The organism is Microbacterium azadirachtae, assembly GCF_000956505.1.
Taxonomy (GTDB): Bacteria; Actinomycetota; Actinomycetes; order Actinomycetales; family Microbacteriaceae; genus Microbacterium; species Microbacterium azadirachtae_A.
Window position 1 is genome coordinate 1 of record NZ_JYIX01000026.1, and the last position, 102,249, is coordinate 102,249.

The following is a 102,249-nucleotide window of genomic DNA, read 5'->3' on the forward strand; positions in this document are numbered from 1 at the left end:
CGCCTCCCCCGCCCTGGAACGCTCCGCCCCCGGCGCCCGCACCGGCCTGTCCCGTGCCCGCGCCCGTGGCGGCTCCACCGCGCCCGAGGCCGGCGGCGGACGCGCCGGAGATCGTGGGCTGGACGAGGTTCACGACGAGGATCCCGACGAGACCGAGCGCGAGCCCCGCCGCTCCGCCGATGAGGCCCTGGACGAGCGACTCTCCGGCCACCTGGCGGACGATCCGCCCGTTCGACCAGCCGATCGCCTTGAGCGTGCCGAACTCCCTGGTGCGCCGGGCGACGCCGGAGAGCGTGAACAGCACCGCGAGGAGCACGGCGACCGCGAGCACGATGATCGACAGCCACGTGCCGAGGCCCTCGATCATGCCGGCGGCGCTCGCGAGGGATCCGGAGACCGTGGAGGCCAGATCCGCCTGCGAGCTCACGGTCGCCGTCGGGAGGGCCTTGGCGAGCGCGGTCTGCACGGAGGAGATGTCGGCCGCCGATGCCGCCTTCACGTAGACCGTCGACACGACATCGCCCGTGCCGGCGATCTTCTGCGCGGTGTCCAGCGGCAGGTACACGTTCGCCGCGGTGTCGGCGGAATCGGACGACGAGCTCACGATCCCGACGATCTTCACCGTGGATCCGCCCACATCGATCGTGCTGCCGACGCTCAGGCTCTTCGAGGTCGCGTAGGTGCTGTCCGCGAGGGCGACCAGCTGTCCCGCGTCGGCGGCGGCGAGGGCACGCCCGGAGGAGACCTTCACCGACGACAGCGGTCCCACGGTCGTCCCCGCCGAAGGATCGACGCCCAGTACCGAGAACGAGTTGAGGCCGAACTTGCCACCGCCGAACCGTGGCCGCTCACCCGTGCCCGTGCCCTGGCCCTCACCGGTGGCGCCCTGTCCCGTACCCGTCTGGCCGGTGCCGGTGCCGCCCTGCGCGCCCTGCTGGGCGATCTGCCCGTCGAACGTGAGGTTGGTCAGGCTCAGCGCGCCCGTGGCCGCGGCGACGCTCCCGGTGCTCGAGATCGTCTTCACCCCGGCCGCGTCGATCGTGCCCCGCGCCGGGGAGGCCCGCAGCACCGAGGTGTTCAGGGTCGTGCTGCCGTCGCTCGCGGCGGCGCCGCCGCCGGCCCCGAAGTCGAAGCGCTGCCCGGTGTCGCTGCCGCGCTGGGCCGGTGCGCCGGTGACCGTGAGATCGGTGCCCACGCCGTAGACCCTCGCGAGCGCCTCCGTCTGCGCATCGCGCACGCCCGCCGCCAGCGCGTTGACCACGATCACCAGGGCGATCGCTATTGCGAGGCCCACGGCGACGATCACCGTCTGCTTCTTCCGCCCGGCCAGTTCCCGGCGCAGATACGTCCCGTACATGCTTCTCCTTCGATCACGCTCGTGCTGGTGACGCTAGGAGCCGGTTCTGAGGCGCGATGATGGCGCTGCTATGCGCGCGCTAAGCACGTCGGATCACCAAAGCTCATAGACCGTTCATAGGAAACTGAGGAGAATAGATCCCATGAACGATCACGCCACTGAGCTGCGTCGCCCCGATGGCTCTCCCCTGCGGATCCTCGCGGTCGACGATGAGCCGATGCTCACCGACCTCCTCGCCATGGCCCTGCGGATGGAGGGATGGGAGGTGCGCACCGCCGGATCAGGGCTCGAAGCGCTGCAGGTCGCCCGCGACTTCGGCCCCGATGCCCTGGTCCTCGACGTCATGATGCCCGACCTGGACGGGCTCGGCGTCCTCAAGCGCCTGCGCGAGCAGGGCAACATGGTGCCCGTCGTGTTCCTCACCGCCAAAGACGCGGTGAGCGATCGGATCGCGGGCCTCACCGCCGGTGGCGACGACTACGTCACGAAGCCGTTCAGCCTGGAGGAGGTCGTCGCGCGACTGCGCGCCGTGATCCGCCGCTCCGGCGGCGCGACCACCGACGCCAGCGACTCGATCCTGCAGGTCGGCGATCTCACGCTCAACGAGGACAGCCACGAGGTGGTCCGCGCAGGCGACGAGATCGAGTTGACCGCGACGGAGTTCGAGCTGCTGCGCTTCCTCATGCGCAACGAGCGCCGTGTACTGTCCAAGGCGCAGATCCTGGACCGGGTGTGGAGCTACGACTTCGGCGGGCGCTCGAGCGTCGTCGAGCTGTACATCTCCTACCTGCGCAAGAAGCTCGACGCCGGACGCGAGGTGGCGCTGATCCACACCGTGCGCGGGGTCGGCTACATGATCAAGGCGCCCCAGCAGTAAGCAGCACGACTGCTGCACCGAGCACGAAGAAGGCATGCCCTCGATGAATCCGTTCCGCACCCGTCCCAGGGGCCCGCTGTCCCTGCAGACACGGCTGATGGCGGCGGTGACGGGGTTCGTCTCGCTCATCCTCGTCGTCATCGCGATCGCGACGAGCGTCGTGCTCGGCAACGTGCTCAACGGGCGGCTGCAGGACGAGCTCGCCGCGACCACGAAGAACGTCGGCACCCAGGCCATGCAGAAGCTCGTGCTGGGGCACGTCGTCCCCGACGCCTCGGACCTGGTGGTCGGCCCCACCGGCGTGCAGAACGGCACGCTGGTCATCGTCGTGACCCCGGCCGGCTCCGCGACGGGCACCGTGGTCACCGCCGACCGTGTCGCGCAGGACCTCACGCCGCTGCAGATCCATCAGGCGGTCACCGCCCTCTCCGAAGGCCGCTACACCGAGGATCTCTCCCAGCTCGGCGACTACCAGTTCGTGCATCAGCCGGTCCCTGCCTCGGGGCCGGCGCAGTTCGAGGTGATCACCGGACTCCCCCGTGCATCCACGGAGGCGCAGATCACGACCCTGTTCTCCATGATCGCGCTCACCACGATCGGCGGACTGATCCTGCTCGCGCTGTCCACGGCGATCACGATCCGGGTCGCCCTGCGCCCGCTCCGCGAGGTCGCCGCGACCGCGAACAGGGTCGCCAACCAGCCGCTCGACCGCGGCGACGTGTCGATCACGGAGCGCGTGCCCGCCGCGGAGGCGGATCCGCGCACCGAGACCGGACTCGTCGGATCCGCGCTGAACACCCTGCTCGATCACGTCGACGCCTCGCTCGCGGTGCGTCAGCGCAACGAGGAGAGGATGCGGCAGTTCGTCGCCGATGCGAGCCACGAACTGCGGACGCCGCTGTCCTCGATCCGCGGATACTCGGAGTTGTCGCTGCGCGCGCTGACACGATCCGATGCGCCGGAGGATCCCGCCACGGCCTCCGCGCACACCGCCCTCGAGCGCATCCAGGCGCAGTCCCTGCGGATGACCAGCCTGGTCGAGGACCTGCTGCTGCTCGCGCGTCTCGAGGAGGGCAGGGAGCTCACCCTCTCCACCGTCGACCTGTCCCGGCTGGCGATCGAGGGGGTCGAGGACGCCCGCCCCACGGCACCGGATCACGTGTGGGCGATCGACGTGCCGGAGGAGCCGGTCGAGCTCATCGGCGACACGGGACGGCTGCAGCAGGTCGTCACGAACCTGCTCGCCAACGCCCGCACGCACACCCCGGCCGGCACGCGCATCGCGATCGAGGTGGCCGAAGAAGGATCAGAGGTCGTGCTCCGGGTCCGCGACGACGGACCGGGCATCGACCCCGCGGTGCGCGACGAGCTCTTCAGCCGCTTCGCCCGGGGCGACCGCTCCCGCAACAGGGCGACCGGCGGTTCGGGCCTCGGCCTGTCGATCACCAAGGCGATCGTCGACGGCCACGGCGGCACGATCTCGGTGCAGAGCGAGCCCGGCGCGACGCTGTTCACGGTCCGCCTGCCGAAGGTGCCGCAGGCGACGGTCGGTGCAGCTCAGACGCGCCCCGCCGACGCCGCTCCCCCGCGTCCCGCCGACAAGGACGCGCCACGGCAGCATCACGCCGATCGTCCGGCGCCGCGGCACAGGGACGCGGACGCGCCGCGCGGCGCTGAGAACCACGGCGACGCGGGCAGCCACCAGCTCGGCCGCACTCTCGGCGGGCGCTGAAGCCGCCCCTGGGTCGGCGCCCCAGAGGCGGGTCCTCAGTAGCCTGCGAAGGCGTCGGTCGTCACGTGCCGCGCGCCGCGCAGCGCGGGGGCGAGCTCCGCGATGAGCCGCGGCGGACCCGAGATCCAGGCGTGCCGCCGATCCAGATCCGGCACCAGCGCGTGCAGCAGCGCCGCGTCCAGCCGCGCGCCGCCCGCCCATTCCGCGCCCGAGGGCAGGTCCGCGGGCCGGTCGGGGGCGATGACCACGATCCGTGCACCGGACCCGCCGAGCTCGCGCAGGTACGCGCACTCCTCCGCCGAGGAGGCCACGAGCACGAGCACCGCGTCCGCCGCCTCACGCGCAGCGAGCTGCGCGACGAACGGCGTCACGCCGATCCCTGCAGCGATGAGCAGCACGGGCGCCTCGCGAGCGGGCAGCACGAAGTCGCCCCACACGCCTGTCGCGGTGAGCACGTCGTCGGGCTGCACCGCGCCGAGCGCGCGCTTGTAGCTCGACCCGCGCTCGGTCTCGCGATAGGCGATGCGCACGAACGGCAGCTCCGCCGGCGTGGAGACGATGCTGAACTCGCGGCGGGTGCCCCTGCTGTCGGGGCGGCGGTGCGGCACCTGCAGCTCCAGGTACTGCCCCGGCGCGAACCGGAACGGGCGCCGCGCCCGGAACGTCAGCTCGTGCACGGTCGGGGTGACGGCCCTGCGGCGCACGAGCGAGAGCCTGATCCCCGCGCGGGCGACGAGCACCGCGGCGAGGAGGTTGCCGACCAGCAGCGCCCGCTCCTGGCCGAGCGTGATGATCCCGAGGCTGATCGGCCAGCCGGCGAGCGCTCCAACGATCAGCGCGACGAGCAGCTGCTGCCATCGGCGCGACGGCATGCTCAGCGGCTCGGACAGCATGAAGGCGCCGAGGAACAGCACCGGCGACTGCAGCAGCACCGACGTGAGCATCGCCCCAGGTTCCACGGCCAGCCCGGCCGCGGCCGACTGCACCGAGGTCCGCAGGATCGACACGACGGCGTACACGAGCACGAACAGCAGGACGACGCGGATCCGCTCGGTGCGCCAGAGCACGAGCAGGCCCAGCACGATCACGGGGATCGCCATCGCCGGAGTGCCGACCCACCAGGCCGAGAAGCCGAGGCCGGTGATCGTGAGCACCGTCGCGCCGACGGCGGCGGGATTGAGCAGGTGCCGACCGCGCCACACCAGCACGTACTTGGAGGCCGCCGCGACCACGCCCGCGAGCGCGATGCCGCCGATCTGGTCGGGGTTCGCACCGGGCTGCACCACGAACAGCAGGATGAGCGCCGTGATCAGCGACGACTCGATGCGGCGCGGGACGCGCAGCAGCGCCTGGGCGACGGCATCGGTGCAGAGCGTCGCGAGCATCAGCACCGCGAGCGTGGCGAGGATGTCGAGCGGCAGCGAGGAGACCGCGCCGACGGCGGACAGGATCGTCGCGATCGCGGCCAGCGCGAGCAGCGCGTACAGCGTGAGCCGGTACATCGAAAGCCGTCCGAGCTGCGCGACCACGCGCTGGCGCGCGCCGATCAGCGTCGCGATCATGCGAACACCTCCATCCGGTCCCCTGCCGACCACTCGAGCGTTCCGTCCGTGGTCATCCGCACCCATTCCACACCGGACAGGGCCGCGAACGCGGGACCGCCGTCGAAGAACAGCGCCGTGGCGGCCGCATCCGCGACCATCGCCTCCGCGGCGATGGCCCAGGTCGCCGCGATCGTGCGCACGGGCTCCCCCGTCCGCGCATCCAGCACGTGGTGCAGCCCGCCGTGCTCCCCCGGCCACGCGCGCCGGTTCACCGCCGAGCCGCAGAGCGCCGCGTCCGTGACCGTGGCGACCCCGATCGCGCGCGTCGCGTCGAACGGGTGCTCGAGACCCACCCGGATCGGCGCCCCGCTCAGGCGCAGGTCGCCGCCGGCGTCGACGAGGCGTTCGGCATGCCCCAGGGATCCGAGCAGGTCGTGCACGACGTCGACGATGCGGCCCTTGCCGATCGCGCCCACATCGATGAGGGCCGGCGCGTGCAGGGCGAGGGCACCGTCGTCCCAGGCGAGCTGTTCGGCCCAGTCGGCGGGCGCCGGTCTGGCGCCCCGATCGCGGAACGAGTACTCCGCGTCGTAGCCGCGCGCGGACAGGCTGTCGCCGAGGAGCGGCTGCACGGCGCCATCGGTCGCGAGCGACAGCTCCCGGTACAGATCGAGCATCGCCACCGCGTCCGGCGGCGTCGGCACCTCCTGCGGCTCCTCGGCGAGGGCCGTCACCAGCGAGTCGGCACGGAACCGGGACCAGGTGTGGTCGAAGTCGCCGATCACGTCGCGCACCGCGTCGCGTTCGCCATCCGGGAGCCGCCCGGCCGTGCCGATCTCCCAGACGGTGCCGATCGCCTCGAACCGCCACACGTCCATCGGCGGGCGGGGATCCACCCTAGCCCGCGGCTTCGGTGCGGATGGTGTCCAGCGCCTGGGTGAATCCCTTGCTGGTCAGCGAGGATCCCGAGACGCGGCTGACGGAGATCTCGTCGAGTTTCTTGCCGACCACGAGCGCGGAGATCCCGCCGATGAACTGCGACTGGTAGTGCTTCGTCTCCGATGCCTGCGGGTCGCCCGTGACCTCGACCTTCGTGACGGTGTCGTCGGCGAGGGTGATCGAGACCGAGATCTTCTCGACCGTCTCCGGCGTCTGGTACGAGCCGTCGGCGGAGTAGGTGCCGTCCTTGTAGGTCGAGCCGGACCCGGTCGAGGCGCCGGCGCTCGTCGCGGACGGCGAGGAGTCAGCGCTCGCCTGCGGCGCGGGCGTCCCGGTCGTGGTCTCGGCGGACGACGACTCGGCCGCGCACCCCGCGAGCAGCAGCGTTCCGGCGATGCCGACGAGGGCGGATCCTTGACGAACCGAGGGCGAGAGCTTCATGGTTCCAGCTTCCGCAACCCTCCTGTGCGTCACCTTTGAGATGACGCATCGTGTCGTGAAGTCAGGATCCGCGCCTGACGACACCGTCTCAGGCGGCGCCGTCGAACATGCTCGTGACGGACCCGTCCTCGAACACCTGCTTGATCGCGGTGGCCAGCAGCGGAGCGATCGGCAGGATCAGCAGGCCCGGGAAGCGCCGCGACTCCGAGAGCGGGATCGTGTCGGTGACGACGACCTCGTCGATCGAGGAATCCTGAAGCCGCTCGCTCGCCGGATCCGAGAAGATCGCGTGGGTCGCGGCGACGATGACCTTGCGGGCGCCGTTCGCCTTGAGCGCCTGCGCGGCCTTCACGATCGTCCCGCCGGTGTCGATCATGTCGTCGACCAGCAGGCAGGTGCGGCCGTCCACCGCACCGACGATCTCGTGCACCGAGACCTGGTTGGCGACCTTCGGGTCACGCCGCTTGTGGATGATCGCGAGCGGCGCATCCAGGCTGTCCGACCAGGTGTCGGCGACGCGCACCCGGCCCATGTCCGGCGAGACGATCGTGAGCGTCTCGCGGTCCTCGGCGCTCAGGGTCCGCTCGAAGTGCTCAAGCAACACGGGCTTCGCGAACAGGTGATCGACGGGGCCGTCGAAGAAGCCCTGGATCTGCGCAGCGTGCAGGTCGACGCTCATCACGCGATCGGCGCCGGCGGTCTTCAGCAGGTCGGCGACGAGGCGGGCGCTGATCGGCTCGCGGCCACGGCCCTTCTTGTCCTGTCGGGAGTACGGGTAGTAGGGGGCGACGACGGTGATCCGCTTGGCCGAGGCCCGCTTGGCCGCGTCGAGCATGATGAGCAGCTCCATCAGCCACTCGTTCACACCGGTCCCGAAGGACTGCACGATGAACAGGTCGCAGCCGCGGATCGAGACCTCGAAGCGGGCGTAGAGCTCGCCGGACGCGAACGTGCGGTGCTCGACAGGGGCCAGCTCGGTGCCGAGCGCCGCGGCGACCGCGGCGGTCAACTCCGGGTGCGACCGGCCGCCGGCGACGACGAGCCTCTTCTTGGTCTTGGCGACCAGTCCCGGTGCGATGTCGTTCTCGCGGTCCAGCTCGACCGTCGTGTTCTTCTTGCGCCCCATCGGACCCGCCTATTCCGCCGAATCGGCACGTGCCGCAGCGTCTGCCGCGGCCGTGCCTGCCCTGTTCTTCTCGACCCACCCCGCGACGTTTCGCTGGGGGGCGACGCTCATCGCGAGCGCACCGGCGGGGACATCCTTGCGGACGACGGCGCCGGCGGCGGTCTTCGCGCCGGCACCCAGCCTAACGGGCGCGACGAGCACCGTGTGCGAGCCGGTGTGCACCTCGTCCCCGATCTCGGTGCGGTGCTTGTTCACATCGTCGTAGTTCGCGGTGATCGTCGATGCGCCGAGGTTGACGCCGCGACCCACGATCGCGTCGCCAACGTAGGACAGGTGCGGGACCTTCGAGTCGTCGCCGATCTGCGCGTTCTTGGTCTCGACGTAGGCGCCGATCTTGCCGTCCGCACCGAGCGTGGTGCCCGCGCGCAGGTACGAGAACGGGCCGACCGTTGCGCGCGCGCCGATCACGGCGAGCGTCGCCTCTGAGCGACGGACCGTCGCGTCCTCGCCGACCTCCGTGCTGACGAGCGTCGTGTCGGGGCCGATGATCGCTCCGCTCGCGACCGTGCTCGCCCGCAGGACGTGGGTGTTCGGCAGGATCGTGACGTCGGGCGAGAGGGTCACGTCGTCGTCGATCCAGGTGGTCGCGGGATCCTGGATCGTCACGCCTTCTCGCTGCCAGCGGCGCACGATGCGGTCGTTCAGGGTGCGCGCGGCCTCCGCGAGCTGGACACGGTCGTTGATGCCGAAGGTCGCGGCCGTGTCGGCGGCGATCGAGACGGCGACCTTCTCGCCCGCGGCGCGGAGCAGGCCGATCACCGCGGTGAGGTACATCTCGCCCTGCGCGTTGTCGGTGGTGACCTTCGCGAGCTCGGCACGGAGCAGACCCGCGCGGAACACGTACACGCCAGCGTTGATCTCGCGCGTGGCCTTCTCGGCGTCGTCCGCATCCTTCTGCTCCACGATGCGGGCGACGTCTCCCGACGCGTCGCGGATGATGCGGCCGTACCCGTTCGGGTCGTCGACGAGCGCGCTCAGCACGGTCGCCGCGGCCGCGGCGGCGCGATGCCCGTCGACGAGGGCCTGCAGCGTCTCGGCCTCCAGCAGCGGCACGTCGCCGGAGAGCACCAGCACGTCGCCGTCGAAGCCCTCCGGCAGCGCGTCCAGCGCCACCTGCACGGCACGGCCGGTGCCGGGGACCTCGTCCTGATCGACGATGACCGCCTCAGGATGCTCGGCGGCGAGGGCCGCGACCACCTGGTCGCGCTCGTGGCGCACCACGACCTCGACCGTGTCGGCGCCCAACTGCGCGGCGGTCGCCAGCACGTGCCCGACGAGGGTGCGGCCGCCGATCGGGTGCAGCACCTTGGGCAGGCGGGACTTCATGCGCGTGCCCTGGCCTGCGGCGAGGACGACGATGGCGAGTGTGTTCTCCGTCATGCTCCGCCGCCAGGATTCGAACCTGGACCCCACAGCTCCAAAGGCTGGGGTGCTGCCGTTACACCACGGCGGACCGCGCCCGCCCTGTGCGGCGGTCGCGCCTCAAGTCTGCCATGCGCGGCCTGTGTGATCGGGCCGGAACAGACGCGCAACCTCCCCGCAACACCGGCCGGGCAGGGTGGCGGCATGACGATCCTGATCGACCGCGTCTCCGTCTCGACCCCCGAGCTCGAGGCGTTCCTCGCCGCGCACCTGCGGGACATGGAGCCGACGGCGCCGCCCGAGAGCCGGCACGCCCTCGACATGACGAGCCTGCTCGCGCCCGGTGTGCGGCTCTTCGCCGCGACGGCGGACGGCGCGCTCGCGGGAACGGGAGCGCTGGCCGCCCTGCAGCCGGGTCATGAGGAGCTCAAGTCGATGCGGACCGCGCCGGCGATGCGCGGCAGGGGCGTGGCGTCCGCGATCCTCGCCGCGCTCCTCGACGATGCCCGCTCCCGCGGCGTCGAGCGGATCTCTCTGGAGACCGGCGCCGCGGACTGGTTCTGGCCCGCGCACCGGCTGTACGCCAAGGCCGGCTTCGACGAGTGCGAGCCGTTCGGGTCCTACGCCGACGATCCGCACAGTCTGTTCCTCACCATGCGGCTGACGGACTGAGTCGCGCCTGTCGCACGCACCTGCGCCCTCCGATGCGCCCGCGATAATGAACGGATGAGCATCGGAGCGGATCATGCCGGCGACGAGGTCGACCGGATCGTCGCCGCGTGGAACACGCAGCGGCCGGACCTCGACTTCTCGCCCCTCGAGGTGCTCTCCCGCGTGGACCGGCTCTCCCGGCTGCTCGACCGCGCCCGCCGGGATGTGTTCCGCCGCAGCGACCTCGAGCCGTGGGAGTGGGACGTGCTGTCAGCCCTGCGCCGCGCGGGCGACCCGTTCCAGCTCAGCCCGAAGCAGTTGCTGCTGCAGACCCTCGTCTCCAGCGGCACCATGACCAACCGCATCGACCGGCTCGTGGGACGCAGGCTCGTGCGCCGTGAAGCGGATCCCGGAGACGGCCGCAGCGTGCAGGTGACCCTCACCGACGACGGCAGGGTGCGCGTGGACGCCGCGATCACGCGCCTCGTCGACGCCGAGGCGACCCTGCTCTCCGCGCTGTCCCGCAGCGACCGCGAGCGCCTCGCCGCGCTGCTGCGCAAGCTCAGCCTGAGCTTCGGCGCCTGAGTCCCGGCGCCCGAGCTTCGGCGCCCGAGCCGGGGAGGCCGCGTCACCCCGCGGAATCGACCAGGACGACGACCTTCCCGGTGACGCGACCCGTCTCGACGCGCTCCTCCGCGGCGGCGAGATCGTCGAACCCGTACTCGGAATCGAGGTGCACCGTGATCCGGCCCGCGTCCGCCAGGGCGGCGACGCCCGCGAGCTGCGCGCCGTCAGCCGCCACCAGGATCCGTTGCACGGGCTCCGCTCCCCAGCCGCGCAGCTCCTCCTCCTGCGCCGCGGAGAACCCGGTGATCGTGATCACCGCGGTCCCCTCGGCGACGGCGCCCCGTGGCGGAAGCGTGTCCGAGACCGTGACGATGACGGCGTCCACGGGGCCGATCGCGGCGAGCGCGTCGTCGTCGCGGTAGTCGATCACCTCGTCCGCGCCCCAGCCCGCGACGAGCGCCTGCTTCGCCGCGCCGGCGGTCGCGAGCACATGCGCACCGCGCGCCGCGGCGAGCTGCACGGCGAGATGCCCCACGCCACCTGCACCGCCGAGGACGAGGACGCGTGCGGCGCCGTCCTCGCGGATACCTGCGGCGTCCAGCGCCTGCCATGCGGTCAGCGCGGCGAGCGGCGCCGCGCCGGCCTGGGCGGCGCTCCACGCCCGCGGGGCCGCCGCCAGATCGTCCGCGGGGACGGCGACGAGCTCCGCGAGCGTGTGCGCCGCCTCGGGGAATCGGGCGAGGGCGAACACGTCGTCGCCCTGCGCCCAGCCCTTCACCCCGGTACCCACCTCGACGATGGTTCCCGCGACATCCCAGCCCGGACGATCCGCATACCGGATCGGGCCGAAGTCGTGGCCGGCGGCGCGGATCTTGACGTCCACGGGGTTGAGACCGACCGCCGCGACCCGGATCAGGACCTCGCCCGGTCCCGCCGCGGGGGCGTCGAGGTCCTCGAACGAGATGACCGTCGCGGCCGCGCCGGCCCCGGTGTAGCACGCTGCACGCATGTTCGTCCTCCCGCCCGCCGTCAGACCTGTGCCGGAGTCCACTCGGAGACGCTGCTCAGGCGCGCGATCTCCTCGGCGGACAGCTCCAGGCGTGCGCCGGCGAGCAGGTCCGGCACCTGATCCGCGGTGCGGGCGCTGGCGATCGGGGCTACGACGGCCGACTGCGCCCGCAGCCAGGCGAGCGCGGTCGCCGTGATCGAGGCGCCGTGCGCGTCGCCGACCTCTTCGAGGGCATCGATGATCCGCAGCCCGTGCTCGGTCGCGTACTTCGCCGCACCCGCGGCGCGCGGCGACGTCTGGTCCGTCGCATCGGTCGAGCGATACTTGCCCGTGAGGAATCCGCTCGCGAGGGCGTAGTACGGGACGAGTCCCAGTGCGAACTCGGTCGCGAGCGGGACGATCGTCTCCTCCACTTCGTTGCGGTGCACCAGGTTGTAGTGCGGCTGGACGGCCACGGGCTGGGCGACGCCGGTGGATCGTGCGATCTCGATCCACTCGCGAATGCGGTCGGCGGAGTAGTTGGACACGGCGATGTTGCGGACCAGCCCGTCCGCGACGAGCTGTCCGAAGGCCGCGACGGTCTCCTCGAGCGGCGCCTCCGCGTCATCGAAGTGCGCGTAGTACAGGTCGATCGCGTCCACCCCGAGCCGCTCGAGCGACGCCTCGGCCGCGCGCCGCACGTTCGCGGCCGACAGACCCCGGAACTGCGGGTGCTGGCTCACCTTCGTCGCGACCACGAGTCCTTGGGGGCGCCGCGAGGCGAGCCACTCGCCGATGATCGTCTCGCTCTCGCCGCCGCTGTTCCCCGGCACCCAGGCGCTGTACGCATCCGCCGTGTCGATGAAGTCTCCCGCTCCCGCGACGAACGCGTCGAGCACCGCGAAGGAGGCCTCGCGGTCGGCGGTCCAGCCGAACACGTTGCCCCCGAGCGAGAGCGGGAAGACGGACAGGTCACTGGATCCGATGCGAGTCATACCGGGGGCAACCCGGCGACCCCCGACGCTGTTCCCGGGCGACGACAGATGACGCGGGCGCGCCAATGCGGCCGACCCGGCCGACCCGGCCGGCCCGGCCGATCGTGGCGTCCCGCCGCCCGAACTAGGCTGGTGCGAATGGGCATGCCCTCTCCCCTTCCCGTGCGCGACGGCGTCGGCGCGACGCGCCTGCGCGTGCCCGTCGAGGGACCCTGGCCGACCGTGGGCGCGTTCATGGCGGAGCGCTTCTTCCATCTCGATCCGAAGCTCCTGCTGGACCGCTTCGACCGCGGCGAGATCGTGGCGATCGACGGCACCCCTCTCGCACGCGAGACCCCGCTCGGCGTGCACGACTTCGTCTGGTACTACCGGGAGCCGCCGGTCGAGAGGCAGATCCCGTTCGATGTCGAGATCCTGCACCAGGACGCCGATCTCATCGTGGTCGACAAACCGCATTTCCTCCCGACGACCCCCGGTGGCAAGTACCTGCAGAACTCGGCGCTGGTGCGGCTGCGCAATGCGCTCGACATCCCCGAGCTCACGCCCATCCACCGCCTCGACCGCGCGACGGCGGGCCTGCTGATGTTCTCTACGCGGCCCGTCACGCGCGGCGCATACCAGCTGCTGTTCGAGAAGCGCCGGGTCGAGAAGGTCTACGAGGCCGTCTCGCTGCTGCCGGAGGGCTGGGATCCGCGGACGCCAGCGCTCGGCGGATCCGCGCTCCCGCTCGTGCACCGCAACCACATCGAGAAGCTGCGCGGGCAGGTCTGCGTGCAGGTGGATCCGGCGCGCGAGCCGAATGCGGAGACGCTCGTCGAGCTCCTCGGATTCGACGACCGCGTGCTGCACACCCTGCTGCGCCCGCACAGCGGACGCATGCACCAGTTGCGCGTGCACCTCGCAGAGCTCGGTGCCGGGATCCTCAACGACGCGTTCTACCCCGAGCTCCTGCCCGAGGCGCCGGACGACTTCGCCCGTCCGCTGCAGCTGCTCGCCCGCGAGCTGCGTTTCACGGATCCGCTGACCGGCGCCCCCCGCGAGTTCCGCACCCGCCGGTTGCTGCAAGAGGCGCCCGCCCGGCAGTGACGGCCCGGGCGGCAGCCTCGGCGCCGGCCTCCCCGTCCCTCCACCTCCGTTTTGGGGCGCGATCCTGCCGTTTGGGGCGCACCCCGCCCGGAAATCCGGGGAGGCCGCGCCCCAAAACGACAGAACCCGCCCCGAACCGGTGCCCGGCCGCGCAGACCGGGGGATGATCGTCCTATGCGGATCGAGATCCTGACCATCGACGGCTGCCCGAACGGGTCCGCCGCGGAGCGCGCCGTGCGCCATGCTCTCTCCGAGCTGGGACTCGAGACGGAGCCCGCGGTCCGGGTGATCCGCACCCCCGCCGAGGCCGCCGCGACCGCCTTCGCCGGTTCGCCGACCGTGCTCGTCGACGGCGTGGACGCCGTGCCGGGATCCGCGCCGATCCAGGATCTGGCCTGCCGGGTGTACCGGACGGCGGACGGTCCCTCAGGTCACCCGTCCGCCGAGATGCTCGTTCCGGCTCTGCGCGCCGCGCTCGGATCCTGACCCGCGCACCCCCGTCCACCTCCGGTTCGGGGCGCGATCACGCGTTTTGGGGCGCGCCCTGACGAGAAAGCCGAGTGTGACGCGCCCCAAAACGGTGGAACGCGCCCCAAAACGGGACAGTGCCCACCCCGACCCGGGACAGAACACGCCCCAGAACCGGGACAGAACACGCCCCAGAACCGGGACAGAACACGCCCCAGACGCGACCCCAGCGCGAACCAGAGCCGACCGGCTCAGCGCCGCATGATGCGGCGGGCGAGCCAGGTGCCGAGGGTCTGCACGAGGTGCACGAACACGACGATCAGGATGATCGCGGCCCACATCACGACCGGCTCGAACTGGCGGAAGCCGTAGACCTGGGCGAACGCGCCCAGACCGCCGCCGCCGACCAGCCCCGCCATCGCGGTCATGTCGATGAGCGCAACGACCACGAAGGTGTAGCCGAGGATCAGCGGCCCTAGCGCCTCTGGCATCGCGACCGTGAGGAGGATCCGCCAGGGTCCGGCGCCCATCGACCGCGCGGCCTCGATCACGCCGGGCGAGACCGAGACGAGGTGCTGCTCGACGATGCGGCCGATCGCGAACGACGCGGCGACGCCGATCGCGAAGGCGCCCGCGTTGATGCCGATGCCCGTGCCGATCACGATCCGGGTGAACGGCTGCAGCACGGCGATGAAGATCACGAACGGGATCGGCCGGAAGAAGTTCACCAGGAACGAGATGAGGATGCTCACCGGACGGTTCGGCAGCAGACCGCCGGGACGCGTGACGTACAGGCCGATGCCGATGATCGTGCCGATCACGCCCGCCATCGCGAGCGCGAACGTGGTCATGTACAGCGTCTCGAGCGCGGCCTGCAAGAAATCAGGGAGCAGTTCGATCAGGCGATCCATCAGCGCACCTCGCCTTCCGCCCGAGCCGTCCCTGCGGGCGCGTCGGATCCGATCTCGGTCACGGTCGCGTGCTCCCGGATCTTCCGGAGCGCGGCGTCGATCGCCGCATCCGCACCGCGGATCGCGAGCGTGAGATGGCCGAACGCGCGGCCGCGGATGTCGTTGATCCCGCCGTAGACGAGCTCGAACGCGAGACCGGCCTCGGCGAGGTCCAGGAACACCTGGGCCTGCGAGGAGTCGCCGTCGCGGAAGGAGAACGTGACGAGCCGGCCCTCGTGGCGCGCGCCCAGCGACGCCTGCTCCGCGGGACTGGGGATGCCCTTGATGACGGTGCCGACGAAGCGCTGCGACGCCGGGTTCCTGGGGTTCGAGAACACCTCGAAGACCTCGCCCTGCTCGACGACGCGCCCGCCCTCCATCACGGCCACCTTGGTGGCGAGGGTCTGGATCACGTCCATCTCGTGCGTGATCACGACGATCGTCACGCCCTGCTCCCGGTTCACCCTGGCCAGCAGCTCGAGCACCTCGTGCGTCGTCTGCGGGTCGAGGGCGCTGGTCGCCTCGTCGGCGAGCAGGATGGCGGGCCGAGTGGCCAGGGCGCGCGCGATGCCGACGCGCTGCTTCTGGCCCCCGGAGAGCTGCTCGGGGAAGGCCTTGGCCTTGTCGGAGAGCCCGACGAACGCGAGCAGCTCCGTCACCCGCGCCTCGATATCAGCCTTCGCCCAGCCCGCGAGCGTGAGCGGGTAGGCGATGTTCGCCCTGACCGTCTTCGCGGAGAACAGGTTGAACTGCTGGAAGATCATGCCGATCCCGCTGCGCACACGACGCAGCTCGCGCTCGGTGAGCGTCGTGAGGTCGACGCCGTCCACGATCAGGCGCCCGCTCGTCGTCGGCTCCAGCGCGTTGATCAGCCGCACCAGGGTGGACTTTCCGGCCCCGGAGTATCCGATGATCCCGAAGACGTCGCCCTGGGCGATGTCGAGGGACACGTCGTCGACGGCGATCACGGGCGCGCTGTCCCGCGCGGTCGGCGGATAGGTCTTGGTCACGCCCTGCAGGCTCACGATCGGCATGGGTTCTCCGGTTCGGTTCTGCGTCACGGGGTTCTCGCGACGCGGAGCCGGGCGACGCGGTTCCGCATCGCCCGGCTCTGTCGTGCACGGCGGGGCTCGATCCCCCGCCGCCGGCCCGAGGGCCTCAGTTCTTGTGCGCCTTGACGTCCGACTCGACGGTCGCCTGCACCTTCTGCAGGTCGGCGGCGGAGAGGACCGTCGGGATCCCGATGTCGCCCGAGGCCTTCTTGAGACCCGCCTGCACGGCCGGATCCTTCTGGAAGATCTCGACGAGCTTCAGGTACGTGGGGTTGTCCTTGTCCTTCGCCCGTGCGGCGAAGATGTTGACGTAGGGCTGCGCGGTCGCATCCTTCGCGTCGTCCTGCGTGAGCGCGTCGGCGAACGTGAGCCCTGCGTCCTTGACGAAGTCGTTGTTGATGATCGCGGCGTCGACGTCCGGCAGCGAGGTCGGGATGAGTGCGGCCTCGAGCGGGGTGACCTTGACCTTGGAGGCCGCGGTGTCGACGTCGGCGACGTCGGACAGGGCGGTGCCTCCGGACTTCAGCTTCACGAGACCCGCCGACTGCAGCACGAGCAGGGCGCGCGCCTGGTTCGAGGCGTCGTCGGGGACCGCGACCGTCCCGCCGGACGGGATCTCCTTCACGCTCTTGTGCTTCTTCGAGTACAGGCCGAGCGGGTAGATCGCGGTGGATCCGATCGCCTGCAGGTCCTTGCCGGACTTCACGTTGTACTGCGCGAGGTAGACGATGTGCTGGAACTCGTTGAGGTCGAGCTCACCCTCGGCGAGCGCAGGGTTCGGCTGCTCGTAGGAGCCGAAGTCCACCAGCTCGACGGTGATGCCCTCCTTCTTGGCGGCCTCGACGAAGGCGGGCCACTGCGGGTCGCTCTTGCCGACGACGCCGACCTTGACGGTCTTGCCGGACTCGGAGGTCGGGTCGGATCCGGCGCCCGATGCGGACGAGCAGCCGACGAGGGAGACGACGAGCGCGGCGGCCGCGGTGGCGGCGGCGAGCGCGGTGGTGAGGGTGCGGGACATGGCTGTGAGTTCCTCTCTTGGGGGGACTCGACCACGCTACGAGGGGCTCCGAGCGCCCTCCGAATCGACCCGTCACACGGCGTCACAGCTCCGCGCCGGCACCCGTCTTCACGAACTCGGGCTCGGCCTCCGAGGCGGGGGCCGGCACGGCCGCACCTCGGCCGCGAGCCCGACGGACGAGCCGGGCTGCGAGATCGATCAGCACGCCGACCACGATCGACAGCGCGATGCCGACCAGCGCCGCGAGCAAGGGCGAATGCCCGAGCCAGGCGGATGCGACGGACGCGATCACCGCGCTGAGCGCGACCCAGCAGACGGCCGCGACGAGCGACAGCGGCAGGAATCTGCGATACGGCAGCCTGGTCGCCCCCGCCGTCATGTTGACCGCGACCCGCCCGACCGGGATGTACCGCGCCACCAGCAGGTACACGGCAGGGCGGGAGGCCAGGCGCTCGCCGGCCCACTCGAACGCGGAGCGCACGCGGGGGCGGCGCATCCAGGCCCACCGTTCTGTGCCCACGCGACGGCCGATCGCGTACGCCGCGCTGTCGCCGGCCGCCGCTCCCACTCCGGCGGCGATGAGGACCAGGATCGCGGTGGGGGTCGCCTCAGGCCCCGTCGCGAAGGCCAGCGACAGGGCGCCGACGACCACCGTCTCACTCGGCACGGGTGGGAAGAATCCGTCCAGGAAGCAGAACAGCAGGATCAGGAGCGGCGCCCACGGGGTGAGGAGGAAGGAGCTCAGGAGGTCGGCCATGACCTCACGGTAGGTCGCGGCAGGATCCGGTCGCGTCCCTCTGCAGAGTGATCCTCGCCGCCCGTCGTACTACGGGAGTAGGACGGGCGGCACGCGGAGCGTCGCGGTCAGTCGAAGTCCTCGAGTCCCTGCAGGCGGAGCTGCTCGAGGTCGAGCCGCGCGGAGATCCGCCGCACGACGAGGTCGTCGACCGTCCCGGAGCGGCGCAGGCCCAGCAGCACCTCGCGCTTGCGGTCCAGCAGCCCGAGCTTGAGGCGCGTGAACTCCTCATGGCGCACCAGCGGCGAGCGCTGCAGGAGGTCCACGTCCTCCGAGGTCGCGATCATCTGGAGCGTCGCGCCCTCGATGAGGGTGCGGCGCGGAGCGGATCCGCCCGCCGTGCCCTGCTCGTCGGCGGCGATCGGCTCGCCGCCGATGCCGTCGGATCCGATGCCGTCGGATCCGATGCCGCCGGACGGAATCCCATCGGATCCGGAGGCGTCCTGCTCCGGCTCGGTCCCGGCCGCGAGCGGGTCGGGCTGTCCGAGCATCTCGTCGAGCGCCTTGACCTCGGCGTCCACGAGCGCCTGCTCGCGGGCGAGGGTGCGCGCGTTGGCGTACTCGAGCATCTGATAGCCCTCGAACCGGATCCGGTCGCGCACGTCGTCGCTGACCTCGAACCGCACCGCGAGGTCGTCGAGCGCCGAGAGCGCCGCCCCCGAGATCGTGCGCTCGGCGAGCTCGTACTCCTCGACCTCGCCCTGGTCGGCCGGGATCCGTGCCCAGCGCACGATCGCCGGCAGCAGCGTGCCCTGCACGAGCAGGCTCAGCAGGATGACGCCGGCCGTCACGAACACGATCTCGTCGCGGCCGTCCAGCGCTCCCCCGGCGACGGCACCCGCGGGCACCGACAGTGCGATCGCGAGCGACACCGCGCCGCGCATGCCCGCGAACGTGCTCAATACGCGCGAGCGCGCCCTGACGCCGCGGGGCGGGCGGGGACCTGTGCGCTGGTAGAACGGCACGCTGAGCAGCTGGAACAGGTAGCGCACGATGAGGAGCGCGACCCAGACCGCGAGCGTGACGAGCACGAGGCGCCCGATCGCGCCGGCCGAGATCTGGTGCACGACGTACTGCACCTCGAGCCCGATCAGCACGAAGAGCGCGCCGTTGAGCAGGAACACCCCGAACGGCCAGGCGGACTCGGCCTGCCGGCGGGACTGCGCCGTCGTCACGGTCGGCGATACGTACGCGATGATCACGCCCGCGACGACGACGGCGAGCACGCCAGAGGCGGTGATGAGCTCGGCGAGCAGGAACGCGACGAACGGGACCAGGAGCAGGGCAGTGTTGATCACGATGGTCGAGGAGACCGCACGCAGCAGCAGGAACGCGAGGGCCGCGACGGCCACACCGGCCGCGATGCCGCCGAGGTACGAGACGATCACCGACCAGGTGACGCTCAGCGGCGTGATGTGCCCGCCGACCGCGAGCGAGATCCCGATCGCGTACAGCACGAGCGCCGTGCCGTCGTTGGTGAGGCTCTCGGCCTTGAGCTTCATGAACATGCGCCGCGGCAGCAGCCGGCCGAGGGCGGCGACCGCGGTCGCGTCGGGCGGCGCGACCGCCGCGCCGAGGATCAGCGCGGTCTCCCACGGCAGCCCGAAGAGCAGCCCGATGCCGGCGACGGCGAACGCGGAGACCACGACGAGCAGCGTGCTCATGGGCAGGATGTAGCGGAAGTCGCGGCGGATCGCCCGCAGCGACGTGGTCAGGCTCTCCCAGAACAGCATGACCGGCAGGAACAGCAGCAGCACCGTCTCCGGCGGCAGCTGGATCTCCCGGAGGGCCGGCACGAATCCCAGCGCGAGGCCGATGATCACGAGCACCAGCGGCAGCGCAAGCCGGAGCCGCGGTGCGAGCAGGGCGCCCGTGAGGATCGTGAGCCCCAGCAGGACGGTGACTTCGAGACCTTCCATGCGCGGTCTCCTCTCGTCTCGCATACGGACCGCGAGTGCCATCCGCCCACAGCACAGCATCGCGTAGGACCACGGTATTCCCGCGTGGGACTCCGTCGCCATCGATGTCGGCACATCCGCCGGACGGAGAATCGCTTTGCGGGACCCCGTGCAATAATCCCAGCCACGATGGGGACGACATGATCAGGGAACCGCGCAGCGCGTTCGTGGGGCGAGGACGAGAGCTCGACGCACTCTCCGCGCTGCTCCGCGACACGCGCCTCGTCACGCTCACCGGTGTCGGCGGCGCCGGCAAGACGCGCCTGGCGATCCGGGCGGCGAACGCCCACGCCGACGCGACCGGCGATCCCGTCTGGTTCGTCGCTCTCGACGGCGTCCAGGATCCGCGGCGGCTCCCGCTCGCGGTGGCCCGTGCGCTCCCGCTGGGCGAGCAGTCCGTCCGGGATCCCCGCGAGTTCGTCATCGAGGTGCTCGGCGAGACCCCTGCCCTGCTCGTGCTGGACAACTGCGAGCATCTGGTCGACGCCGTGGCCGCGATGGCCGACGAGCTGCTCGACGCGGTGCCGGCGCTGAGGATCGTGGCGACGAGCAGGCGGCGCCTGGAGCTGGACGGCGAGAGCGTCTTCGCGGTGCCGCCGCTCGAGGTGGAGGCCGCGGCGGGGGACGTCTCGGAGGCCGTCGCGCTGCTGACCGCGCGCGCCCGCGCGGCGGATTCCTCCTTCGTGCTGCACCCGGAGGAGGCCCCGATCGCGGTGGAGATCTGCCGCACCCTCGACGGTCTTCCCCTCGCGATCGAACTCGCGGCGAGCAGACTGCGCACGCTCTCCCCCGCCGATCTCGCCGCCCGTCTGTCGTCGCGCTTCACCGTGCTGCGCGGAACCTCCCGCTCCGCGTCCGCCCGCCAGCGCACGCTGCGCGCGGTCGTCGACTGGAGCCACGACCTCTGCTCCCCGTCGCAGCGCGCGCTGTGGGCGGCGGTGAGCACGTTCGCCGGCCCGTTCGACCTCGCCGCCGCCGCGGCGGTGGCAGGCGAACCGGAGGAGACCATCCTCGATCTGCTCGACGAACTGGTGGCGCAGTCCCTCGTGGAGGCGGATCGCGACGCCGGCAGGTTCCGCCTGCTGGAGACGATCCGCGGCTATGGGCGGGAGCTCGCCGAGGACTCCGGAGCGAGGCCGGCACTCGTCCGCCGCCATCTCGCGCACTACGCCCGCGTGGCCGCCGACGCGAACCGGCACTGGTACGGACCGCGGCAGGCCGAGACGATCGCGGGGCTCCGCGCGGATCGGGCGGAGCTGCAGGCGGCGCTGCGCGCGGCGGCCGCGCTCGACACCGCGGCCGCGCTCGGCCTGTTCGCCGATCTCCGCTACCACTGGGGCGTCGGCGGGTACCTGCTCGAGGGGCGCGGATGGGCGTCCCGGCTGCTCCCGCTGGCCGATGCGACGCCCGACCTGCGCGTGCCGGCCCTGCTCACGGCGACCTGGCTGTGTCTGCTGCAAGGGGATCTCGACGAGGCGCGGATCCGTCTCGATGAGGCGGCGGTCCTGTCGGCGGACCTGCCTGCGGCGCTCCGCACACGAACCGAGATCGAGCGTCATCGCTGGAACGGCACGCTCGCCCTCTTCTCGGGCGATGCGGCGCACGCCCGCGAGGAGTTCGTGCACTCGATCCGTCTCGCCGTCGACGCCGGCCTTCCGGAGGAGTCGTTGTTCGCGCAGTTCCAGCTGACGACCGCGATGAGCCACCTCGGCCTGCCGGACGCGTCGCTTCCCGCCGCGGCCGCGGAGCGCTATGCGGACGCGACCGGAGAGCGCTGGATGCGTTCGCTCGCCCTCTGGGCGCGAGCACTGGCCTCGTTCACCGAGCGAGCACTCGACGACGCCGAGAGCATCGCGCAGGAGGCGCTGGCCGTCGACACCGGGATCGACGACCCGGCGGGAGACTGCCTCGTGCTGGAACTGCTGGCGTGGATCGCCGCCGCGCGCTCGCGCGCCGAACGCTCGGCCGTGCTGCTGGGCGCCGCTCGGAGCCGGTGGCGGCGGATCGGATCCGGCATCGAGGTGCACGGCCCGCAGATGACAGCCCATCACGACCGCTGCGTCGAGATCGTGCGCTCGCGACTCGGGCGCCGGGCCGCCGAGCGCCTCGCCGCCCTCGGCGAGCGCCTCTCGCCGGCGGAGGCGGCATCCTTCCACGAGGACCGCGCACCGCGGACCCCGGCCCTGAGCGACCGCGAGCGCGAGGTCGCCGCCGGCGTCCACGCCGGGCTGAGCAACCGCGGGATCGCCGAACGCCTGGTGCTCTCGGTGCGCACGGTCGACACGCACGTGCAGCGCATCTTCGCGAAGCTCGGGGTCTCCTCCCGCGCGCAGATCGCGGCGTGGTACGAGGCGGACACGGCCGGGTCGAATCGGTAATCCTACGGATACCGCCCTGCAGAACGCTCCCGCAGACTGACCCGGACGACGCCGCTGCCCTGTGCTCCGCCGCTCCGCGGCCGGGCCTGCATCCCGTCGTCGACCCGCATCTCGACGAGGAGAGGACTGATCATGACGATCGCAGAAGAGGCGCCCGTCGCCGCGCCCCCGGCCTTCCCGCCAGGACGGCTGTTCATCGGAGGATCATGGCGCGAGGCGTCCGACGGCGGTCGGATGGACGTCCTCGCCCCGGCGACCGGACGGAAGCTCACGGATGTCGCCCGCGCGACGACGCAGGACGTGGACGACGCGGTCGCCGCGGCCCGCGCCGCCTTCGACTCCGGCGTGTGGTCCGGACTCTCCAGCCGTGAGCGGGCCCGCATCCTGCAGCGCGCGCACGACCTGCTGCGCGAGCGCACGGAGGAGCTCGCCCAGGCGGAGAGCGCGAACGCCGGCAAGCCGATCACGTTCGCGCGGATCGTCGACGTCAACAACGCCGCGGAGCTGTACGAGTACTACGCAGCGCTGGGGCACCACCTCGACGGCGAGGTCAGGGAGATCGCCGCGCACGCGCACGCCTACGTGAAGAAGGAGCCCTACGGCGTGGTCGCAGCGATCACGCCCTTCAACTTCCCGCTGATCCTGTCCAGCTCCAAGATCGCGCCCGCGCTGATCGCCGGCAACACGATCGTGCACAAGCCCGCGAGCGACACCCCGCTGAGCGCCCTGATCGTGGCCGACGTGCTGCAGCAGGCCGGCGTGCCGGACGGCGTCTTCAACGTCGTCACCGGCCCCGGCTCGGCGCTCGGCGATCACCTGGTCGGGCACCCAGGGGTGGACAAGGTCGCCTTCACCGGCTCGACCGAGGTCGGAGCCCGCGCGGCGGCACTCGCCGGGAAGTCCCTCACGTCGTTCACCGCCGAGCTCGGCGGCAATGCCGCCAACATCCTGTTCGCCGACGCCGATCTGGACACCGCGATCGGAACGGTCATCTCCGCCTTCGTGTTCAACAGCGGCCAGTTCTGCATGGCCGGGCCCCGCCTGCTGGTGGAGCGGCCCGTCTACGAGGTCGTGCTCGGCATCCTCGCCGACGCGGTTCCGCAGGTCCCGTTCGGGGACATCTCCGATCCGGCCACGGTGATCGGCCCCGTCGCGAGCCGAGGCCAGCTGGAGAAGGTCGCCGGCATCGTCGACCGCGCGCGGTCCGCGGGCGCACGCGTGGTCACGGGCGGCGAGAGGGTCGACCTCGACGGCGGCTTCTACTACGCGCCCACGGTGCTCGCCGACCTCGACCCGGCCGCCGAGGCGGTCGTCGAGGAGATCTTCGGTCCGGTGCTGACAGTGCAGCCCTTCGACACCGAGGACGAGGCCATCGCGCTCGCCAACGACACGAGGTACGGGCTGGCCAGCGGCATCCAGACCTCGGATCTCGCACGGGCGCACCGGGTCGCCGCGCGCCTGCACGCCGGCATCACCTGGGTGAACGGCTGGGCGATCCTCGATCCCGCGATCCCGTTCGGCGGCGTCAAGGCCTCGGGGTGGGGCCGGGAAGGTGGTCCGGAGGCGATGGCGTCGTATCAGCGGTCGCACGCGATCGTGATCGGCCTCGGGCCGGAGGACCGGCGGTGACCGCGGGGCGCGCCGCCGTTCTGGAGGCGGGAGCGTTCACGGTCTCCGACGTCGACTACGGCGACCCCGGCCGGGACGAGGTGCTCGTGCGGCTGGTCGCGAGCGGCCTGTGCCACACCGACCTCGCGGTCCTCGCCGGGGGGATCCCGTTCCCGGCCCCCGGAATCATCGGACACGAGGGTGCGGGCGTCGTCGAGCGCGTCGGGCCGGGGGTGACGGAGGTCGCACCGGGCGACAAGGTCCTGCTCAGCTTCACGTCCTGCGGCGATTGCGCCGCCTGCACGGCGGATCACCCGGCGTACTGCGAGACCTGGCTGCCGCGGAACCTGCTCGGCGCCCTGCGCCAGGACGACGCCGGAACGATCACCCGCGATGGGCAGCCCCTCGCCGGCCACTTCTTCGGCCAGTCCTCGTTCGGCACCTTCGCGATCGCCGACCGCCGCTCGCTCGTGAGGGTCGCGCCGGACGCGGACCTCACCGCCCTCGCCCCGCTCGGCTGCGGCGTGCTCACCGGCTTCGGCTCGATCTGGAACGTGCTCGACCCGGGCCCGGAGGACATCGTCGCCGTCTACGGGGCGGGCGCGGTGGGCCTGTCCGGGGTGATCGCGGCGTCTCTGCGCTCCCCCGCACGGCTCATCGCGATCGACCTCGTCGCGGAACGGCTGGATCTCGCCAGGGAGCTCGGCGCGACCGACGTGATCGACGCAGGGGCCGAGGACGTCGCCACGCGCCTCGCGGAGATCACAGGGGGCCGCGGCGTCGATCTGAGCTTCGACACGACGGGGAGTCCCGGCGTCGCCAGGGCCGCGCTCGACGCCGCGGCGATCCGCGGCACGGTGCTGGTGTGCGGTGCGCCGCCGCCTGGCACCGAGATCGCCGTCGACATCCAGGGGATGCTCACGGGCAAGGTGCTGCGCGGCGTCACGATGGGCGATGCCAGTCCGCAGCAGCTGATCCCGCAGCTCGTCGCGCTGCACGCCGAAGGCCGGCTTCCGCTGGAGCGGCTGGAACGGGCCTACGAGCTCGACGAGATCGCACGCGCCGTCGAGGACATGCACCACGGCCGCACGGTCAAACCGGTGATCGTGTTCTGAGGGATACGGCGCCGAGCAGCGGTCGAGAGGTCAGCGCGCCACGTCAGCGAGAGGGGGGTGCGCACCACCCGCCGCAGCGGGAGGCGCGCTGTCGCTCGTCGACTGGAGCACCAGGTGCGCGCGCTCGTGCCCGCTCCGCAGGCACTCCTGCACGGTCCACCCGCGCAGGAGGCCTGCGAGGTAGCCGCCCGCGAACGCGTCACCGGCGCCGACCGGCTCGACCACCTCGGTCGGGATCGCGGGCACGAAGATCGGGCCGTCTGCGGAGAACTCGGTGGCGCCGACGTCGCCGTCCTTGACGATCAGCCGTGCCGGCGCGGGGAGGTGGGCGCGCACGTCCTCCGCGGTCCGGCAGCCCCAGAGCGTCTCCGCCTCGTCGCGCCCCACGAAGACGATGTCCGCGCGGTTCGCCAGATCGCGGAGGATCGGGGCGGCATCGGCGACCGGCCACAGCCCCTGACGGTGGTTCACATCGAAGCTGAGGAGCGCGCTGCTCGCGGCGACGCGATCGAACACCGCATCGATCATCGCGGCGCAGTCGTCCGAGAGCGCGGGGGTGATCCCCGAGACGTGCACGATCGCTGACTGCTCGATCGGGATCAGCGCGATCGACGCGGGGGTCATCCGCGACGCGGCGGATCCGGCACGGTAGTAGCTGACGCCGCGCCCCGGATCCTTGAAGAAGACTCCGGTGGGCGCGGTCTCATCGAACGACACCCAGCGGGTGTCGATGCCCTGCGACTCGATCTCGCGGCGCACCCGGCGCCCGAGCACGTCGTCTCCGAGCGCGCTCACCCAGGCGGCCGCGCCGCCGAGCGCCGCCACATGCCCCGCCACGTTGGATTCGGCGCCGCCGACGCGGAGCCGGATGCTCTCCGCATCGAGGAGGGACTCCGCCCGGCTCGGCGTCACCATCGCCATGGTCTCGCCGATCGCGATCAGCGCGGGAACGTCTGCAGTTGCCATTCCGGCATTCTCTCCCACCGGACGCCACTGACGCAACACGCGTTGCATTAGGCGCAACGCTCTCGGCGGTCAGCCCAACTGCTCGGTGAGTTCGAACCAGCGCAGCTCGAGCTCCTCGACCTCGGCCTCCCGCGCGGAGATCTCCTTCATCTTCTCGCCGAGACCCGCGTAGTCGGACTGATCGTGGTCGGCGAGGGCGTGCTTGGCGCGGTCGATCTGCTCGGCGAGCTTCTGCATGCGGCGCTCCAGGGCGGTCAGCTCCTTCTCCGCGGTGCGGCGATCGGCGCCGCTCAGGGCGGGCTCGGCGGCCTGCGCGGACGTGGAGGCGGAGGCGGAGGCGGATCCCGCCGCAGGCGCCTTCTGGTGCGTCTGCTCGAGCGCCCGCAGACGCAGGTACTCGTCCACCCCGCCCGGCAGATGCCTGAGCCGCCGGTCCAGGATCGCGTACTGCTGGTCCGTCACGCGCTCCAGGAAGTAGCGGTCGTGGCTCACCACCAGCAGCGTGCCGGGCCAGGAGTCGAGGAGATCCTCGATCGCCGCGAGCATGTCGGTGTCCATGTCGTTCGTGGGCTCATCGAGGATCATCACGTTGGGCTGATCCAGCAGCACGAGCAGCAGCTGCAGCCGGCGCTGCTGGCCGCCCGAGAGGTCCTTGACGGGCGTGGAGAGCTGCGCCGAGGAGAAGCCGAGCCTCTCCAGCAGCTGTCCCGGCGTCAGTTCGGCCGCCTTGGATCCGGTGCCGAACGTGTAGGTCGTGCGCAGCCGACCGATCACGATGCGCACCGGCTCGTCCCAGACGTCCTGCAGTTCGTCCAGGCGCTGCGTGAGCGTGCGCACCTGCACGGTCTTGCCGTGCTTTACCCGGCCGCTCGTCGGCGCCAGCGTGCCCGCCACGAGGCCGAGCAGGGTCGACTTGCCCGCGCCGTTGACGCCGAGGATGCCGGTGCGCTCCCCCGGCGCGATCCGCCACTCGACATCGCGCAGCACTTCCCGCTCCGGGGTGGACGCGGAGGCGGGGAAGGTGACGCCGGCGTCGATGAGATCGACGACGTCCTTGCCGAGCCGCGAGACGGCGAGCGACTGCAGCCCGATGCGGTCGCGGATCTCTGGCACATCGGAGATGAGCTCGTTCGCCGCGTCGATGCGGAACTTCGGCTTCGATGTGCGCGCGGGGGCGCCGCGGCGCAGCCAGGCGAGCTCCTTGCGCGCGAGGTTCTGCCGCTTCGCCTCGGTCGCCGCCGACATCCGGTCGCGCTCGACGCGCTGCAGGATGTACGCCGCGTAACCGCCCTCGAAGGGCTCGACGATCCGGTCGTGCACCTCCCAGGTCTCGGTGCACACCTCGTCCAGGAACCAGCGATCGTGCGTCACGACCATGAGCGCGCCCTGGTTCGCCGACCAGCGCCTCTTCAGGTGCTCGGCGAGCCAGCCGATCGCCTCCACATCGAGGTGGTTGGTGGGCTCGTCGAGCGCGACGATGTCCCAGTCCCCCACGAGCAGCTTCGCCAGCGAGACGCGGCGGCGCTGGCCGCCGGAGAGGTCGGCGACGGAGGCGTTCCAGTCCAGGTCGCTCACGAGGCCGTCGATCACGTCGCGGACCTTCGGGTCCCCCGCCCACTCGTGCTCCGGGGTGTCGCCGACGATGGCCCCGCCGACGGTGAGGGCGTCATCGAGCACGTCCGCCTGGTCGAGCACTCCGATCGTGGTGCCGCCGCGCACGGTCACGCGCCCGGTGTCGGGCTCCAGGCGTCCGGCGAGCATCGCGAGCAGGCTGGACTTGCCGTCGCCGTTGCGGCCGACGATCCCGATCCGGTCCCCCTCTTCGATGCCGAGGGTGACGGAATCGAAGACGATCCGGGTGGGGAACTCGAGATGGAGGCCTTCGGCCCCGAGGAGATGTGCCATGTCGGATCCAGGGTAGTCGGGCCGCCAGGGATCCCGCCGAGCCCGGAGGGCGCCCGCCGGCTCAGGCCAGGCGCAGGTGCACGATGTCGCCGGCGGCGATGCGGTGCTCGGATCCGTCCGCGGTGACGATCAGGCAGCCGTCCTGACCGAGCCCCGTCGCCTCGCCGACCAGATCGGCACCGCCGGGCAGCATCACGCGCACCGTCCGGCCGAGCGTGACGCAGCGGGCCGCGACGGCGTCGTGCAGACCACTCGCGACGGCCGAGCCGTGCTCCGAGAGCGCTTCGATCCACCCGTCCAGCCGGGCCAGGTAGCCGGCGACGAGCAGATCGAGATCGGCCTCCACGCCCTCGACGGCGAACGAGGTCGCGGTCTCGACCGGGAGCTGCCCGGCCGCCATCGCGGTGTTGACGCCTGAGCCGACGATCACGACATCGGATCCGGTGGCCTCGGCGAGGATGCCGCAGATCTTGCGGTCGCCCACCAGCACGTCGTTCGGCCACTTCACGCCCACGGCGCGCCCTGGCAGCTGAACGGCGATCGCATCGGCCATCGCGAGGCCCGCCGCGAGCGGGATCCAGCCGCGCTCGGCGACGGGGACCCGCGGCACGCGCAGCAGCACCGACAGGGCCAGCGCGGATCCGGCCGGCGCCGTCCACACGCGGTCGAGGCGGCCACGGCCCGCGACCTGATCCTCGGTGAGGATCGCGGACAGGTGCGGCCAGCCGGCCTCGTCGTCCGCGAGCGCCCGCAGATCGGCGTTCGTGGAACCGGTCGAGGCGACGATCTCGAGGCGCGCGGCGGCCGCGGTGCTGTGCGGGAAGCTCATCCGGTCACCCTATCCGCGGGGCCCGCAGCGCACGCGGGCGCCCGGCGACGACCAGAGGGTCCGCACAGAGGATCCCGCTCGGGTGTTGTGCCTCTCATCCAACGGACCCCCGGGCCCCGGCGCTAATGTGGAAAGCGTGACGGACACCCCTGACCTCTACACGACCGCCGGCAAGATCGCCGACCTCCGCGCCCGCTACGACGAGGCCGTCGTCGCGGCCGAGGCGAAGGCCAAGGAGAAGCAGCACGCCAAGGGCAAGATGACGGCCCGCGAGCGCATCGAGCTGCTGGTGGACCCCGGCAGCTTCGTCGAGTTCGACGAGTACGTGCGGCACCGCACGACCGCGTTCGGCATGGACAAGAACCGGCCGTACGGCGACTCGGTCGTCACCGGCGTCGGCACCATCAACGGTCGCACCATCGCGGTCTACTCGCAGGACTTCACGACCTTCGGCGGCTCGCTCGGAGAGGTCTCCGGCGACAAGATCATCAAGATCATGGAGTTCGCGCTGCGCAGCGGCGTGCCCATCATCGGCATCCTCGACTCGGGCGGAGCCCGCATCCAGGAGGGCGTGCTCGCGCTCAGCAAGTACGGCGAGATCTTCCGGACGAACACCCGCTCCTCCGGCGTCATCCCGCAGATCTCCATCATCATGGGCCCGGCTGCGGGCGGCGCCGTGTACGGCCCCGCGCTGACCGACTTCGTGATCATGGTCGACAAGACCAGCCAGATGTTCGTCACCGGCCCCGACGTCATCAAGACCGTCACCGGCGAGGACGTCGGGATGGAGGAGCTCGGCGGTGCGTACACGCACAACACCCGCTCCGGCGTCGCGCACTACCTCGCCGAGGACGAGGACGACGCGATCGACTACGCGCGCACCCTCCTCGGCTTCCTGCCGGACAACAACATGGCGGAGCTGCCGTCGTACTCCAACGACTTCGAGTTCGAGACGACCGATGCGGATCGCACGCTCAACACGCTGATCCCCGACTCCGCGAACCAGCCCTACGACATCCACACCGTCATCGAGCGGGTCGTCGACGACGGCGAGTTCCTCGAGGTGCAGCCGCTGTTCGCCCCGAACATCGTGATCGGCTTCGGCCGCGTCGAGGGACGCTCGGTCGGCATCATCGCCAACCAGCCCTCGCAGATGGCGGGCACGCTCAACATCGAGGCCGGCGAGAAGGCCAGCCGCTTCGTGCGCTTCTGCGATGCCTTCTCCATCCCGATCGTCACGCTCGTCGACGTGCCGGGCTACCTGCCGGGCACCGACCAGGAGTGGACCGGCGTGATCCGCCGCGGCGCCAAGCTCATCTACGCCTACGCCGAGGCCACCGTGCCCCTCGTGACCGTGATCCTGCGCAAGGCCTACGGCGGCGCCTACATCGTGATGGGCTCCAAGCAGCTCGGGGCGGACGTGAACCTCGCCTGGCCCACGGCCGAGATCGCCGTCATGGGCGGCCAGGGCGCGGTGAACATCCTCTACCGCGGGGAGATCAAGCGCGCGGAGGAGGCCGGCGAGGATGTCGCCGCCGTCCGCACCCGCCTCGCCAACGAGTACACCTACAACGTGACCAGCCCGTTCCTGGCCGCCGAGCGCGGCGAGATCGACGGCGTCATCGAGCCGGCGAACACGCGGGTCTCGATCGCGAAGGCGCTGCGGGCGCTGCGCGGCAAGCGCGCAGAGCTGCCCCCGAAGAAGCACGGGAACATCCCGCTGTGAGCGCGGAGGACGACGGGGCGGTCGAGATCCAGGTGCTGCGCGGCTCCGCCACCGAGGAGGAGCTCGCGGCGCTCATCGCCGTGCTCTCCGAGGCCTTCGTGGCCGAGGAGGCGGATGCCGTGGCCGCCGAGAAGCCGGTGTCGGCCTGGGGCCGCACTCAGCGTGGCCTCAGGGCCCCGCTGCGACGGGACATCCCCTGGGGCCGCTTCTCCGGCTGACCGCGCCCCCTGCGCAGGAGACCGGGCTTCTGGGGCCTCCGACGGGATTTTCACCTCCGTCTGGATTTGTCCCCCAAAATACCTACAGACATCCCTCTTGCAACCCGGAAGACTCTTTCTTGCAACGCTTCGCGTTCGACCGGATCTCTGCCACAGGGTAGGTAGACGATCTCCGGTCTCCGCGGGCAGTTTTCGGGTAACTGTTCCGCACCTGGCGAGGGGTGGGCGGCTTCGCCGCCCCTCGCCCTTTCTTCCTCCACGGAGGAATCGGGATTCCTGCTCCACAGCGGAATCGGGCTTCCTGCTCGCAGGCTGCGGCTTGCCGATCAGCGCGAGCGCGGGATCTCGCGCCACAGCTCGACGGAGTCCTCGTCCGAGGACTCCCCCGCCGCAGAGCGTCCGACCACGGTGACCGCGATCCGCGCGTCCCTCGGGGCGCGGATGATGAGCCGCGCGGAGGACGAGTCCGCGAGCACGTCCGCCAGCTCCTCGCGGATCACGCCCTTGGTCTGCTCGTCGAGGCCCTCCAGCCCGCCGTCGTCGAACACGGTCACGGTGGCGCCCCTCGCGCGCGCCGTCTCGATCGCCGCGCGGGCGCGCTCGTTGAGCAGCTCTCCGCCGCGGATCTCATCGCGGAGCCGTCCCTCGGACAGATGCGCCTCCTGCCGCTCCTCGACGGACAGGTCGCCCCGGGTCGCGATGACCCTGGCGAGGATCGGACCCGCGACCGCGAGCGCGTACTGGACGCGTTCGCGGCGCTCGCGCTGACGCACGATCTGGGTCGCCTGCCAGGCCGACGCCGCCTGCTGGATCCCCGCGAGGCGATCGGTGTCGCGCACGGCGCGCCGCCAGAAGGCGACCAGCAGCTGGGCGATCACCATCCACACCGTGGATCCGACGAGCCCGAGACCGAGCGAGTCGAGGATGCCGATCCACAGCGTCGACGCGATCGTGAGCAGGAGCAGCACCAGCCATCCGGCGAGCGGGCGGCGGCGCACGATGCAGACCACGCCGATCAAGCCCACGGAGCCGATGTACCAGGTGGCGTAGGGAGCACGCAGCGCGGCCGGATCCAGGCCGAGGTTGCTCAGTTGCGGGATCGCGAGTGCGGACGCGAGCGCCAGGGCGGCGGCCCAGCGCGGCATCTTCACCGCGCGAGCGGCGCCGACGACGGCGATCACGGCGAACGAGACGAGGTAGATCAGGACCGCGAGCAGCACGAGCAGCGGACGCGGCGGCGGCGAGGTCCACCACAGCGCTCGCGCGGCGAAGTAGCAGGCGAACACGAGCGCGAGCCCGGTCGCGACGATGCGGACGGTGAGCCTCATGTCCGCGACCAGCCCAGCGTGACGACCGTGCCGCGACGGTCGGAGTCGATCGTCGCGCTGCCGCCGACCGCCGTCATCCTGGCGAGGATCGAGGCGCGGATCCCGAGCCGGTCGGCACCGACCTGAGAGGGGTCGAATCCGCTGCCGGTGTCGCTGACCTTGACGGTGAGCCCCGTGTCGCCGTGCCCCTCGACCACCACAGCGAGACCGCGCGCGGAGGCGTGCGCGACCGCGTTGCCGATCGCCTGCCGTGCGGCGAGCGCCATCGCGCGGGCGACCCGGTCGGGGACGGCGCCGTGGCCGAACTGCTCGACCTCGATCGTGAGCCCCAGCTGCGTCACGGCATGGCGCAGGTCCTCGGCGAGCAGCTCGACCTCCACCGGCTCGTCGCTGCCCTCCTGTGCGGGGGCCTCGGCGTTCGCGAGACGGGTCAGGGCCTCCCTCGCCATGTCCATCGCGAGGGCGCGCTCGCGGTCGGTGCCCGCGCGCTCGGCCGCGATCAGCGCGGCCAGCACGCTGTCGTGCATGAGCGCCGCCACGGCGACGCGCTCGTGCTCGACCGCCTCGGCGGAGGCGGCCTCGGTGTAGAGCGCGACCGCGCGCCCCCTGGCGTCGTCGACACCGTTCGCGACCGAACGGAACATCCAGCCCAGGGCGACCAGCACGAGCCCGAGGATCAGCGTGAAGGACACGTCGAACGCCGTGACGATCCAGAAGTCCGGTCCGAAGTCGCCCTGCATGAGTCGCACGGTCCCGTAGATGAAAGGGCCGACGAGTGCCCACGCGACCTGCACGCCGAGCGGGAACGCGACGACCGCCGCGACGCCGGCCACGTTGACGAGGAAGAAGATCCACGGCTGCTCCGTCGGCACCACGTCCTTGTGGTTTGCCACGAACGGCCACAGCAGCAGGTCGATGAGATACGCGACGAAGAAGATCCCCGCCGTCAGGCGCACCCCGCGCCCGAGCGTGCAGCACACGAGCATCGCGAGCCACGGCACGAACACCACCGCCATCATCGTGAGGTGCGACGCATCGACGACCTGCAGCGTCACGAGCGCGGTGACCAGCGCCTGGGCCCCCAGCGCGAGCGCGCCGACCCCGACGACGATCGCGATGATGCGCTCCATCCGCCGTCCGGCGAAGCGCTCCAGTTCCTGGCCGACCTCGCCGGGCGTGGGGATCTTCTCCCACGCCTCTCTGAGGCCCTGATCCGCCGACACGCGTCAGCCCCTCGGCCGCGGCGTCGGGATGGCGCTCACCGCGGCCGTTGCGCCACGGTGCCCGCTCGGTTCAGGAGACACCCTGCGGATCCTCCTGCGCCGTCTCCACGATGCCGTCCTCCATCGCGCGCCGCAGCAGGTCGACCTTGGTGGGGGCAGGGCGCCCGACCTCGACGTACTTGACCCTGATCCGGGTGATGTTCTCCTTGGCCGTCGAATAGGCCACGCCGAGCCGCTCCGCCACGACCTTGAGCGGCAGGCCCGTCGCGTAGAGGCGGAGCACCTCGCGCTCGCGGGTGGACAGCTGCGCGTCCGCGAAAGCCGTGTCGCCGTCGACCGCGTTCGCCCACTCCACATTGTTCAGGGCCTCGCCCCGCGCGACCGTGCGCACGGCGGCGATCACGTCGTCCAGCGGCGACGACTTGCTGATGACCCCCGCGGCCCCTGCAGCGAGCGCCTCGCGCACCGAGACCGGCCGGTCGGCGACACTGTGGATGACCACGCTGGAGCCGTCGAGGACGAGCCGGGTGACGTTCTCCGTCACGGTCGTGCCGTCGCCCAGGGTGAGATCGAGCACCACGACGTCGGCGGGAGCATTGCCCGCGCGGCTTCGTGCATCGAGGTACTCGGCCACACCGGCGCCCGCGAAGACGACGTCGAAGGACGCCCGCTCGAGCGCGGCGGCGAGTCCCAGGCGAACGGACTCGTGGTCGTCGATCAGGGCTACGCTGCTCACGGTCTCACCCTATCCCGTGGCCCGGCGGGTCCACGCTCCCGTATCCGCCCGAGACGGCCCTCCGTTCAGCGCGTGAGGAGCGCCACCGTCTCCAGGTGGTGGGAGTGCGGGAACAGGTCGAAGGCGCGGAGTGCGCGCGGCTCGTATCCCAGGCCCCGGAACGTGGCGAGGTCCCGGGCGAGGGCGACCGGGTCGCAGGCCACGTAGGCGATCGCGGCCGGATCCAGCGCGGCGACGTCCTCGACGACGGCCCGTCCGGCGCCGGAACGGGGCGGGTCCAGGATCACGGCGCCGCCGGCGACACCCTCGGTCGCCGCATCGTCGGCGCGCAGGAAGCGGTCCACGCGCGCGGTGACCGCCTGAACGCCCAGATCGCGCAGGTTCGCGGCCGCATGCCGGGTGGCGCGAGGGGCGGATTCGACGGTGGTGATCCGCCGCGCGCCGAGCCGCGCCAGAGTGGCCGAGAACAGGCCGACGCCGCCGTACAGGTCGAGGTGCATCGCGTCCGGGTCGATCTGCCCGTCGAGCAGCTCGGCGACGGCCCCGTCGAGGAGTCCCGCGGCGGCCGGGTGGATCTGCCAGAAGCCGTCGGCGTCGAGCGTGAAGGAGCGCTCGCCGACGCGCTCGACGATGGTCTCCGGTGCGGGGCGCCGCGGCCCGCGACGCCGGGCGCCGTGCGCGACGCGCTCCGCCTCGGTGCGGAGCACGCGGCGCACCTCGCCGTCGGAGGGCTCGACGAGCTCGATCCGGCCTTCCGGCAGCCCGCGCAGCTCGCGCGCGGCGGCGTCGATCGCGGGGCGGGCGAGCACGTGCTCGGCGACCGGCACCACGCGGTGGCTGCGCGCGGCGAAGGGGCCGATCCGCCCCTCTCCGTCCACGTGCAGGGTGACCCGGGTGCGCCAGTTCTCATCGGTTCCCGTGGCCTCGACCTCTGGAGCGTCGATCCCTCCCCCGGCGAAGCGGTCCAGGGCCTCCTGCAGCACCCGGCGCTTGAGCACGCGCTGGTGCGCGATCTCGATGTGCCCGAGGTCCGCGCCGCCCGGCCGCTGCTCCGGTGCGCGCGACACGTCCGCCTCCGGCCACACGTGCGGGCGCCGGTGCTCCGACGCGTCGAGCACCTCGACGGTCTCGGCCCGCCAGAACGAGCGCGTGTCGGCGCCGTCGCCCCCTGAGCCTGCCGAAGGGTCGGTCAACCGCGCCCTGACGCGCTCACCGGGGAGCGCATCCGAGACGAACACCACGCGCCCCTCATGCCGGGCGATGAAGACGCCGCCGTGCGCGATGGCGGTCACGTCGAGGTCGAGAAGGGCGCCCTCGGACGCGTGGGAATCTGTCACCCCTCGATCATCCCAGACGTCGGCGCCCGCCCGCCGCCGGATCCGGATCCGCGGTCGCCGCACCGCTAGCGTGGTCCCATGCGCGTGTGCCTCGCCTCCACCTCACCCGCCCGGCTCGCTCTGCTGCGGCAGAGCGGCATCGAACCGCTGTGCCTGAGTCCCGATGTGGACGAGGACGCGGTCGCCGCCGCAGAAGCCGACCGCCTCGGCAGGGCGCTCGCGCCGGAGGAGGTCGTGCTGCTGCTCGGACGCGCGAAGGCCGCCGACGTCGCCGCGCGGATCCATGACGCGCATCCGGACTTCGAGGGGATCGTGATCGGCGGCGACTCGATGTTCGAGCTCGACGGCGAGGTGCACGGCAAGCCGCACACTCCGGAGCGCGCGCTCGCGCGCTGGCACGCCATGCGCGGCAGGACCGGCGTGCTGCACTCCGGGCACAGCGTCATCCTGGTGCGTCCTGGCGAGCCCGCCGCCGAGACGCATGCCGTCGCGGAAGCGGCCGTGACGTTCGCCGCCGACATCGATGACGCCGAGCTCGAGCGGTACGTCGCCACCGGGGAGCCCCTGCTCGTGGCGGGCGCCTTCACCGTGGACAGCCTGGGCGGCGCCTTCATCGAGCGGGTCGACGGCGATCCCTCCACGGTCGTCGGCATGTCGCTGTCCACTCTCCGGCACCTCGCCGGACGGCTCGGGATCCGCTGGACCGACCTGTGGAACGCGGTGCCGCCGTCCTCCTGAGCCGGCTCCGGGAGGACCCGGCTCGTAGGATCCGGGACGTGATCCGCGCCGATTCTTGTGGAGAGTCGTCAAAAATATCGGCGGCGCTGTCGATAGGCTGACATTCATGCCTGACATCGCCAAGGTGCTCGTCGCCAACCGCGGCGAGATCGCCGTCCGCATCATCCGCGCCGCGCGCGACTCCGGTCTCTCCTCCGTCGCCGTCTACGCGGACCAGGACCGTGACGCCATGCACACGCGCCTGGCCGACGAGGCCTACGCCCTCGACGGATCCACGAGCGCCGAGACCTACCTGCAGATCGACAAGATCCTGTCGGTGGCCCGCCGTGCCGGGGCCGACGCCGTTCACCCCGGCTACGGCTTCCTCGCCGAGAACGCCGCCTTCGCCCGTGCCGTGATCGGCGCCGGCATGGTGTGGATCGGCCCGTCCCCCGAGGCCATCGAGGCGCTGGGCGACAAGGTCACCGCGCGCCACGTCGCCGAGAAGGTGGGCGCACCGCTCGCCCCCGGCACCCCCGGCCCGGTCGAGACGGCCGCCGAGGTGGTCGCATTCGCCGAGAAGGTGGGTCTGCCCATCGCGATCAAGGCCGCCTACGGCGGCGGCGGACGCGGCCTCAAGGTCGCACGCGAGCTCGACGAGGTCGCCGAGATGTTCGAGTCCGCCACCCGCGAGGCCGTCGCCGCCTTCGGCCGCGGCGAGTGCTTCGTGGAGAAGTACCTCGACAAGCCGCGCCACGTCGAGACCCAGTGCCTCGCCGACGCCGAGGGCAACGTCGTCGTCATCTCGACGCGCGACTGCTCGCTGCAGCGCCGCCACCAGAAGCTCGTCGAGGAGGCGCCCGCGCCGTTCCTCACCGAGGAGCAGAACGACCTGCTGTACTCGGCGTCCAAGGCCATCCTCAAGGAGGTCGGCTACGTCGGCGCCGGAACCTGCGAGTTCCTCATCGGCGCCGACGGCACGGTGTCCTTCCTCGAGGTGAACACCCGCCTGCAGGTCGAGCACCCCGTCTCCGAGGAGGTCACCGGGATCGACCTCGTCCGCGAGCAGTTCCGCATCGCGGCCGGAGGCACCATCGACTACGAGGACCCCGCCCCGCAGGGCCACTCGATCGAGTTCCGCATCAACGGCGAGGACCCGGGCAGGGGCTTCCTGCCGCAGCCCGGACCGATCCACGTCTTCAAGACCTTCGGCGGACCCGGCCTGCGCCTGGACTCCGGTGTGACCGCAGGCGATGTCGTCTCCGGCGCGTTCGATTCCCTCCTCGCGAAGATCATCGTGACCGGCAAGGACCGCGCAGAGGCGCTCGAGCGCTCGCGTCGTGCGCTCGACGAGTTCGAGGTCTCCGGCCTGCCGACCGTGCTGCCGTTCCACCGCAAGGTCGTGAACGACCCCGCCTTCACCGCCGAGGACGGCCGCTTCGGCGTCTACACGCGCTGGATCGAGACCGAGTTCGTCAACGACATCCCCGCGTGGGACGGCGAGCTGGAGGCCGCGGCCGAGCCCAAGGGCCGGCACACGGTCGTCGTCGAGGTCGCCGGCAAGCGCCTCGAGGTCAGCCTGCCCGACCGCGTCGCCGCCTCCGTCGTGGGCACGGGCGGGCGCCCCGCGGCGGTGCCGCCGTCGCGTCGCAGCCACGCCAAGACCGTGAACGCTGGCGCGTCCGGCGATGCGGTGAAGTCGCCGATGCAGGCGACGGTCGTCAAGGTCGCCGTCGAGGAGGGGCAGCAGGTCGTCAAGGGCGATCTCGTCGTCGTGCTCGAGGCGATGAAGATGGAGCAGCCGCTGCAGGCGCACAAGGACGGCGTCATCGGCAACATCAACGCCGATGCCGGCGCGACCGTGTCGGCAGGCCACCAGCTCCTCACGATCAGCTGACAGGATCCTCGGCCCGCGAAGGGCCCCAACGACGAAGAAGCGGCGCTCCCCTGAGGGGGCGCCGCTTCTTCGTGTCAGCGTCAGTTCGCGATGTAGACCTGGTGCATCGCGCGGGTCGCGTCGGTGATGCTGCTCGTGATCGACGGGTAGGCGGCGAACACGCGCGACACCTGGTCGACGTTGAGACGGCGCTCCACGGCGATCGCGAGCGGGTAGATCAGCTCCGAGGCGCGCGGGGCGACGATCACGGCGCCGATGACCGTGCCGGATCCCTTGCGCGCGATGATCTTGACGAAACCGTCGCGGATCCCCTGCATCTTGGCGCGCGGGTTGGCGGCGAGAGGCAGCTTGTAGGCGATGCCGTCGGCCACGCCGTCCTCGATGTCCTTCTCGGAGAAGCCGATCGTCGCGATCTCCGGGGCGGTGAAGATGTTCGCCGTGATCTTGAGCTTCTCGAGCGGGATCACGATGTCGCCGAGGGCATGGAACACGGCCGTCCGGCCCTGCATCGAGGCGACGGAGGCGAGCGGGAAGAAGTTCGTGCAGTCGCCGACCGCGTAGATGTTGGAGACCGAGGTCCGCGCGACCCTGTTGACGCGGATGTGGCCCGACGCGGTCAGCTCGACGCCGACATCCTCGAGGCCGATCCCCGCCGTGTTCGGGATGGATCCGACCGCCATCAGGCAGTGGCTGCCCTCGACCGTGCGCCCATCCGAGAGCGTCACGGTGACGCCGTCCCCGGTGCGCTCGACCTTGTCGGCGCGCGACTTCGACAGCACCTGCATCCCGCCGCGCTTGAAGACCTTCTCGAGCACGTGCGCCGCGTCCTGGTCCTCACCGGGGAGTACCTGGTCGCGGCTGGAGATCAGGGTGACCTTCGCGCCGAGGTTCATGTACGCCGAGGCGAACTCGGCGCCGGTGACGCCGGAGCCGACCACGATGAGGTGCTCGGGCAGCGTCTTCATGTCGTACAGCTGCGTCCAGGTGAGGATCCGCTCGCCGTCCGGCTTGGCAGAGTCCAGCTCGCGCGGGGACGCCCCCACGGCGACGATGAGGGTGTCGGCCTCGACGCGGTCGAACTCGGTGCCGTCCACGGAGGTGGCGACGACGATCGCGTTCGGGCCGTCCAGGCGACCGTGACCGGAGAGGATCGTCACACCCGCGTCGAGCAGCGTGGTGCGCATGTCCTCGGACTGCTGCCCGGCGAGCGCCATCAGGCGCTTGTTCACGGCGGCGAGGTTGATCGCGACCTGCGGCTTGAGCGGCTTGCCCTCCGCGCCCTTCGCATAGAACTGCACGCCGAGGTCGGTGGCCTCGCTGATCGCGACGGCCGCGTCCGCCGTGGCGATCAAGCTCTTGGAGGGCACCACATCGGTGAGCACGGCGGATCCGCCCACGCCGACCCGTTCGACGAGCGTCACCTCCGCCCCGAGCTGTGCTGCGGCGAGCGCCGCCTCGTAACCGCCGGGACCGCCACCGAGCACGGCGACACGCTGAGAGCGCTCGAACATCAAGGTCATGGGATCCATTCTTCCGCATCCGCCGCGCGGCCGGGATCAGCCGGTCCGCGACCGGGAAAGCGTTCCCTCCCCGTTCGCCGCGCGTTCGGCCACCGCGGCGCCATCGTGAGCGCGGGCGAGTGCGACTCCCGCTCTTCCGCGCCCTCCTCGCCCGCTCAGGGTGCGGGGCCGTATCCTCGATCTCATGGCTGACTGGAACCACCCCCTCGACGACCCGAGTGCCGACCCCTTCGCGATCGCTGCTGAGGCCGCCTCCGACATCCACCGGCTCACCGGCGTCGAGCGTCACGACATCGCCGTCACCCTCGGCTCCGGCTGGGGCAAGGCCGCGGAGCTCATCGGCGAGACCGTCGCGACCATCCCCGCCACCGAGGTCACCGGCTTCTCCAAGCCCGCGCTGGAGGGCCACGTCGGCACGCTCCGCAGCATCGTCACCCCTGGTGGGAAGAACGTGCTCGTGATCGGCGCGCGCACCCATTACTACGAGGGCCACGGCGTCCGCCGCGTCGTGCACAGCGTGCGCACCGCCGCCGCCACGGGCGCTGCGACCATGGTGCTCACCAACGGCGCCGGCGGCATCCGCGAGACCTGGAAGCCCGGGCAGCCGGTGCTGATCAGCGACCACCTCAACCTCACCGCGGATTCGCCGCTCGAGGGCGCGACCTTCATCGACCTCACCGACCTGTACAGCGCGCGGCTGCGCGATCTCGCCCGCACGATCGACCCGAGCCTCGACGAGGGCGTCTACACGCAGTTCCGCGGCCCGCACTACGAGACCCCGGCCGAAGTGCAGATGGCGAAGGCCATCGGCGGCCACATCGTCGGCATGTCCACCGCGCTCGAGGCGATCGCGGCGCGGCAGGCCGGCATGGAGATCCTCGGCTTCTCGCTCATCACGAACCTCGCCGCGGGGATCCAGAAGACCCCGCTCAGCCACGCCGAGGTGATCGAGGCCGGCCGGGAGGCGGAGCCCGTCATCTCGGATCTGCTCGCCCGTGTGATCGGGGCGCTGTGAGCGCGCAGGAGGCGACGCTGCTCACGCAGGCACGCGCCTGGCTGCGTCAGGATCCCGACCCGGAGACCCGGGACGAGCTCGCCGGTCTCATCACGAGCGCCGGATCCGGTGACGAGGCTGCCGCCGCCGACCTCGCCGACCGCTTCTCCACGCGCCTCGCCTTCGGCACCGCCGGGCTGCGCGGCGAGCTCGCCGCCGGCTCGAACCGGATGAACCGGGTGCTCGTGGCGCAGGCCGCCGCGGGCTTCGCCGCGTACCTGTCCGAGAAGGCGTCGGCAGGAACGCCGACCGTCGTGATCGGGTACGACGGGCGCAAGAACTCCCGCGTGTTCGCGAAGGACTCGGCCGAGATCTTCGCCGGCGCGGGACTGCGGGCGATCCTGCTGCCGCGGCTGCTGCCGACCCCGGTGCTCGCATTCGCCGTGCGGCACCTCGGCGCGGACGCCGGTGTGATGGTGACCGCGAGCCACAACCCGCCGAACGACAACGGCTACAAGGTGTACCTCGGCGGCGCGGACCAGGGCTCGCAGATCGTCGCGCCCGCCGACGCCGAGATCGCGGCGCACATCCAGCAGGTCGCCGATCGCGGGGACGCACGGGCGATCCCGCGCTCCGAGGCCTACGAGACCGCCGGCGAGGACATCGTCGAGGCGTACGTCGCCGCGACCGCCGCCGTGGCGCCGGCCCCGGTCGGCACCGCGGGGCTGCGCTGGGTCTACACCGCCCTGCACGGGGTGGGCTGGGAGACGTTCTCCCGCATCATCGGCGACGCCGGCTACCCCGCGCCGTGGACCGTGACCGAGCAGCGCGACCCCGATCCCACCTTCCGCACGGTCTCCTTCCCCAATCCGGAGGAGCCTGGCGCCATGGACCTCGCGTTCGCGAAGGCGCGCACGCTGGGCGCCGAGCTCGTGATCGCGAACGACCCCGATGCGGACCGGCTCGCGGTCGGCGTCCCCGACGAGACCGCAGAGGGGGGCTGGCGCCGGCTCACCGGCAACGAGGTCGGCCTGCTGCTCGGCTGGCGCGCCGCGCGCGCGGCCACGGCGGACGGTCCCGCCGCGCCGGGAACCTCGCTGGCGTGCTCGCTCGTGTCCTCCCCCGCACTCGGCGCGGTCGCCGCGCGGTACGGGCTGGACTTCCACGAGACCCTCACCGGCTTCAAGTGGATCTCCCGTGCTCCCGGCATCGCATTCGGCTACGAGGAGGCCCTGGGCTATCTGGTGAACCCGGAGACGGTGCGCGACAAGGACGGCATCTCCGCCGCGGTCGCCCTGCTCGGGCTCGCCGCCGAGGCGCGCGGACGCGATGCGACGCTCGTGGACCTGCTCGAGGAGGTCGCCGCCGAGGTGGGTCACTTCGCGAGCGGCCAGGTGTCGATCCGCGTCGACGACGTCGCCGTGATCGGCCGGATCATGGCCGCGCTGCGGCAGGATCCCCCCGCCGGCTTCGGCGAAACCGCGATCACGTCTGTCGAGGATCTGCTCACGGCCGCCGAGGGCGCGCCCGCCGGCGACGTGCTGCGCTACCGTCTCGCCGACGGCTCCCGGGTGATCGTGCGCCCGAGCGGCACCGAGCCCAAGCTCAAGGTGTACCTCGACGCGCGCGCGGACTCGGGCGAGGCGGCCCACGCCGCCGTGGCCGCGCTGGACGCCGCGATCCGCGAGCTGCTCGCCCGCCTCGGCTGAGCCGGGCCGCCCGACCTCAGGCCGCCGGGTCCCCCGATTTGGGGCGCGCTTCGACGTTTTGGGGCGCGTCCCACCGTGTTTTCCGGGCCAGACGCGCCCCGAACCGGAGAATCGCGCCCCAAACCGGTCGCCCTTGCCTCGGCTCGGGCGGACCTGGTCCCGGATCCGGCGGCACGTCGCGAGCGTTCCTCCACGGCCCTGACTCCGTTTGGGGCGTGTATCCCCGTTTTGGGGCGCGTTGCACACCGAAATCGGGGCACGGTGCGCCCCAAAACGGAGCCGCACGCCCCAAAACGATCCGACTCGCCCCACACCGGCCGACCACGCCCCTGGTTCAGGCGGGCCGGATGCCGAACGCAGCGAGACGCCGTCCCAGCACGGGGGCTGTCTCGAGGTGCCTCCAGCCCCACCGCGCGAGCCTGCGCTGCGTGGCGCCTCGGATCCAGTCCTCGCGCTGCTTCTCCTCGTCGAGTACGTCTGCGCCGCTTCGCCCCGCGAGCATCCCCGCATCGGCGTACTTGACCGCGCCGTCGAATTCCCCGAAGGCCAGCGCCGCGGGATCATCGAGCGCGAAGTCCACGAAGTACGAACCGTGGGGCCCTGGCACTTCGACCTGAAGCCGGATGCTCCGGAATCCGAGCTCGACGAGTCGGATCCGGCTGATGCTCTCTCCGGGAAGCTGCGCCCTGCCGTCGGCGAACGCCAGCACCCGGTCCGCACGGTGCCGCCCGTGCGCGAATCGGTGCGCGATGCCGTGGACGGCGTCGAGGAACGCTCCCGCCTCATCCTCGTCGTAGGATCCAGGCCCCGGCACGCAGCGCGCTCGCAGCGCCGCGTCCGCCACCACCACGGCGCTCTCGAAGCCCGCCGTGCGAACCACGTCCGCGACCGTGCGTTCGAGCGTCGTGCAACGCAGTCCGCGGATCTCGACGATCTCCTCCTCGGGCACGAATCCGCGATGCCGGATCGTCCCGACCGCGGATCCGGGACGCGCGTGCGACACCGTGAGATGCACGCGCGTGCGATCGGGGCGGAACAGCGGAAGCCCGTGCAGCGCGGCGGCGGTCTCGTGCGAGAACACGGCGTCGTCCGCGATCAGCCCGAGCGCATGCGCACGGGCGATGACCCGCCCTTCGGTCGACGCAGCGGCCCAGTCTTGCCGATGCGCGTAGACGCCGGGCCGGATCCGCTCCAGATCCCGGCCGTCGTCCGCCACACGGTCGCCCGTCTTCGTGCGGCGGATGCGTCCGAGCTCTGCGACGTGATGCACCGCGGGGATGAGGAGGGTCATCGCCCCATCCTGAGGCGCGGGTCCGCGTCTCCCCCGGGCGCGTGCGGAATGCGTGGAGAACTCGCCCACGACGCGATCTGTGCAGGGCTTCGCCGGGGTGGGCGTCCCCGTTTCGGGGCGCAGCCTCACGTTTTGGGGCGCGTTCGGCACGGATTTCCTGGCGTGGCGCGCCCCAAAACGTCAGAGCGCGCCCCAAAACCTCGGTGGGGAACCCCGAACCGGCGGCCGTGGCGGGAAGGGCTCCACGGCCCCGATACGCTCGGACCATGGATTTCGCGGCACCCGTCACCCTCGAGAACGACTTCGTGCGGCTGGAGCCGCTCGCCCTCGCCCACGCCGAAGACCTCGCCCTCGCGACCGCCGGGCTCGAGGACCGCTGGTACACGTCGGTGCCGTCCGCCGAGGGGGTGCCCGCGGAGATCGCGCGACGCCGTGCGCTGCATGATGCGGGCGCCATGAACCCGTTCGCGATCGTGCGACTCGACACCGGCCGCGCGGTCGGGATGACGACGTTCTGCGACATCGACCAGGCCAACCGCACCGTCGAGATCGGCTACACCTGGCTGTCGCCCGAGGTACACGGCACGGCCGTGAACCCGTCCGCCAAGCGCCTGCTGCTGGGACACGCCTTCGAACAGTGCGACGCGATCAGGGTGCAGTTCTGCACGCATTTCCACAACCGGCAGTCCCGCACCGCGATCGAGCGGCTCGGGGCGAAGCTGGACGGGATCCTGCGCAACGACCGCATCGGACCCGACGGCGCCTTCCGCGACACCGTGGTGTACTCGATCCTCCCCCACGAGTGGCCCGCGGTCCGCAACGGCCTCGACGCCAGGCTCGACAAGCGCCGCTGAACTCGGCCTGCCCCGTCCGCGAAGCCGCACTCGCCTGCGCTCTCAGCGGAAGGATAGGATCGGGGCACTGCGCGCGGAGACCCCGAGCCGCGCCCGGATGAGGAGAGCATGACGACGAAGTCATATGCCGTGATCGGCGCCGGCCCCTCCGGACTCGCTGTCATGCGCGCACTGCGGAAGGCGGGGATCGAGGCCACCGGTTACGAGGCCTCGCACGACGTCGGCGGACTGTGGGACATCACGAATCCGCGCAGCACGATGTACTCCTCCGCGCACCTGATCTCCTCGCGCACCACGACCGAGTTCACCGAGTTCCCGATGGACAGCGACGTCGACTACCCGGGTCACCGCGTGCTCAAGCGCTACTTCGACGACTACGCGGACGAGTTCGGGCTGCGCGAGCGCTTCCGATTCGGCACCAGGGTGGATCGTCTGGAGCGCGACGGCGAGCACGACGACAGCGGGTGGATCCTGCGTGCCACGGCGAACGGCGAAGACGGCGCGGACGCAACCATCACCGAGCGTCACGACGGCGTGATCCTCGCCAACGGCACGCTCGCCGAGCCGAACGTCCCGGCGTTCCCCGGAGAGTTCGCCGGCGAGATCATGCACACCAGCGCGTACAAGGATCCCGCGCAGCTCGCGGGCCGGCGCGTGCTCATCATCGGCGCCGGCAACTCCGGCTGCGACATCGCGGTGGACGCCGTGCACCACGCCGCGAGCGTGGACATGAGCGTGCGCCGCGGCTACTACTTCGTGCCGCGCTACCTTTTCGGCCGGCCGAGCGACACCCTCAACCAGGGCAGGCCGCTGCCCGCGCGGATCAAACAGGCGATCGACTCGCGCGTGCTGCGCGCGTTCACCGGCGACCCGGTGCGCTTCGGCTTCCCCAAGCCCGACTACCGCATCTACGAGTCGCACCCGATCGTGAACACCCTCGTACTGAACCACCTCGGTCAGGGCGATCTGCGGATCCGGGCCGACGTCGAGCGCTTCGACGGCTCCACGGTGCGCTTCCGCGACGGCACCTCGGGCGACTACGACCTCATCCTGCTCGCGACCGGCTACGCCCTGGACTACCCCTTCGTCGACCGGGAGCACCTGAACTGGACGGGCGCCTCACCGCGGCTGTTCCTTAACGTCTTCCCGCCGTCGTTCAACGGCCTGTACATGATGGGGATGATCGAGGCGAGCGGGATCGGCTGGCAGGGCCGCTACGAGCAGGCGGAGCTGATCGCCGCCTACCTCGCCGCCGAGAACGCGGATCCGGCCCGCGCCGCGCTCTTCCGCGACAGGGTGACGACGCGGTCATGGCCCGACCTCACCGGCGGGTACCGCTACCTGGGCCTCGCGCGCATGTCGTACTACGTCAACAAGGACGCCTACCGGCGCGCGGTGCGCACCGAGAAGGCGGCCCTCTCCGAGCGCACGGCACCGGCCGGAGCGGGGCGCGGGGGCGCATGAACGTCGACGACGTCGTGGTGCACTTCGCACCGGGCACGCTGACGATCCTCAACGTCGTCCTCGGGCTCATCATGCTCGGGATCGCGCTGGACACCTCGCCGAAGGACTTCCGGGTCGTGCTCACGCATCCCAAGCCCTTCGTCGTCGCGATCCTCGCGCAGCTGCTGGTGCTTCCGGCCGTCACCTTCGGCCTCACCATGATCCTGCCGGTGACGCCGTCCATGGCGCTCGGCATGATCCTGGTCGCGTGCTGCCCGCCCGGCAACATCTCCCAGGTCCTGACCCACCGCTCGGGCGGCAACACCGCGCTGTCCGTCTCCATGACGGCGGTCGGCAACCTGCTCTACATCGTCGCGATGCCGCTGAGCATCGCGTTCTGGGGATCCCTGCACCCCACGGCCAGGCACCTGCTGCACCGGGTCGCCGTGAACCCGTGGCAGATGCTGCTGGAGATCCTGCTGATCATCGGCCTGCCGTTCGCCCTCGGCCTGCTGCTGCGCGCCCGCCTGCCGCGCCTGGCGACGCGCGTGCAGCCGTTCGTGCGCTGGTTCGGCCTGATCGCCCTCGTGGGCTTCATCGTCGGAGCGCTCGCGGGCAACTGGGCCGTCTTCCTCGGCGTGATCGGATCCGTGCTGCTCGTGGTCGCGATCCACGATGCGGTCTCGCTCGCGATCGGATACGGCACCGCTGTCCTCGGCGGACTCGGCACCAGGGAGCGCAAGGCGATGACGTTCGAGGTCGGCATCCGCAACGCCGGCCTCGGGCTCGGCCTGGTGTTCACGTTCTTCGGCGGACTCGGCGGCATGGCGGTCGTCGCCGGCTGGTGGGGCGTGTGGGACATCGTCGCGGGGCTGTGTGTCGCTACGCTCTGGGGCATGCACACCACGCGCCGCACCGGTTCGCGCACCGGCGATGCCTCCCGCCGAGCCGTCAGGGCAGGAGATCGATGAGACGCGTCATGGTCACCGGCGGCGCCGGCTTCCTCGGCAGCAGGGTCACCGGTCTCCTGTCCGATCATCCCGGCGTCGACGTCGTCCTCTCCGGCGATCTCCGCGATTCGGAGGTGCCAGGCGTCGTCTCGGTCGAGGTGGACGTCACGGACCCGCGCGGACTGCCGGAGCTGCTGCGCCATCACCGCGTCGACACGGTCGTGCACCTGGCCGCGATCGTGAATCCGGGCCGCGACGTGCAGGGAGAGTTCCGCGTCGATGTGCAGGGCTCGTCCAACGTGCTGGCGGCCTGCGTGGAGGCCGGCGTGCGCCGCCTCGTCGTCTCCAGCTCCGGCGCCGCGTACGGCTACCACGCCGACAATCCGGACTGGATCGACGAGACGGATGCGCTCCGCGGCAACGACGAGTTCCCGTACTCGCGGCACAAGCGCATGGTCGAGGAGATGCTCGCCGCCGCGCGCACCACGCACCCGGCCCTGGAGCAGGTGATCTTCCGGATCGGCACGATCCTGGGCCCCACGGTGCGCAATCAGATCACGGCGCTGTGGGACGCGAAGCGGATCCTGCACATCGCCGGATCCGATTCCCCCTTCGTGTTCGTCTGGGTGGACGACGTCGCCGCGGCGATGGTGCGCGCCGCGCTGGGCGAGGGCCCCGCCGGGATCTACAACGTGGCGGGCGACGGGGCGCTGACCGTGCCGCAGATCGCCCGGCGGCTGCGCAAACCGCTGCTGACGATCCCCGCACCGCTGCTCGCGATCGCCCTCGCGATCGGCAGCGCCCTGCGCCTGACCGATCACGGACCCGAGAAGATCCGCTTCCTGCGCTACCGGCCCGTGCTGCGCAACGACCGGCTGAAGGAGGAGTTCGGCTACACGCCGCGGCTCACCTCGGCGGAGGCGTTCGAGGAGTACCTGCGCACGCACCCTGACGTCGTGCACGCCGGCTGACTGGCGAACCCCGACCGCGGAGCCTGCGCCGTCAGGGCTTCTGCAGCTCCTGGGCGAGCATCACCAGGATGCCGCTGGGTCCGCGGAGGTAGGTGAGCTTGTAGACGTCCTGATAGTTCGCGACGCCCCGCAGCGGGAAGCACCCGTGGCGGGCGGCGATCGCCAGGGACTCGTCGATGTCGTCGACGGCGAACGCGATCCGGTGCATGCCGATCTCGTTCGGGAGGGTCGGTGCCGTCTCGATCGCCTCGGGATGGATGTACTCGAACAGCTCCACGCGCCCGTGTCCGTCCGGCGTCTGCAGCACGGCGATCCGCGCGTGGTTGCCGTCCAGTCCGACGGCCGTGTCGGTCCACTCCCCCGAGACGGTGTCGCGGCCCAGCAGGGCGAGCCCCAGGTCGGTGAAGAAGGCGATGGTCGCCTCGAGGTCGTGGACGGCGATGCCGACGTTGTCCATGCGGATGGCCATGCCTCGCACTCTACGCCGCCCTCAGCGCGGGCCACCGCGTCAGTGCGTGCCGGCTTCCACCAGGATCACGCCGCCGACGATGACGGCGAGGCCGATCGCCGTCATGACCGAGATGCGGTCGCGGAACAGCACCCGCCCGAGGACGGCGGTGGCGGCGACGCCGAGCGCGGCCCAGACCGCGTACGCGATGCCGACCGGCATGCCCAGCGCCAGCACCGTCCCCAGCAGGACGTAGGAGGCGAGATAGCCGAGCACGATGGCGGGGATGTGGCGCCGGCGCCGGAAGCCCTCTGATGCGCGCAGGCTCAGCGTCGCGGTCACCTCGGAGACGATCGCTCCGAGCAGCAGCAGCCAGGTCATGACGCGCTCCCCGATCCGCCGCGGGCGTGCCGGGTGCCGAGCTCCGCGAGCAGGACGCCCGCGATGATGACGCCGAGACCGACGAGGGAGAGCGGGCTCAGCGCCTCCGCGAACAGCGCCGCGGCCGCGAGCGCCGTGAGCGCCACGCCGATCGCCGACCAGATGCCGTAGGCGACGCCCACCGGCATCCCGCGGGTGAGGACGAGCCCGAGCAGCCAGAACGACCCGCCGTACCCGAGCACGACCACGCACAGCCACCACCAGGATCCGCCCGTCGACACCGCGCGCAGACTCAGCGTGGCGCTGACCTCCAGCACGATCGCGAGCAGCAGGGGCGGCCAGGCGCTGGCCGGGCGCCGGACGCCGGCCTCGGCGTCCGGCGTGCCGCCCGCAGGGTCAGCCGAGGACATCGTCGAGCAGCGGATGCAGATGCCGTGAGCGCAGGGCCGCGGCAGCGGCCGTGGCGCCCGCCGCGAGGGCGTCGTCCACGGCGTCGCCCGCGAGCGTCGCGTCGAGCACTCCGGCGAAGAAGGCGTCTCCGGCGCCGTTGGTGTCGACGACCTCGACCGGTACCGCCGCCACGCGATGCAGCACGCGATCGCGGTCGACCGCGATCGCGCCCTCGGCGCCGAGCGTGCAGACAGCGAGCTGGGCGCCCGCATCGATGCGTGCGCGCAGGAACGCCTCGGGATCCGGCAGGCGGTCGGCGTTGCAGAAGAGGACGTCGGCCGCCTCGAGGAAGGGCCGGTGGAACGCCGCGGCGCCGTCGTAGTCGTGCAGGTCGACCCAGATCGGAGCTCCGGTCGCCTGCGCCTCCTCGATCGCGGCGAGCCCCTCGGCGGAGAGGTCGAGCACGATCGCGGCGGCGCCCGCGAGCGGGGGCTCGTCGCCGACGAACTCCTGCCACCGCGGCGCGAGCTCGGGCGACGACAGGAAGAGCGATACCCGCTCGCCGGCGCCCGTCATGAGGTTCAGATGACGCTCCGAGGAGGTGGCCTCGCGCAGCCCGAGCAGGGGCACTCCCGCGCGGCCGAGCGCGTCACGGATCCGCACTCCCGCCGGATCCGGGCCGACCCTCGCGCGCAGCGACACCGCGCGGCCGAGGCCTCGCAGGCTCAGCGCCTTGCCCGCGCTCGTGCCTCCGACGGTCTGCCAGTCCGCCTCGGCGAACTGCATGTGCGGCGTCGGTTCGGGCAGTCTGTCCAGCAGCACGATCGTGTTCCACGACACCGCGCCGACGATCGCGACGCGCCCCTCAGCGGGGGCTTCACTCATCGAAGCCCTCTGCGATGAGCTCGACGAGCTCCTCGCGCTCCTCGACGGGGAGGAAGGCGCCGGCGGCGGCATTGAACTGGAAGGACTCCAGGTCCTCCAGGTCGTAGCCGAAGGCGTCCACGAGCAGCGCCATCTCGCGGGTCAGCGAGGTCGCGCTCATCGTGCGGTTGTCGACGTTCACGGTCACCGCGAAGCCGAGCTGGTACAGCAGGTCGAACGGGTGGTCGCCGAACTCGGTGCCCCAGGCGGCGATCGCGCCGGTCTGCAGGTTCGACGACGGCGAGAGCTCGAGCGGGATCTCCCGGTCGCGCACCCAGCGCGCCAGATCGCCGAAGCGGACCTGCACCTCCTCGCCCTCCCGGTTGACGATCTCCAGATCCTCGGCGATGCGCACGCCGTGACCGAGGCGCAGTGCGCGGCCGTCGACCAGGGCGGAGCGGATCGAGTCCGGTCCCGCGGCCTCGCCCGCGTGCACGGTCGTGGGGAACATCTGCCCCGCCAGGTACTCGAAGGTCTCCCGGTAGCGCGAGGACGGGTAGCCCGCCTCTGGACCTGCGGTGTCGAAGCCGACCACGCCGCGATCGCGGTTGGCCACCGCGAGCTCGGCGATCTCGCGCACCCGGTCGGTCTGCCGCATCGCGGAGAGCAGCTGTCCCACCCGGATGCTCTTGCCCCGGCTCTCCGCCGCGTCCTCCGCCTCGTCGATGCCGTCCTGCACGGCGTCGACCGCCTGCTGCAGGCTGAGCCCGGTCGTCAGGTGCAGCTCCGGCGCCCAGCGCACCTCGCCGTACACGACGCCGTCGCGCACCAGGTCCTCGACGAACTCGCGCGAGATGCGGCGCAGGTTCTCGGCGCTCTGCATGACGGAGAGCGACACGTCGAACGTCTTCAGGTAGTCGACCAGGGATCCGGCCGCGGCCTGCGTGCGGAACCACATCGCCAGCGCCGTCGGGTCCGTGTGCGGCAGTTCGATCCCCGCCGCATCGGCGAGCTCGATGATCGTGGCGGGACGCACCCCGCCGTCGAGGTGATCGTGCAGCGAGACTTTGGGAAGGCTCCGGAGGGACAGGCCCTCGACCTCCAGGTCGCCGTTCGCGTCGATGGGCATGACAGATCCTTCCTCAGCGGTCGATCGATGGGAATCGTCAGGGATGTTCCGAGAGGAACCGGACAGGGCGCCGCGCGGACGCCGCGCCCGGAATCAGCCTAGGCCGTGATGCGCTCGCGCACGAGGGGCGCGCGCTCGATGTGCTCCGCGCCGATCTCCCACGCGCCGTCGACCGCGTCCAAGGCCCGGTCGAACCGCGCCGCGTCGTCGGCCGAGAGCGTGAACACCGGATCCCCCGCGCGCACGGCGTCGCCGGGCTTCACGTGCAGGTCGATGCCCGCGGCGAACACCACCGCGTCCTCGGCCCTGGCGCGGCCCGCACCGAGGCGCCAGGCGCCGATGCCGAACGGCAGCGCGTCCATGCGGGTCACGAATCCATCCGAGGGGGCGGTCACGGTGTGCGTCTCGCGCGCGGTCGGCAGCGCCGCATCCGGGTCGCCGTCCTGAGCGCGGATCATGGCCTTCCACGAATCCATCGCGCGGCCATCGTCGAGCGCCCGCTCCACGTCCGCGTCGGGCTGGCCGCTGAGCGCCAGCATCTCGCGGGCGAGGGCGAGGGTGAGCTCGCGGATGTCGGCCGGGCCGCCCCCGGCGAGCACCTCGACCGATTCGCGCACCTCGTTCGCGTTGCCGATCGCGAGTCCGAGCGGAACATTCATGTCGGTGAGCAGCGCGGTGGTGTGCACGCCGGAGTCGGTGCCGAGCGCCACCATCGTGCGGGCGAGCTCGCGGGCGCGGTCGATGTCCTGCATGAAGGCGCCGGATCCGAACTTCACGTCCAGCACGAGCGCGTCGGTGCCCTCGGCGATCTTCTTGGACATGATGCTCGAGGCGATCAGCGGGATCGCCTCGACCGTGCCGGTGACGTCGCGCAGCGCGTAGAGCTTCTTGTCGGCGGGGGCGAGACCGGATCCTGCCGCGCAGATCACCGCGCCGACATCGCCCTGCAGCTGCGCGAACATCTCCTCGTTGCTGAGCGCGGCGCGCCAGCCGGGGATCGCCTCGAGCTTGTCCAGCGTGCCGCCGGTGTGGCCGAGGCCGCGCCCGCTCAGCTGCGGGACAGCCACGCCGAAGCAGGCGACGAGCGGCGCGAGCGGCAGCGTGATCTTGTCCCCCACGCCGCCGGTGGAGTGCTTGTCGACGGTCTTCTTGCCCAGGGCGGCGAAGCTCATCCGCTCTCCCGACGCGATCATCGCGTCGGTGAGCACGCGGATCTCGTCGCGCTGCATGCCGCGCTGGAACACGGCCATCGCGAACGAGGCCATCTGCGGATCCGTGACGTAGCCGCGCGTGTAGGCGTCGACCATCCAGCGCAGCGCGGGCTCCGGCACGGTCCCGCCGTCGCGCTTGGCGCGGATCACGTCGACGGCATCGAAAGGCTCAACACTCAACGTCCTTCTCCATTCGGTCCCTGAGCCCGTCGAAGGGCGCTCGGCCCGAACGCGTCGGGCAGCACTTCGTCGATGGTCCTGATCCCGGACACGGTCTCGAGCAGCATCCCCGGTGCGGAGTGCTCGAACAGCAGCTGACGGCAGCGGCCGCAGGGCATGATCGTCTCGCCCTCGCCGTTCACGCAGAGGAACGCGACGAGACGCCCGCCTCCCGACATGAACAGGTCGCCGACCATCGCGCACTCGGCGCACAGCGTGACGCCGTAGGAGGCGTTCTCCACGTTGCAGCCGGACACGATCCGGCCGTCGTCGACGAGCGCCGCGGCGCCCACCCGGTAGTGCGAGTAGGGCGCGTAGGCCTTCTGCTGGGCCTCGTCGGCGACGCGGCGGAGCTCGTCCCAGTCGATGTCCATGATCGTCCCCCTAGGACTTGATGTACGGCTTGCCGTCGGCCGCCGGCGCCTTGATCTGGCCGACGAAGCCGACCACGGCGAGGATCGTCACGACGTACGGCAGCATCAGCATGAACTCGCCGGGGATCGGCGTGCGCAGCACCGTGAGCAGGTTCTGCAGGTTCGTCGCAAAGCCGAACAGCAGGGCGGCGAGGGCCGCGCGCACCGGATCCCACCGGCCGAAGATCACTGCGGCCAGCGCGATGAAGCCGAGGCCGGCGGTCATGTCCTTGGTGAACTGCGGCACCGAGACCAGCGTGAAGTAGGCGCCGCCGATGCCGGCGATGGCGCCCGCGAGCTGCAGGTTCCAGAACCGCGTCGGGTTGACCTTGATGCCGACCGTGTCGGCGGCGTGCGGGTGCTCGCCGACCGCGCGCACGCGCAGCCCCCAGCGGGTGCGGTACATCGCCCACGCGACGAGCGCCACCACGACGTACATCAGGTAGACGAGGAAGGTCTGGTTGAACAGCGCGGGGCCGATCACCGGGATGTCGCCGAGGATCGGGATCTTGATGAGCGAGAACCGGGTCGGGCTGTTCAGCGTCTGCGCGTTCGGGGCGAGCACGCCCTGGTAGAGGAATCCGGTCAGACCAGAGGCGAAGACGTTGAGCACGACGCCGACGATCACCTGGTCGACCAGGTACTTGATCGCGAAGGCGCCCAGCACGAGCGAGATGAGGATGCCGCCGAACATCGCGCCGATGAGGCCGACGAACGGATTGTGCGTGAGGGATCCGAGGATCGTCGCGGTGAAGGCGCCCAGCAGGAACTGGCCCTCGATCGCGACGTTCACGACGCCCGCGCGCTCGCCGATCACGCCGGCGAGGGCGCCGAACACGAGCGGCACCGCGAGCGAGATGGATCCGCCGAGCAGGCCGGTCAGGGTGATCGCCCCGGCGGCGCCGGCGCCGGCCCAGGTGAGGAACGCGGTCATCGCCAGCAGCGCGTAGATGATCGGCAGCCAGAGCGCGATCTTGCGGTACTGCAGCGCGCTGACCAGGGCGAGCGCGCCGAGGACGAGCGCGAGCGTCCAGGCGATCCAGAGCACAGGGCCCGCGGGCACCGGGATGTCGCCCAGGCGGATCGCCGCACTCGCCTCGGACAGGCGGAAGGTCGTGGTGCCGTAGCGGGGCGCGAACAGGAACAGCAGGCCGAGGAGCGCGACGATCGCGAGCAGCGTGATCGGCGTCTTCAGCGAGCGGACCTTGACGACGGTCGGCGCGTCGAGGGCAGGCGCCGAGGTGAGGGAGGTGCTCATGCGGCCGCCGCCTTCGTGTCGGAGGAATCGGAGTTCTTCGAAGCCCGTCGCGCGATCCGCGCCTTGGCGCGCTGCGAGCGCTCCGAGTCGTCCTTGGGCAGGAAGAAGATGGTGCGGATCAGCGGGGGCGCGGCGATGAACAGCACGATGAGCGACTGCACCACCAGCACGATGTCGACCGGGATCGACTGCAGCGCCTGCATCGGGAACGATCCGGCTTTGAGCGCGCCGAACAGCAGGCCCGCCCAGAAGGTGCCCCAGGCGCGGCTGCGACCGAGCAGGGCCACCGTGATCGCGGTGAAGCCGATGCCGGCGTCGATGCCGCCGTCGAAGCCGCCCGTGATCGTGCTCTGGATCTGGAACATGCCGGCCAGGCCCGCGAGCCCGCCGGAGAACAGCATGGCGTAGATGTACACGCGCGGGACGCTGATGCCCGCGGCCCGTGCGGCGCTGGGGTTCTCCCCCACTGCCCGCATCCGGAAGCCGAGGCTCGAACGCTCGACGAGCCACCACACGAACAGCGTCGCGACGATGACGATCGGGAAGCCCCAGTCGATCAGGTCGAGGCCGGGGAGCTTGGGCAGCACCGCGTTCGCCGGCGTCGGCCGCGAGATCGGCTGGATCTGCCCCGGCCGCTGCAGCAGCTGCGGCACCTGCACCAGCCACGTCACCAGGTAGAACGCGACGTAGTTGAGCATGATCGTGAGGATGACCTCGTGGGCGCCGGTGCGCGCCTTGAGCAGCCCCACGAGTCCGCCCCAGAGCGCGCCGGCGGCGATGCCGATGATGAGCGTCAGCGGGATCTGGATGATCGGCGGCAGGTTCAGCTGGAACGTGACCAGGGCCGCGGCCGCACAGGCGATGAGCATCTGGCCGCGCGCGCCGATGTTGAACAGACCGACCCGGAACGCGACGGCGATGCCGAGTCCGGCGGCGATGAGCGGCGCCGCGAACGCGATCGTGCTGCCCAGAGGCTTGACCGCGGACCAGAAGTCGGTGGCGCTGAAGTCGATGACGGATCCGTTGAACAGGGCCGTGTAGGCGCCCGCCACGACCGTCCACGCCGCCCCCAGGGTGTCCCCGGGGCGTGCGAAGAAGTACCCGGCCGAGGCCTGCACATCGGGGCTGGTGATGGCGATCAGCACACCGCCGACGACAAGGGCCAGCACGATCGCGAGCACCGTGGTGACCGCGCTGCCGCGCAGGATCTCCCGGAGCACGCGGTTCGAGACCGGCACCTCCTGGATGTTTCGGGTCATCGGCGGCTCGGGCGCCGGCGTCTGAGGTTCGGTCGCGGTGCTCATGCGGCAGCCTCCGTCGGGTTCTCGCCGGCCATCATCAGGCCGAGCACATCGCGCGGGGTGTCTCCGGGGACGATCCCGACGACGCGTCCGCGATACATGACCGCGATGCGGTCGGCCAGGGCGGTGACCTCGTCGAGCTCGGTCGACACCACGACCACAGGGATTCCGGAATCGCGGGTGGCGACGATGCGCTTGTGGATGAACTCGATGGATCCGACATCCACGCCGCGAGTCGGCTGCGATGCCAGCAGCAGCTTGAGGTCGCGGTTGAGCTCGCGCGCGATCACGACCTTCTGCTGGTTTCCGCCGGACAGCGAGCCGGCCGCCTGGCCAGGCCCCTGGGTGCGGATGTCGAACTCGGAGATCCGCTTCTTCGCGAAGTCGTCGAGCACGCCGCGCAGGATCGTCCCGAAGCGGCTGAACGCCGGGTCGTCCGAGCGGTCGAGGATGAGGTTCTCGGCCACGGAGAACGCGCCGACCAGGCCGTCCTCGTTGCGGTCCTCCGGCACGAACCCGACGCCGGCGTCGAGCACCTGGTGCACGTTGCGGCCGACCAGCTCGACGCCGTTCAGCGAGATGGATCCGGTCACCCTGGTGCCGAGTCCGATGATCGCCTCGGCGAGCTCGGTCTGCCCGTTGCCCTGCACGCCCGCGATCGCGAGCACCTCGCCGGGGTGCACCTCGAAGCTCACGTCGTCGACGACGACGACGCCGTCCGGGGCGATCACGCGCAGATCCTTCACGCGCAGGCCGCCCTCGCCGATCTTCGGCGGATCCTTGTGCACGGTGAGCTCGACCGCGCGTCCCACCATCATCGATGCGAGCTCGGTGTTCGAGGACTTGGGGTCGGCCTCGCCGACCACCCTGCCGAGCCGGATCACGGTGATCTTGTCGGCGATCGCGCGCACCTCGCGCAGCTTGTGCGTGATGAACACGATGGCGGTGCCCTCATCGCGCAGCTGCTTCATGATCTCCATGAGCTCGTCGGTCTCCTGCGGCGTGAGCACAGCGGTCGGCTCGTCGAAGACGAGCACCTTCGCGTCGCGGCTCAGCGCCTTGATGATCTCCACGCGCTGCTGCACGCCGACCGGGAGGTCGCCGACGATCGCGTCCGGGTCGACCTCGAAGCCGAACCGGGAGGCGACCTGTCGCACGTGCTCGCGGGCGGCCGCGATGTCCAGCACGCCGAGCGCCTTGGACTGCTCGTGCCCGAGCATCACGTTCTCGGCGACGGTGAACACCGGGATGAGCATGAAGTGCTGGTGCACCATGCCGATGCCGGCCGCCATCGCGTCGCCGGGGCCGCGGAAGTGCTGCGGCACGCCGTCGAGCAGGATCTCGCCCTCATCGGCCTGGTACAGGCCGTAGAGGACGTTCATCAGGGTCGATTTGCCGGCCCCGTTCTCGCCCAGCAGGGCGTGGATCTCGCCGCCCTCGACGACCACGTCGATGTGGTCGTTGGCGACAAGGGATCCGAAGCGTTTGGTGATGCCGCGGAGCTCGAGCTTCATAGTGGTGACCCTATCCGGGAAGGCGTGTCTCAAAGAAGAGCGCGGGACGCCCGACCCGCCCGTCGAGCCATCAGGCTGCGGCGGCGGACCGGAACGTCCCGCGTCGAAGGGGGATTACTTCGGGGAGCTGGGCGAGGTGACCTTGATGTCACCCTTGATGATCTTGTCCTGCAGCGCCTTCAGCTCGTCGGTCAGGCCCTTCGGGAGCTTGCTCTCGAAGTCGTGGAAGGACGACAGGCCCACGCCGTTGTTCTCCAGGGTGCCGACGTACGCCGTCGGGTCGAAGGAGCCCTTCGCCGTCTCGGTGACCGTGCTGTACACGGCGTCGTCGATCCGCTTCATGATCGAGACCAGGATCTGGTCGGCGACCGACGGGTCGGCCACGGCGAGGTCGGAGTCGACGCCGAGCATGACCGTCTTCTTGCCGCCGTCCTTGATCGCCGCGCTCGCGGAGAGGTAGATCGGGCCGCCGACGGGGAGGATCGGGTCGACGCCCTGGTCCAGCACCGAGTTCGCGGTCTGCTTGGCGACGTCGTTCGCCTGGAACGCGCCGGTGAACGAGCCGTCCTGCTTGTCCTTGTCCCAGCCGACGACGGCGACGTTCGCGCCCTTGTCCTCGTTGTACTTCTTGACGCCGTCGACGTAGCCGTCCATGAAGATCGTCACGGGCGGGATCTTCATGCCGCCGAAGGTGCCGACCTTGTTCGCGCCGGACTGCGCCGACCAGGCCGCTGCGGCGTAGCCGCCGAGGTAGGCCGCCTGAGCGGTGTCGAACAGCAGCGGCTTGATGTTCGGCGCCGCCGGCTTTCCGGTGTTCTTGGGGTCGGCCATCGAGTCGATGATGCCGAAGTTGAGCTTCGGGTTGGCGATGGCCGCGTCAGCGATCGCCTGGTCCAGCTTGAAGCCCACACCGATGATCAGCGTGCACTTTCCCGCGATGAGGGAGTCGATGTTCGGCTTGTAGTCGCCGTCCGCCTTGGACTCGACCGTGATCGGCTTGACCCCGAGGTCCTTGCCGGCCTTCTCGATGCCGTTCTTGGCCGACTCGTTGAAGGACTTGTCGTTGAACCCGCCGCTGTCGGAGACGAGGCAGGGCTTGAAGTTGGCGTCGGCGGGCTTCGCCGCGCTCGAGCTCGCCGGGGCAGGAGCGGAACCGCAACCTGCGAGGGCGACGATGACACCGGCCGCGACGGTCGCGCCGATCAGCTTCTTGGTGAGGGAGATGGTCACTCGGGCCTCCAGAACACGAGCCCGCGGCCATCGCGGGTCACTTGAAAGTTACCGACTATGACGGGGATCGGGCATCCTCGTCCGTGTCGCTGGAGTCAATGGTTACAAACATGAGATCACATGCGCTCGTCCGTGCTCATATGAGCAGATCACTCTGACCATCCCTGCTTTCGTGCAGAGTCGTGCGCATCTGCTGATGAACCGCCGACGCGTCAGAGCACGTCGCCGCGGCCGTTGAGCTTGAGCGACTCGACGACGCCCTTCACCCGCTGCGCGTGCTCGATGGTGGTCACGAGCAGCGCATCAGGGGTGTCCACCACGACGATGTCCTGCACCCCGACCAGGCTGATCACCCGGGAGGTCTGGCTGACCAGGATCCCGCTCGCCGCGTCCGACAGCACGCGCGCCGAGGGACCGAGCACGGCCAGGTCGTTCTTGCGCCCGTTGAGGATGAGCTTGGTGAGCGAGGCGAAGTCCCCCACGTCGTCCCAGTCGAAATGGCCGGGCACGACGGCCAGCCGGCCGCCCTCGGCCGCCGGCTCGGCGACGGCGTAGTCGATCGCGATCTTCGGGAGCGCCGGCCACACCCGGTCGACGACCGCTCCGCGGCGATCGCGATCGTCCCACGCCTCGGCGAGCTCGAGGAGCCCCGCGTGCAGCGCGGGCTGGTGCCGCTCGAGCTCCGCCAGCAGCACGTCGGCGCGGCTGATGAACATGCCCGCGTTCCAGAGGTAGCTGCGGTCCTCGTAGTACGTCTTCGCGGTGGCCAGATCCGGCTTCTCCACGAACCGCTCGACGAGCGACGCCTCGCGCACGCCGTCCACGTCGAGCTCCTCGCCCTGCTTGATGTAGCCGAAGCCGACCGCGGGCTCGGTCGGGGTGATCCCGATCGTGACGATGAACCCCTGCCGCGCGACCTCGACGGCGTCGCGCACGGCGAACTCGAACTTGCGCGTGCTGCGGATGACGTGATCGGCGCTGAAGGATCCGATGATCACGTCCGGTTCGCGCCGGTGCAGGATCGCCGCGGCGAGCCCGATCGCCGCGGCCGACTCGCGCGGCTCCGACTCCAGGAAGACGTTCCTGTCGGGGATGCCGGGAAGCTGCGCCTCGACGGCGGCCCGGTGCGCGCGGCCCGTCACAACGGCGATCCGGTCGTGACCGGCGAGTGGTTCGATCCGATCCCAGGTGTCGCGCAGCAGCGACTGTCCAGAGCCGGTCAGGTCGTGCAGGAACTTCGGCGCATCCGCGCGGGACAGCGGCCACAGCCGGCTCCCGATGCCCCCGGCGGGGATGACGGCGTAGAAGTCGGAGATCGGCTCGCGCATGGTCACCAGCGTAGCGAGCGCCCCCGAGCGACTCCTCGGAGCCCGCGCGCACGATCGCAATCGTGCATGGTTCCGATCGCAGAAGCGCATCGCGCTAAGGGTCGCCTTCGTCGCTCCCAGCCAGCTGACAGGAATAGGATGAGGGGGATCGGACGCCTGCGCGCCGCGATCCTTCGCTATCGATCAGGGAGGACGACTGTGTCCGCAAGCACTCGCTTGACACCTTCGATTGCGGAAACCACGTCCAAGACGCCGCGCGGCACCCTCTACCGGGGTCGCGAAGGCATGTGGTCCTGGGTTCTGCATCGCATCACCGGAATCTCCATCTTCTTCTTCCTCCTGGTGCACGTGCTCGACACGTCGCTCATCCGGGTCTCGCCGGAGGCGTACGACGCCGTTCTCGGCACGTACAAGAACCCGATCATGGGGCTGGGCGAGACGGTGCTCGTCGCCGCGATCGTGTTCCACGCGCTCAACGGCCTGCGGATCATCCTGGTCGACGTGTGGTCCAAGGGCGCCCAGTACCAGCGGCAGATGTTCTGGATCGTCATCGGCCTGTGGCTGGTGCTGATGGCCAGTTTCGCACCGCGCCACCTGATCAACGTGTTCTCGCACGTGGGAGGTGCGAGCTGATGGCCGCTGACGTCTTCACCACGCAGCACATGGCGGCTCCGCGCCGCAACAAGGGCTTCAACATCGAGAAGTGGGGCTGGATCTACATGCGCGTGTCGGGCGTCGTGCTCGTCGTGCTGATCTTCGGCCACCTGTTCGTCAACCTCATGCTCGGCGAGGGCATCCACGCCCTGGACTTCGCGTTCGTCGCCGGCAAGTACGCGACGCCGTTCTGGCAGTGGTGGGACGTGCTGATGCTGTGGCTGGCGCTCATCCACGGCGCCAACGGCATGCGCACGGTCGTCAACGACTACGTCGGCCACACGGGTATCCGCAAGACCCTCCTGGTCGTGCTCGGCCTGGCCACCGCGCTGCTCGTCCTGCTCGGCACCCTGGTCGTGTTCACCTTCGACCCCTGCAACGGCGTGTTCGAGAGCGGCGCCATGTGGGACACCTGCAAGGCGCTGGGCAAATAGCCCGGCGATCGGCGGCGAGACAAGCTCCCCCGCGGCAGCGGCGAAAAAGCTCAGAGAATAGGCAGAACCAGTGACCACTGAGACCCAGGATTCCGTCGTCAAGAACGGCGTGCACCACCATCAGTTCGACATCGTGATCGTCGGCGCCGGCGGCGCCGGCATGCGTGCGGCGATCGAGGCCGGCCCTGGCGCGAAGACCGCGGTGATCTCGAAGCTCTACCCCACCCGCTCCCACACGGGCGCGGCGCAGGGCGGCATGGCCGCGGCGCTCGCGAACGTCGAGGAGGACAGCTGGGAGTGGCACACCTTCGACACCGTCAAGGGCGGCGACTACCTCGTCGACCAGGACGCGGCGGAGATCCTCGCCAAGGAGGCCATCGACGCGGTCATCGACCTCGAGAACATGGGCCTTCCGTTCAACCGCACGCCCGAGGGCAAGATCGACCAGCGCCGCTTCGGCGGGCACACGGCCGAGCACGGCAAGACGCCCGTCCGCCGTGCGTGCTACGCGGCGGACCGCACCGGTCACATGATCCTGCAGACGCTGTTCCAGAACTGCGTGAAGCTCGGCATCAACTTCTTCAACGAGTTCTACGTGCTCGACCTCATCACGGTGAAGGACGAGGCGGGCAAGACCGGCATCGCCGGCGTGGTCGCCTACGACCTGTCCACGGGCGAGCTGCACGTCTTCCACGCCAAGGCCGTGATCTTCGCGACCGGCGGCTTCGGCAAGATCTTCAAGACCACCTCGAACGCGCACACCCTCACCGGAGACGGCGTCGGGATCGTGTGGCGCAAGGGCCTGCCGCTGGAGGACCTCGAGTTCTTCCAGTTCCACCCGACCGGCCTCGCCGGTCTCGGCATCCTGCTCACCGAGGGCGCACGCGGTGAGGGCGCGATCCTGCGAAACGCCTCCGGCGAGCGCTTCATGGAGCGCTACGCCCCCACGATCAAGGACCTCGCACCGCGCGACATCGTCGCCCGCTGCATGGTGCAGGAGGTCGCGGAGGGCCGTGGAGCGGGCCCGCACAAGGACTACGTGCTGCTGGACTGCACGCACCTCGGCGCCGAGGTCCTGGAGACCAAGCTCCCCGACATCACGGAGTTCGCGCGCACCTACCTCGGTGTCGACCCCGTCGTCGAGCCGGTCCCCGTGATGCCCACCGCGCACTACGCCATGGGCGGCATCCCGACCAACAACAGCGGCGAGGTGCTCGCCGACAACGACACCGTGGTGCCAGGCCTGTACGCCGCGGGCGAGTGCGCCTGCGTCTCGGTGCACGGCGCCAACCGCCTCGGCACGAACTCGCTCCTGGACATCAACGTGTTCGGCAAGCGCAGCGGTCGCAACGCCGTTGAGTACGTCAAGACGGCCGAGTTCCTGCCCCTCCCCGAGTCGCCGGAGACCGCGGTCAAGGAGATGCTCGAGGGGCTGCGGAACAACGCGGGCACCGAGCGCATCGCCGTGCTGCGCAAGAAGCTGCAGGAGGAGATGGACAAGGGCGCGCAGGTCTTCCGCACGCACGAGTCCCTCCAGCACGTGCTGGGCGTGATCGCTGAGCTCCGCGAGCGCTACAAGAACGTGCACGTCGACGACAAGGGCAGCCGGTTCAACACCGATCTGCTCGAGGCTGTCGAGCTGGGCTTCCTCCTCGACATCGCCGAGGTCGTCGTCTACGCCGCGCAGAACCGCGAGGAGAGCCGTGGCGGCCACATGCGCGACGACTTCCCGAAGCGCGACGACGAGAACTACATGCAGCACACGATGGCGTACCTGACCGGCGACCCGCACTCGTCGACGCCGAGCGACCACATCAAGCTCGACTGGAAGCCGGTCGTGTTCACGAAGAACGAGCAGGGCGAGTTGAACTACCCGCCGATGGAGAGGAAGTACTGATGTCCGCCGCCGTCGTTGAGGAAGTCGTCTCTGAGGCCGTCGTCGAAGACTCGGGCGTGCAGTCCTTCCTCGTCACGTTCAACATCCGCCGCTTCGACCCCGAGGTCGACAGCGAGCCGCACTGGGTCGACTACGACGTGGAGCTGTACGCGACCGACCGCGTGCTCGACGCGCTGCACAAGATCAAGTGGGAGGTCGACGGATCCCTCACGTTCCGCCGCTCCTGCGCGCACGGCATCTGCGGATCCGATGCGATGCGCATCAACGGCCGCAACCGCCTCGCCTGCAAGACGCTGATCAAGGACCTGGACATCTCCAAGCCGATCTACGTCGAGGCGATCAAGGGCCTGCCGCTCGAGAAGGACCTCGTCGTCGACATGGATCCGTTCTTCGCCGCGTTCCGCGAGGTGAAGCCGTTCCTGCTGACCACGAGCGAGCCGGAGAAGGGCAAGGAGCGCGTGCAGTCGATCGCCGACCGCGCGGTCTTCGACGACACCACCAAGTGCATCCTGTGCGCCGCGTGCACCTCGTCGTGCCCCGTGTTCTGGACCGACGGGCAGTACTTCGGCCCCGCCGCGATCGTGAACGCGCACCGCTTCATCTTCGACTCGCGCGACGACGCCGCCGACGTGCGCCTCGACATCCTCAACGACAAGGAGGGCGTCTGGCGCTGCCGCACGACCTTCAACTGCACCGAGGCGTGCCCCCGCGGCATCGAGGTCACCAAGGCGATCGCCGAAGTGAAGCAGGCCGTCCTGCGCGGTCGACCGTAACAGGATCCCTTCCGCACCTCCGGAGAGGCGCCACCCCCTGCGGGTGGCGCCTCTCCGCGTCTCCCACCCGCGACGGGCGGCCCTGAGCACTCGCTAGGGTGAGATCGTGGTGGATTCGGAGCCGGAGCTGCGCGCACGCTTCGAGGCGCCCATCGAGCGGGCCGCGGCGATCACCCGGCGCACGATGCAGGCCTTCCCGATCCGGGTGTGGCGGCGGTTCCTGCAGCGCAACGGCTTCCTGCTCTCCGCGGGGATGAGCTACCAGGGCCTGTTCGCGGTGTTCGGGCTCCTCTACTTGGCGTTCGCCTCGGCGGGACTCTGGCTCGGCGGCAGCGACCAGGCGATCGCCCTGGTGACGGCGATCGCGAACAGCTACATCCACGGCATCATCGGCGAGAACGGGCTCGTGCATCCCGACGCCGTGCAGGGCTTCGCCGCGGAGGCCACGAACGTGCTGAGCATCACCGGCATCGTCGCCGCCGGCGTCGTCGCCTGGACCGGCATCACCGCCGTGACCTTCACCCGGCGCGCGGTGCGCGACATCTTCGGGCTCCCCTACGACAACCGCAGCTTCGTGCTGCTGAAGGTGCGCGACGGGCTCGCAGGGGCGGGCTTCGGACTCGCGCTGCTGGCAGGGTCCGTCCTCGGCTTCGTCGGCGTCTGGGCACTGCGGCAGGTGTTCGACCTGTTCGGCTGGCACCTCGGCACCACGGCCTTCGATGTGGTGACGCGGCTGGGCTCGGTCGTGGTGATGTTCGCGATCGACTCCGCGGCGATCGCGCTGCTCGTACGGTTCCTCACCGGCACGCGGCTCGCCTGGAGCACGATCCTGCCCGGGTCGATGCTCGGCGGCGGAGCCGTCGTGGTGCTGCAGCTGGGCGCCGGCCTGCTGCTCGCGCACTCCCCCAACAATCCTCTGCTCGCCACGTTCGCGGTGATCATCGCGATGCTGCTGTGGTGCCGCTGGGTGGCGGTCGTGATCCTGGTCGCCGCGGCCTGGATCGCGCTGACCGCCGAGGACAGGGATCAGCCGCTGCAGGCGGTCGACGAGGACGCCGCGCACCGCGCGGAGCTGGCAGCCCTCGTGCTCGCCGCGGAGGTGCGGCTGCGCCGCGCGGAGAAGGAGCACGAGACCGCATCGTGGTGGCGTCGGCGCGCGACGGCGCGCGCGGTGCGCGAGGCCCGCGAGGAATGGGGCGACGCGCTCGCGGACGAGGCGGCCGCCGCTCCCGCAGAGGACGAGGAGGGCATGCTCGGCCTGCTGCTCGAAGGTCCGCGGCGGGAGCGGGCTCCGCGCCGGAACGACGATGTCGGGGGCGCTCGTTAGGCTGGGAGCCATGCCCCACCTGCGTATCGCCACGGTCAACGTCAACGGGATCCGCGCCGCGGTCCGCAACGGAATGCACGGCTGGCTCGACGACGCCGGCGTCGATGTGCTCACCCTGCAAGAGGTGCGCGCGCAGGACGAGCACCTCGAGGCGGCGTTCCCCGGCTGGTCGATCCTGCACGACGAGGCCACGGCCAAGGGCCGCGCGGGCGTCGCGGTGCTGAGCCGCGAGCCCGCCCTCGCCTCCCGGACGACGTTGGGCGCCGAGGACTTCGACTCGAAGGGGCGCTGGCTCGAGGCCGACTTCTCGCTCGGCGGCTCGCCGCTCACGGTCGTCAGCGCCTACGTGCACAGCGGCGAGGCCGACACTCCGAAGCAGGACGAGAAGTGGAAGTTCCTCGACGCGATGACCACGCGCATGGGCGAGCTGGGCGCCGACGGCGCCCTCGCCCTCGTCACGGGCGACCTCAACGTGGGTCACCGGCCCCTCGACATCCTGAACTGGAAGGGCAACGTCAAGAAGTCCGGCTATCTGGCTCGCGAGCGGGCCTACTTCGACCGCTTCCTCGGCGCCGCCGGCGAGCCGGCCGTGGGGCAGGAGGGCATCGGCCGGGGAATGGTCGGGCAGCTCAGCGACACCCGCCCCTACGCCGCGGAGGGCGACGGCAAGGGCCTCGGCTGGGTTGACGTGGGACGCGTCGCGGCCGGCGAGGTCGCGGGCCCGTACACCTGGTGGACCATGCGCGGCCAGGCTTTCGACAACGACTCCGGCTGGCGCATCGACTACCACCTCGCCTCGGCGCCGCTCGCCGCCCGTGCGACGAACTACCGCGTCGCCCGCGCCGCGACCTATGCCGAGCGGTGGAGCGATCACACCCCGGTGCTCGTCGACTACACGTTCTGAGTCTCCGCCCGGTCCCCGCCGCCGGGAGACGGTCGGGTGCTCGTCACGGTCACCATAGGATTGATCCGTGACGAAACCCCGCCTCTACTCCGGAATGCAGCCCTCCGCCGACTCCCTCCAGGCCGGCAACTACATCGGGGCGCTGCTGCAGTGGCGGGACCTGCAGAACTCCTACGACGCCTTCTTCTCCGTCGTCGACCTGCACGCGATCACCGTGCCGCAGGATCCGGCCGAGCTGCGCGAGAAGACCCGTCGCACCGCCGCGCAGTACATTGCGGCCGGCATCGAGCCGTCCCAGTCGACGCTGTACGTGCAGTCGCACGTGCGCGCGCACGCGGAGCTCGCCTGGATCCTCAGCACCATCACCGGCTTCGGCGAGGCCGGCCGGATGACCCAGTTCAAGGACAAGTCGTCGCGCTTCGGCGCGGATGCGACCTCCGTCGGCCTGTTCACCTACCCCGTGCTGATGGCCGCCGACATCCTGCTCTACCAGACCGACGTCGTGCCGGTGGGCGACGACCAGAAGCAGCACGTCGAGCTCACACGCGATCTCGCGGAGCGGTTCAACTCCCGCTTCGGTGAGACGTTCGTCGTGCCGATCCCGGTGATCCAGAAGGACACCGCGCGGATCTACGACCTGCAGAACCCCACCTCGAAGATGTCGAAGTCGGCCGAGACCGACGCCGGCGTGCTGTGGCTGCTGGACGACCCGGCGAAGTCGGCGAAGAAGATCATGCGCGCCGTGACCGACAACGAGGGATCCGTCCGGTACGACCGCGAGAACAAGCCCGGCGTCTCGAACCTGCTCACGATCTACGCGGCGCTCACCGGTCGCCAGATCCCCTCGATCGAGGACGAATACGCGGGTCGCGGCTACGGCGACTTCAAGAAGGGTCTCGCCGAGGTCGTCGTGAACGAGTTCGGCCCGGTGCGCGACCGCGCGAACGAGCTGCTCGCCGACCCCGCAGAGCTGGACCGCATCCTCGCGGCCAACGCGGCCCGTGCCGACGAGGTCGCCGACAGGTCCCTCGCCACCGTCTACGACAAGGTGGGCCTGCTCCGCCGTATCGTCCTCTAGGCGACCCGGATGCGGCCCGCGCCTCTCCGCACGGAGCGACTGGTCCTGCGCGCCCCGACCTCGGCGGACGCGGACGCGATCACCGAGGCGTGCCAGGATCCGGAGATCCCGCGCTGGACGACCGTTCCCAGCCCGTACGCGCGCGAGGACGCCGAGGACTTCATCCGGCTCGTCGGCGAGTGGTGGGAGGACGGATCCGAGACCGTGTGGGCGGTGTTCGCGGACGACGTCCTGGTCGGTTCGATCGGGCTGCACCACATCGCCGACCACAGGACGGGCGGAGACGCCGAGCTCGGGTACTGGGTCGCGGCCCCGGCTCGCGGTCACGGCTACCTCACCGAGGCGGCCCGCGCCGTGATCGACTGGGGCTTCGCCGAGCTCGGGCTCGCCCGCATCACCTGGCGCGCCGTGGTGGGCAACATCCCGTCCGCGCGCAGCGCCCGTGCCCTCGGCTTCCGGTTCGAGGGGACGCACCGCCGGTTCCTGACCAGCCCTCGCGGCCGGGACGACGGCTGGGTGGCGGGGCTTCTGCGGACGGACGACCGCGCGCCGGTCGCCTGGCCGATCGACCTCGGCTGAGGCCTCCTCCCCCGACCGCGCTCCCGCGCGGCTTCCGATCGCCCTGCCCTGATATCGGACAGGGGTGGCAGGATGAACGCATGCCGGAGATGCCTGAGGTGCAGGGGCTGGTCGACTTCCTCGCGGAACGCGCGGTCGGGCTCACCATCACGCGTGCGTCCGTGTCGGCGATCGCCGCGCTCAAGACCTTCGATCCGCCCGTGACCGCGCTGGCGGGCTCGCGCATCCGGAGCGCGGAGCGGCACGGCAAGTTCCTGGATCTGACGCTCGAGAGCGACGCCGAGCCGCGCCTGCACCTCGTGTTCCACCTCGCCAAAGCCGGATGGCTGCGCTGGTACGACGCGCTGCCCACCACGCTGATCCGTCCGGGCAAGTCGCCGATCGCGCTGAGGATCGCCTTCGACGACGGGAGCGGCTTCGACCTCACGGAGGCCGGAACCAAGAAGTCCCTCGCGGCGTACGTCGTCCGGGATCCGGCCGACGTTCCGGGCATCGCACGGCTGGGTCCCGATCCCCTGGATCCGTCGTTCTCGCGCGACGTGTTCGCGGCGTTGCTCGACGGGCGGCGCACCCAGATCAAGGGCCTGCTGCGCGACCAGGCCGTGATCGGCGGCATCGGCAACGCCTACTCCGACGAGATCCTGCACGCCGCCCGGATGTCCCCCTACGCACCCGCCGGAGGCCTCGGCGATGCCGACGTCACCCGGCTCTACGACGCGATGCAGTCGACGCTGCGCGAAGCCGTGGCGGAGGCGAGCGGCAAGCCGCCGGCCGACCTCAAGGACGCGAAGCGGCGCGGCATGCAGGTGCACGCCCGCCGCGGCGAAGCATGCCCGGTCTGCGGCGACACGGTGCGCAGCGTGTTCTTCGCCGACCGGTCGCTGGAGTACTGTCCGACCTGCCAGACCGGCGGCAAGGTGCTCGCGGACCGTCGGCTGTCCCGGCTGCTGAAGTGACGCCGCGCGCGACACGGGCTGTCACAGAACCATCCACCGGAATGAAACCGGCACCGGCGCGTTGACTAAGCTGAGAGCAATACAACGTGCTCCGGGGTCGGTGAGAATCCGAACCGGCGGTGACAGTCCGCGAACCGAGAATCCGACAGGGATCCGAGGCCGATCCGGTGGAATTCCGGGACCGACGGTGATGCGAGCGAAGGCTTGCGAGTCCGGATGAGAGGAAGCACGCACGATCGACGTGCGCCTGACCCCGGTGACCTGACCTGGATGAGGAAGGCGACATGACGGCGACAGCGGTGGAGCGGGCGGCGATGACGCACGCGCTCGAGATCGCGCGCCGCGGCCCCCGCGGGCTCAACCCGCAGGTCGGCGCCGTGATCCTCTCCCCCTCGGGTGACCTGCTCGCCGAGGGCTGGCACCGCGGCGCGGGCACCTCGCATGCCGAGGTCGACGCGCTCTCGAAGCTGACCCCGGAGCAGCTTCGCGGCGCGACCGCGGTGGTGACGCTCGAGCCGTGCAACCACACCGGACGCACGGGCCCGTGCGCCCAGGCGCTCATCGACGCGGGCGTCCGCCGTGTGATCTACGCCCTGGACGATCCAGGAGCGGTCTCCGGCGGAGGGGCCGAGCGGATGCGCGCCGCGGGCGTCGACGTCGTCGCCGGTGAGCAGGCCGAGGCCGCGCGCGCCCTGATCGACGATTGGCTCACCGTGCAGCGGCTCGGCCGGCCGCACGTGACCGTGAAGTGGGCGCAGAGCCTGGACGGGCGCGCCGCCGCGGCGGACGGATCCAGTCAGTGGATCACCGGTCCCGCCGCCCGCGCAGATGTGCACCGTCGTCGTGCCGTGGCCGACGCGATCGTCGTCGGCACCGGAACCGTGCTGGCCGACGATCCCGCCCTCACCGCCCGGGACGGCCACGCGCTGCTCCCCCACCAGCCGGTCCCCGTGGTGATCGGCGTCAGGGAGACCCCCGCCGACGCCGCCGTGCGCCGTCACCCGCACGAGCCCCTGTTCTACGCCGAGCACGACCTCGCCGCCGTCCTCGCGGACCTCCGCGACCGCGGGATCCAGCGTGTGTTCGTCGAAGGCGGCCCGACCCTTGCCAGCGCGTTCCTCGCGGCGGGTCTCGCCGACGAGGTGCTCGCGTATCTGGCGCCCGTGCTGATCGGCGGACCCAAGCTCGCCCTCACCGACATCGGCGTGCCCTCGATCGGAGACGCACGGCGCCTCGTCGTGGACGAGTGGCTGCCGCTCGGCGCGGACCTGCTGGTGCTGGCCCACCCGGCGGACGCCGAAGGAACGACTTCGACCGGCGCCGCAGCGGCGCCTGCAGACCTGAACACCTCCCGGAACGAAGGAGCAGCCTGATGTTCACCGGAATCATCGAGGAGATCGGCGAGATCACCGCGATCGCGCCCGCCGGCGACGGCTGGCGCCTGACCGTGCGCGCCCCGAGGGCGGCGTCCGACGCCGTGCACGGCGAGTCCATCGCCGTGAGCGGCGTGTGCCTCACCGTGGTCGGGTCCACCTCGGACACCTTCGACACCGACGTCATGAAGCAGACGCTCGACGTGGCCGCGATCGGCGGCGCGACCGTCGGCACGCGGGTGAACATCGAGAAGGCGATGCCGGTCGGCGCGCGCCTCGGCGGCCACATCGTGCAGGGCCACGTCGACGGGGTCGGCGAGGTGCTCGAGGTGCGCCCCGGTGCGCAGTGGAGCGTGCTGCGCATCTCCCTGCCGCACGACCTCGCCCCGCTCGTCGTGGACAAGGGATCCATCTCCGTCGACGGCACGTCGCTCACGGTGAGCGCCGTCAGCGAGCCGTCCGCGCCGGCCGCCTGGTTCGAGGTGTCGCTGATCCCGGAGACCCTCTCGGCGACCACGCTCGGATCCCGGTCCGTCGGCGACCGCGTGAACCTCGAGACCGACATCCTCGCCCGGCACGTCGAGCGGCTGCTCGCGTTCCGTGCCGCAGACGCAGGCGCCGACAGCGCCGCCACACCGGAAGGAGGCTCGCGATGAGCCTTTCCACCATCGATGAGGCGCTGGAGTCGCTCCGCGCCGGCCGCCCGGTGCTCGTCGCCGACGATGAGAACCGCGAGAACGAGGGCGACGTCATCCTGTCGGCCGAGCTCGCGACGCCAGAGTGGATCGCGTGGACCGTGCGCTGGACCTCCGGGTACCTGTGCGCGCCCATGCCCGCCGACATCGCCGACGCGCTCAACCTGCCGCCGATGGTCGAGGCGAACGAGGACGCCCGCAGCACGGCGTACACGATCAGCGTCGACGCGGCCTCCGGGGTCACCACGGGCATCAGCGCGGCCGACCGCGCCCGCACGCTGAACGTGCTCGCGGACGCGGCATCCACCCCGACCGACCTGATCCGCCCTGGGCACGTGCTGCCGCTGCGCGCGGTCGACGGCGGCGTGCGTCAGCGCGGTGGTCACACCGAGGCCGCCGTCGAGCTCATGCGCCTGGCGGGTCTGCGCCCGGTGGGCGCGATCGCCGAGGTCGTCGCCGAGGACGGCAGCATGATGCGCCTGCCAGGCCTCATGGAGCTCGGCGAGCGCGACGGGATTCCCGTGATCACGATCGAGCAGCTCATCGCCCACCTCAACGAGACGGACCCGCGGGACGAGGCGGACTGCGTCGCGAACAACACCCGACGCCGCGTGAGCCTGCGCGCGGACGCCACGGTGCCGACCACGCACGGCGTGTTCCGGTTCCTCGCCTACAAGGACCGCATCACCGGGACCGACCACATCGCGGTCGTGTCCGGGGAGCCGACCGAGACCGCCCTGGTGCGGGTGCACTCCGAGTGCCTGACCGGCGAGGCGTTCGGATCCCTCAAGTGCGAGTGCGGTCCGCAGCTCGAGGCGGCGCTCGACGCGATCGAGCAGGACGGCGGCATCGTCATCTACATGCGCGGCCACGAGGGACGCGGCATCGGCCTCATCAACAAGCTGCGCGCCTACGCGCTGCAGGAGGAGGGACTCGACACCGTCGACGCCAACCTCGCCCTCGGCCTGCCCGCCGATGCCCGCGACTACGCGGCGGCCGCCGGGATCCTCACCGACCTCGGCGTGAAGCGGGTGCGCCTGCTCACGAACAACACCGACAAGGTGGCGCAGCTGCGCGACCTCGGCCTCGACGTGATCGAGCAGGTCCCGCTGATCGTGGGCGTCGGCCCCAACAACCACCAGTACCTCGAGACCAAGCGCGACCGCATGGGCCACATCATCGGCGAGTCCGAACTCGCCGCTGCCCTGGCGGCGAACGGCGCGGAGAACGGAAGAGACGACGCATGAGCGGCGCAGGAGCACCTACCACCGGCGGATTCGACGCGAGCGGCCTGAACGTCGTGATCGTCGCCGGCACCTGGCACGAGACGATCACGAACGGTCTCATCGCGGGCGCGCAGCGCGTGCTCGAGGCGACAGGCGCGAACCACCGCCTGGTACGGGTCCCCGGTTCGTTCGAGCTCGCCGTGGCCGCGCAGGCCGCCTTCGCCGGCGGTGCGGACGCGGTCGTCGCGCTCGGTGTGATCATCCGCGGCGGTACCCCGCACTTCGAGTACGTCTCGGCCGCCACCACGGACGGTCTCACCCGGGTCTCGCTCGATGCGGGCAAGCCCGTCGGCTTCGGCGTGCTGACGCTGGACGACGAGCAGCAGGGTCTCGACCGTGCGGGCCTTCCGGGCTCCAAGGAGGACAAGGGCGCCGAGGCAGCCGACGCCGCCTTGCGCACCGCACAGGTCATCCGCTCCCTGCGCGGCTGAGCCGCTTCCGCCGGGCTCACCGGGCTCACCAGGCTCACCGGGCTCATCGGAGCCCTCTCATCTCCGAGTCGTCCCTGTCAGCGCACGCTATGGCGTCCGCTGACAGGGACGACTCCGTTTGAGGGGGTTTATGGCGCTGATCTGGTGAATTCGGGGGCGGAATGTCGGTGGCCCGGAGTTTACTGGGGTCATGGCAAACGTGAGTGGCACGGTGCAGGATCCCGGGGCAGAACCCGCGGATCCGGCCGTCGTGCTGACCGCGCTCGTCACCGGGTTGGAGGCGACGGAAGCTGCGATCATCCGGCTGCACGCGTTGCGGGAGGCGCAGCTGGCTGTGGCGCAAGACGTCGCCGTGGCGATCGCGGCGTCCGAACGGTCCGGATCGACGCCGGGTGCGGCGGCTGAGCTCGCCGCGCGGTCGGTCGCGGCGGAGATCGCCGGCGTGCTGCGCATGTCGGACCGTGTGGTGCAGGGTCGGATGGCGCGGGCTGCAGACCTCATGGCCCGATTCCCCGCGACGATGCGGGCGTTCACAGATGCGCGGATCAATGCTGCGCATGTGCGGGTGATCCAGGATGCCGGCGCGCGGCTCGATGAGAGTGTGCGGGCCGAGTACGAGCAGATCGCGGTCGCCGCTTCGGAAGGCGAGACGCCGCATCGGGCGAAGCGGATCGTCGAGCGGGTCGCGGAGAGGCTCGCGCCGCGGAGCCTGACCGACCGGCACCGGGAGGTGCAGGAGCAGCGGCGGGTGTGGCGGGAAGACCTGGGCGACGGTCAGAAGGCTCTCGGGGTGATCCACGCCGCCGCCGTGATCGACGGGATCTACGACCGGCTCACCCAGCAGGCGCGGATGATCACGGTCGCGAATGCGCAGGCCGCGAAGGACGTTGCCTCTCTCGACTCGGAGGGCCTCGGCGATCCCCGCGACGCGCGGACGATGGACCAGCTGCGCGCCGACCTGTGCGCGGACACGCTGCTCACCGGGGCGGCGTCCGGACACGACACCGCCGCCGGGCTCCTGTCCGCCATTCAGGCGCGGGTCGAAGTCACCGTGCCCGTGCTCACCCTCGTCACAGCCGACACGGGTGACGGGACAGGGGCCGGCATTGTGTTCGGTGTCCGCAGCGAACAGCCAGCCGAGCTCGCCGGCGGGCAGCCCATCGACACCAACACCGCCCGCACCCTCGCCGGCGGGGCCACCGCGTGGGAACGGGTCCTCACTCACCCGGTGACCGGGGCGATCCTCGCGGTCGACCACTACCGGCCCAATGCCGATCTGCGGCGTCTCTTGCACGCCCGGGATTCCCGGTGCCGGTTCCCGACCTGCGGGCTCCCACCCCACACCCAGGACCTCGACCACACCATCGACGCCGCCCACGGCGGGCCCACCGAAGAAGGCAACCTCGGCGGACTCTGCCGCAGGCACCACGTCCTCAAACACCAGACCGCCTGGACAGTGAAGCAACGCGGCGCCGGGGTCCTGGAATGGACCAGTCCTGTCGGGCGCACCTACATCGACCGGCCACCCCCGCCCGTGACCTTCACGGTCGAGGACCCGGACCCGCCATCCGGATCCGGCATCGCCCCGGCGCCGTTCTGACGGAGCGCCCGGCAGCTGAGGCGCGCCTACCTGGCGCGGCCACCGGTGCGGGCATAGCCTGAGGCCATGGAGACCCTCCGCGCCATCGTCGTGTTCATCCACCTGCTCGGCTTCGCCACGCTCTTCGGCGCCTGGCTCGCTCAGGCCGTCGGCGGCAAGCGCGAGTTCACGCAGCTGATGAACATCGGTCTCGCGATCGCCGGCCTCGCGGGCCTCGCCCTCGCCGCACCGTGGGGCATCACCTGGACGCCCGGCATGAGCTTCTACATCAAGATCACCGTGAAGCTCGTGGTGCTTGTCATCATCGGCGCGATGATCGGAATGGGCATGGCCCGCCAGAAGCGCGGCGAGAAGGTGCCCGCCGGCATGTTCTGGAGCGTCGGCGCCCTCACCCTGCTGAACGCGGGCCTCGGCTACTTCTGGCACTGAGCGCACGCCGCTCGACGAAGTCTCATGGGACGCGGGATCCGATCATTCGGGTCCCGCGTCTTCGTGTCCGAGGCGTCATCCCGGAACCCCGATGTCAGGATTCCGCGCGGCGCGCAACCTTTGAGGGTGAGAGCTGCGAAAGGCTCCGGAAGAGAGGTCACCGCATGAAGCGCACCCCGACGAAGCACTGTCGCCGAATGATCACCGCCCTCGCCCTGGCCGCCCTGGTCGCCCCTATCGCGGGATGCGCCACGCCGCCGGCGAACGCGACGAACTCTGCTCACGCGACGGGCGTCATGCCCGATCTGCCGGAGAAGGACATCGCGCACTGGGTGATGCCGATGGATCCGTTCTCGCCCGCAGTGTTGGCGCACCTTTCGACCTATGCGGAGAACCGCCGCATGGAGACGTGCCTCAGCAAGGAGGGTTTCTCCTGGCCGATCCCGATCGAGCCCACGGATGATGCGAGCTATCTCGCCTTCCCGAGGAACTTGTCGGCGTTCCCCGCGTTGACCGTCGAGATCGCGAAACAGTACGGCTACACCGCGATGTATATGGCGGGCCCCATGCCCGATCCACAGACATCTGTGAAGCTGAACCGGATCGGGATGTCGACGCCCGGGCTCGACACAACGCTGATCGCCTGCAGGGAAGAGAGCCGCAAGACCTTCGATGTGATCAAGGCCGTCGACATCTACAACCTCATTGCCGGCTGGTCTTCCGAGGGGGCGGAGAAGATCCCGCAGCAACCGGCTGTGAAGGAGGCCTCCACGGCGTGGAAGAAGTGCATCGTCGCGGCCGGCTATGACGTCTCGATCTCCGCACCTGCTGGCGACGAAGCAGAATGGATGCCCACCGAGAAACTCGGCGTAGAGCTGGGTTTCTTTGCGCCCCCGCCCTCGATGCGGCCGCAGCCGACGGAAGGACCGATCCGCACCTACGGGGACACAGAGGTCGACCCCGACACGATCGGGCCGCGGAAGCCGACGCCGGCGGAGATCGAGCTCGCCGTCGCCGACGCTACCTGCCGCGACTCCAGCGGGTGGACGAAGGCGTACTACGACGCGCAATGGGACGCCGAGGTCAGGGTGGTGCAGAACCACGCGGACCAGCTCAAGACCATGAAGGCCGACATCGACGCGCTCACCGCTCAGGCGCGGCAGATCATCGCCGAGAACCCGCCGCTGCAATGACGGGAATCCACGATGGATGAACGCCGTGTCGCCTTCGAGGCGCTCTTCGCCGAACACCACACCGCCGTGCTGCGGTACATCGAGCGCCGCGTCGATGACCGCGAGCACGCGAGGGAGCTCACCATGGACTGCTTCGAGATCGCCTGGCGGAGATTCGACACCGCGCAACCGTACCGCCGCCCCTGGCTGCTGCAGACCGCCCGCAACCTCGTCGGGGACGCATATCGCAAGCGCGATCGCGAGCGGGAAGGCCTGCGGGACCTCGCGTCGGCGGCCCGGCCCGGCGACGACCTCGCGCACGTCGAGCTGCGCCACGCGCTCTCGCTGCTCCGCCCTGCCGACCGCGAGGTGCTCGAACTGCACTACTGGGACGGTCTGACCGCCGAGGAGATCGCCGAAGTCGTGGGCTGCCGCACCGCGGCGGCCTGGAAGCGGCTGAGCCGCGCACGGGCAGAGCTGCGGTCCATGCTGCAGGAGCCCGCCGGCTCACCGACCGACGGCGATGACGCGCCGGACGGCACCAGGAGACCATCCGCATCGACACCCGGGAAAGGGGTGATGACGTATGCCATTGACTGATGAGCTGTTCGGAACGCTGATCCGCGAGGCGGATCCGGCCTCCACTCCGCTCGACTCCGCTCCGAGCGCGGAGGACTGGGCCCTCCTGCGTCGCATGATGGACGCACCTTCCACCGCTTCGCCGGTGCGATCGTCCCCGGAACGACCGGTTCTCGACCGGATCGCCGCGATCCGCCGTACGGCCAGAACCTCGCGCCCGCTCCGGATCGCTCTGCGCACGGCGTGGATCGCACCGGCACTGGCCGCGATCATCGCCGTCGGTCTGGCGATCGGCCCGATGACCGCCGCTCCGGCCTACGCCGTGACCCCTCCCGTCCTCGTCGCGCAACCGATCCCGCAGACAGCGGACGAGGTGCTGAACGCATCGATCGCGACCTTGCAGGGCGCACAGCCGCGCACGCCGACGCGCGACGCGCAGGTGGTGGGCTGGGCGCTCCGCGACGACGGGAACCCGGATCCGGTCATCACCCCTGTCTGGCAGAAGTGGGTCTGGGACGCCGACGGCACCGGGCATCTCGAATCCCAGGCGGGCGCTCCCTACTCGGTCACGGCCGACGGGAAGATCGTCGCACCGGCGACCGAAGCACCGAAGGAAGGCTCGCCCACCGAGCTGCCTCGGCAGAGCTCGGCCCAGTACTTCGCCGAGCCGCCCGCCGAGCCCACCGCGCTCCGCGCGTACATCGCCCACCGCATCGATCTGCCGACCGACGCCGACCCGATGACCGTGTGGGGCGCGATCAGCGCGATCCGCGACGAATGGGCACTCAGCCCCGCGCAGCAGGCCGCGGCGCTGCAGCTGCTCCGCGACGCGGGCGGTGTGAGCGTGCTCGGCACCGTCACCGATCGCCTCGGCCGTTCCGGGATCGCCCTGAAGATCGCCTCCACGAAGCGACCGCAGTTCACAGCGACTGTGGTGCTCGATGCAGGAACCCGCGAGATCATCGCCGCCGACACGATCTACCAGGGCGGATCCACGATGAAGCTGAAGATCGCGCCCGGTTCGGTGATCGAGTACAAGGCCTGGCTGTCGCGCTGAAGGACGCGCGGCCGCCGCGTCACACTCCGCCGCGGCCGCGTGTCCACCTGTGGATCGGCTGAACGTCAGGCGTAGACTCCCCCGGTGCCCGTCGCACGGCTGGGGACCCGGCGAGCGCAGAACGACGCACCGACCGGAGGACCGCATGAGCACCGACACCGTGACCGCACCCGCCAACCCCAGATCCCGGGTGATCCTCGCCAGCCTCATCGGCACGACGATCGAGTTCTACGACTTCTACGTCTACGCGACCGCCGCGGTCCTCGTCTTCCCGATCCTGTTCTTCCCCACCGGCAACGACACGACCGCGCTGCTCGCCTCGTTCGGCGTCTTCGGCGCCGCGATGATCGCGCGCCCGATCGGCGCCATGGTCTTCGGTCACTTCGGCGACCGTTACGGACGCAAGGCCACACTCGTCGCCTCCCTGCTCACGATGGGCATCGCCACCTTCCTGATCGGCCTGCTGCCCACGTTCCAGCAGATCAACTGGTGGGCGGCGCTTCTGCTGCTGATCCTCCGACTCGCCCAGGGCTTCGCCCTCGGCGGCGAGTGGTCGGGCGCCGCGCTCGTCGCCACCGAGAATGCGCCGGAGGGCAAGCGCGCCTGGTACGGATCCTTCCCGCAGCTGGGCGCCCCGCTCGGCTTCATCATCGCCAACGGCCTGTTCCTCACCATCAACGCCCTGCTGCCGCACGCGTCCGACCCGACGCTGAAGTCGGAGGCGTTCCTCAGCTGGGGCTGGCGCGTGCCGTTCCTGTTCTCCGCCGTCATGGTGATCATCGGTCTCTGGGTGCGCCTCAAGCTCGTCGAGTCGGAGACCTTCAAGCGCGCAGAGGACAAGGGCACGATCCGCAAGCTGCCGCTCGCGACCGTGTTCCGCCACCACGGGAAGCACCTGATCCTCGGCACCTTCGTGATGCTCGCGACCTACGTGCTGTTCTACCTGATGACCAACTTCACGCTCTCGTTCGGCACGAAGCCGTCGTCCGTCGAGGTCGCGTCCGCCGCCGCGCAGAAGGCCGCCGAGGTCAAGGGCGTCGCCTTCGATCCGGCCGCGTTCGCCGCGCAGTTCTACCCCGGCCAGGGCTTCGGCTACACCGACTTCGTGGTCATGCAGATCATCGGCGTGGTCTTCTTCGGCATCTTCACGCTCGTCTCAGGGCCGTGGGCGGATCGGATCGGGCGCCGCAAGCTCCTCATCTGGACCACGATCGCCATCATCCTGTTCGGCTTCACGTTCCCGCTGTTCCTCGGACAGCACGCCGGTGAGCCCTTCGCGGTGGTGCTGACCCAGTCGTTCCTGATCCTCGGCTTCCTGCTCATGGGCATCACCTTCGGCCCGATGGGCGCGTTGCTGCCCGAGCTGTTCCCGACCAACGTCCGCTACACGGGATCCGCGGTCGCGTACAACGTGTCGTCGATCCTCGGCGCCGCGGTGGCTCCGCTCATCGCGGTGTGGCTGTGGCAGTCGGCGGGCGGATCCTCCTGGCTCGTGGGTGTGTACCTGTCGGCGATGGCCGTGCTCACCCTCATCGCGCTGATCCTCATCCCCGAGACCAAGGACCACGCCTACGAGGACGATCTCGGGGTGTCCGCCGGGAGCTGAATCAGATCCGTCAACATCGATTGACAAGCCTCCTCGTGTCAACAAGCATTGACACGAGGAGGCTTTCATGATGAAGACGGCACAGGCGACGGACCCCCACGGCGAGCCCTTGGCGGAGCTGCACCGGCTGGTCGCAGCGCGCCGGGACATCGCCCGCGCCGAGGAAGTGCAGGTGCGCCGAGCCCGCGCGAACGGCTACTCCTGGCAGGCGATCGCGAGCGCCCTCGGCACCACGCGCCAGGCCGCGCATCGGCGGTTCGGGCGACACTGAACGCAGCGGCTCAGCCGCGGGTCGCGTCCGCCCAGCGCAGCACCCTCAGGGCGCGCAGCGTGACCCAGCGACTGGGGAAGCCTTCCTGCTCGCCGTCCATCTCGAACGGCGTCGGCCCCTCGTGCGTGTTCTCCAGGCGCCACGCCCCGTCCGGCCCCTGCTTCGCGCGCAGCAGCTCGATCGCCTCGGCGCAGCGCGGATCACCCGCGGGCCTGGCTCGTCGCAGATAGTCCAGTCCGCGCAGGACGTCGTAGAACCAGCGCACCGGATAGGACGTCATCGTGAACCGCGGGTCGATGACCTCCCCCGTGTTGCGGCGCCGGAACAGACGGCGATCGAGCAGGTACTCCTCCGCGGCGATCCGCACCGCCCGCGCCTCCTCCGTGCCGCCGGTCGCCTGCTCCCAGTCGAGCAGCCCCTCCAGCACGCAGATCGTGGAGTGCAGAGACGACGTCGTGGCGCCGTACTCGGCCCAGCAGTTCCACCCGCCATCGTCGAGCCGGCTGTCGAGCAGGGTCTTGACGACTGCGTCTCCCGACTCGCCGACATGCGCGGCGATCGTCAGCACGACGCCGTTGACGCAGGGCTCCGTCTCGCCGTCGAAGTAGGGCGGGGATCCCGGCTGATCCCACCGCACACCGTCGCGCACGCGCGCGACCGCGCGCCGCATACGCTCGTCCGCGGGGTCGACCCCGAAGTCGACGAGCTGCTGCAGGCTGAAGTGCGTGGCCGTCCAGGCGTCGTACATCGGGCGGCTCTCGTCGACCCAGCCCGGCCGGTACACCCCGCCGTCCCACATCCCGTCCTCCGCCTGCAGCGCGAGCAGCCGGGCGCCCCAGCCCTCGGCGGCCACGCGGGCGCGCTCGGCGGCGACCTCCTCGGGAGCGGCGTCCGTCAGATCCCGCAGGACCTGCCAGCGGATCGCGGGATCCCCGTCCATCAGGTAGTCGATGACGTCCATGCCCGCGACGCTACCCCTCGCCCCCGACACGCGCACGGGGCGCGCCCGCTAGGAGAAGTCCGCGAGAACGCGGCGGGCGGCGCCATCGAGCGTCAGCGTTCCGCCATAGGGCAGGATCCACTGCGGTCTCGTATGACCGAACGGCACCCCGACGCAGACCACCGCGTCGGGGTTGTACCGCGCGAAGGCCGCGAGCACGGCGTCCCGCTGCGCGGCCCGCGCCGCTGCGCGCTCCGGTGCGGCGGGCACGAACTCGCGCGTGCTGACCGGAGGTCGGGCGACGACTGCCCCTGCCACCCGTGCGAGCAGTCCCCGCTCCCCGTAGGCGCGCAGCTGCTCGGCGACGGCCTCGGCGGGAGTCAGCCGCTCACTGGTCTCCAGCAGCAGGATCGTGCCGTCGAGCTGCTCCGGACGCGGGAAGCGATCGGCGAGCGCGAGCTGGGCGAGCACCTCCACGCACCCGCCCCAGGTCGGCGCCGAGACCGTCTCCGCGGGCCCGGCCCAGGTCCACGGCTCGGCGGGCTCGCGGTCGCCGTACACGTGAAGCGCGGCCGGATGCTCCCACGGCCGCCCGAAGTCCTCGGACTCCCCCGGTTCGGTGACGTCGAGGGCGCCGCCGTCGAGAAGCGCCGCCCTGAGCGATCGCGCATGGACATCATCGACGGCCGGCCCCGCGCCGAGATGCACCTGCGTGGATCCGCCGTGGAAGCCCGCGATGCCGTGCCGCCACAGCCAGTTCAGGATGTTCGTGTTGTCGCTGTAGCCGAGGAACGGCTTCGGATCCGCCTGCGCGAGCTCCGCATCGAGATGCGGGGTGACCAGGATCTGGTCGTCGCCGCCGATGGTCGCGAGGATCGCCCGGATCGACGGGTCGGCGAAGGCCTCGTTCATGTCGGCGGCGCGCGCTTCGGGACTCGCGCCGAGCTGCCGCGTCGTCGGGTACTCGACCGGCACGAGTCCGGTGAGCGCGGCCAGCCGGCGCATCGCCTGCTCGTGGATCGCGGCCGAGACCGCGGGCGCCGCGAAGGCCGGCGAGAGCACCGCGACACGGTCGCCGGGACGGGCCTTGGGCGGATGCAGCATGCGTCCCACACTAGGTCGCCGAAGCAGGAGGTCGCCCGCACGGAAAGCCGCGGCGACAGGATGCCGGGGACCACTCAGCCTTTTCGCCCCTGACATCCCGCCGCCGCGGGTCCTGGTGGATCCGGGCTGCTCGCGCGAGCAGCCCGGATCACGTCTTATGCGCTCGCCAGGCGGTAGCGCAGCGAGGCGAGCTCGGTGGTGAGAGCCGCCGGGAGGCGGTCGCCGAACGTCGCGAAGAACTCCTCGGTCGAGTCGGCCTCGCGGGACCACGACGCGGCGTCGACGCGGAACAGCTCCGCGAGATCCTCATCGGTCACATCCGCGCCCTCGAGGTTGAGGTCCTCGATCTTCGGCAGACGCCCGATCGGGCTGTCCACCGCGCCGACCTCGCCCTCGATGCGACGGATGATCCAGTCGATCACGCGGGCGTTGTCGCCGAAGCCCGGCCACAGGAACCGGCCGTCGGAGCCGCGGCGGAACCAGTTCACCTGGAAGATGCGCGGCGCCTTGTCGAAGCGGACCGCGCGGCCCATCTTCAGCCAGTGCGCGAAGTAGTCGCCCATGTTGTAACCGCAGAACGGCAGCATCGCGAACGGGTCGCGGCGCAGCTCGCCGAGCGTGCCCTCGGCCGCGGCCGTGCGCTCGGACGAGATGGTCGCGCCGAGGAACACGCCGTGGCTCCAGTCCGTCGCCTCGACGACGAGCGGGACGTTGGTGGCGCGACGCCCGCCGAAGAGGATCACATCGAGAGGCACGCCCTCGGGGTCCTCCCAGTCCTCCGCGATCTGCGGGCACTGCGCCGCCGACACGGTGAAGCGCGAGTTCGGGTGCGCAGCAGGACTACCGGACTCCGGGGTCCACGCGTTGCCCTCCCAGTCGATGAGGTTCGCGGGCGCCTCGTCGGTCAGGCCCTCCCACCAGACGTCGCCGTCGGGGCGCAGCGCCACGTTCGTGAAGATCGTGTTGCCCCAGAGGGTCTCGACCGCGGTGACGTTGGTCGACTCCCCGGTACCCGGCGCGACGCCGAAGAATCCGGCCTCCGGATTGATCGCGCGCATGCGCCCGTCCGCCCCGGGGCGGATCCAGGTGATGTCGTCGCCGAGCGTCTCGACCTTCCAGCCGGGGATCGTCGGGCGGAGCATCGCGAGGTTGGTCTTGCCGCACGCCGACGGGAACGCGGCGGCCACGTGGTAGGCCTTGCCCTGGGGCGAGACGACACGGATGAGCAGCATGTGCTCGGCCATCCAGCCCTCGTCGCGGGCGAGGACCGACGCGATGCGCAGCGCGAAGCACTTCTTCGCGAGGATCGCGTTGCCGCCGTAGCCGGAGCCGAAGGAGTAGACCTCGAGCGTGTCGGGGAAGTGCACGATCCACTTCTCGTCGTTGCACGGCCAGGTGGTGTCCGCCTCACCGGCGGCGAGCGGAGCCCCGACGGAATGCACGGTGCGCACCCACTGGGCGCCCTTCGCGATCTCGCGGACGACGGCCGCGCCGACGCGGGTCATGATGCCGATCGAGGCGACGGCGTAGGCGCTGTCGGTGACCTGCACGCCGATCTGCGAGATCGGCCCGCCGACCGGGCCCATCGAGAACGGCACGACGTACATGGTGCGACCGCGCATCGAGCCCTCGAAGATCTCGTTCATCTTCGCGTGCATCTCGGCGGGATCCGCCCAGTTGTTCGTGGGGCCGGCGTCGATCTCCTTCTCGGAGGCGATGAAGGTGCGCCCCTCGGTGCGGGCGACGTCGCTCGGGTGCGAGCGGGCCAGGTAGGAACCGGGTCGCCACTCCGGGTTGAGCTTGATGAGCTTGCCCTCGTCGACGAGCTCGTGCAGCAGCGCGTCGTTCTCGGCAGCGGATCCGTCGATCCAGTGCACGCGGTCCGCCTGGGTCAGGGCGCGGATCTCGTCGACCCAGGCGCTGAGCGCGGCGAAGGCCGGCGTGTCGTACTCGGGAGCCGCACCGTACTCGCGCACGGGTGCGAGGTGGGTGGTCCGCGGGGTGGACGTCTCGGCGATAGCCATGGCCTGCTCCTTAAATCCTGGGGCGTTGTGACCATTCTGTGCGAGTAATCGGCACTCTTCGGGTCGATTCTGGCTTCAAGAACCTGAATTCTTTCGCTAGGATCAAAAGCATGGCTTCAGGACTCGAGCTCACCACTCTCGGACATCGCATCCGGCACCACCGCACGCGCAGCGGCATGACGCTGGACGAACTGGGCGCCGCCGTCGGCGTCGCCGGCTCCCAGCTCAGCCTCATCGAGAACGGCAAGCGCGAGCCGAAGCTCTCCCTGCTGCAGGCGATCGCGAACGCGACGGGCACCGAGGTGAGCGACCTCATCTCGGGCGAGCCGCCGAACCGGCGCGCGGCGCTGGAGATCGAACTCGACCGCGCGCAGTCCAGCTCGGTGTTCCGCCAGCTCGGCATCACCCCCGTGCGGGTGAACAAGGGCATGCCCGACGAGACGATCGAGTCGATCCTGGGGCTGCACCGGGAGCTGCACCGCCGCGAGCGCGAGGCGATCGCCACGCCGGAGGAGGCGCGACGCGCCAACACCGAGCTGCGCCTCAAGATGCGCGCCCTGGACAACCACCTGCCCGACATCGAAGCGCTCGCCGAGAAGCAGCTCAAGGCGGCGGGCCACTCCTCGGGGGCGCTCACCCACCGCACCGTGAGCATCATGGCCGAGCAGCTCGGCTTCGAGCTGCTCTACGTCGACGACCTGCCCCACTCCACACGGTCGGTCACCGATCTGGAACACGGCCGGATCTACCTGCCGCCCGCGTCGATCCCCGGCGGGCACGGCCTGCGCTCGATGGCGCTGCAGGCGATGGCGCACCGGATGCTCGGGCACACCCCTCCCACCGACTACGCCGACTTCCTGCAGCAGCGGCTCGAGATCAACTACTTCGCCGCGTGCTGCCTCGTGCCGGAGACGGCGGGCGTCGCCTTCCTGCAGCAGGCGAAGAAGGACCGCAACCTCGCGGTCGAGGACTTCCGCGACGCGTTCGGCGTGACCCACGAGGCCGCCGGCATGCGGATGACCAACCTCATGACGACGCACCTCGACATGCGGCTGCACTTCCTGCGCGTGGACGAGTCCGGCGCGCTCACCCGCGTGTACGAGAACGACGACCTGCCGCTGCCGACGGACGTCACGGGATCCGTCGAAGGCCTCACGGTCTGCCGCAAGTTCTCCGCGAGGGCCGCCTTCAGCCAGCGCAACCGCACCACCGAGCACTACCAGTACACGGACACCCCGTCCGGCACGTTCTGGTGCTCGACGCAGACCGGATCCACCGACGGCGGCGGCTTCTCGATCACAGTCGGCGTGCCGTTCGACGATGCCCGCTGGTGGCGCGGCAGGGAGACCACCGACCGCGCGCAGTCGACCTGCCCGGACGAGGCGTGCTGCCGCCGGCCCCCGGCCGGTATCGCGGAGCGCTGGAGCAGCAAGGCCTGGCCGAGCGCCCGGGTGCACACGCACATGTTCTCGCCGCTCCCCCGCGGCGCGTTCCCCGGCGTCGACGACAACGAGGTGTACTCGTTCCTGGACCGGCACGCGGCCCAGTAGCGTGGGAGCATGCCCCTCGCCCTCGTCACCGGCGCCGCGCGCGCCGACAGCATCGCGGCGGGGATCGTGCCGCGCCTTCGGAACAGCGGTTGGGCCGTCGTCACGAGCGATCTCGGTGACGCAGACCACCCGGCGGATCTGTCGACGACGGACGGCCCCGAGTCGCTGATCGACACGGTCGTGCGCGAGCACGGAACGATCACCGCGCTGGTGCTGAGCCATGCCTACGACGTCGAGTCGGGGATCCTGGACACGACCGCGGAGAGCTTCGATCGGCACGTCGCCGTCAACGCGCGCGCCACGCTGCTGCTGATCGCGGCGTTCGCGCGGCAGGCGGCCCCCGAGGGCGGGGCGATCGTCGCCCTCACGAGCGACCACGTGACCGGGAACCTGCCGTACGGGGCGTCCAAGGGGGCCCTCGACCGCATCGTGATCTCCGCGGCGCGGGAGCTCGGACCCCGAGGGATCTCCGCGAACGTGCTGAACCCCGGCCCGATCGACACCGGCTGGATGGACGAGGGGGTCCGCGAGCACCTCGCCGGGCTGACTCCGCAGGGGCGTCTCGGCCGCCCGGCCGATGTCGCGGCGCTGGTGGACTTCCTGGTCTCGCCCGAGGGCCGCTGGGTGTCCGGCCAGCTGCTCAAGTCCGACGGCGCCTTCTCCGCCGAGTTCTGAACCGAGCCTCCGCGCGGCGGTGAGCGACCGTCAGTGCGCCGAGACGAAGTCGGCGTAGCGGCGCAGGGCCGAGGCCACGGCAGTGGGATTCGGGGCCGGCTCCCCGCCGAAGAACTCGGGGATCGGCTCGTCGCGATGCCGTCCGACCGCCGCCGAGTGCGTCCAGGCGCCGGCGATCCGGCCCGCCGCGAGCAGGCTCGCGCGCACCATGCCGTTTTTGCCTGGCCCGATCAGCGCCATGCCCTCCGCCGTGGCCACCACCGAGCGGTCGGCATAGGAGATGTAGTACTCGTCGAACATGGGCAGCGCGAGCGTCGCGGCGTCGTCCGCCCCGGCGGCGCGGCGAGGGCGGACCGTGCCGATGAACACGCCCTCCGCCTTCTCCGTCACCCTCGCGCGCCCCCTCTCGACGGCCTCGCGCGCCACGGTGATCGGCAGGCCGGACCACCAGGCGAAGTCGTCGACCGTGACGGGCCCGTGCCCGTCGACGTAGCGGACGAACAGCTCGGCCAGCGGATCCGCAGGCGGCGCGGTCTCGGGAAGCCACTCCTCGCCGAGCATGAACAGCTGCTCGCGCGAGACCGCGTCGTCCCGGTGCACGACCGGGCCCTGCACCAGAATGCCGCGCACGTTGAGCGCGTAGATGAGGTGCACCCCGCGCTGGCCCGCCGGATCGATGCCGATCTCCGTGAGGTCGTCGAAGAGCTGCGCCCTCGTGCGCCCTCCGTCGGCGAGGCGCTCGCGGAACGCCGACTCGACGCGCGCGACGAGCGCGTCGTCGATGCCGAGCTGACGCTGGCGCGTCGCGTCCTGCCGGAGTTGCCGATCGCCCGTCACCGAGAGCACCCACCGCACATCTTCGGCGGGGATCACGTGCAGCGTGCCGCGCATCGTGTGCGTGCGCACGAGCTCGCCGCGATCGAACGCCGCATCGACGACGGCGAGCGTCGGAGCACCGGACGAGCGGATCCCGAGCGCCCAGCGTCCGGCGACGAACTCCTGGCCCTGCACGGCGAGCATGTGCCGGGCGGCGGCGACAGGGGTGCGAGCAGGGGCGGTGAGCCGGTGCGAGCGGAGCCGTTCGCTCAGGAGTGCCGTCATGGGGTCCATCATGCCGTGGGGTCGGGACATCGACGGAGCTTGAGGACGCGCGAGCGGGGCGGATCCGGTCGGATCCGATGAGTTCCCTATGACGATGCTCAAGACGCCCGTTTCTTGGGCTTCTCTGTCAAACCGCCGCCGACGATGGTGCCATGGCAACGCTCACCCCCCTCGCTCCCGCCGGGGCCCTCGTCGCGGCCCGAGGACGCCGGCTGCGCCCGGCGCTCTGGCGCCTGGCCGCGGTGACGCTGATCTGGGCGACGAGCCTGTTCGTGCTCGCGCTCTGGGTGAGCGGCGCCGGCGTGCAGTCGCTGCTCGCGTTCGACGGCGACACCTTAACGACGCTCGGCCGCCTGACCGGCCTCGTGTCCGCGAACCTGCTGCTGTACCAGGTGCTGCTGATGGCCAGGGTGCCGGTGTTCGAGCGCGGTTTCGGGCGGGACGGCATCACGCGGCTGCACCGCCTCGTGGGCTTCTGGTCGTTCTGGCTGCTCTTCGCGCATCTCGTGCTCATCACGTTCGGCTACGCGATCACGGCGCACACGAACGTGCTCGTGCAGGCGTGGGACTTCGTCTGGGACTACCCCGGCATGCTCCTGGCGACCGCGGGGACCGGGCTGCTGATCCTCGTCGTGGTGACGTCGATCCGACGCGCGCGCCGCCGGCTGCGGTACGAGTCCTGGCACCTCCTGCACCTGTACGGCTACCTCGGCGTGGGCCTCGCGATCCCGCACATGCTGTGGACCGGCGCGGATTTCACGGCCTCGGCCGGCGCGACGTTCTACTGGTGGGCGCTGTGGGCGGTCACGGCCGCGTGCGTGCTGTGGTTCCGCATCGCCGTGCCGCTCCTGCGCAGCGCCCGCCACGGCCTGCGCGTGGTCGCCGTCGACCAGGACGGCCGGGACGGGATCTCGGTCCGCGTCGCGGGACGGGACGTGCACCGTCTCGGCGCCAGGGCGGGGCAGTTCTTCATCTGGCGCTTCCTGGACGGTCCAGGCTGGACGCGGGGGCACCCGTTCTCGCTCGCCGCGAATCCGGCCGGGGACGCGCTCGTCATCTCGGCCCGCCGTATCGGCGACGGCACCGACCGGCTCGCCGAGCTGCGCCCCGGCACGAGGGTCATGGTCGAGGGCCCCTACGGCCACATGACCGGTGAGCGGCGCAGCGGATCCCGCCTGCTCATGCTCGGCGCCGGCGCGGGCGTCGCCCCGCTCGTCGCGCTGCTCGAGTCCGAGCCCTACGCGGCCGGCGAGGCGATCCTCGTGACGCGCAACCACTCCGCCGCGCACGGGCTGCGCCGTGCAGAGATCGATCGGCTCGCGATGTCCCGCGGGCTCGTGCACTACACGCTGCACGGCCGCCGCGCCGATGCGGGCACGACCTGGGTGCCCGCGACCCATGCCGAGTGGGACGGCGCTCAGCTGCTGCAGCGCATCGCCGGCGACCTGTCCCTGTACGACGTGTACCTGTGCGGGCCGACCCCCTGGATGCAGAGCATCCGCCGCGACCTGCGCACCGCCGGCGTCCCCGCCGAACGCATCCACAGCGAGGCCTTCGCCGTCTGAGCGGCGGACGAGGGCACCGAGGGCGAGAGAACCGAGAGCGAGAGAACCATGAAGAAGATCGTCTACGCCGTCCTCGCGACCGTGACCGGACTGGTCCTGCTGTTCAGCTACCGCACCTCGCTCGAGGTCGTCACACCGGCCGCGAGCGGTGCCGCCGGGACCGCGGGGGCCACCGGGACCGCCGGCACGACGAAGAGCGCGACCGGCTCCTCCACCGGGACGAGCACGAGCGGCACCTCCTCCGGGACGTCGGCGGGCTCGTCGTCCTCGGGCTCCACGAGCTCCACGGGATCCACGGGATCCACCACGTCCTCGTCCGGTCTCAAGGACGGATCCTTCACGGGTCAGGCCGTCGACACGCGCTACGGCGCCGTGCAGGTCGCGATCACCGTGTCGGGCGGGCAGATCACCGACGTGTCGGTGCCGCAGTACCCGAACACCGAGCGCCGCGACGAGCAGATCAACGCGCAGGCCATCCCGATCCTGGTCTCGGAGACCAAGAGCGCGCAGTCTGCGCAGATCGACATGGTCTCCGGCGCCACCTTCACCTCGGACGGGTACACCCAGTCGCTGCAGAGCGCGATCGACCAGGCGAAGGCATGAGCGCCGCCGTGCCCTCTGCGGCCTCGCCGCACCGCCACGTCCGCACCGCCGCGCTCATGGGCACAGTGGCGAGCGTGCACGTGCTCACCGCGGCCCCCTCCCCCGATCCTGCCGTCGCCGCGCGGATCTCCGATGCGCAGGGCGCCGCGCTCGACGAGCTGCACGAGCTGGACGCGCTGTTCTCCCCGTTCCGCTCGGACTCGCATATCTCGCGACTGCGTGACGGCACGCTGCATCCCGAGGACGCGGATCCGCGGATCCTCGAGGTCTGCGAGGCGTGCGTGCGCCTCGCGGCGGACAGCGGCCGGCGGTTCGACGCGAACAGGGACGGCTGGTTCGATCCGACGGGCTACGTCAAAGGCTGGGCCGTCGAACGCGCGGCCTCCCGCCACCTCGCACCCCTGCTGGTCGAGGACGGCGTGATCGCCGCAGGTCTCTCCGCGGGCGGCGACATGCAGCTGCTCACCGTACCCGGAGCGGACTGGACCTGGAACGTCGGGATCGCGGATCCGCTCCGCCCCGGCGCGCTGCGGGCCGAGGTGCCGCTGCGCGACGGGGCCGTCGCGACCTCGGGTCCGGCCGAGCGGGGCGCGCACATCGTCGACCCGCGCACGGGACGCGCGGTGGTCGACGCCCCGACCGCGACCGTGATCGCCGAGCGCCTGAGCGACGCGGACGCGTGGGCGACGATCGCCGTGGTCGCCGGATTCGACGACCTCACCTGGCTGCGCGCGGCGCCCGACTGCTCGGGGATGCTGATCGCACCGGACGGTCGGATCCGGCGCTGGGCGCACGGCGTGGAGGTCGCCGTCGCCGACGAACTGGCCCTCCTCAGCTGAGCCCTCCTCAGCTGAAGGCGGAGGGCAGGCGCAGCAGGAACGTGGTGCCCGCCTTGGAGGTGCTCTCGATGCCGACCGATCCGCCGTAGCGCGTGGCCACGTCGCGCACGAGCGCGAGGCCGAGTCCGAAACCGCGCCTCCGCCCGGTCTCGGGGCCTCGGGCGAAGCGCGTGAAGATGCGCTCGCGGTCGTCGGCGCGGACGCCGGGGCCCTGATCGACGACCCTGATCTCGGCAAATCCACGGGCGGCGCCGCCGCCCGCTCCGACGACGATCGCGACCGAGGTGCCCCGGGGCGCATGCTGCACGGCGTTGTCGAGCAGCGCGGTGCACAGCCGGGTCAGGGTCACGTCGGGCACCGCGACGGAGATGCCGGGGCCGAGTTCCGGCCGCAGCTCGACCCCCGCGCTCTCGGCGATCGGGCGGATCAGCCCGACCGCGGCCTGCACCGCGACCGCGGCGTCCGTCGCCGTCGCGGGAACGGGACCCTGGTCCGCCTGCGCCGCGAGGAGCAGCTCCGTGAGGATGTCGTCCATGGCTGCGGTGTCGCCCCGCAGCCGCTCGAGGGCGTCGTCGATGTCCTCTCCGCGGGCGAGGCGGCGCTGCAGGATCTGCACGCGGCTCGACAGGGCCGTGAGCGGAGTGCGCAGCTCATGGCTCGCGTCGGCGACGAAATCCCGCTGCGCCTGCAGCGCCACCTCGAGCGGCGCGACCGCGCGCCGGGCGGTGAGCCAGGCGATGAGGCCGAGCAGCGCGACTCCCACCAGGCCCAGCACGATGACCCAGGGCAGCACGCGGTCCACGTCCACCACGATGTGGTCGGGGTTGTTCAACACGAAGCCGTCCGGCTTGGTGCCGGCCGTGATCCGGTCGCCGCCCTGCGGGCGCGAGGTCGCCAGGATCACGGCGATGAGGATGCCGACCCCCGCGGCGATCACGACCGCCGAGGCGACCCCCGTCCACAGCCCGATCTGCCGGGCCGTGCGCCGCACCCGATCGCGGTCCGCGGATCCGCTCATGCCGGATCCCCCGCACGGTAGCCGCGCCCGCGCACGGTGTCGATCATCTCGGGCGTGGTCTTGCGCCGGATGTAGTGCACGTACGTGTCGACGGTGCCGACCCCGTCCGCCGAGGAGAACACCCCGCGCAGGATCTCCTCGCGGCTGAACACGCGCTCGGGACTCGCGGACAGGAACTCGAGGAACGCCGCCTCGGTAGCCGTCAGCGACACCCTCGCCCCGGTCGGCGCATGCAGCACCCAGGAGTCGGGGATGAAGGTCCACTCCCCGATCGCCCTGCGCCGCCCCTCGGCCTGGAAGCCCCGGCGCAGCGCGCGAAGCCGCGCGAGCAGTTCGTCGAAGTCGAAGGGCTTCGTGAGGTAGTCGTTGGCGCCCGCATCCAGTCCCTCGACCCGGTCCTGCACCGCGCCGAGCGCGGTCAGCAGGAGCACGGGGGTGGTGATCCGCGCGGTGCGGACCGCCTCGACCAGGCTCGCGCCGTCCAGCCCCGGCAACCGGCGATCCACGAGCATCACGTCGTAGCGCTCATCGAGCGCACGGCGCAGCGCGACCGCGCCGTCGGTCTCGTGGTCGACGGCGTAGGTCTCGCCGAGCACCTCAAGGGTCATCTCGGCGATGTCGGCGTCGTCCTCCACGTAGAGCAGCCGCGGCCGGGCGTCGATCATGCGGGCCTCCTGTCCCCAGGATTGCACCACACCCGCTCCAAGACGAGGCCCAGGAATGCCACGTTTTGGGGCGTCCTCTACGCGTTTGGGGCGCGTCCCGCCGAGAAAATCCGACGGGACGCGCCCCAAAACGTGAGAGTGGGCCCCAAAACGAGTGGGAGAGGCCGGAAACGGGCGCTCAGGCCTGCAGCGTGACCTCGCGGCGCACCGGCAGCACGACCGGGTGCGAGCCCGCCATGACCTCGAGCACGCGGATGACCTGGCTCGAGTAGCCGAACTCGTTGTCGTACCAGACGTAGAGGATGACGTCGGTGCCGTTCGCGATCGTCGCGAGACCGTCGACGATCCCGGCCCTGTGCGAGCCCACGAAGTCGGTCGATACCACCTCGGGCGACTCGACGTAGTCGATCTGCTGGCGCAGCTTGGAGTGCAGCGAGACCCGGCGCAGGTAGTCGTTGATCTCGGCCTTCTCGGCCGGACGCTCCAGGGTCAGGTGCAGCACGGCGAGCGACACGTCGGGCGTGGGCACGCGGATCGCGGATCCGGTCAGCTTGCCGGCCAGCTCGGGCAGAGCCCTGGCGACGGCCTTCGCGGCGCCGGTCTCCGTGATGACCATGTTCAGCACCGCCGAGCGGCCGCGGCGGTCGCCCTTGTGGAAGTTGTCGATGAGGTTCTGGTCGTTCGTGAAGGAGTGCACCGTCTCGACGTGGCCGCGGACGATGCCGTAGGCCTCGTCGACGGCCTTGAGCACCGGGGTGATCGCGTTCGTCGTGCAGGAGGCGGCGGACAGGATCCGGTCGCCGTCCTCGATCGTGGCGTGGTTGATCCCGTGCACGATGTTCTTCAGGTCGCCCTTGCCCGGCGCGGTGAGCAGCACGCGGGCGACGCCCGTGGACTCGAGGTGACGGCTGAGGCCCGCCTCGTCGCGCCAGCGGCCGGTGTTGTCGACGACGATCGCGTCGCGGATGCCGTAGTCGGTGTAGTCGATCGTGCCGGGGTCGTCCGAGTAGATGACCTGGATCCGGGTGCCGTTGGCGATGAGCTGCGAGTTCTCCTCATCGACGTCGACGGAGCCCTCGAAGCGGCCGTGCACCGAGTCGCGCAGCAGCAGGGAGGCGCGCTTGACGAGGTCGTTCTCGGCGCCCTTGCGCACGACGATGGCACGCAGCCGCAGGCCGCTGCCTCCGCCGGTGTGCGCGATGAGGATGCGGGCGAGCAGGCGCCCGATGCGACCGAAGCCGTAGAGCACGACGTCGGTGGGCTCAGCGGGAGCCGTCTCGCTCAGCGCCGGGGCGAGCTCGCCGCGGAGGCGCTCGACGAGCTCGGCGGCGTCGCCCTGCGCGTGCTCCACGAGACGCCCGATGTCGAGGGAGGCGGAGGAGGGTGCGAGCTCGCGGAGCGCCTCGAGCACGGCGAGGGTGTCCTCGAGCGGGAGCTCGTCGTGGCCGAGGCCGGCGACCCGCTCGTGCACCTCGAGGATCTCGGTGGTGGACAGGCCGAGCAGGCGGTGCCCGTGCAGCGACGTGACCACGTCACGATCGCGGTTCAGCCCGCCGATCAGCGGGATCATCCGCTCGGCGAGTTCTTCTCTGGCCTTCCAGTCGTCGCGGCGCGCGGCGAAGTCGTTCATCAGCGTCCTTGCATGCACATGCGCCAGGGGATCGATGGCGCGGGATCGGGTGGGGGCGGATCCGCCCCTATCCAGGGTAGGTGGCCGCCCTGGCCGCATCCGACCGATCAGGGCCGCAAGAATCGGGCTTCTTTGCGCCTCGCACAAGGCGGACCCGTGCCTCTCGGGACTGCGGCCGCACAATGCCGCGGATCTGCATCCCTGACGCATCGGTCTATTCGTCTACACTGGTGGAATAATGAATCAGACACCGCTCGGCGACGACGCCGATCTCCTCCTGCACGGCGGACGGATCCACACCCTCGACGGGCGGGGAGCGACGACCGACGCCCTCGCCGTCCGCTCCGGCCGCATCGTCGCCCTCGGGGCCGACGCGCTCAGGATGCACGCGACCGAGGCCGTCGACCTCGACGGCCGCACCGCGATCCCCGGGGTGAATGACGCGCACCTGCACGCGGCCTGGCTCGGCGCGCGCTGGCCGCACCTGTTCTTCTCCGCCACGCCCCCGGCGGAGCAGCCCGCCGGCGCGCTCGTGCACACCGCCGCCGAGCGCCGCGCCGCCCTGCAGAACGCCTGGCGCCTGCTCGCCGAACTCGGCATCACGAGCTACACCGAGCCGGGGATCGGGCCGGGTGAGGACGCGGGCGAGACCGGCTGCTTCGGCACCGCCATGATGGACGCCTACCTCGCGCTGCACCGCGAGAAGGCGCAGACGGCGCGGGTGACCCTGCTGCGCCTGTTCGGCACGCTGGACGGTGCCGCGGAGCTCGAGGACTTCGAACGCGGCATCCGCACCCCGTTGCCCACGACGGATCCGCGCTGGCTGGCGGTGACCGGCGTGAAGATCTTCGCGGACGGGATCCCTCCGATGACGACCTCGTGGGTGAGCGAGCCGTACCCCGACGGCACCTCGGGAGAGCTGCTGCCGCAGAGCGCCGACGGTGCGCTGCACGCCTACCGGCGCATGATCGCGATCGCGCTCGAGCGCGGCGAGCAGATCGCGGTGCACGCGACCGGCGACCGCTCGATCGAGGAGTTCCTGCGCGTGCTCGAGGAGCACCGGGAATCCGTCGGCGCGGCGCCGCACTACGTCGTGCACGCCGACCTCGCGACCCCTGCGCAGATCGAGCGCATGCGTGCGGTCGGGGCGGGCTTCGCCGTGCAGCCGCTGATCGCAGAGCACACCCGGGACTGGGCCGGCGCGCAGCTCGGCCCCGAGCGCACCGCCGCCGCGTGGCCGCTCGGCGAGATGCTCGGCTCGGGAGCGCTGACCACGATCACGAGCGACGCCCCGATCGCGACGCCGGACTGGCGCATCGGGCTGGACGCCTCGCTCGCCCTGCTCGGCCGCGACGATGCAGGCACCCGCAGGCAGCTGCTTCGGCGCGTGACCATCGACCCGGCCCGCCAGGACGGCGCCGCCACCTGGAAGGGCTCGCTCGAGATCGGCAAGGTCGCCGACATCACGGTGCTGGACGAGGATCCCGCCGAACCCGGCCGCCCCTTCGCCGGCATCGGCATCGCCCGCACGATCGTCGACGGCCGGACGGTGTTCGAGCGGGCGTGAGCGGGCGGGATCCTGGCCCGCGCGCGACCCTGCCCCGCGCTCGGTCGTGCCCCCTCGAATGCATCGGATCCTGTCGAGCGAACGGGTTCTTCACGCGAACGAGCCGTGCACTCGACACCATCCCGTGCACTCGGCGCGTCGCGCGCGCACGAAACGGGCGGGCGACGTGTCCGCTCGTCGCCCGCCCTGGATCCGGCCACGTCCGCGAGAACCGGATCCGGATGCGCCGCCCGTCGACCCTCCGAGAGGGGCCGACGGGCGACGCCGCTCTCACACCGCCGTGGCGAGGAGCACCCGCGGGCTCGCCGGGAGCGCGATCTTCTCCCGCACCTCCCAGCCGGCATCGGCCAGCCAGCCGCGCACCTGCGCCTCGGGATACACGATCGTGCCGTCGATCACGAGGTACTCCCCCGCGTGCAGCGCGTCGATGCCGCGCTGCGAGGCGTCGTCGTCGAGGAAGAAGTCGAGCACCGTGAGGGTGGCGCCGGGGAGTGCAGCGGCCCGGAGGTTGCGGAAGATCTGCGCGTTCTCCTCCGCCGAGAAGCGGTGGATCACGTGGTTCGCGAGCACCGCGTCGTAGGCGCCCTGCGGCTGCGCGGTCGCGGTGTCCGCGGTCTCGACCACGGCGCGGTCGGCAACGCCTGCCGCCTCGATCGCCTCCGCCACCCCGCCCTCGAACCCGGGCGCATACACGAACGTGGCGCGCAGCCCGGCGTTGCGCTTCATCGCCTCCAGCGCGAAGCCCGCCGACAGCCCGCCGAAGTCCAGCGCGTTCGTCGCCGCGGAGAGGTCGACGAGACGGCCGAACTCCTGCGCGTGCAGGGCGTTGTAGGTCATGACCCCGGCCATGAAGGTGCCCCAGCGGGCGTCGTCCATCTGCAGGTCCCCCGGCTCGGTCGTGTCGACCGTGTGCCCGAACTGCAACCAGTGCGGGTAGCTGATCTCGCCGAGGAAAGTGAGGAACGGGGCCAGGTCGAGCGCGGAGGACTCCCCCGCGAGGTACGCGGCCGTGTCGGACTCGAGCGCATAGCGTCCGTCCGCGCGCGTCAGCAGCCCCTTCCCCGCCATCGCGTCGGCGAGGATCTGCGCGACGCGCTCGCTCACGCCGGTGCGCTCCGCGATCGCGGGAACCGTGTCGGCGCCCGCGGCGATCGCGGCGAACAGGCCGATCCGACTGGCTTCGAACAGCTGCTTCGAGGCCATGTAGCCCGTCGCGATGTCCAGGATGCGCGCGGCGTCGGGTGTCGTCGTCATGTGTATTGCCTTTCGTGAGTGGTAAGTCTACAAACGTTGGAAAAAACAGGTAGGGGTGGGCCGGCTTCGACAGGCTCAGGAGCCGGGGGCTCAGTCCTCGGCGAGGAACTCCGCGACCGCAGCGCGGAACTCGGGTGCGTGCGGCGCAGCCAGGTGGTCACCGGGCACCCGCACGACGCGGGAGTCCGGCACCGCGGCGGCGAGCGCGTCGATGCCCTGCGCCATCGGATCGTCGGCTCCCCCGACCAGCAGCACGGACTGGGTCGGTGCGCCGACCGCGGGATCGAACGGCTGGGACGCGAGCCCCTCGATCAGGTCGAGCAGCGCCTCGGGGCGGTTCCCTGGCAGCGTCGCCATGCCCAGGATCATGCCCGTGATCGGATCCGCCGGCGCGGGTCCCCCGGCGAGCGCGGCACGGGCGGCGGGCAGGTCGACCAGGGCGAACGGCTCCATCGGGCTGAGGCCGCCGAGCACCACTCGCCGCACCGAGAGCCCGGGATGGCCGGCGAGCGCCCAGGCCAGCCGCGCGCCGAGCGAATAGCCGACGACGTCGATCTCCTCGCCCGAACAGGCCGTGGCGACGGCCCGCGCGAGCAGGTCGACGACCCCCGACGTGGAGAGCGCGCCGACCGCGGGGCTGTCGCCGTGCGCGGGCAGATCCACCCGCACGGCGGGGCGATCCGCGAGCACAGGATCCCACTCGGCATCCGGCCAGTCGAGGCGGGCGCGCGAGGCGAGGCCGTGCAGGAACAGCACCGGCCGGCCGGTCCCCTCCCGACGGGTGATGGACAGGGCGATCTCGGGTGCACCGGTCATCGGGCGCCCTCCTCTCGATGAAGCGTGGAGGCCGCCCGTGATCCGGTCAGCGCAGCCGCGCGAGGAACTGGTCGATGTAGGCCTGATAGTCGGGGATGCGGTCGCCCTGCGGATACATGAGGTTGATCACGGTGGCGCCCACGGCGACGGAGATGAACTCGTTCGCCATCGCCTCGTAGTCGAGATCGCGGATCGAGCCCGCGTCGCGGGCCGCCTCCATCCGCTCGACGAGCATGCCCCGCCAGCGCACGAGGTGGGTCTGATAGAGCTCCGCGAGCGACTCGTTCGACATCGCGTACTCCCAGAGCGCCAGGAGGACCCGACCGCTCGCGATCTCGTCCTTGTCGCTCGGCAGCGTGCCCACCAGCACCTGGCGGAGCATCTCGTCGGGGGTCAGCTCGGCCGAGATCGCCTTCTGCAGCCAGACGTCGTGCTCGTGCAGGACGGTCTCGAACGTCGCTGCGACGATGCTCTCCTTGCCCGGGAAGTAGTGCTTCAGGGCGCCGTTCGCGAAGCCCGCCTCCGCGGCGATGCTGCGCATGGTCGCCGCTTCGAACCCGCCCTTGAGGATGATCCCCTTGGCGACCTCGACGATCTCCCGACGACGCTGATCGTGATCGATGATCTTCGGCATGGGTTCCTTCCGACGTGGCGTCCGGCGACGGCGCGCACAGGGGCGCGGACGTGCGGAATCGCTGCCTGCTACCGTACCGGGGCATCCGCGGCCTCGCGCAGCGCCAACCATTCGGCACGGCGCGTCCTCTGCGTGACGGGGTCGGCGACCGGCGACGCCAATCGCAGTCGCTCGGCGTACGGGTGCCGCGGTGCGCGGGTGATCTGCTCCCCCGCGCCGGTCTCGACGATCTCGCCTTGATACATCACTGCCACGCGGTGGCACACCCGGCGGACGACCCCCAGGTCGTGCGAGACGAAGAGGTAGGAGACGCCCGTGTCGCGCTGCAACTCGATGAAGAGGTCGAGGATCGTCGCCTGCGTGGTGAGGTCGAGGGCGCTGACCGGCTCGTCGCACACGATCAGGCGCGGCCGGCGCACGAGCGCCCGCGCGATCGCGACGCGCTGACGCTGCCCGCCGGAGAACTCGCTCGGGTAGCGGTCCATCGCGGTCTCGGGAAGACGCACGCGGTCGAGCATCTCGCGCACGCGCGCCTGGGCTTCTGCGCCGCCCAGCCCGCTCGTCAGCAGCGGCTCGGACAGGATGTCGCCGATCGTCATCGCCGGATTCAGGGATCCGTACGGATCCTGGAACACGACCTGCACGTCGTCGGCCAGCGCGCGGCGCCCGGCCCGGCCGACCGCGGTGATGTCCTTCCCGTCGAAGCGGATCCTGCCGCCGGTCACGGGCGCGAGACCGAGGATGGCCTTGCCGAGCGTGGACTTGCCGGATCCGGACTCGCCCACCAGGCCCATGCACTCCCCCGGCGCGACGTCGATCGAGACGCCGTGCAGGGCCCGGAACGCCTTGCGTCCGCGGCCGTACTCGACGACCAGATCCTGCACCTCGAGCAGCGCGGTCATGCGCGCACCTCCGTCGTGTTCGTCGCGTTCGTCGCGCCAGCGGCATCGTCGTCGAGCGTCGCGCCGCCCACCGCGTCGAGCTCCGCCCGCCCGGCCGCATCGTCGAGCGAGGCAGCGATGAGCTCGCGGGTATAGGGCTGCTGAGGTTCCGCGAACAGCGGATCCACGTCGCCCTGCTCGACGATCTCGCCGCCGCGCATGACGATCACGCGGTCGCAGATGTCGGCGACGACGCCGAAGTTGTGCGTCACGATGAGCAGCGCCATGCCGTACTCCTGCTGCAGTTCGCGCAGCAGCTCGAGCACCTCGGCCTGCACCGTGACGTCGAGCGCGGTGGTGGGCTCGTCCGCCACCAGGATCGAGGGACGGCCGGAGATCGCGCCGGCGATGAGCACGCGCTGCGCCATACCGCCGGAGACCTGATGCGGATAGCTGCGCAGGACGCGGTCCGGATCCGAGAGCCCCACGCGCAGCAGCACCTCTCGGGCCCTGGCCTTCGCCTCGGCCGCGCTCATGCCGTGCACGCGGCGCAGGGGCTCCACGAGCTGGTGGCCGATCGTGTACGACGGGTCGAGGTTACTCATCGGCTCCTGCGGCACGTAGCCCAGCTCACGGCCGAGCAGCGCCTGGCGCTGCTTCGGCGAGGCGTGTGTGACCTCGTGCCCGGCGATGCGGATGGCGTCGGCGGTGCTCGCGCCGCTCGATGGCAGCAGGTCGAGCACCGAGAAGACCGTCTGCGACTTGCCGGATCCGGATTCGCCGACGATGCCGACGACCTCTCCCGCGGCGACGTCGAGCGTCACGCCGTGCACGACCTCCACGGCACCGCTCGGGGTCGCATGGCTCACCCGCAGGTTCTCCACGCGCAGCACCGACCCCTCCGCGGCGTGCCGCACGGTGCCGGTCGCGGGAGCGGCCGTGGTCGCCGCTTCGAGAGCGGCGGCGGTAGCGCGCCGGCGGCGCAGTCGCGGAGTGCGCACCTGGGCGAGCTCGGCGAGCGTGGAGCCCATGATCGCGAGCACCGCGATCGTGAGGCCGAGCGCGACCGAGGGCCACAGCAGCATGAGCGGATAGGTGAGCATGAGGCGGAAGCCCTCGAGCATCATCGCGCCCCAGCTGGGCACGTTCGAGTCGCCGATCCCGAGGAACTGCAGGCCCGCCTGCATGCCCATGGCCATACCAGCGGTGAGCGCGGTCTGGATGATGACGGGCGGGTAGACGGCCTTCACGACATGCCGGGAGATGATCCGCGCATCGGAGAGGCCGGAGACGCGGGCCGCGTCGATGTAGGGCTCCTCGCGCACGGTGAGCGTCTGCGACCGGGCGATGCGGAAGTAGCCGGGGACCATGAACACGCCGACCGTGACCATGAGCAGCTCGAAATTGTTGCGGCTGCCCGCGGCGACCACCAGCAGGATGATCATGCCGGGGATCGACTGCAGCGCATCGCTCACCCACATCGCGATCCGGTCGAACGGGCCCCGGAAGTACCCCGTGGCGACGCCCGCCGGAACGCCGATCACGACGGCGGTGACGATCGTGATGAGCGCGCCCCAGATCGTGATCCGGGTGCCGTAGATGAGCCGGCTGAGGATGTCGCGGCCGGTCGAGTCCGCGCCGAGCAGATGCGCGGCGGAGGGCGGAGCCTTGGCCGCGGCGAGGTCGACGAAGTTCGGATCCATCGGCGCGAGCAGCGGCGCGAACACGCCCACCAGCACGATGAGGACGAAGACCGCGAGAGGGATCCAGCCGCCCGGGTGGCGGAGGAACCGGCGGAACAGACCGGAGCGACGGCGCTGCTTCGCGCGGTCGAAAGCGACGCGGATGTCGGTGGTGGTCATGCGACGCGCACCTTCGGGTTGATCCAGCCGAGCACGAGGTCGAGCAGGAGGTTGATGATCACGACGAAGACGACCGACACCACGGTGATGCCGAGCAGCATCGGGATATCGCCGTTCTGCGAGGACTGGTTGGTCAGCTGCCCGATGCCAGGGAGGCTGAAGATCTGCTCCACCACGATCGCGCCACTGAGCAGTCCGACGAACATGAGGGCGATCACCGTGAGCGCCGCGGGCGAGGCGTTGCGCAGGATGTGCAGGTTGACCCGGGTCGCGGACAGTCCGCGGCTGCGGAGCGTGCGCACCCAGTCCTGCCGGCTCTGCGCGATCACCGCGTTCCGCAGCTGCTCCGACACGGCGACCACGCCGCCGAGCGCGAGCGAGACCGCGGGAAGCGTGAGCGAGCGGATCCAGCCGTCGACGGACTGCGCCGGCTGCACGTAGCCGACCGCGGGGAACCACTTCAGCTGCACCGCGAACCACAGGACGAGCACCAGGCTGACCCAGAAGCCCGGGAGGGCGAAGAGCACGACCGAGACGCCCTTGAGAGCGCGATCGAACCAGGTGCCGGGGCGCAGGCCTGCGATCATCCCGAAGGTGAGACCGAGGACGGCGGTGAGAAGGGTCGCGAAGGTCACGACCGAGAGCGTGACCGGGATTTTGATCGCGAGCTGGGCCCCGACGGGCTGGAAGTTGCGCCAGGAGGTGCCGAAGTCACCCGTGACGAGGTGCGAGAACCAGTCCCAGAACTGGACCAGCAGCGGACGGTCGATGCCGATCCTCGTCGCCAGCGCCGCCTGCTGCGCGGGGCTCGCGGTGGTGCCGAGGAGGGCGGCGGTCGGATCCTTGATCGCGAGGTGCGCGAGGAAGAAGGTCGCGATCGAGACGACCACGAGCAGCACGATGCCGGACAGCAGCCGCTTCGCGGTGAACAGGAGCATGGGGGCCTCTCGGGATGGAGGAGTCGGTGCGGGGATCCGGACCCGGGCAGGACCGGATCCCCGGGGCATCAGCCCTTGGTGATGTAGCGGAGCGTGGGGAACATCATGCCGACGATCGGCTGGACCTTGATGCCCTGGACGCTGTAGAAGGTGTTCTTGGCCTGGTACCAGACAGACCACCAGGCCTGATCGACGAGAGCCTTGTTGAGCTCCTTGATCGCGGCCGTCTGGTCGGCGCCCTTGGACTCCTGCACCTTCTTCACGAGCGGCGCGAGGACCGTGTTGCTCGCGTAGTCGGGATTCGGGTTGAACCACTGCTTGCTCGTGACCTGGCGCTGCACCGTCGCGACGTCATTGCCGTCCATCGCGAGGAACGAGATGAACATCGGGTAGTTCGGCGCGTTCGTCTGATAGTCGGGCATCTGCATGTTGTCCCAGGTGACCTTGACGCCGATCGCCGTCAGCGCCTGCTCGGCCGCGGGCTTCCACATCTCGAACACGGGCGACATCGGCATCGAGATGCTGAAGCCGTCGGCGTAGCCGGCCTTGGCGAGCAGCTCCTTCGCCTTCGCGACGTCGTAGGCGTAGGCCTTGTTCAGCGACGGATCGTTGATGTCGCCGCCGTCCGGGAAGACCTGGTTGGTCGCGACGCCCGCGCCGTTGCCGACCGCCTTGAGCACGGCAGCCCCGTCGAACGCGTAGTTCAGCGCCTGACGCACCTCGACGCTGCCGAGCGGCTTGCTCTTCGCCCCGGTGTGGTCGGTGATCACCAGACCTGCCCAGCCGGACACCCGGTCCGCGGTGTTCCAGCCCTGCTGGTCGGCCTGGGACTGGTTCGCGACGTCGCCGTACTCGAGGTTGATCTGACCGCTCAGCATGGCGTTGTGCCGCGCCGTCGCGTCCTGGATCGGGAAGATCGCGAGGTTCGAGAAGGCGTAGGTCTTCGCGTCCCAATGGTCCTTCACCTTCGTGAAGTGGTACTCGCTGCCCGCGACGCTCTTCGAGCTGTCGAGCACGTACGGACCGGATCCGATCGGGTCCTTGCCGAGCGTGCCTGCGGCGATCGCCTTCGGCGACATGATGTAGCTGCGACCGAGGCCCATCAGGTACAGGATCGTGTCGTCGCGCTGGGTGAGGGCGACCTCGACCGTGTGGTCGTCCTTCGCGGTGATCGCGGAGACGTTCGTGTACGCCTCGCCGGAGCGGGCCCCCGCCTTGAGGTACTCGAGGCTCTTCACGACGGCGTCGGCGTCGACCTTCTCGCCGTCCGAGAACTTCGCGTCGGTGCGGAGGTCGAAGTCGATGGTCTTGTCGTCACCGGACACGGTCCACTTCGTGGCGAACGACGGGACGGGCTTGCCGTCCTTGTCGAGGGCGACCAGGGTGTCGTAGACGGCGGAGAGGTACGGCCCGTCGAAGCCGATGTCGGCCAGGGACGGATCCCAGGACGTGACGTCCAGGAAGTTGCCGATGTTGAGGTCGTCCGGGGCGTTCGCGGCGGCGCCGTCGCTCTCCTGCGTGGCGCCTGCGCCACCGGAGCAGCTGGTGAGGGCGAGGACCGCGGCCACGGCCGCGGCGATCGCGAGGGGCACTCGTTTCATGGTTCCTTCTCTCGGTGCGGGTTGGGGAAGAAGGTTCGAAGAGCCTTCGGCCGCGCTCTCGAGGGAGCCTCACCGACGTCACTTCGATGTGTCGTGCGTTTAGTCTACATGTGTGGAAAAAGAGCGCAAGCCCTGTTTCTCGAAGAGGCCGGCTGCGAGACTCTCCGGACTTGCCGTGGAGTGCGTAGGGCCTGTCTCGTCGCGCACACCTGAGGTCCCCGGCTCGGTGATCGTCCTCCACAACTCTGTCTTCGGCTGGGTTATCCCCGGTTTGGAATTCTGGGTTGATCTGGGGTTCGAATGTCGGTGGTGGCGGGGAGGATGGGGATATGAAGACGTTGGATGCGATCGCGGCGCTGATCCCGACCCTGGCCGGGCGGATCAGGGCGGGTGCGGGCGCGTCGGACGTGCAAGGCGTGGTCGAGGGACTCGCGGATGCGGAGGCGGTGGCGGTGCTTCGCGAGGCCGGTGAGGTCGGCCGGCTGGTGGAGCAGGTGCAGGTGATCTGCGCCG

At 70.9% G+C, this 102,249-nt stretch carries 94 protein-coding genes and 1 tRNA gene; 46 read left to right on the plus strand and 49 right to left on the minus strand.

Going from position 1 to position 102,249, the window contains the following annotated elements; all coding sequences use genetic code 11:
* Window positions 1-1,357 (minus strand): ABC transporter permease (locus tag RS86_RS03335; protein ID WP_045270807.1); only part of this gene is annotated, 1,357 nt, incomplete at its 3' end.
* Between the two features lie 142 nt (window positions 1,358-1,499).
* On the opposite strand from RS86_RS03335, the gene RS86_RS03340 reads away from it, so the two are divergent.
* Together RS86_RS03340 and RS86_RS03345 are read left to right on the plus strand one after the other, a co-directional pair.
* Window positions 1,500-2,234, plus strand: coding sequence for a response regulator transcription factor (locus RS86_RS03340; RefSeq protein WP_045270808.1), 735 nt, complete (start codon window positions 1,500-1,502; stop codon window positions 2,232-2,234).
* A gap of 34 nt (window positions 2,235-2,268) precedes the next feature.
* Complete coding sequence (locus RS86_RS03345) at window positions 2,269-3,966, plus strand: sensor histidine kinase (protein ID WP_082076533.1); 1,698 nt, start codon at window positions 2,269-2,271, stop codon at window positions 3,964-3,966.
* 35 nt (window positions 3,967-4,001) lie between these two features.
* Here the strand turns inward: RS86_RS03345 and RS86_RS03350 are convergent, their stop codons facing one another.
* The 6 genes from RS86_RS03350 to RS86_RS03375 form a co-directional block, all read right to left on the minus strand.
* Window positions 4,002-5,528: an FAD-dependent oxidoreductase gene (locus RS86_RS03350; protein WP_045270809.1), complete on the minus strand. Its 1,527-nt coding sequence runs from the start codon at window positions 5,526-5,528 to the stop codon at window positions 4,002-4,004.
* Window positions 5,525-6,388, minus strand: a complete 864-nt coding sequence (locus RS86_RS03355) for an FAD:protein FMN transferase (protein WP_045270810.1) — start codon at window positions 6,386-6,388, stop codon at window positions 5,525-5,527. The genes RS86_RS03350 and RS86_RS03355 overlap by 4 nt, the downstream gene beginning before the upstream one ends.
* Window positions 6,389-6,407: 19 nt before the next feature.
* Entirely contained in the window at window positions 6,408-6,890 is a 483-nt protein-coding gene (locus RS86_RS03360) for an FMN-binding protein (RefSeq protein WP_045270811.1), read from the minus strand.
* Between the two features lie 88 nt (window positions 6,891-6,978).
* Window positions 6,979-8,016 carry a ribose-phosphate diphosphokinase gene (locus RS86_RS03365; RefSeq protein ID WP_045270812.1) on the minus strand — a complete coding sequence of 346 codons (1,038 nt, stop codon included), beginning with the start codon at window positions 8,014-8,016 and terminating at the stop codon, window positions 6,979-6,981.
* A gap of 9 nt (window positions 8,017-8,025) precedes the next feature.
* The gene (glmU, locus tag RS86_RS03370; protein ID WP_045270813.1) at window positions 8,026-9,456 is read right to left on the minus strand and encodes a bifunctional UDP-N-acetylglucosamine diphosphorylase/glucosamine-1-phosphate N-acetyltransferase GlmU; all 1,431 of its coding nucleotides are present in this window, start codon (window positions 9,454-9,456) and stop codon (window positions 8,026-8,028) included.
* A 1-nt stretch (window position 9,457) separates the two neighbouring features.
* Window positions 9,458-9,529, minus strand: a tRNA-Gln gene (locus tag RS86_RS03375).
* A 113-nt stretch (window positions 9,530-9,642) separates the two neighbouring features.
* Here RS86_RS03375 and RS86_RS03380 point away from each other — a divergent pair.
* Window positions 9,643-10,110: a GNAT family N-acetyltransferase gene (locus RS86_RS03380; protein ID WP_045270814.1), complete on the plus strand. Its 468-nt coding sequence runs from the start codon at window positions 9,643-9,645 to the stop codon at window positions 10,108-10,110.
* Between the two features lie 54 nt (window positions 10,111-10,164).
* On the plus strand, window positions 10,165-10,674 hold the full coding sequence (locus RS86_RS03385) for a MarR family winged helix-turn-helix transcriptional regulator (RefSeq protein WP_045270815.1): 510 nt from the start codon (window positions 10,165-10,167) through the stop codon (window positions 10,672-10,674).
* Window positions 10,675-10,717: 43 nt separating this feature from the next.
* Here the strand turns inward: RS86_RS03385 and RS86_RS03390 are convergent, their stop codons facing one another.
* Both RS86_RS03390 and RS86_RS03395 read right to left on the minus strand, forming a co-directional pair.
* The gene (locus tag RS86_RS03390) at window positions 10,718-11,665 is read right to left on the minus strand and encodes a zinc-binding dehydrogenase (RefSeq protein ID WP_045270892.1); all 948 of its coding nucleotides are present in this window, start codon (window positions 11,663-11,665) and stop codon (window positions 10,718-10,720) included.
* Window positions 11,666-11,685: 20 nt separating this feature from the next.
* On the minus strand, window positions 11,686-12,639 hold the full coding sequence (locus RS86_RS03395; RefSeq protein ID WP_045270816.1) for an aldo/keto reductase: 954 nt from the start codon (window positions 12,637-12,639) through the stop codon (window positions 11,686-11,688).
* A 144-nt stretch (window positions 12,640-12,783) separates the two neighbouring features.
* On the opposite strand from RS86_RS03395, the gene RS86_RS03400 reads away from it, so the two are divergent.
* Both RS86_RS03400 and RS86_RS03405 read left to right on the plus strand, forming a co-directional pair.
* Entirely contained in the window at window positions 12,784-13,725 is a 942-nt protein-coding gene (locus tag RS86_RS03400) for a pseudouridine synthase (protein WP_200892741.1), read from the plus strand.
* Between the two features lie 174 nt (window positions 13,726-13,899).
* A complete protein-coding gene (locus tag RS86_RS03405) occupies window positions 13,900-14,211 on the plus strand; it encodes a hypothetical protein (RefSeq protein ID WP_045270818.1) in 312 nt (103 codons plus the stop codon).
* Window positions 14,212-14,444: 233 nt separating this feature from the next.
* Here RS86_RS03405 and RS86_RS03410 read toward each other — a convergent pair whose 3' ends face one another.
* The 5 genes from RS86_RS03410 to RS86_RS03430 form a co-directional block, all read right to left on the minus strand.
* Entirely contained in the window at window positions 14,445-15,104 is a 660-nt protein-coding gene (locus RS86_RS03410; RefSeq protein WP_045270819.1) for a methionine ABC transporter permease, read from the minus strand.
* Window positions 15,104-16,177 (minus strand): methionine ABC transporter ATP-binding protein, encoded by a 1,074-nt coding sequence (locus tag RS86_RS03415; protein WP_045270820.1) that lies wholly within the window; start codon window positions 16,175-16,177, stop codon window positions 15,104-15,106. The genes RS86_RS03410 and RS86_RS03415 overlap by 1 nt, the downstream gene beginning before the upstream one ends.
* 124 nt (window positions 16,178-16,301) lie before the next feature.
* A complete protein-coding gene (locus RS86_RS03420; RefSeq protein WP_045270821.1) occupies window positions 16,302-17,213 on the minus strand; it encodes a MetQ/NlpA family ABC transporter substrate-binding protein in 912 nt (303 codons plus the stop codon).
* Window positions 17,214-17,295: 82 nt separating this feature from the next.
* Entirely contained in the window at window positions 17,296-17,970 is a 675-nt protein-coding gene (locus tag RS86_RS03425; RefSeq protein ID WP_045270822.1) for a DedA family protein, read from the minus strand.
* A gap of 107 nt (window positions 17,971-18,077) precedes the next feature.
* Window positions 18,078-19,928, minus strand: coding sequence for a Na+/H+ antiporter (locus tag RS86_RS03430; protein WP_045270823.1), 1,851 nt, complete (start codon window positions 19,926-19,928; stop codon window positions 18,078-18,080).
* Between the two features lie 179 nt (window positions 19,929-20,107).
* Between RS86_RS03430 and RS86_RS03435 the strand changes: the two genes are divergently transcribed.
* The 3 genes from RS86_RS03435 to RS86_RS03445 all read left to right on the plus strand — a co-directional run bounded on the left by RS86_RS03435 (window position 20,108) and on the right by RS86_RS03445 (window position 25,068).
* Window positions 20,108-22,345 carry an ATP-binding protein gene (locus RS86_RS03435; RefSeq protein WP_045270824.1) on the plus strand — a complete coding sequence of 746 codons (2,238 nt, stop codon included), beginning with the start codon at window positions 20,108-20,110 and terminating at the stop codon, window positions 22,343-22,345.
* A 132-nt stretch (window positions 22,346-22,477) separates the two neighbouring features.
* Window positions 22,478-23,974, plus strand: a complete 1,497-nt coding sequence (locus RS86_RS03440; protein ID WP_045270825.1) for an aldehyde dehydrogenase family protein — start codon at window positions 22,478-22,480, stop codon at window positions 23,972-23,974.
* Window positions 23,971-25,068, plus strand: coding sequence for an NAD(P)-dependent alcohol dehydrogenase (locus RS86_RS03445; RefSeq protein WP_045270826.1), 1,098 nt, complete (start codon window positions 23,971-23,973; stop codon window positions 25,066-25,068). The genes RS86_RS03440 and RS86_RS03445 overlap by 4 nt, the downstream gene beginning before the upstream one ends.
* 30 nt (window positions 25,069-25,098) lie before the next feature.
* Here the strand turns inward: RS86_RS03445 and RS86_RS03450 are convergent, their stop codons facing one another.
* The 3 genes from RS86_RS03450 to RS86_RS03460 form a co-directional block, all read right to left on the minus strand.
* Entirely contained in the window at window positions 25,099-26,034 is a 936-nt protein-coding gene (locus RS86_RS03450) for a sugar kinase (RefSeq protein WP_045270827.1), read from the minus strand.
* 69 nt (window positions 26,035-26,103) lie between these two features.
* A complete protein-coding gene (locus RS86_RS03455; RefSeq protein ID WP_045270828.1) occupies window positions 26,104-27,939 on the minus strand; it encodes an ABC-F family ATP-binding cassette domain-containing protein in 1,836 nt (611 codons plus the stop codon).
* A 61-nt stretch (window positions 27,940-28,000) separates the two neighbouring features.
* Window positions 28,001-28,768, minus strand: coding sequence for a biotin--[acetyl-CoA-carboxylase] ligase (locus RS86_RS03460; protein ID WP_045270829.1), 768 nt, complete (start codon window positions 28,766-28,768; stop codon window positions 28,001-28,003).
* 127 nt (window positions 28,769-28,895) lie between these two features.
* On the opposite strand from RS86_RS03460, the gene RS86_RS03465 reads away from it, so the two are divergent.
* On the plus strand, window positions 28,896-30,494 hold the full coding sequence (locus RS86_RS03465; RefSeq protein ID WP_045270830.1) for an acyl-CoA carboxylase subunit beta: 1,599 nt from the start codon (window positions 28,896-28,898) through the stop codon (window positions 30,492-30,494).
* Window positions 30,491-30,712, plus strand: coding sequence for an acyl-CoA carboxylase subunit epsilon (locus RS86_RS03470; RefSeq protein WP_045270831.1), 222 nt, complete (start codon window positions 30,491-30,493; stop codon window positions 30,710-30,712). The genes RS86_RS03465 and RS86_RS03470 overlap by 4 nt, the downstream gene beginning before the upstream one ends.
* 326 nt (window positions 30,713-31,038) lie before the next feature.
* Here RS86_RS03470 and RS86_RS03475 read toward each other — a convergent pair whose 3' ends face one another.
* The 4 genes from RS86_RS03475 to RS86_RS03490 form a co-directional block, all read right to left on the minus strand.
* On the minus strand, window positions 31,039-32,040 hold the full coding sequence (locus RS86_RS03475; RefSeq protein ID WP_045270832.1) for a hypothetical protein: 1,002 nt from the start codon (window positions 32,038-32,040) through the stop codon (window positions 31,039-31,041).
* Entirely contained in the window at window positions 32,037-33,263 is a 1,227-nt protein-coding gene (locus tag RS86_RS03480) for a sensor histidine kinase (protein ID WP_052680046.1), read from the minus strand. The genes RS86_RS03475 and RS86_RS03480 overlap by 4 nt, the downstream gene beginning before the upstream one ends.
* A gap of 70 nt (window positions 33,264-33,333) precedes the next feature.
* Window positions 33,334-33,999: a response regulator transcription factor gene (locus tag RS86_RS03485; protein WP_045270833.1), complete on the minus strand. Its 666-nt coding sequence runs from the start codon at window positions 33,997-33,999 to the stop codon at window positions 33,334-33,336.
* 65 nt (window positions 34,000-34,064) lie between these two features.
* On the minus strand, window positions 34,065-35,336 hold the full coding sequence (locus tag RS86_RS03490; RefSeq protein WP_045270834.1) for a class I SAM-dependent RNA methyltransferase: 1,272 nt from the start codon (window positions 35,334-35,336) through the stop codon (window positions 34,065-34,067).
* A gap of 78 nt (window positions 35,337-35,414) precedes the next feature.
* On the opposite strand from RS86_RS03490, the gene RS86_RS03495 reads away from it, so the two are divergent.
* Together RS86_RS03495 and RS86_RS03500 are read left to right on the plus strand one after the other, a co-directional pair.
* Window positions 35,415-36,074, plus strand: coding sequence for a Maf family protein (locus RS86_RS03495; RefSeq protein WP_045270835.1), 660 nt, complete (start codon window positions 35,415-35,417; stop codon window positions 36,072-36,074).
* Window positions 36,075-36,180: 106 nt separating this feature from the next.
* Complete coding sequence (locus RS86_RS03500; protein ID WP_045270836.1) at window positions 36,181-37,950, plus strand: acetyl/propionyl/methylcrotonyl-CoA carboxylase subunit alpha; 1,770 nt, start codon at window positions 36,181-36,183, stop codon at window positions 37,948-37,950.
* Window positions 37,951-38,030: 80 nt separating this feature from the next.
* Here the strand turns inward: RS86_RS03500 and RS86_RS03505 are convergent, their stop codons facing one another.
* The gene (locus RS86_RS03505; protein ID WP_045270837.1) at window positions 38,031-39,479 is read right to left on the minus strand and encodes an NAD(P)H-quinone dehydrogenase; all 1,449 of its coding nucleotides are present in this window, start codon (window positions 39,477-39,479) and stop codon (window positions 38,031-38,033) included.
* Window positions 39,480-39,654: 175 nt separating this feature from the next.
* Here RS86_RS03505 and RS86_RS03510 point away from each other — a divergent pair, with 175 nt between their 5' ends.
* Together RS86_RS03510 and RS86_RS03515 are read left to right on the plus strand one after the other, a co-directional pair.
* Window positions 39,655-40,485, plus strand: coding sequence for a purine-nucleoside phosphorylase (locus RS86_RS03510; protein ID WP_045270838.1), 831 nt, complete (start codon window positions 39,655-39,657; stop codon window positions 40,483-40,485).
* On the plus strand, window positions 40,482-42,173 hold the full coding sequence (locus RS86_RS03515; RefSeq protein WP_045270839.1) for a phospho-sugar mutase: 1,692 nt from the start codon (window positions 40,482-40,484) through the stop codon (window positions 42,171-42,173). The genes RS86_RS03510 and RS86_RS03515 overlap by 4 nt, the downstream gene beginning before the upstream one ends.
* 334 nt (window positions 42,174-42,507) lie before the next feature.
* Here the strand turns inward: RS86_RS03515 and RS86_RS03520 are convergent, their stop codons facing one another.
* Window positions 42,508-43,464, minus strand: a complete 957-nt coding sequence (locus tag RS86_RS03520) for a hypothetical protein (protein WP_052680047.1) — start codon at window positions 43,462-43,464, stop codon at window positions 42,508-42,510.
* A 266-nt stretch (window positions 43,465-43,730) separates the two neighbouring features.
* On the opposite strand from RS86_RS03520, the gene RS86_RS03525 reads away from it, so the two are divergent.
* The 4 genes from RS86_RS03525 to RS86_RS03540 all read left to right on the plus strand — a co-directional run bounded on the left by RS86_RS03525 (window position 43,731) and on the right by RS86_RS03540 (window position 47,682).
* Window positions 43,731-44,318 carry a GNAT family N-acetyltransferase gene (locus tag RS86_RS03525; RefSeq protein ID WP_045270840.1) on the plus strand — a complete coding sequence of 196 codons (588 nt, stop codon included), beginning with the start codon at window positions 43,731-43,733 and terminating at the stop codon, window positions 44,316-44,318.
* A 108-nt stretch (window positions 44,319-44,426) separates the two neighbouring features.
* On the plus strand, window positions 44,427-45,782 hold the full coding sequence (locus RS86_RS03530; RefSeq protein ID WP_045270841.1) for a flavin-containing monooxygenase: 1,356 nt from the start codon (window positions 44,427-44,429) through the stop codon (window positions 45,780-45,782).
* Complete coding sequence (locus RS86_RS03535; protein ID WP_045270842.1) at window positions 45,779-46,732, plus strand: bile acid:sodium symporter family protein; 954 nt, start codon at window positions 45,779-45,781, stop codon at window positions 46,730-46,732. The genes RS86_RS03530 and RS86_RS03535 overlap by 4 nt, the downstream gene beginning before the upstream one ends.
* A complete protein-coding gene (locus RS86_RS03540) occupies window positions 46,729-47,682 on the plus strand; it encodes an SDR family oxidoreductase (protein WP_045270843.1) in 954 nt (317 codons plus the stop codon). The genes RS86_RS03535 and RS86_RS03540 overlap by 4 nt, the downstream gene beginning before the upstream one ends.
* Before the next feature lie 31 nt (window positions 47,683-47,713).
* On the opposite strand, the gene RS86_RS03545 is transcribed toward RS86_RS03540, so the two are convergent.
* The 12 genes from RS86_RS03545 to RS86_RS03600 form a co-directional block, all read right to left on the minus strand.
* Entirely contained in the window at window positions 47,714-48,151 is a 438-nt protein-coding gene (locus RS86_RS03545) for a VOC family protein (protein WP_045270844.1), read from the minus strand.
* Window positions 48,152-48,190: 39 nt separating this feature from the next.
* Window positions 48,191-48,511: a DMT family transporter gene (locus RS86_RS03550; RefSeq protein WP_045270845.1), complete on the minus strand. Its 321-nt coding sequence runs from the start codon at window positions 48,509-48,511 to the stop codon at window positions 48,191-48,193.
* The gene (locus tag RS86_RS03555; RefSeq protein ID WP_082076534.1) at window positions 48,508-48,921 is read right to left on the minus strand and encodes a DMT family transporter; all 414 of its coding nucleotides are present in this window, start codon (window positions 48,919-48,921) and stop codon (window positions 48,508-48,510) included. Before RS86_RS03555 ends, RS86_RS03550 begins: the two co-directional genes overlap by 4 nt.
* Complete coding sequence (locus tag RS86_RS03560) at window positions 48,908-49,786, minus strand: carbohydrate kinase family protein (protein ID WP_045270846.1); 879 nt, start codon at window positions 49,784-49,786, stop codon at window positions 48,908-48,910. The genes RS86_RS03555 and RS86_RS03560 overlap by 14 nt, the downstream gene beginning before the upstream one ends.
* Window positions 49,779-50,894 (minus strand): adenosine deaminase, encoded by a 1,116-nt coding sequence (locus tag RS86_RS03565; RefSeq protein ID WP_045270847.1) that lies wholly within the window; start codon window positions 50,892-50,894, stop codon window positions 49,779-49,781. Before RS86_RS03565 ends, RS86_RS03560 begins: the two co-directional genes overlap by 8 nt.
* A gap of 98 nt (window positions 50,895-50,992) precedes the next feature.
* Window positions 50,993-52,285, minus strand: coding sequence for a thymidine phosphorylase (locus RS86_RS03570; protein ID WP_045270848.1), 1,293 nt, complete (start codon window positions 52,283-52,285; stop codon window positions 50,993-50,995).
* Window positions 52,282-52,701, minus strand: coding sequence for a cytidine deaminase (locus RS86_RS03575; protein ID WP_045270849.1), 420 nt, complete (start codon window positions 52,699-52,701; stop codon window positions 52,282-52,284). Before RS86_RS03575 ends, RS86_RS03570 begins: the two co-directional genes overlap by 4 nt.
* Before the next feature lie 7 nt (window positions 52,702-52,708).
* Window positions 52,709-53,995 (minus strand): ABC transporter permease, encoded by a 1,287-nt coding sequence (locus RS86_RS03580; RefSeq protein WP_045270850.1) that lies wholly within the window; start codon window positions 53,993-53,995, stop codon window positions 52,709-52,711.
* Window positions 53,992-55,299, minus strand: a complete 1,308-nt coding sequence (locus RS86_RS03585; RefSeq protein ID WP_045270851.1) for an ABC transporter permease — start codon at window positions 55,297-55,299, stop codon at window positions 53,992-53,994. The genes RS86_RS03580 and RS86_RS03585 overlap by 4 nt, the downstream gene beginning before the upstream one ends.
* Entirely contained in the window at window positions 55,296-56,810 is a 1,515-nt protein-coding gene (locus RS86_RS03590) for an ABC transporter ATP-binding protein (RefSeq protein ID WP_045270852.1), read from the minus strand. The genes RS86_RS03585 and RS86_RS03590 overlap by 4 nt, the downstream gene beginning before the upstream one ends.
* Before the next feature lie 114 nt (window positions 56,811-56,924).
* Window positions 56,925-58,040, minus strand: coding sequence for a BMP family lipoprotein (locus tag RS86_RS03595; RefSeq protein WP_045270853.1), 1,116 nt, complete (start codon window positions 58,038-58,040; stop codon window positions 56,925-56,927).
* A gap of 212 nt (window positions 58,041-58,252) precedes the next feature.
* The gene (locus tag RS86_RS03600; protein ID WP_045270854.1) at window positions 58,253-59,368 is read right to left on the minus strand and encodes a mannose-1-phosphate guanylyltransferase; all 1,116 of its coding nucleotides are present in this window, start codon (window positions 59,366-59,368) and stop codon (window positions 58,253-58,255) included.
* 198 nt (window positions 59,369-59,566) lie between these two features.
* Between RS86_RS03600 and sdhC the strand changes: the two genes are divergently transcribed.
* From sdhC to RS86_RS03700, 20 genes are all read left to right on the plus strand, one after another.
* Window positions 59,567-60,001: a succinate dehydrogenase, cytochrome b556 subunit gene (gene sdhC, locus RS86_RS03605; RefSeq protein WP_235281577.1), complete on the plus strand. Its 435-nt coding sequence runs from the start codon at window positions 59,567-59,569 to the stop codon at window positions 59,999-60,001.
* Window positions 60,001-60,456 (plus strand): succinate dehydrogenase hydrophobic membrane anchor subunit, encoded by a 456-nt coding sequence (locus tag RS86_RS03610; protein ID WP_045270856.1) that lies wholly within the window; start codon window positions 60,001-60,003, stop codon window positions 60,454-60,456. The genes sdhC and RS86_RS03610 overlap by 1 nt, the downstream gene beginning before the upstream one ends.
* A gap of 70 nt (window positions 60,457-60,526) precedes the next feature.
* A complete protein-coding gene (gene sdhA, locus RS86_RS03615; RefSeq protein WP_045270857.1) occupies window positions 60,527-62,353 on the plus strand; it encodes a succinate dehydrogenase flavoprotein subunit in 1,827 nt (608 codons plus the stop codon).
* Window positions 62,353-63,126 (plus strand): succinate dehydrogenase iron-sulfur subunit, encoded by a 774-nt coding sequence (locus RS86_RS03620; protein WP_045270858.1) that lies wholly within the window; start codon window positions 62,353-62,355, stop codon window positions 63,124-63,126. Before sdhA ends, RS86_RS03620 begins: the two co-directional genes overlap by 1 nt.
* Before the next feature lie 106 nt (window positions 63,127-63,232).
* Entirely contained in the window at window positions 63,233-64,453 is a 1,221-nt protein-coding gene (locus RS86_RS03625; RefSeq protein ID WP_235281579.1) for a YihY/virulence factor BrkB family protein, read from the plus strand.
* Window positions 64,454-64,463: 10 nt separating this feature from the next.
* Window positions 64,464-65,357 (plus strand): exodeoxyribonuclease III, encoded by an 894-nt coding sequence (locus RS86_RS03630; RefSeq protein ID WP_200892742.1) that lies wholly within the window; start codon window positions 64,464-64,466, stop codon window positions 65,355-65,357.
* A 67-nt stretch (window positions 65,358-65,424) separates the two neighbouring features.
* A complete protein-coding gene (trpS, locus tag RS86_RS03635) occupies window positions 65,425-66,435 on the plus strand; it encodes a tryptophan--tRNA ligase (protein ID WP_082076536.1) in 1,011 nt (336 codons plus the stop codon).
* A gap of 9 nt (window positions 66,436-66,444) precedes the next feature.
* Window positions 66,445-67,014 carry a GNAT family N-acetyltransferase gene (locus RS86_RS03640; RefSeq protein ID WP_045270862.1) on the plus strand — a complete coding sequence of 190 codons (570 nt, stop codon included), beginning with the start codon at window positions 66,445-66,447 and terminating at the stop codon, window positions 67,012-67,014.
* A gap of 80 nt (window positions 67,015-67,094) precedes the next feature.
* Window positions 67,095-67,970: an Fpg/Nei family DNA glycosylase gene (locus tag RS86_RS03645; RefSeq protein WP_045270863.1), complete on the plus strand. Its 876-nt coding sequence runs from the start codon at window positions 67,095-67,097 to the stop codon at window positions 67,968-67,970.
* A 284-nt stretch (window positions 67,971-68,254) separates the two neighbouring features.
* Window positions 68,255-69,343 carry a bifunctional diaminohydroxyphosphoribosylaminopyrimidine deaminase/5-amino-6-(5-phosphoribosylamino)uracil reductase RibD gene (ribD, locus tag RS86_RS03650; RefSeq protein ID WP_045270864.1) on the plus strand — a complete coding sequence of 363 codons (1,089 nt, stop codon included), beginning with the start codon at window positions 68,255-68,257 and terminating at the stop codon, window positions 69,341-69,343.
* A complete protein-coding gene (locus RS86_RS03655; RefSeq protein ID WP_045270865.1) occupies window positions 69,343-69,999 on the plus strand; it encodes a riboflavin synthase in 657 nt (218 codons plus the stop codon). The genes ribD and RS86_RS03655 overlap by 1 nt, the downstream gene beginning before the upstream one ends.
* Window positions 69,996-71,285 (plus strand): bifunctional 3,4-dihydroxy-2-butanone-4-phosphate synthase/GTP cyclohydrolase II, encoded by a 1,290-nt coding sequence (locus tag RS86_RS03660; protein WP_045270866.1) that lies wholly within the window; start codon window positions 69,996-69,998, stop codon window positions 71,283-71,285. The genes RS86_RS03655 and RS86_RS03660 overlap by 4 nt, the downstream gene beginning before the upstream one ends.
* Window positions 71,282-71,755 carry a 6,7-dimethyl-8-ribityllumazine synthase gene (ribH, locus tag RS86_RS03665; protein ID WP_045270867.1) on the plus strand — a complete coding sequence of 158 codons (474 nt, stop codon included), beginning with the start codon at window positions 71,282-71,284 and terminating at the stop codon, window positions 71,753-71,755. Before RS86_RS03660 ends, ribH begins: the two co-directional genes overlap by 4 nt.
* Window positions 71,756-71,945: 190 nt before the next feature.
* Window positions 71,946-73,355 (plus strand): HNH endonuclease signature motif containing protein, encoded by a 1,410-nt coding sequence (locus tag RS86_RS03670; RefSeq protein ID WP_052680048.1) that lies wholly within the window; start codon window positions 71,946-71,948, stop codon window positions 73,353-73,355.
* A 66-nt stretch (window positions 73,356-73,421) separates the two neighbouring features.
* The gene (locus RS86_RS03675) at window positions 73,422-73,784 is read left to right on the plus strand and encodes a hypothetical protein (protein WP_045270868.1); all 363 of its coding nucleotides are present in this window, start codon (window positions 73,422-73,424) and stop codon (window positions 73,782-73,784) included.
* A gap of 197 nt (window positions 73,785-73,981) precedes the next feature.
* A complete protein-coding gene (locus RS86_RS03680) occupies window positions 73,982-74,977 on the plus strand; it encodes a hypothetical protein (RefSeq protein ID WP_045270869.1) in 996 nt (331 codons plus the stop codon).
* Between the two features lie 12 nt (window positions 74,978-74,989).
* Entirely contained in the window at window positions 74,990-75,556 is a 567-nt protein-coding gene (locus RS86_RS03685) for an RNA polymerase sigma factor (RefSeq protein ID WP_052680049.1), read from the plus strand.
* Window positions 75,543-76,592 carry a hypothetical protein gene (locus tag RS86_RS03690; protein ID WP_152642055.1) on the plus strand — a complete coding sequence of 350 codons (1,050 nt, stop codon included), beginning with the start codon at window positions 75,543-75,545 and terminating at the stop codon, window positions 76,590-76,592. The genes RS86_RS03685 and RS86_RS03690 overlap by 14 nt, the downstream gene beginning before the upstream one ends.
* 145 nt (window positions 76,593-76,737) lie before the next feature.
* Window positions 76,738-78,198, plus strand: a complete 1,461-nt coding sequence (locus RS86_RS03695; RefSeq protein WP_045270871.1) for an MFS transporter — start codon at window positions 76,738-76,740, stop codon at window positions 78,196-78,198.
* 67 nt (window positions 78,199-78,265) lie between these two features.
* Complete coding sequence (locus tag RS86_RS03700) at window positions 78,266-78,469, plus strand: hypothetical protein (protein WP_045270872.1); 204 nt, start codon at window positions 78,266-78,268, stop codon at window positions 78,467-78,469.
* Window positions 78,470-78,479: 10 nt separating this feature from the next.
* Here RS86_RS03700 and RS86_RS03705 read toward each other — a convergent pair whose 3' ends face one another.
* From RS86_RS03705 to RS86_RS03715, 3 genes are all read right to left on the minus strand, one after another.
* Entirely contained in the window at window positions 78,480-79,430 is a 951-nt protein-coding gene (locus RS86_RS03705) for a hypothetical protein (RefSeq protein WP_045270873.1), read from the minus strand.
* Window positions 79,431-79,478: 48 nt separating this feature from the next.
* Window positions 79,479-80,513, minus strand: a complete 1,035-nt coding sequence (locus RS86_RS03710; protein ID WP_045270874.1) for a S66 family peptidase — start codon at window positions 80,511-80,513, stop codon at window positions 79,479-79,481.
* A gap of 155 nt (window positions 80,514-80,668) precedes the next feature.
* On the minus strand, window positions 80,669-82,537 hold the full coding sequence (locus RS86_RS03715; protein WP_082076537.1) for a phosphoenolpyruvate carboxykinase (GTP): 1,869 nt from the start codon (window positions 82,535-82,537) through the stop codon (window positions 80,669-80,671).
* Between the two features lie 110 nt (window positions 82,538-82,647).
* Here RS86_RS03715 and RS86_RS03720 point away from each other — a divergent pair, with 110 nt between their 5' ends.
* Together RS86_RS03720 and RS86_RS03725 are read left to right on the plus strand one after the other, a co-directional pair.
* Window positions 82,648-84,087 (plus strand): helix-turn-helix domain-containing protein, encoded by a 1,440-nt coding sequence (locus RS86_RS03720; protein ID WP_045270875.1) that lies wholly within the window; start codon window positions 82,648-82,650, stop codon window positions 84,085-84,087.
* Between the two features lie 9 nt (window positions 84,088-84,096).
* Window positions 84,097-84,762, plus strand: coding sequence for an SDR family oxidoreductase (locus tag RS86_RS03725; protein ID WP_045270876.1), 666 nt, complete (start codon window positions 84,097-84,099; stop codon window positions 84,760-84,762).
* A gap of 30 nt (window positions 84,763-84,792) precedes the next feature.
* Here the strand turns inward: RS86_RS03725 and RS86_RS03730 are convergent, their stop codons facing one another.
* Window positions 84,793-85,863 (minus strand): winged helix DNA-binding domain-containing protein, encoded by a 1,071-nt coding sequence (locus RS86_RS03730; protein ID WP_235281585.1) that lies wholly within the window; start codon window positions 85,861-85,863, stop codon window positions 84,793-84,795.
* A 152-nt stretch (window positions 85,864-86,015) separates the two neighbouring features.
* On the opposite strand from RS86_RS03730, the gene RS86_RS03735 reads away from it, so the two are divergent.
* Genes RS86_RS03735 through RS86_RS03745 form a run of 3 tightly spaced genes read left to right on the plus strand, consistent with a single transcriptional unit; the run spans window position 86,016 to window position 88,870 of the window.
* Window positions 86,016-87,428, plus strand: coding sequence for a ferric reductase-like transmembrane domain-containing protein (locus RS86_RS03735; protein ID WP_045270877.1), 1,413 nt, complete (start codon window positions 86,016-86,018; stop codon window positions 87,426-87,428).
* Between the two features lie 48 nt (window positions 87,429-87,476).
* The gene (locus RS86_RS03740) at window positions 87,477-88,031 is read left to right on the plus strand and encodes an FMN-binding protein (RefSeq protein ID WP_045270878.1); all 555 of its coding nucleotides are present in this window, start codon (window positions 87,477-87,479) and stop codon (window positions 88,029-88,031) included.
* Complete coding sequence (locus RS86_RS03745; RefSeq protein WP_045270879.1) at window positions 88,028-88,870, plus strand: FAD:protein FMN transferase; 843 nt, start codon at window positions 88,028-88,030, stop codon at window positions 88,868-88,870. Before RS86_RS03740 ends, RS86_RS03745 begins: the two co-directional genes overlap by 4 nt.
* A gap of 7 nt (window positions 88,871-88,877) precedes the next feature.
* On the opposite strand, the gene RS86_RS03750 is transcribed toward RS86_RS03745, so the two are convergent.
* The 3 genes from RS86_RS03750 to RS86_RS03760 form a co-directional block, all read right to left on the minus strand.
* Window positions 88,878-89,888 carry a sensor histidine kinase gene (locus RS86_RS03750; RefSeq protein WP_045270880.1) on the minus strand — a complete coding sequence of 337 codons (1,011 nt, stop codon included), beginning with the start codon at window positions 89,886-89,888 and terminating at the stop codon, window positions 88,878-88,880.
* Window positions 89,885-90,553, minus strand: coding sequence for a response regulator transcription factor (locus RS86_RS03755; RefSeq protein WP_045270881.1), 669 nt, complete (start codon window positions 90,551-90,553; stop codon window positions 89,885-89,887). The genes RS86_RS03750 and RS86_RS03755 overlap by 4 nt, the downstream gene beginning before the upstream one ends.
* 178 nt (window positions 90,554-90,731) lie before the next feature.
* On the minus strand, window positions 90,732-92,183 hold the full coding sequence (locus RS86_RS03760; RefSeq protein WP_045270882.1) for a glyceraldehyde-3-phosphate dehydrogenase: 1,452 nt from the start codon (window positions 92,181-92,183) through the stop codon (window positions 90,732-90,734).
* A 238-nt stretch (window positions 92,184-92,421) separates the two neighbouring features.
* On the opposite strand from RS86_RS03760, the gene RS86_RS03765 reads away from it, so the two are divergent.
* Window positions 92,422-93,750, plus strand: coding sequence for an amidohydrolase (locus RS86_RS03765; protein WP_052680050.1), 1,329 nt, complete (start codon window positions 92,422-92,424; stop codon window positions 93,748-93,750).
* A gap of 270 nt (window positions 93,751-94,020) precedes the next feature.
* Here the strand turns inward: RS86_RS03765 and RS86_RS03770 are convergent, their stop codons facing one another.
* The 7 genes from RS86_RS03770 to RS86_RS03800 all read right to left on the minus strand — a co-directional run bounded on the left by RS86_RS03770 (window position 94,021) and on the right by RS86_RS03800 (window position 101,736).
* A complete protein-coding gene (locus tag RS86_RS03770; protein WP_045270883.1) occupies window positions 94,021-95,004 on the minus strand; it encodes a methyltransferase family protein in 984 nt (327 codons plus the stop codon).
* A 90-nt stretch (window positions 95,005-95,094) separates the two neighbouring features.
* On the minus strand, window positions 95,095-95,820 hold the full coding sequence (locus RS86_RS03775) for an alpha/beta fold hydrolase (RefSeq protein WP_045270884.1): 726 nt from the start codon (window positions 95,818-95,820) through the stop codon (window positions 95,095-95,097).
* Between the two features lie 46 nt (window positions 95,821-95,866).
* Window positions 95,867-96,454 (minus strand): TetR/AcrR family transcriptional regulator, encoded by a 588-nt coding sequence (locus RS86_RS03780; RefSeq protein ID WP_045270885.1) that lies wholly within the window; start codon window positions 96,452-96,454, stop codon window positions 95,867-95,869.
* Window positions 96,455-96,522: 68 nt separating this feature from the next.
* A complete protein-coding gene (locus RS86_RS03785; protein WP_045270886.1) occupies window positions 96,523-97,356 on the minus strand; it encodes an ATP-binding cassette domain-containing protein in 834 nt (277 codons plus the stop codon).
* Entirely contained in the window at window positions 97,353-99,197 is a 1,845-nt protein-coding gene (locus RS86_RS03790) for a dipeptide/oligopeptide/nickel ABC transporter permease/ATP-binding protein (protein ID WP_045270887.1), read from the minus strand. The genes RS86_RS03785 and RS86_RS03790 overlap by 4 nt, the downstream gene beginning before the upstream one ends.
* On the minus strand, window positions 99,194-100,135 hold the full coding sequence (locus RS86_RS03795; protein ID WP_045270888.1) for an ABC transporter permease: 942 nt from the start codon (window positions 100,133-100,135) through the stop codon (window positions 99,194-99,196). The genes RS86_RS03790 and RS86_RS03795 overlap by 4 nt, the downstream gene beginning before the upstream one ends.
* Before the next feature lie 68 nt (window positions 100,136-100,203).
* Window positions 100,204-101,736 (minus strand): ABC transporter substrate-binding protein, encoded by a 1,533-nt coding sequence (locus tag RS86_RS03800; protein ID WP_235281586.1) that lies wholly within the window; start codon window positions 101,734-101,736, stop codon window positions 100,204-100,206.
* Between the two features lie 329 nt (window positions 101,737-102,065).
* On the opposite strand from RS86_RS03800, the gene RS86_RS03805 reads away from it, so the two are divergent.
* Window positions 102,066-102,249, plus strand: a 184-nt coding sequence (locus RS86_RS03805) for a hypothetical protein (protein WP_045270890.1), incomplete at its 3' end; no start/stop codon positions are given.

Excerpts from the sequence above, each read along its gene's own strand:
- RS86_RS03340 (WP_045270808.1), top strand. The coding sequence starts at position 1,500 with ATGAACGATCACGCCACTGAGCTGCGTCGCCCCGATGGCTCTCCCCTG.
- RS86_RS03345 (WP_082076533.1), top strand. The coding sequence starts at position 2,269 with ATGCCCTCGATGAATCCGTTCCGCACCCGTCCCAGGGGCCCGCTGTCC.
- RS86_RS03350 (WP_045270809.1), bottom strand. The coding sequence starts at position 5,528 with ATGATCGCGACGCTGATCGGCGCGCGCCAGCGCGTGGTCGCGCAGCTC.
- RS86_RS03355 (WP_045270810.1), bottom strand. The coding sequence starts at position 6,388 with ATGGACGTGTGGCGGTTCGAGGCGATCGGCACCGTCTGGGAGATCGGC.
- RS86_RS03360 (WP_045270811.1), bottom strand. The coding sequence starts at position 6,890 with ATGAAGCTCTCGCCCTCGGTTCGTCAAGGATCCGCCCTCGTCGGCATC.
- RS86_RS03365 (WP_045270812.1), bottom strand. The coding sequence starts at position 8,016 with ATGGGGCGCAAGAAGAACACGACGGTCGAGCTGGACCGCGAGAACGAC.
- glmU (WP_045270813.1), bottom strand. The coding sequence starts at position 9,456 with ATGACGGAGAACACACTCGCCATCGTCGTCCTCGCCGCAGGCCAGGGC.
- RS86_RS03380 (WP_045270814.1), top strand. The coding sequence starts at position 9,643 with ATGACGATCCTGATCGACCGCGTCTCCGTCTCGACCCCCGAGCTCGAG.
- RS86_RS03385 (WP_045270815.1), top strand. The coding sequence starts at position 10,165 with ATGAGCATCGGAGCGGATCATGCCGGCGACGAGGTCGACCGGATCGTC.
- RS86_RS03390 (WP_045270892.1), bottom strand. The coding sequence starts at position 11,665 with ATGCGTGCAGCGTGCTACACCGGGGCCGGCGCGGCCGCGACGGTCATC.
- RS86_RS03395 (WP_045270816.1), bottom strand. The coding sequence starts at position 12,639 with ATGACTCGCATCGGATCCAGTGACCTGTCCGTCTTCCCGCTCTCGCTC.
- RS86_RS03400 (WP_200892741.1), top strand. The coding sequence starts at position 12,784 with ATGCCCTCTCCCCTTCCCGTGCGCGACGGCGTCGGCGCGACGCGCCTG.
- RS86_RS03405 (WP_045270818.1), top strand. The coding sequence starts at position 13,900 with ATGCGGATCGAGATCCTGACCATCGACGGCTGCCCGAACGGGTCCGCC.
- RS86_RS03410 (WP_045270819.1), bottom strand. The coding sequence starts at position 15,104 with ATGGATCGCCTGATCGAACTGCTCCCTGATTTCTTGCAGGCCGCGCTC.
- RS86_RS03415 (WP_045270820.1), bottom strand. The coding sequence starts at position 16,177 with ATGCCGATCGTGAGCCTGCAGGGCGTGACCAAGACCTATCCGCCGACC.
- RS86_RS03420 (WP_045270821.1), bottom strand. The coding sequence starts at position 17,213 with ATGTCCCGCACCCTCACCACCGCGCTCGCCGCCGCCACCGCGGCCGCC.
- RS86_RS03425 (WP_045270822.1), bottom strand. The coding sequence starts at position 17,970 with ATGGCCGACCTCCTGAGCTCCTTCCTCCTCACCCCGTGGGCGCCGCTC.
- RS86_RS03430 (WP_045270823.1), bottom strand. The coding sequence starts at position 19,928 with ATGGAAGGTCTCGAAGTCACCGTCCTGCTGGGGCTCACGATCCTCACG.
- RS86_RS03435 (WP_045270824.1), top strand. The coding sequence starts at position 20,108 with ATGATCAGGGAACCGCGCAGCGCGTTCGTGGGGCGAGGACGAGAGCTC.
- RS86_RS03440 (WP_045270825.1), top strand. The coding sequence starts at position 22,478 with ATGACGATCGCAGAAGAGGCGCCCGTCGCCGCGCCCCCGGCCTTCCCG.
- RS86_RS03450 (WP_045270827.1), bottom strand. The coding sequence starts at position 26,034 with ATGGCAACTGCAGACGTTCCCGCGCTGATCGCGATCGGCGAGACCATG.
- RS86_RS03455 (WP_045270828.1), bottom strand. The coding sequence starts at position 27,939 with ATGGCACATCTCCTCGGGGCCGAAGGCCTCCATCTCGAGTTCCCCACC.
- RS86_RS03460 (WP_045270829.1), bottom strand. The coding sequence starts at position 28,768 with ATGAGCTTCCCGCACAGCACCGCGGCCGCCGCGCGCCTCGAGATCGTC.
- RS86_RS03475 (WP_045270832.1), bottom strand. The coding sequence starts at position 32,040 with ATGAGGCTCACCGTCCGCATCGTCGCGACCGGGCTCGCGCTCGTGTTC.
- RS86_RS03495 (WP_045270835.1), top strand. The coding sequence starts at position 35,415 with ATGCGCGTGTGCCTCGCCTCCACCTCACCCGCCCGGCTCGCTCTGCTG.
- RS86_RS03500 (WP_045270836.1), top strand. The coding sequence starts at position 36,181 with ATGCCTGACATCGCCAAGGTGCTCGTCGCCAACCGCGGCGAGATCGCC.
- RS86_RS03505 (WP_045270837.1), bottom strand. The coding sequence starts at position 39,479 with ATGGATCCCATGACCTTGATGTTCGAGCGCTCTCAGCGTGTCGCCGTG.
- RS86_RS03510 (WP_045270838.1), top strand. The coding sequence starts at position 39,655 with ATGGCTGACTGGAACCACCCCCTCGACGACCCGAGTGCCGACCCCTTC.
- RS86_RS03520 (WP_052680047.1), bottom strand. The coding sequence starts at position 43,464 with ATGACCCTCCTCATCCCCGCGGTGCATCACGTCGCAGAGCTCGGACGC.
- RS86_RS03525 (WP_045270840.1), top strand. The coding sequence starts at position 43,731 with ATGGATTTCGCGGCACCCGTCACCCTCGAGAACGACTTCGTGCGGCTG.
- RS86_RS03530 (WP_045270841.1), top strand. The coding sequence starts at position 44,427 with ATGACGACGAAGTCATATGCCGTGATCGGCGCCGGCCCCTCCGGACTC.
- RS86_RS03535 (WP_045270842.1), top strand. The coding sequence starts at position 45,779 with ATGAACGTCGACGACGTCGTGGTGCACTTCGCACCGGGCACGCTGACG.
- RS86_RS03540 (WP_045270843.1), top strand. The coding sequence starts at position 46,729 with ATGAGACGCGTCATGGTCACCGGCGGCGCCGGCTTCCTCGGCAGCAGG.
- RS86_RS03545 (WP_045270844.1), bottom strand. The coding sequence starts at position 48,151 with ATGGCCATCCGCATGGACAACGTCGGCATCGCCGTCCACGACCTCGAG.
- RS86_RS03550 (WP_045270845.1), bottom strand. The coding sequence starts at position 48,511 with ATGACCTGGCTGCTGCTGCTCGGAGCGATCGTCTCCGAGGTGACCGCG.
- RS86_RS03555 (WP_082076534.1), bottom strand. The coding sequence starts at position 48,921 with ATGTCCTCGGCTGACCCTGCGGGCGGCACGCCGGACGCCGAGGCCGGC.
- RS86_RS03560 (WP_045270846.1), bottom strand. The coding sequence starts at position 49,786 with ATGAGTGAAGCCCCCGCTGAGGGGCGCGTCGCGATCGTCGGCGCGGTG.
- RS86_RS03565 (WP_045270847.1), bottom strand. The coding sequence starts at position 50,894 with ATGCCCATCGACGCGAACGGCGACCTGGAGGTCGAGGGCCTGTCCCTC.
- RS86_RS03580 (WP_045270850.1), bottom strand. The coding sequence starts at position 53,995 with ATGAGCACCTCCCTCACCTCGGCGCCTGCCCTCGACGCGCCGACCGTC.
- RS86_RS03585 (WP_045270851.1), bottom strand. The coding sequence starts at position 55,299 with ATGAGCACCGCGACCGAACCTCAGACGCCGGCGCCCGAGCCGCCGATG.
- RS86_RS03590 (WP_045270852.1), bottom strand. The coding sequence starts at position 56,810 with ATGAAGCTCGAGCTCCGCGGCATCACCAAACGCTTCGGATCCCTTGTC.
- RS86_RS03600 (WP_045270854.1), bottom strand. The coding sequence starts at position 59,368 with ATGCGCGAGCCGATCTCCGACTTCTACGCCGTCATCCCCGCCGGGGGC.
- RS86_RS03610 (WP_045270856.1), top strand. The coding sequence starts at position 60,001 with ATGGCCGCTGACGTCTTCACCACGCAGCACATGGCGGCTCCGCGCCGC.
- RS86_RS03620 (WP_045270858.1), top strand. The coding sequence starts at position 62,353 with ATGTCCGCCGCCGTCGTTGAGGAAGTCGTCTCTGAGGCCGTCGTCGAA.
- RS86_RS03630 (WP_200892742.1), top strand. The coding sequence starts at position 64,464 with ATGCCCCACCTGCGTATCGCCACGGTCAACGTCAACGGGATCCGCGCC.
- RS86_RS03640 (WP_045270862.1), top strand. The coding sequence starts at position 66,445 with ATGCGGCCCGCGCCTCTCCGCACGGAGCGACTGGTCCTGCGCGCCCCG.
- RS86_RS03645 (WP_045270863.1), top strand. The coding sequence starts at position 67,095 with ATGCCGGAGATGCCTGAGGTGCAGGGGCTGGTCGACTTCCTCGCGGAA.
- ribD (WP_045270864.1), top strand. The coding sequence starts at position 68,255 with ATGACGGCGACAGCGGTGGAGCGGGCGGCGATGACGCACGCGCTCGAG.
- RS86_RS03655 (WP_045270865.1), top strand. The coding sequence starts at position 69,343 with ATGTTCACCGGAATCATCGAGGAGATCGGCGAGATCACCGCGATCGCG.
- RS86_RS03660 (WP_045270866.1), top strand. The coding sequence starts at position 69,996 with ATGAGCCTTTCCACCATCGATGAGGCGCTGGAGTCGCTCCGCGCCGGC.
- ribH (WP_045270867.1), top strand. The coding sequence starts at position 71,282 with ATGAGCGGCGCAGGAGCACCTACCACCGGCGGATTCGACGCGAGCGGC.
- RS86_RS03670 (WP_052680048.1), top strand. The coding sequence starts at position 71,946 with ATGGCAAACGTGAGTGGCACGGTGCAGGATCCCGGGGCAGAACCCGCG.
- RS86_RS03675 (WP_045270868.1), top strand. The coding sequence starts at position 73,422 with ATGGAGACCCTCCGCGCCATCGTCGTGTTCATCCACCTGCTCGGCTTC.
- RS86_RS03680 (WP_045270869.1), top strand. The coding sequence starts at position 73,982 with ATGATCACCGCCCTCGCCCTGGCCGCCCTGGTCGCCCCTATCGCGGGA.
- RS86_RS03685 (WP_052680049.1), top strand. The coding sequence starts at position 74,990 with ATGGATGAACGCCGTGTCGCCTTCGAGGCGCTCTTCGCCGAACACCAC.
- RS86_RS03690 (WP_152642055.1), top strand. The coding sequence starts at position 75,543 with ATGCCATTGACTGATGAGCTGTTCGGAACGCTGATCCGCGAGGCGGAT.
- RS86_RS03695 (WP_045270871.1), top strand. The coding sequence starts at position 76,738 with ATGAGCACCGACACCGTGACCGCACCCGCCAACCCCAGATCCCGGGTG.
- RS86_RS03700 (WP_045270872.1), top strand. The coding sequence starts at position 78,266 with ATGATGAAGACGGCACAGGCGACGGACCCCCACGGCGAGCCCTTGGCG.
- RS86_RS03705 (WP_045270873.1), bottom strand. The coding sequence starts at position 79,430 with ATGGACGTCATCGACTACCTGATGGACGGGGATCCCGCGATCCGCTGG.
- RS86_RS03710 (WP_045270874.1), bottom strand. The coding sequence starts at position 80,513 with ATGCTGCATCCGCCCAAGGCCCGTCCCGGCGACCGTGTCGCGGTGCTC.
- RS86_RS03715 (WP_082076537.1), bottom strand. The coding sequence starts at position 82,537 with ATGGCTATCGCCGAGACGTCCACCCCGCGGACCACCCACCTCGCACCC.
- RS86_RS03720 (WP_045270875.1), top strand. The coding sequence starts at position 82,648 with ATGGCTTCAGGACTCGAGCTCACCACTCTCGGACATCGCATCCGGCAC.
- RS86_RS03725 (WP_045270876.1), top strand. The coding sequence starts at position 84,097 with ATGCCCCTCGCCCTCGTCACCGGCGCCGCGCGCGCCGACAGCATCGCG.
- RS86_RS03730 (WP_235281585.1), bottom strand. The coding sequence starts at position 85,863 with ATGACGGCACTCCTGAGCGAACGGCTCCGCTCGCACCGGCTCACCGCC.
- RS86_RS03735 (WP_045270877.1), top strand. The coding sequence starts at position 86,016 with ATGGCAACGCTCACCCCCCTCGCTCCCGCCGGGGCCCTCGTCGCGGCC.
- RS86_RS03740 (WP_045270878.1), top strand. The coding sequence starts at position 87,477 with ATGAAGAAGATCGTCTACGCCGTCCTCGCGACCGTGACCGGACTGGTC.
- RS86_RS03745 (WP_045270879.1), top strand. The coding sequence starts at position 88,028 with ATGAGCGCCGCCGTGCCCTCTGCGGCCTCGCCGCACCGCCACGTCCGC.
- RS86_RS03750 (WP_045270880.1), bottom strand. The coding sequence starts at position 89,888 with ATGAGCGGATCCGCGGACCGCGATCGGGTGCGGCGCACGGCCCGGCAG.
- RS86_RS03755 (WP_045270881.1), bottom strand. The coding sequence starts at position 90,553 with ATGATCGACGCCCGGCCGCGGCTGCTCTACGTGGAGGACGACGCCGAC.
- RS86_RS03760 (WP_045270882.1), bottom strand. The coding sequence starts at position 92,183 with ATGAACGACTTCGCCGCGCGCCGCGACGACTGGAAGGCCAGAGAAGAA.
- RS86_RS03765 (WP_052680050.1), top strand. The coding sequence starts at position 92,422 with ATGAATCAGACACCGCTCGGCGACGACGCCGATCTCCTCCTGCACGGC.
- RS86_RS03770 (WP_045270883.1), bottom strand. The coding sequence starts at position 95,004 with ATGACGACGACACCCGACGCCGCGCGCATCCTGGACATCGCGACGGGC.
- RS86_RS03775 (WP_045270884.1), bottom strand. The coding sequence starts at position 95,820 with ATGACCGGTGCACCCGAGATCGCCCTGTCCATCACCCGTCGGGAGGGG.
- RS86_RS03780 (WP_045270885.1), bottom strand. The coding sequence starts at position 96,454 with ATGCCGAAGATCATCGATCACGATCAGCGTCGTCGGGAGATCGTCGAG.
- RS86_RS03785 (WP_045270886.1), bottom strand. The coding sequence starts at position 97,356 with ATGACCGCGCTGCTCGAGGTGCAGGATCTGGTCGTCGAGTACGGCCGC.
- RS86_RS03790 (WP_045270887.1), bottom strand. The coding sequence starts at position 99,197 with ATGACCACCACCGACATCCGCGTCGCTTTCGACCGCGCGAAGCAGCGC.
- RS86_RS03795 (WP_045270888.1), bottom strand. The coding sequence starts at position 100,135 with ATGCTCCTGTTCACCGCGAAGCGGCTGCTGTCCGGCATCGTGCTGCTC.
- RS86_RS03800 (WP_235281586.1), bottom strand. The coding sequence starts at position 101,736 with ATGAAACGAGTGCCCCTCGCGATCGCCGCGGCCGTGGCCGCGGTCCTC.